Annotated in this window: 102 protein-coding genes and 7 pseudogenes (2 of these 109 running past the window's edge); 61 read left to right on the forward strand and 48 right to left on the reverse strand. The window is 70.3% G+C overall.

The genetic code is table 11. The annotated features are described in order from the left end of the window. From DTL70_RS30130 to DTL70_RS30155, 6 genes are all read left to right on the forward strand, one after another. Nucleotides 1-143, forward strand: the final stretch of a protein-coding gene (locus DTL70_RS30130) for a TetR/AcrR family transcriptional regulator (protein ID WP_114025171.1). The gene continues 490 nt to the left of window position 1, outside the view; the window shows 143 of its 633 coding nt (coding positions 491-633); its start codon lies beyond the left edge, outside the window; the stop codon is at nt 141-143. A 40-nt stretch (nt 144-183) separates the two neighbouring features. Then, the gene (locus tag DTL70_RS30135) at nt 184-684 is read left to right on the forward strand and encodes a MarR family winged helix-turn-helix transcriptional regulator (RefSeq protein ID WP_114025172.1); all 501 of its coding nucleotides are present in this window, start codon (nt 184-186) and stop codon (nt 682-684) included. Nucleotides 685-926: 242 nt separating this feature from the next. Beyond that, a complete protein-coding gene (locus DTL70_RS30140; RefSeq protein WP_114025173.1) occupies nt 927-3038 on the forward strand; it encodes an MMPL family transporter in 2112 nt (703 codons plus the stop codon). A gap of 66 nt (nt 3039-3104) precedes the next feature. Next, nucleotides 3105-3902, forward strand: coding sequence for a thymidylate synthase (locus DTL70_RS30145; protein ID WP_114025174.1), 798 nt, complete (start codon nt 3105-3107; stop codon nt 3900-3902). An 81-nt stretch (nt 3903-3983) separates the two neighbouring features. After that, entirely contained in the window at nt 3984-4670 is a 687-nt protein-coding gene (locus tag DTL70_RS30150) for a HEAT repeat domain-containing protein (protein ID WP_114025175.1), read from the forward strand. A gap of 3 nt (nt 4671-4673) precedes the next feature. Beyond that, on the forward strand, nt 4674-5678 hold the full coding sequence (locus tag DTL70_RS30155; protein ID WP_114025176.1) for a MerR family transcriptional regulator: 1005 nt from the start codon (nt 4674-4676) through the stop codon (nt 5676-5678). A 7-nt stretch (nt 5679-5685) separates the two neighbouring features. On the opposite strand, the gene DTL70_RS30160 is transcribed toward DTL70_RS30155, so the two are convergent. The 3 genes from DTL70_RS30160 to DTL70_RS30170 form a co-directional block, all read right to left on the reverse strand. Next, the gene (locus tag DTL70_RS30160) at nt 5686-6339 is read right to left on the reverse strand and encodes a hypothetical protein (protein ID WP_114025177.1); all 654 of its coding nucleotides are present in this window, start codon (nt 6337-6339) and stop codon (nt 5686-5688) included. Nucleotides 6340-6567: 228 nt separating this feature from the next. Beyond that, entirely contained in the window at nt 6568-8550 is a 1983-nt protein-coding gene (locus DTL70_RS30165; RefSeq protein ID WP_114025282.1) for an SMI1/KNR4 family protein, read from the reverse strand. A 57-nt stretch (nt 8551-8607) separates the two neighbouring features. Next, nucleotides 8608-9318, reverse strand: a complete 711-nt coding sequence (locus DTL70_RS30170) for an SDR family oxidoreductase (RefSeq protein WP_245980078.1) — start codon at nt 9316-9318, stop codon at nt 8608-8610. A 237-nt stretch (nt 9319-9555) separates the two neighbouring features. On the opposite strand from DTL70_RS30170, the gene DTL70_RS30175 reads away from it, so the two are divergent. From DTL70_RS30175 to DTL70_RS30220, 10 genes are all read left to right on the forward strand, one after another. Beyond that, nucleotides 9556-10230 (forward strand): RNA polymerase sigma factor, encoded by a 675-nt coding sequence (locus DTL70_RS30175; protein ID WP_114025179.1) that lies wholly within the window; start codon nt 9556-9558, stop codon nt 10228-10230. Then, a complete protein-coding gene (locus DTL70_RS30180) occupies nt 10227-11336 on the forward strand; it encodes a CU044_5270 family protein (RefSeq protein ID WP_114025180.1) in 1110 nt (369 codons plus the stop codon). The genes DTL70_RS30175 and DTL70_RS30180 overlap by 4 nt, the downstream gene beginning before the upstream one ends. A 262-nt stretch (nt 11337-11598) precedes the next feature. Next, the gene (locus tag DTL70_RS30185) at nt 11599-12825 is read left to right on the forward strand and encodes a PP2C family protein-serine/threonine phosphatase (RefSeq protein WP_245980082.1); all 1227 of its coding nucleotides are present in this window, start codon (nt 11599-11601) and stop codon (nt 12823-12825) included. Between the two features lie 137 nt (nt 12826-12962). Then, nucleotides 12963-14012, forward strand: a complete 1050-nt coding sequence (locus tag DTL70_RS30190; RefSeq protein WP_114025181.1) for a zinc-binding dehydrogenase — start codon at nt 12963-12965, stop codon at nt 14010-14012. Between the two features lie 155 nt (nt 14013-14167). Further along, complete coding sequence (locus DTL70_RS30195; protein WP_114025182.1) at nt 14168-14416, forward strand: hypothetical protein; 249 nt, start codon at nt 14168-14170, stop codon at nt 14414-14416. Between the two features lie 181 nt (nt 14417-14597). Further along, complete coding sequence (locus DTL70_RS30200) at nt 14598-15749, forward strand: aromatic ring-hydroxylating oxygenase subunit alpha (protein ID WP_245980083.1); 1152 nt, start codon at nt 14598-14600, stop codon at nt 15747-15749. Nucleotides 15750-15792: 43 nt separating this feature from the next. Then, complete coding sequence (kce, locus tag DTL70_RS30205; RefSeq protein WP_114025184.1) at nt 15793-16722, forward strand: 3,5-dioxohexanoate:acetyl-CoA acetone transferase; 930 nt, start codon at nt 15793-15795, stop codon at nt 16720-16722. Beyond that, nucleotides 16709-17674 (forward strand): 3-hydroxyacyl-CoA dehydrogenase NAD-binding domain-containing protein, encoded by a 966-nt coding sequence (locus tag DTL70_RS30210; protein ID WP_114025185.1) that lies wholly within the window; start codon nt 16709-16711, stop codon nt 17672-17674. The genes kce and DTL70_RS30210 overlap by 14 nt, the downstream gene beginning before the upstream one ends. A gap of 95 nt (nt 17675-17769) precedes the next feature. Continuing rightward, on the forward strand, nt 17770-18360 hold the full coding sequence (locus DTL70_RS30215) for a TetR/AcrR family transcriptional regulator (RefSeq protein ID WP_114025186.1): 591 nt from the start codon (nt 17770-17772) through the stop codon (nt 18358-18360). Between the two features lie 440 nt (nt 18361-18800). Continuing rightward, nucleotides 18801-19205: a hypothetical protein gene (locus DTL70_RS30220; protein ID WP_147266840.1), complete on the forward strand. Its 405-nt coding sequence runs from the start codon at nt 18801-18803 to the stop codon at nt 19203-19205. 2172 nt (nt 19206-21377) lie between these two features. Here the strand turns inward: DTL70_RS30220 and DTL70_RS30235 are convergent. Then, nucleotides 21378-22301: an RNA polymerase sigma-70 factor gene (locus DTL70_RS30235; RefSeq protein ID WP_114025188.1), complete on the reverse strand. Its 924-nt coding sequence runs from the start codon at nt 22299-22301 to the stop codon at nt 21378-21380. A gap of 98 nt (nt 22302-22399) precedes the next feature. Next, a complete protein-coding gene (locus tag DTL70_RS30240) occupies nt 22400-22873 on the reverse strand; it encodes a carboxymuconolactone decarboxylase family protein (RefSeq protein WP_114025189.1) in 474 nt (157 codons plus the stop codon). Between the two features lie 216 nt (nt 22874-23089). Here DTL70_RS30240 and DTL70_RS30245 point away from each other — a divergent pair, with 216 nt between their 5' ends. Beyond that, nucleotides 23090-24328: an FUSC family protein gene (locus DTL70_RS30245; protein ID WP_114025190.1), complete on the forward strand. Its 1239-nt coding sequence runs from the start codon at nt 23090-23092 to the stop codon at nt 24326-24328. Nucleotides 24329-24349: 21 nt separating this feature from the next. On the opposite strand, the gene DTL70_RS30250 is transcribed toward DTL70_RS30245, so the two are convergent. Then, entirely contained in the window at nt 24350-25933 is a 1584-nt protein-coding gene (locus DTL70_RS30250) for an FMN-binding glutamate synthase family protein (RefSeq protein WP_114025191.1), read from the reverse strand. A 379-nt stretch (nt 25934-26312) separates the two neighbouring features. Between DTL70_RS30250 and DTL70_RS30255 the strand changes: the two genes are divergently transcribed. Next, the gene (locus tag DTL70_RS30255; RefSeq protein WP_114025192.1) at nt 26313-26516 is read left to right on the forward strand and encodes a hypothetical protein; all 204 of its coding nucleotides are present in this window, start codon (nt 26313-26315) and stop codon (nt 26514-26516) included. A gap of 78 nt (nt 26517-26594) precedes the next feature. Here the strand turns inward: DTL70_RS30255 and DTL70_RS30260 are convergent, their stop codons facing one another. After that, entirely contained in the window at nt 26595-27872 is a 1278-nt protein-coding gene (locus tag DTL70_RS30260; protein WP_114025193.1) for a serine hydrolase domain-containing protein, read from the reverse strand. A gap of 388 nt (nt 27873-28260) precedes the next feature. Here DTL70_RS30260 and DTL70_RS30265 point away from each other — a divergent pair, with 388 nt between their 5' ends. Further along, on the forward strand, nt 28261-29178 hold the full coding sequence (locus tag DTL70_RS30265) for a sensor histidine kinase (RefSeq protein WP_245980086.1): 918 nt from the start codon (nt 28261-28263) through the stop codon (nt 29176-29178). Continuing rightward, nucleotides 29169-29852, forward strand: coding sequence for a response regulator (locus tag DTL70_RS30270; RefSeq protein WP_114025194.1), 684 nt, complete (start codon nt 29169-29171; stop codon nt 29850-29852). Before DTL70_RS30265 ends, DTL70_RS30270 begins: the two co-directional genes overlap by 10 nt. 54 nt (nt 29853-29906) lie before the next feature. Here the strand turns inward: DTL70_RS30270 and DTL70_RS30275 are convergent, their stop codons facing one another. Then, nucleotides 29907-30263 (reverse strand): hypothetical protein, encoded by a 357-nt coding sequence (locus tag DTL70_RS30275; protein WP_114025195.1) that lies wholly within the window; start codon nt 30261-30263, stop codon nt 29907-29909. A gap of 383 nt (nt 30264-30646) precedes the next feature. Between DTL70_RS30275 and DTL70_RS30280 the strand changes: the two genes are divergently transcribed. Beyond that, nucleotides 30647-31888, forward strand: a complete 1242-nt coding sequence (locus DTL70_RS30280) for an MFS transporter (RefSeq protein ID WP_245980090.1) — start codon at nt 30647-30649, stop codon at nt 31886-31888. 794 nt (nt 31889-32682) lie between these two features. On the opposite strand, the gene DTL70_RS30285 is transcribed toward DTL70_RS30280, so the two are convergent. Further along, on the reverse strand, nt 32683-34308 hold the full coding sequence (locus DTL70_RS30285) for an adenosine deaminase family protein (protein ID WP_114025197.1): 1626 nt from the start codon (nt 34306-34308) through the stop codon (nt 32683-32685). Between the two features lie 454 nt (nt 34309-34762). On the opposite strand from DTL70_RS30285, the gene DTL70_RS30290 reads away from it, so the two are divergent. From DTL70_RS30290 to DTL70_RS30300, 3 genes are all read left to right on the forward strand, one after another. Then, nucleotides 34763-36409: a TlrC/CarA/OleB/SrmB family ABC-F type ribosomal protection protein gene (locus tag DTL70_RS30290; protein ID WP_114025198.1), complete on the forward strand. Its 1647-nt coding sequence runs from the start codon at nt 34763-34765 to the stop codon at nt 36407-36409. 122 nt (nt 36410-36531) lie between these two features. Continuing rightward, nucleotides 36532-36966: a VOC family protein gene (locus tag DTL70_RS30295; protein WP_114025199.1), complete on the forward strand. Its 435-nt coding sequence runs from the start codon at nt 36532-36534 to the stop codon at nt 36964-36966. Between the two features lie 202 nt (nt 36967-37168). Continuing rightward, a complete protein-coding gene (locus tag DTL70_RS30300) occupies nt 37169-37513 on the forward strand; it encodes a DoxX family protein (protein WP_114025200.1) in 345 nt (114 codons plus the stop codon). Nucleotides 37514-37633: 120 nt separating this feature from the next. Here DTL70_RS30300 and DTL70_RS30305 read toward each other — a convergent pair whose 3' ends face one another. Then, on the reverse strand, nt 37634-38509 hold the full coding sequence (locus tag DTL70_RS30305) for a LysR substrate-binding domain-containing protein (protein WP_114025201.1): 876 nt from the start codon (nt 38507-38509) through the stop codon (nt 37634-37636). 242 nt (nt 38510-38751) lie between these two features. Here DTL70_RS30305 and DTL70_RS35020 point away from each other — a divergent pair. The 5 genes and pseudogenes from DTL70_RS35020 to DTL70_RS30325 form a co-directional block, all read left to right on the forward strand. Next, nucleotides 38752-39065: pseudogene (locus DTL70_RS35020) on the forward strand (dihydrodipicolinate synthase family protein); the annotation flags it as partial. Nucleotides 39066-39134: 69 nt separating this feature from the next. Then, nucleotides 39135-39461 (forward strand): dihydrodipicolinate synthase family protein, encoded by a 327-nt coding sequence (locus DTL70_RS35025; protein WP_342776523.1) that lies wholly within the window; start codon nt 39135-39137, stop codon nt 39459-39461. 44 nt (nt 39462-39505) lie between these two features. Next, a complete protein-coding gene (locus DTL70_RS30315) occupies nt 39506-41119 on the forward strand; it encodes an aldehyde dehydrogenase (NADP(+)) (protein ID WP_245980093.1) in 1614 nt (537 codons plus the stop codon). A 41-nt stretch (nt 41120-41160) separates the two neighbouring features. Beyond that, a pseudogene (locus DTL70_RS30320) lies at nt 41161-42509 on the forward strand (enolase C-terminal domain-like protein). Nucleotides 42510-42610: 101 nt separating this feature from the next. Continuing rightward, nucleotides 42611-44070, forward strand: a pseudogene (locus DTL70_RS30325) (GntP family permease). A 49-nt stretch (nt 44071-44119) separates the two neighbouring features. Here DTL70_RS30325 and DTL70_RS30330 read toward each other — a convergent pair. Next, nucleotides 44120-44740, reverse strand: coding sequence for a LysE family translocator (locus tag DTL70_RS30330; RefSeq protein WP_114025202.1), 621 nt, complete (start codon nt 44738-44740; stop codon nt 44120-44122). Between the two features lie 247 nt (nt 44741-44987). Between DTL70_RS30330 and DTL70_RS30335 the strand changes: the two genes are divergently transcribed. Beyond that, nucleotides 44988-47723, forward strand: a complete 2736-nt coding sequence (locus tag DTL70_RS30335; RefSeq protein WP_114025203.1) for a phosphoenolpyruvate synthase — start codon at nt 44988-44990, stop codon at nt 47721-47723. Nucleotides 47724-47762: 39 nt separating this feature from the next. Here the strand turns inward: DTL70_RS30335 and DTL70_RS30340 are convergent, their stop codons facing one another. Beyond that, nucleotides 47763-48773, reverse strand: coding sequence for a mechanosensitive ion channel family protein (locus DTL70_RS30340; RefSeq protein WP_181861137.1), 1011 nt, complete (start codon nt 48771-48773; stop codon nt 47763-47765). Nucleotides 48774-49609: 836 nt separating this feature from the next. Here DTL70_RS30340 and DTL70_RS30345 point away from each other — a divergent pair. After that, the gene (locus DTL70_RS30345; RefSeq protein WP_425470424.1) at nt 49610-50230 is read left to right on the forward strand and encodes a maleylpyruvate isomerase family mycothiol-dependent enzyme; all 621 of its coding nucleotides are present in this window, start codon (nt 49610-49612) and stop codon (nt 50228-50230) included. 97 nt (nt 50231-50327) lie between these two features. On the opposite strand, the pseudogene DTL70_RS30350 reads toward DTL70_RS30345, so the two are convergent. Further along, a pseudogene (locus tag DTL70_RS30350) lies at nt 50328-51581 on the reverse strand (glycoside hydrolase family 27 protein); the annotation flags it as partial. A gap of 431 nt (nt 51582-52012) precedes the next feature. On the opposite strand from DTL70_RS30350, the gene DTL70_RS30355 reads away from it, so the two are divergent. From DTL70_RS30355 to DTL70_RS30365, 3 genes are all read left to right on the forward strand, one after another. Continuing rightward, nucleotides 52013-52711, forward strand: coding sequence for a TetR/AcrR family transcriptional regulator (locus DTL70_RS30355; RefSeq protein ID WP_181861138.1), 699 nt, complete (start codon nt 52013-52015; stop codon nt 52709-52711). Nucleotides 52712-52936: 225 nt separating this feature from the next. Then, nucleotides 52937-54460, forward strand: a complete 1524-nt coding sequence (locus tag DTL70_RS30360) for an FAD-dependent oxidoreductase (RefSeq protein ID WP_114025207.1) — start codon at nt 52937-52939, stop codon at nt 54458-54460. Nucleotides 54461-54607: 147 nt separating this feature from the next. Further along, the gene (locus DTL70_RS30365) at nt 54608-55822 is read left to right on the forward strand and encodes an SGNH/GDSL hydrolase family protein (RefSeq protein ID WP_114025208.1); all 1215 of its coding nucleotides are present in this window, start codon (nt 54608-54610) and stop codon (nt 55820-55822) included. Nucleotides 55823-55997: 175 nt separating this feature from the next. On the opposite strand, the gene DTL70_RS30370 is transcribed toward DTL70_RS30365, so the two are convergent. The 3 genes from DTL70_RS30370 to DTL70_RS30380 form a co-directional block, all read right to left on the reverse strand. Beyond that, nucleotides 55998-56183 carry a hypothetical protein gene (locus tag DTL70_RS30370; RefSeq protein WP_114025209.1) on the reverse strand — a complete coding sequence of 62 codons (186 nt, stop codon included), beginning with the start codon at nt 56181-56183 and terminating at the stop codon, nt 55998-56000. Between the two features lie 266 nt (nt 56184-56449). Then, a complete protein-coding gene (locus tag DTL70_RS30375; RefSeq protein WP_147266841.1) occupies nt 56450-56809 on the reverse strand; it encodes a hypothetical protein in 360 nt (119 codons plus the stop codon). A gap of 294 nt (nt 56810-57103) precedes the next feature. After that, the gene (locus tag DTL70_RS30380; RefSeq protein WP_114025211.1) at nt 57104-57559 is read right to left on the reverse strand and encodes an iron chaperone; all 456 of its coding nucleotides are present in this window, start codon (nt 57557-57559) and stop codon (nt 57104-57106) included. A 173-nt stretch (nt 57560-57732) separates the two neighbouring features. On the opposite strand from DTL70_RS30380, the gene DTL70_RS30385 reads away from it, so the two are divergent. After that, entirely contained in the window at nt 57733-58323 is a 591-nt protein-coding gene (locus DTL70_RS30385; RefSeq protein WP_114025212.1) for a TetR/AcrR family transcriptional regulator, read from the forward strand. Between the two features lie 190 nt (nt 58324-58513). After that, nucleotides 58514-59044, forward strand: coding sequence for a VOC family protein (locus DTL70_RS30390; RefSeq protein WP_114025213.1), 531 nt, complete (start codon nt 58514-58516; stop codon nt 59042-59044). A gap of 413 nt (nt 59045-59457) precedes the next feature. On the opposite strand, the gene DTL70_RS30395 is transcribed toward DTL70_RS30390, so the two are convergent. From DTL70_RS30395 to DTL70_RS34605, 4 genes are all read right to left on the reverse strand, one after another. Next, nucleotides 59458-60297, reverse strand: coding sequence for an aldo/keto reductase (locus DTL70_RS30395; RefSeq protein ID WP_114025214.1), 840 nt, complete (start codon nt 60295-60297; stop codon nt 59458-59460). A gap of 325 nt (nt 60298-60622) precedes the next feature. After that, nucleotides 60623-61117, reverse strand: a complete 495-nt coding sequence (locus DTL70_RS30400) for a GNAT family N-acetyltransferase (RefSeq protein ID WP_114025215.1) — start codon at nt 61115-61117, stop codon at nt 60623-60625. Between the two features lie 353 nt (nt 61118-61470). Next, entirely contained in the window at nt 61471-62031 is a 561-nt protein-coding gene (locus tag DTL70_RS30410; protein WP_114025216.1) for a GNAT family N-acetyltransferase, read from the reverse strand. A 247-nt stretch (nt 62032-62278) separates the two neighbouring features. Then, a complete protein-coding gene (locus tag DTL70_RS34605; RefSeq protein ID WP_114025217.1) occupies nt 62279-63043 on the reverse strand; it encodes a helix-turn-helix domain-containing protein in 765 nt (254 codons plus the stop codon). A 250-nt stretch (nt 63044-63293) separates the two neighbouring features. Here DTL70_RS34605 and DTL70_RS30420 point away from each other — a divergent pair, with 250 nt between their 5' ends. Then, nucleotides 63294-63959, forward strand: coding sequence for a DUF4097 family beta strand repeat-containing protein (locus tag DTL70_RS30420; RefSeq protein WP_114025287.1), 666 nt, complete (start codon nt 63294-63296; stop codon nt 63957-63959). A 265-nt stretch (nt 63960-64224) separates the two neighbouring features. Continuing rightward, entirely contained in the window at nt 64225-65052 is an 828-nt protein-coding gene (locus DTL70_RS30425; protein ID WP_114025218.1) for an alpha/beta fold hydrolase, read from the forward strand. A gap of 1611 nt (nt 65053-66663) precedes the next feature. Here DTL70_RS30425 and DTL70_RS30430 read toward each other — a convergent pair. The 3 genes from DTL70_RS30430 to DTL70_RS30440 form a co-directional block, all read right to left on the reverse strand. Next, nucleotides 66664-67020 (reverse strand): hypothetical protein, encoded by a 357-nt coding sequence (locus DTL70_RS30430; protein WP_220183676.1) that lies wholly within the window; start codon nt 67018-67020, stop codon nt 66664-66666. 284 nt (nt 67021-67304) lie between these two features. Next, on the reverse strand, nt 67305-69587 hold the full coding sequence (locus tag DTL70_RS30435) for an ArnT family glycosyltransferase (RefSeq protein WP_114025220.1): 2283 nt from the start codon (nt 69585-69587) through the stop codon (nt 67305-67307). After that, entirely contained in the window at nt 69584-71044 is a 1461-nt protein-coding gene (locus DTL70_RS30440; protein ID WP_114025221.1) for a bifunctional glycosyltransferase family 2/GtrA family protein, read from the reverse strand. Before DTL70_RS30440 ends, DTL70_RS30435 begins: the two co-directional genes overlap by 4 nt. 298 nt (nt 71045-71342) lie before the next feature. On the opposite strand from DTL70_RS30440, the gene DTL70_RS30445 reads away from it, so the two are divergent. After that, entirely contained in the window at nt 71343-71516 is a 174-nt protein-coding gene (locus tag DTL70_RS30445) for a CsbD family protein (RefSeq protein WP_114025222.1), read from the forward strand. 93 nt (nt 71517-71609) lie between these two features. On the opposite strand, the gene DTL70_RS30450 is transcribed toward DTL70_RS30445, so the two are convergent. Together DTL70_RS30450 and DTL70_RS30455 are read right to left on the reverse strand one after the other, a co-directional pair. After that, nucleotides 71610-72155: a Clp protease N-terminal domain-containing protein gene (locus DTL70_RS30450; protein ID WP_114025223.1), complete on the reverse strand. Its 546-nt coding sequence runs from the start codon at nt 72153-72155 to the stop codon at nt 71610-71612. Nucleotide 72156: 1 nt separating this feature from the next. Next, entirely contained in the window at nt 72157-72399 is a 243-nt protein-coding gene (locus DTL70_RS30455) for a hypothetical protein (protein WP_114025224.1), read from the reverse strand. A 316-nt stretch (nt 72400-72715) separates the two neighbouring features. Here DTL70_RS30455 and DTL70_RS30460 point away from each other — a divergent pair, with 316 nt between their 5' ends. Then, nucleotides 72716-73840 (forward strand): type I phosphomannose isomerase catalytic subunit, encoded by a 1125-nt coding sequence (locus tag DTL70_RS30460; RefSeq protein WP_181861139.1) that lies wholly within the window; start codon nt 72716-72718, stop codon nt 73838-73840. A gap of 92 nt (nt 73841-73932) precedes the next feature. Here DTL70_RS30460 and DTL70_RS30465 read toward each other — a convergent pair whose 3' ends face one another. Continuing rightward, the gene (locus DTL70_RS30465) at nt 73933-74751 is read right to left on the reverse strand and encodes a helix-turn-helix transcriptional regulator (RefSeq protein ID WP_114025225.1); all 819 of its coding nucleotides are present in this window, start codon (nt 74749-74751) and stop codon (nt 73933-73935) included. Nucleotides 74752-74964: 213 nt separating this feature from the next. Between DTL70_RS30465 and DTL70_RS30470 the strand changes: the two genes are divergently transcribed. From DTL70_RS30470 to DTL70_RS30500, 7 genes are all read left to right on the forward strand, one after another. Next, nucleotides 74965-75702, forward strand: coding sequence for an SDR family oxidoreductase (locus DTL70_RS30470; protein WP_114025226.1), 738 nt, complete (start codon nt 74965-74967; stop codon nt 75700-75702). A gap of 287 nt (nt 75703-75989) precedes the next feature. Beyond that, complete coding sequence (locus tag DTL70_RS30475; protein WP_281278738.1) at nt 75990-77255, forward strand: flavin-containing monooxygenase; 1266 nt, start codon at nt 75990-75992, stop codon at nt 77253-77255. A gap of 9 nt (nt 77256-77264) precedes the next feature. Further along, nucleotides 77265-77735, forward strand: a complete 471-nt coding sequence (locus tag DTL70_RS30480) for a RidA family protein (RefSeq protein WP_114025228.1) — start codon at nt 77265-77267, stop codon at nt 77733-77735. Next, nucleotides 77732-78406 (forward strand): DUF1028 domain-containing protein, encoded by a 675-nt coding sequence (locus tag DTL70_RS30485; protein ID WP_114025229.1) that lies wholly within the window; start codon nt 77732-77734, stop codon nt 78404-78406. The genes DTL70_RS30480 and DTL70_RS30485 overlap by 4 nt, the downstream gene beginning before the upstream one ends. Next, complete coding sequence (locus tag DTL70_RS30490) at nt 78403-79551, forward strand: M20 family metallopeptidase (RefSeq protein ID WP_114025230.1); 1149 nt, start codon at nt 78403-78405, stop codon at nt 79549-79551. Before DTL70_RS30485 ends, DTL70_RS30490 begins: the two co-directional genes overlap by 4 nt. Before the next feature lie 271 nt (nt 79552-79822). Beyond that, nucleotides 79823-81214, forward strand: a complete 1392-nt coding sequence (locus DTL70_RS30495) for an MFS transporter (RefSeq protein ID WP_114025231.1) — start codon at nt 79823-79825, stop codon at nt 81212-81214. Nucleotides 81215-81253: 39 nt separating this feature from the next. After that, complete coding sequence (locus tag DTL70_RS30500; RefSeq protein WP_114025232.1) at nt 81254-82189, forward strand: LysR family transcriptional regulator; 936 nt, start codon at nt 81254-81256, stop codon at nt 82187-82189. A 166-nt stretch (nt 82190-82355) separates the two neighbouring features. On the opposite strand, the gene DTL70_RS30505 is transcribed toward DTL70_RS30500, so the two are convergent. Continuing rightward, nucleotides 82356-82979 carry a DUF6000 family protein gene (locus DTL70_RS30505; protein ID WP_114025233.1) on the reverse strand — a complete coding sequence of 208 codons (624 nt, stop codon included), beginning with the start codon at nt 82977-82979 and terminating at the stop codon, nt 82356-82358. Between the two features lie 321 nt (nt 82980-83300). On the opposite strand from DTL70_RS30505, the gene DTL70_RS30510 reads away from it, so the two are divergent. Further along, nucleotides 83301-83864: a 2'-5' RNA ligase family protein gene (locus DTL70_RS30510; RefSeq protein ID WP_114025234.1), complete on the forward strand. Its 564-nt coding sequence runs from the start codon at nt 83301-83303 to the stop codon at nt 83862-83864. A 24-nt stretch (nt 83865-83888) separates the two neighbouring features. On the opposite strand, the gene DTL70_RS30515 is transcribed toward DTL70_RS30510, so the two are convergent. Further along, nucleotides 83889-85370 (reverse strand): glycosyltransferase, encoded by a 1482-nt coding sequence (locus DTL70_RS30515; protein WP_245980096.1) that lies wholly within the window; start codon nt 85368-85370, stop codon nt 83889-83891. Nucleotides 85371-85507: 137 nt separating this feature from the next. Further along, nucleotides 85508-85666 carry a hypothetical protein gene (locus tag DTL70_RS33785; protein ID WP_181861140.1) on the reverse strand — a complete coding sequence of 53 codons (159 nt, stop codon included), beginning with the start codon at nt 85664-85666 and terminating at the stop codon, nt 85508-85510. A gap of 142 nt (nt 85667-85808) precedes the next feature. Between DTL70_RS33785 and DTL70_RS34615 the strand changes: the two are divergent. Further along, nucleotides 85809-85913, forward strand: a pseudogene (locus tag DTL70_RS34615) (GNAT family N-acetyltransferase); the annotation flags it as partial. A gap of 85 nt (nt 85914-85998) precedes the next feature. On the opposite strand, the pseudogene DTL70_RS34620 reads toward DTL70_RS34615, so the two are convergent. The 3 genes and pseudogenes from DTL70_RS34620 to DTL70_RS30535 all read right to left on the reverse strand — a co-directional run. Beyond that, a pseudogene (locus DTL70_RS34620) lies at nt 85999-86100 on the reverse strand (GNAT family N-acetyltransferase); the annotation flags it as partial. A 19-nt stretch (nt 86101-86119) separates the two neighbouring features. After that, complete coding sequence (locus DTL70_RS30530) at nt 86120-86815, reverse strand: alpha/beta fold hydrolase (RefSeq protein WP_114025235.1); 696 nt, start codon at nt 86813-86815, stop codon at nt 86120-86122. A 254-nt stretch (nt 86816-87069) separates the two neighbouring features. Then, a complete protein-coding gene (locus DTL70_RS30535; RefSeq protein WP_114025291.1) occupies nt 87070-87444 on the reverse strand; it encodes a winged helix-turn-helix transcriptional regulator in 375 nt (124 codons plus the stop codon). A 72-nt stretch (nt 87445-87516) separates the two neighbouring features. On the opposite strand from DTL70_RS30535, the gene DTL70_RS30540 reads away from it, so the two are divergent. From DTL70_RS30540 to DTL70_RS30550, 3 genes are all read left to right on the forward strand, one after another. Beyond that, entirely contained in the window at nt 87517-88212 is a 696-nt protein-coding gene (locus DTL70_RS30540) for an NADPH-dependent F420 reductase (protein ID WP_114025290.1), read from the forward strand. Between the two features lie 96 nt (nt 88213-88308). Further along, a complete protein-coding gene (locus tag DTL70_RS30545) occupies nt 88309-88683 on the forward strand; it encodes a hypothetical protein (protein WP_114025236.1) in 375 nt (124 codons plus the stop codon). Between the two features lie 36 nt (nt 88684-88719). Then, nucleotides 88720-90204 carry a carboxylesterase/lipase family protein gene (locus DTL70_RS30550; RefSeq protein ID WP_114025237.1) on the forward strand — a complete coding sequence of 495 codons (1485 nt, stop codon included), beginning with the start codon at nt 88720-88722 and terminating at the stop codon, nt 90202-90204. Between the two features lie 60 nt (nt 90205-90264). Here DTL70_RS30550 and DTL70_RS30555 read toward each other — a convergent pair whose 3' ends face one another. Next, the gene (locus DTL70_RS30555) at nt 90265-90945 is read right to left on the reverse strand and encodes a TetR/AcrR family transcriptional regulator (protein WP_114025238.1); all 681 of its coding nucleotides are present in this window, start codon (nt 90943-90945) and stop codon (nt 90265-90267) included. Between the two features lie 134 nt (nt 90946-91079). On the opposite strand from DTL70_RS30555, the gene DTL70_RS30560 reads away from it, so the two are divergent. Together DTL70_RS30560 and DTL70_RS30565 are read left to right on the forward strand one after the other, a co-directional pair. Then, nucleotides 91080-91709, forward strand: coding sequence for an MSMEG_1061 family FMN-dependent PPOX-type flavoprotein (locus DTL70_RS30560; RefSeq protein WP_114025239.1), 630 nt, complete (start codon nt 91080-91082; stop codon nt 91707-91709). A 27-nt stretch (nt 91710-91736) separates the two neighbouring features. Next, a complete protein-coding gene (locus tag DTL70_RS30565; RefSeq protein WP_114025240.1) occupies nt 91737-92645 on the forward strand; it encodes a PDR/VanB family oxidoreductase in 909 nt (302 codons plus the stop codon). A gap of 88 nt (nt 92646-92733) precedes the next feature. Here the strand turns inward: DTL70_RS30565 and DTL70_RS30570 are convergent, their stop codons facing one another. From DTL70_RS30570 to DTL70_RS30600, 7 genes and pseudogenes are all read right to left on the reverse strand, one after another. Beyond that, nucleotides 92734-93474 (reverse strand): class I SAM-dependent DNA methyltransferase, encoded by a 741-nt coding sequence (locus tag DTL70_RS30570; protein ID WP_114025241.1) that lies wholly within the window; start codon nt 93472-93474, stop codon nt 92734-92736. 167 nt (nt 93475-93641) lie between these two features. After that, nucleotides 93642-94640 (reverse strand): type I glyceraldehyde-3-phosphate dehydrogenase, encoded by a 999-nt coding sequence (gene gap, locus DTL70_RS30575; RefSeq protein ID WP_114025242.1) that lies wholly within the window; start codon nt 94638-94640, stop codon nt 93642-93644. Between the two features lie 206 nt (nt 94641-94846). Then, on the reverse strand, nt 94847-95803 hold the full coding sequence (locus DTL70_RS30580) for a GlxA family transcriptional regulator (RefSeq protein ID WP_114025243.1): 957 nt from the start codon (nt 95801-95803) through the stop codon (nt 94847-94849). A 146-nt stretch (nt 95804-95949) separates the two neighbouring features. Continuing rightward, nucleotides 95950-96360: a hypothetical protein gene (locus tag DTL70_RS30585; protein ID WP_114025244.1), complete on the reverse strand. Its 411-nt coding sequence runs from the start codon at nt 96358-96360 to the stop codon at nt 95950-95952. Nucleotides 96361-96693: 333 nt separating this feature from the next. Beyond that, nucleotides 96694-98106 carry an FAD-binding oxidoreductase gene (locus tag DTL70_RS30590; RefSeq protein WP_181861141.1) on the reverse strand — a complete coding sequence of 471 codons (1413 nt, stop codon included), beginning with the start codon at nt 98104-98106 and terminating at the stop codon, nt 96694-96696. A gap of 92 nt (nt 98107-98198) precedes the next feature. Next, nucleotides 98199-98703: pseudogene (locus tag DTL70_RS30595) on the reverse strand (transposase); the annotation flags it as partial. Nucleotides 98704-98831: 128 nt separating this feature from the next. Next, nucleotides 98832-99455, reverse strand: coding sequence for a histidine phosphatase family protein (locus tag DTL70_RS30600; protein WP_114025247.1), 624 nt, complete (start codon nt 99453-99455; stop codon nt 98832-98834). Between the two features lie 422 nt (nt 99456-99877). Here DTL70_RS30600 and DTL70_RS30605 point away from each other — a divergent pair, with 422 nt between their 5' ends. The 3 genes from DTL70_RS30605 (at nt 99878) to DTL70_RS30615 (ending at nt 102387) form a co-directional block, all read left to right on the forward strand. Further along, nucleotides 99878-101107, forward strand: a complete 1230-nt coding sequence (locus tag DTL70_RS30605) for a Clp protease N-terminal domain-containing protein (RefSeq protein ID WP_114025248.1) — start codon at nt 99878-99880, stop codon at nt 101105-101107. A gap of 194 nt (nt 101108-101301) precedes the next feature. Continuing rightward, on the forward strand, nt 101302-101805 hold the full coding sequence (locus tag DTL70_RS30610) for a GNAT family N-acetyltransferase (RefSeq protein WP_114025249.1): 504 nt from the start codon (nt 101302-101304) through the stop codon (nt 101803-101805). A 147-nt stretch (nt 101806-101952) separates the two neighbouring features. After that, nucleotides 101953-102387 carry a VOC family protein gene (locus DTL70_RS30615; protein ID WP_114025250.1) on the forward strand — a complete coding sequence of 145 codons (435 nt, stop codon included), beginning with the start codon at nt 101953-101955 and terminating at the stop codon, nt 102385-102387. Nucleotides 102388-102929: 542 nt separating this feature from the next. On the opposite strand, the gene DTL70_RS30625 is transcribed toward DTL70_RS30615, so the two are convergent. The 3 genes from DTL70_RS30625 to DTL70_RS30635 form a co-directional block, all read right to left on the reverse strand. Continuing rightward, entirely contained in the window at nt 102930-104288 is a 1359-nt protein-coding gene (locus tag DTL70_RS30625; protein ID WP_245980107.1) for an MFS transporter, read from the reverse strand. Then, a complete protein-coding gene (locus DTL70_RS30630; RefSeq protein ID WP_114025253.1) occupies nt 104281-104892 on the reverse strand; it encodes an ArsR/SmtB family transcription factor in 612 nt (203 codons plus the stop codon). Before DTL70_RS30630 ends, DTL70_RS30625 begins: the two co-directional genes overlap by 8 nt. A 377-nt stretch (nt 104893-105269) precedes the next feature. After that, nucleotides 105270-105833 (reverse strand): hypothetical protein, encoded by a 564-nt coding sequence (locus tag DTL70_RS30635; protein ID WP_114025254.1) that lies wholly within the window; start codon nt 105831-105833, stop codon nt 105270-105272. A gap of 969 nt (nt 105834-106802) precedes the next feature. Here DTL70_RS30635 and DTL70_RS30645 point away from each other — a divergent pair. The 4 genes from DTL70_RS30645 to DTL70_RS30660 all read left to right on the forward strand — a co-directional run bounded on the left by DTL70_RS30645 (nt 106803) and on the right by DTL70_RS30660 (nt 110294). Next, entirely contained in the window at nt 106803-108155 is a 1353-nt protein-coding gene (locus DTL70_RS30645; protein ID WP_114025256.1) for a hypothetical protein, read from the forward strand. Continuing rightward, nucleotides 108152-108742, forward strand: coding sequence for a hypothetical protein (locus DTL70_RS30650; RefSeq protein WP_147266843.1), 591 nt, complete (start codon nt 108152-108154; stop codon nt 108740-108742). The genes DTL70_RS30645 and DTL70_RS30650 overlap by 4 nt, the downstream gene beginning before the upstream one ends. Before the next feature lie 42 nt (nt 108743-108784). After that, nucleotides 108785-109540, forward strand: coding sequence for an ATP-binding cassette domain-containing protein (locus DTL70_RS30655; protein WP_114025258.1), 756 nt, complete (start codon nt 108785-108787; stop codon nt 109538-109540). A gap of 298 nt (nt 109541-109838) precedes the next feature. Further along, a complete protein-coding gene (locus DTL70_RS30660; RefSeq protein WP_114025259.1) occupies nt 109839-110294 on the forward strand; it encodes an ASCH domain-containing protein in 456 nt (151 codons plus the stop codon). A gap of 519 nt (nt 110295-110813) precedes the next feature. Here DTL70_RS30660 and DTL70_RS30665 read toward each other — a convergent pair. The 5 genes from DTL70_RS30665 to DTL70_RS30685 form a co-directional block, all read right to left on the reverse strand. Continuing rightward, nucleotides 110814-111029 carry an MbtH family protein gene (locus tag DTL70_RS30665; RefSeq protein ID WP_114025260.1) on the reverse strand — a complete coding sequence of 72 codons (216 nt, stop codon included), beginning with the start codon at nt 111027-111029 and terminating at the stop codon, nt 110814-110816. 31 nt (nt 111030-111060) lie between these two features. Continuing rightward, complete coding sequence (gene leuD, locus DTL70_RS30670) at nt 111061-111690, reverse strand: 3-isopropylmalate dehydratase small subunit (RefSeq protein WP_114025261.1); 630 nt, start codon at nt 111688-111690, stop codon at nt 111061-111063. Between the two features lie 14 nt (nt 111691-111704). Next, nucleotides 111705-113108 carry a 3-isopropylmalate dehydratase large subunit gene (leuC, locus tag DTL70_RS30675; protein WP_114025262.1) on the reverse strand — a complete coding sequence of 468 codons (1404 nt, stop codon included), beginning with the start codon at nt 113106-113108 and terminating at the stop codon, nt 111705-111707. A 68-nt stretch (nt 113109-113176) separates the two neighbouring features. Next, complete coding sequence (locus DTL70_RS30680) at nt 113177-114553, reverse strand: hypothetical protein (RefSeq protein WP_114025263.1); 1377 nt, start codon at nt 114551-114553, stop codon at nt 113177-113179. A gap of 48 nt (nt 114554-114601) precedes the next feature. Next, nucleotides 114602-114745, reverse strand: the final stretch of a protein-coding gene (locus tag DTL70_RS30685; protein WP_114025264.1) for a pyridoxal phosphate-dependent aminotransferase. The gene runs 1302 nt beyond the window's last position; only the last 144 of its 1446 coding nucleotides appear in the window; the start codon falls outside the window, past its right edge; its stop codon occupies nt 114602-114604.

Genomic DNA, 114745 nt, shown 5'->3' on the forward strand with positions numbered 1-114745 from the left:
TCGTACTCGAAGGCGCCCAGGTCAGCACGCAGAACGGAAGCATCGACCGGGCGGGGGACCGTCTGCTGAGGATCGTCGAAGGGGTCGTCGGTGCGCGCCGCGCCGACCCTGGTGCGTCCGGGGCGCCCGCCGGCCGTCGATGAGCCGGAGCGGAGCCGACGCCGGGCTTTATAAGCTGGACAGATGAGCGGAAGTCAGCCGTCTGTCCCGTCGCACGAGGACTCCACCGAGGCGGGCTCGGGGCCCGACCTCCAGTCGTTCGCCGTGGCCCTGCGCCGTCTGAACGGCGAGTTCACGCGGCTGGTGCACGACTTCGCTCACGCGCAGGGACTGCACGGCACCGACGCCGCCGCACTCGCCGCGATCCTCGACGCCGAAGCGCCCATGACTCCCGGACGGCTCAAGGAGCATCTCGGGCTCACGTCGGGAGCGGTGACCGCGTGTCTTGACCGACTGGAGCGTGCCGGTCACGTACGCCGCTGCCGGGACGCGGCCGACCGGCGGGTCGTCCACCTGTATTACGAGGAGGACGCCCGAGCGGCGGCCCGCGCCCACTTCGGGCCCCTGGCCCGGGCCACGGACCGCGCCCGCGCGCAGCTGAGCGAGGACGACCAGCGCGCGGCCCTGCGCTTTTTGACCTTGCTCAGCTCCGAGCTGCAGGCTCTTCCCGTGCGGAACCCCTGACCCGCGGGGCCCAGCTGCACGCTCTTCTCTCCCTCCAGTACCCCTGACGGGTCAGCGCGCTCGAGCGGCCGACGAGGCGCGGCGGCACTGCCCGCGTGGTGGCCGATGGCGGACCGGTTGCCAACCGTGGACCGGTTGCCTGCGGCGGACCGGTGTCGGTGACGCGTCGCGGACCACCTAGGCTGAGCAGTACTTCAAAAATTGAGATAGTCACTCAGTGAAGTAGCTGCAGGGGAGCACGCATGGTCACCTCCACCCGTTGGGTCCGCTGGCTCGTGCCGGCCGTCCTGCTGGTCGCCTGGCTGGGCGTCGGAGGCGCCCTGGGCCCGTACGCCGGCAAGCTGAGCGAGGTGGCGACCAACGACCAGGCCGCGTTCCTGCCTCGCAGCGCCGAGTCCACCAAGGTCATCGACGCGCAGCAGAAGTTCGACCAGGACGAGACCCTTCCGGCGATCGTCGTGTGGACCGCCGGGGACGACGGCCACCGGGTGTCCCACCGGCACGAACAGGAGGCCACCCGGGCGCTCGCCCAGCTCAGCCGGGGCACCGGCGTCGTCGGCAAGCCCTCGCCCGCCCTCCCCTCCGAGGACGGTCGAGCACTCCAGGGCGTCATCCAGCTCCGACCCGACCTGGGTGACCACCTGCCCGACGTGCTCGACCGCATCGAGCGGACCGCGCAGGACGTGCCGGGGCTGACCGCGCAGATCGCGGGCCCGGCCGCCAGCCAGGCCGACCTCTCGGACGCCTTCGCCGGCATCGACGGCCTGCTGCTGGCCGTGGCACTGGCTGCCGTACTGCTCATCCTGGTGCTGGTCTACCGCAGCGTGTTGCTGCCCCTGGTCATCATCGTCGGAGCGGTGTTCGCGCTCGCTCTGGCCTGCGCGATCGTCTACGGCCTGGCCCGGCACGACGTCGTCTGGGTCGACGGCCAGGTGCAGGGCATCCTCTCGATCCTGGTGATCGGCGCCGCCACCGACTACGCGCTACTGCTCACCGCGCGCTTCCGCGAGGAACTTGCCGTCCAGGGGGAGCGCGCGGCCGCGATGCGTGCCGCCGTGCGCCAGTCGTTCGGCCCGGTGGTGGCCAGCGCGGCCACCGTGGTCGCGGGACTGATCGCTCTGCTGCTGAGCGACCTGACGAACAACCGCGCCCTCGGGCCCGTGGGCGCCATCGGTATCGCGTGCGCGCTCGTCAGCGCGCTGACCTTCCTCCCCGCCGCGCTGCTGCTGCTGGGGCGCGCCGCCTACTGGCCGGCCAAACCGAAGTCCGCCGAACAAAGGGCACGCGGGCGTGGCGTGTGGGCGCGGGTGGCCGCGCTGATCGACCGCTCTCCTCGCACGCTGTGGGCCGTCACCGCGGCCGTGCTGCTGGTTTGCTGCGGCTTCGCGCCGACCCTGAACGCGCAGGGCGTCCCGTTGAAGGAGACCTTCGTGGGGGACGCGTCCTCCGTAGCGGCGCAGCAGACGCTGAACGAGCATTTCCCCGGCGGCTCCGGCAACCCCGCCGTCGTCATCGTCGACCGCGGCGCCCTCCCGGCGGCGCAGCGCGCGGCATCCCGCACCCCAGGCGTCGCGTCCGCAGCCCCGGTGACGCGCTCCGGCCGCCCGGGGCAGGGGCGACCTCTGGCCGTGGACGGCAGGGTCCGCCTCGACGTCACCCTCGAGGACGCCGCCGACAGCGACGAGGCCAAGCAGGCCGTCGGCCGACTGCGTGCGGCCCTGCACGACGTACCCGACGCCGACGCCCTCGTCGGTGGTTACACCGCACAGCAGGTCGACACCCAGCAGACCGCCGAGAACGACCGCGCGCTCATCGTGCCCGTCGTACTGGCGATCATTCTCGTCATCCTGATCGGTCTGCTGCGCTCCCTGCTCATGCCGCTGCTGCTGGTAGCCACCGTGGCCCTCAGCTACGTCGCCACCCTCGGGGTCTCGGCGCTGGTCTTCCAGCACCTGCTCGGGTTCACGGGAACCGACGCGTCCGTACCGCTGTACGGCTTCGTCTTCCTCGTCGCACTCGGAGTCGACTACAACATCTTCCTCATCTCCCGCGTCAGGGAAGAGGCGCAGAGTCTCGGGACGCGGCAGGGTGTGCTGCGCGGACTGACCGCCACCGGAGGAGTCATCACCTCGGCCGGAGTGGTCCTGGCGGCGACCTTCGCCGCGCTGGGGGTGATCCCCTTGGCCTTCATGACGCAGATCGCCTTCATCGTGGCCTTCGGCGTTCTGCTCGACACCCTCGTCGTCCGCTCCCTCCTGGTGCCCGCCCTCGTCCGGGACATCGGGCCGGCCGCCTGGTGGCCGAGCGTTCTGAGCCGCCGAGGCGTCCCCGATCCCGCACGTGCCGGTTCGTAGCGTGCCGTCGCCGTCCAGGGGGACGGCGACGCCTCATTCCCGGGCCGGTCAGTAGACTCGACGGCTGTGGCGGACACCCAGTACGAAGACCTGTTGCGGCGGACACTCACGAGCGGAGCGGCCAAGGCGGACCGGACGGGCACCGGGACCCGCAGCGTCTTCGGGCACCAACTGCGCTACGACCTCACGCAGGGGTTCCCGCTGGTCACCACCAAAAAAGTGCACCTCAAGTCCCTCGTGTACGAACTGCTGTGGTTCCTGCGCGGCGACTCGAACGTCGGCTGGCTGCGCGAGAGAGGCGTCACCATCTGGGACGAGTGGGCAGACGAGAACGGCGACCTCGGACCGGTCTACGGTGCGCAGTGGCGCTCGTGGCCCACGCCCGACGGCCGGCACGTCGACCAGATCAGCGAGGTCCTCGACACGCTGCGCCGCGACCCGGACTCGCGCCGGATGATCGTCTCCGCGTGGAACGTCGCGGATCTGCCCGAGATGGCACTCGCACCGTGTCACGCCTTCTTCCAGTTCTACGTCGCCGACGGGAAACTCTCCTGCCAGCTGTACCAGCGCAGCGCTGACCTTTTCCTCGGCGTTCCGTTCAACATCGCGAGCTACGCCCTGCTCACGCACATGGTGGCGCAGCAGACGGGTCTGGAGCCGGGCGACTTCATCTGGACCGGCGGTGACTGCCACATCTACGCCAACCACCTCGAGCAGGTCACCGAACAGCTCTCGCGCACCCCGTTCGCCTTTCCCCGCTTGCGTCTGCGCGAAGCCGACTCGCTCTTCACCTACGCCTACGACGACGTCGCGGTGCTCGACTACCGGCACCACCCGGCCATCAAGGCACCGGTGGCGGTGTGAGCGTCGCCGCCCCGCGCTCGTTCAGCGGGCTCGACACCGTGGTTTGACCTTGTCACCGTGACAAGGCCTTCACTGGTCGCCATGGAGGTGGTTCCGACGACGATCACGCAGCACGCCACGGAAGCGGCGCGAGTGCTCCGGGAACTGGAGGACAGCAGCTCGTCCGTGCGACTGCGGGCCGCGCTGGCGGTCGGCGCGACGCCCGACCCGTGCTTCGTCGACACGCTCGTCGAGCGATGCGCGACCGAGCCCGAGTTCTTCGTCCGCGACATGCTGACCTGGGCGCTCACCCGCCACCCGGTAGCCATGACGCTCCCCGCGCTCCTGCGCGAAGTCCGCTCGCAGCGTGCACAGGCACGGAGCCAGGCGCTGCACACGCTCTCCAAGATCGGAGACCGGCGGGCGTGGCCGGCGCTCACGCCCGCGCTGCTGTCCGACGCCGACGACGAGGTGGCGCGGAGCGCCTGGCGGGCCGCGGTCGTGCTCGTGCCGGACGGCGAGGAGTCCGCTCTTGCGGCGGCGCTGGCGGCACAACTCGGACGCGGGGAGCGGCAGACGCAGCTGAGCCTCAGCCGGGCACTGGTCGCGCTGGGGGAGGGGGTGGAACCGGCCCTGGACGTTGCCGCGGCGGGTTCCGACCCGCGTGTACGCGCGCACGCGATGGCCACCCGGAGGCTGCTGCGCGACCCGGACGCGGGGTTCGGGTGCGCGATCGAGGAGGCGAAGCGCGTCGTGGCCCTTGGCGGGTCGGATCAGGAGGGACGGTAGGACGTGTTGATCGGCGAGGTGGCGCGAAGATCCGGGGTCAGCGCCCGCATGCTCCGGCACTACGAGTCGCTCGGTCTGGTACGGCCTTCCGCCCGCACGGGCTCCGGATACCGGGAGTACTCGGTCGAGGACATCCGGCGGATCTTCCACGTCGAGAGCCTGCGGTCGCTGGGGCTGTCGCTGCGTGAGATCGGGCGTGCACTCGACGATCCCGATTTCACGCCCTCCGCGCTCGTCGGCGACCTCGTCCGCCGGACGCGGGCACGCATCGCGGCCGAGACGGAGCTGCTCACGCGGCTGCGCCGGATCGACGCCGCGGACCCCACAGGGTGGGAGGACGTGCTCCAAGCCGTCGCACTCCTCCAGGCGCTGGGGTCGCAGAGCGCGGACGCGCGGCAGCGTGCGGCTCTCTCCTCGGTCGCTGAGGCACCTGTACCGGTGGAGGCCCTGGCCGAGGCGGTGCTGAGCGAGACGGACCCGAACGTCGCCGGAGCCCTTCGCTGGGCGCTGGCGCGCGCGGGCGAAGGCGCCTCGGCGCTGCTGGCGGAGGGGCTCGGTTCACCGGAGGCCGCGGTGCGCGAGCGCGCCGTTCAGTCCCTCGTCGAGCTGCCCGACGCCGAGGCCGCCGCACAGCTGCGGCGCGCTCTCGCGGACCCCGACGCCGTGGTCCGCGGCCGTGCGGCTGTCGCGCTCGGGACACGTGGCGAGGCGGAAGCGATCCCGACGCTCCTCGACATGATCGTGGCAGGCAGGAACGACACCGACGCGGCCGATGCGCTGCACGTGCTGGCGAGCGACACCGCGACGGCGGAACGGATCGCCACCGGCCTCGTCGACCGTCTCGCCCACCCCGCCACCGAAGCCCCCGCGCGCGGACGGCTGACCCAGGCGCTGGCCGCCGTCCCGGGGACGACGGCGGCCGGCGCCCTCGTGGACCTGTCGCAGGACGAGGACCGCGCCGTCGCGCTGACCGCCGCGTACCTCCTCCGGCTGCGCGACGCTCCGTGACGGAGCATCAGTTCGCGGCGCCGTCGAGCAGCCAGTTGTAGCGCAGCCGGAGCGCACGCTCCATGCTGCCCAGCGCCGCCCCCGCCCCGAGGGTGATGTTGAGCCACAGCGGCAGACGAACAGGCGACTCGAAGTTCCCGAGGCGTGAGGCGATCGGAGGTATCCGAGAGAGCGGTTCGGCGATCTGCAGGACGAGAAGACCCGCGCCGATCAGCAGCAGGATCAGCGAGCAGAGGCCGATCCAGTGGCTCAGCGCCGGATGGTCGCGGTCGAGACGGGCGCGGCGGCCCTCTGCGGAGGCAGGGTGCGGGGCGAGTTGCTGCTCCACGCCCTGCGCGGTCACGTAGTGGCAGCGCTTGATCCCGAACCCGCTCATCGCCACCTCGATCGTGCCGCCCGGCACGGGGAAGCCGGCGGGGATCCTGGACTCGGCATGGAGCCTGCCGTCGAGGTAGAGATGCGCCTTGACGTTGCCCGAGCTCTGGTTCTGCCAGTGCCGGACGTCGATCGCGTACATCGTCCGGCGACCGTCGTCCTGCGTCAGCGGAAGGTGGAACAGCGCGCGGCCCGGCAGGTGCCACCACCGGAAGCGCTGAAGTGGCCGCCCGTCTCCCGGTTGTACGCGCCGCGCCGCCCGACGCCGCCGCCCTTTCTCGAACACGTCGCAGCCTTCCCGCTCTCGACCGAACCCAGCGTTAGCACACTGTGCTAGTGCCCTGCGGCCACATTAGCACAGTGTGCTAGTACGCTGTGTTGGGAGGAGGGAGACCTTTCGGGGTGGGCGTTCGGCCCCGGTCACCGGACCTCGACGCCCTCGGCTCGTCCCGGAGCGGAGAGGTGGGCGATGACCAGCACCTCCCCGCCGTGCGGACTCCGTGCCGGCCGGTGCCTACCCGCCATCCCGCCCGTTGTCTGCGTCCCACTCGCCGACCGCGAGGGGTGCGGTGCCCAGGCCCGCGCGGATCACCGTGTACGTCTCTCCCTCTCCGGGCGGTCGTGTCCAGGAACGAGTGGTGCATGTGTGCAGTCGCCCGTTGGTGAGCGCGTGACGTGGCAGAGAGACGGTGAACTCCTCGGCCACCGCCTCCAGCAGCGATCGCTCCGCCTCGGCGCCGTCCTCCGCGTCACCGAAGAACCGCACCGGGTCCAACGCGGGTGGTATCCGCCCGCTTCGCCGGACCTCTCCGCCCTCGCAGGTGAACGCGTACTGCTCGGCACCGTCTTGCGCCACCGAAAGGTGGAAAAGCGCTTCCTCGTGGTCCGCCCGCAGGCCGCTCCACACCACCACCGCGCGGGTGCCCGTGCTCGCGGTCGCGGCGGGGGAGGAGAACCGCCGCCGGTCGAACGGGGCGGGGTCAGCGTCGAAGGCGAAGCTCCAGCCGTTGCCGGCCCGGCCGACCGCCATCACAGGCCGGTCGTCGTAGGAAGAGAACTCCCTCTTGCCGCGCAGGGACCTGTTGCGCGCCTCCCACCACGTCATGGGTTCGCTCAGCACGGCGCCGTCCCCGCCCCCGCCTTCGTTCCCCTCACCGTCTCCGTGCGCGAGACGTCCGGGCAACTCCTCGGGCTCCACCCCCTCGACCAGGACGAACCGGTAGGACGCACGGTCGTTGCCCGGGCCCGGCTCCGCGAGCCACGCCAGGTTGCCGGGGTCGAGACCCGCCGTCGGCCTCGGTCGCACTCCTGTCTGCCCACCCCGTGGAGTGGACAGCAGCTCCCGGCCCCGCTCGGGTGTCAGCAGCGGCGCGAGCAGGGGTTCTGCCACCCATGCGAGCGGCGCCAGATGGTCAGGACCGAGCGGCTCCCATAGGGGCAGAGCGTTCCTCAGCGTCTGCCAGGCTCCGTCCGTGTCTCCCCAGCGCGCCAGCTCCCGCGCCCGCGCGACCGCCTCGCCGAACGCTCCGCCCGGCGCGTACCGGTACGTGCCGTCCCTCACCTGCGCCAGCGTCGTGTAAGCCAGTGACATCACGTCCTCATCCGCGCCACGCAAGGAGAACTTCAGCAAGGAATCGTCGCGGTAGGAATGCGCCGCGTGCTCCGCGAGCAGCGGTGGCAGCAGTTCGGGCGCGTACCGCGGATCCGTCACCAGGTGCTCGAAAGACACCAGGTACGTCTCGCCGAGCAGCCGGCGTATCTGGTCGCGCAGCCCGGCGGCTCGCGGTCTGCCGTACGCCTTCGCCTCGTCCAGCGCCTCACCGGCCCGCTCCCAGCCACCGCGCAGCGCCTCCAGCCGGGCCGCCTCCAGCTGCGCGTCCAGCTTCCGCGTCGTGTCGTTGACGAACGGGGGCTCCCCGTCGCGGGCTTCCGCGTGCAGGCTGTGGAACTCCCGGTGCATGTCCCGCATGAAAGCGAAGAAGCTCGGGTACCGCTCCGGTGCCTCGGCCCGCCAGCTCGCCCACGTGTAGACGGCCCACTCACCGTTCTCATCGACGTCCTCGGGGTCCAGGAAGACGTAGGTGATGTCGGATTCGACGTCGAGTTGCAGCCCGCGCCGCCAGATTCCCGCCGCCCAGCGCTCCTGGGGGTCCGCGTCCTCGTCGAGAAACCCCTCGAAATCGTCGGCGAGCTCCGACTCGTTGTTGTGCCAACGCGCGTCGGCGGTCCCCGCAAGCAGCGACACGAACCCGCCCGCGTGCCGCCACCCGTCACTGATCTTGAGGAACTCCCGGTACGACGGTGGCATCCGTTTCCCGAGCCGTTCCTCCATGGCGGCGATCCGATGCTCTGGCGCGGGCGGGAAGCCCAACCAGCGTGCACGCCGGGCGGCTTCCTCCTCCTCGCTCCTCGTCTCGTCAGCCGGCTGGCAGTCCGCCCACTCGCCGCTCCACCGCAGGAGGAAAGGCCGCCAGGCGCACGTCGTGGTGTCCGTCATGAGCCCGATGCTGCCACCCACCACCGACAGTCCCCCTGGTGTGCGGCCTGCCCGGCCTCACACGGGCTGCCCAACCGGCCGCACGGTCAGGGTGTTCACGTCGACACCCGCAGGCTGCCGCAGTGCCCAGACGATGGCGTCCGCGATGGCGTCCGCGCTCAGCAGCGGACTGTCGGGGGCGCCGCCCGCCGCTGCCCAGAACGGCGTCTCGACACGCCCGGGGCCCACCAGGGTGACCCCCACCCCGTCGGCGGTGACCAGCCGGCGTGTGTTCTCCGCCAGCCCTGTGACGGCCCATTTGGTGGCGCCGTAGAGGTTGCCGGGTGTGTGGACATGTCCGGCCACGCTGCCCACCAGAACGATGCGCCCACGGCTCTCCTTGAGCGCGGGCAGCGCCGCGCGGATGAGCAGTGCAGGACCCAGTACGTTGGTCAGCACCATCTCGCGCCAGACGGCCGGGTCGCCGTCTGCGACGGTGCCGGGACTGGCGAATCCTGCGTTGGCCACGACCGCGTCGAGACGGCCGAACCTGTCCACCGTCTCCTCGACGGTCGACCGCGTCTGCTCCCAGTCGCCCGCGTCGGCGACGCGGGCCAACAGGTCCTCGGAGGCGTCGAGCTCGGTGACGCGCTGCTCCAGGCGTCCCTCGTCGCGGCCGGTGAGGGCGACGCGGTGCCCGGCGTCCAGGAGCCGTCGGGCCGTCGCGGCACCGATACCCGTACTTCCCCCGGTGATCAGGGTGACCGGCTTCTCGGTTGTCGTGCTCACGAGTTCCTCCAAGTGGCGTGGTGAGGGCATGACTTCACCACTTGGAGAGCGCTCCAAGTCAAGGCCCGCATGCGGGCTCGCCACTGCGGCTGAGGCGGTGGCGCGTGTGGGCGGGGCCCCGCGCCGGGTGTACTCCGGTCGCCCGGAGAATGGGCGGTGACGCCCGCCCGCGCCTGTGTTCCCCGGATGTGACGCGCGGCACAGGAACCGTGGGGGTCTCGCGGTGAGGGATGAAGTGTGAGGCGTACCGAAGACGACGACGTGGGCTCCGAGCGGGCCCTGATAAGAGCAGGCGACCGGGGAGCGTTCTCCGCGCTCTACGAGCAGCACGCGCGCGGGGTCTACCAGCACGCGCTGCGGTTGACGGGCGACTGGGCGGCGGCTGAGGAAGTGCTGTCGGAGACGTTCCTCGCCGCGTGGCGAGCCCGCGGAAAAGTCGAGCCCGAGGGCGGTTCGTTGCGCCCCTGGCTGCTCACCATCGCGACACACAAGGCGCTCGGGGTACGGCGCGGACGCAGACGGCTGAGCACGTTCCTCGCCCAGCGGTCGGCGCCTGAGGCCGTCGCCGACTTCGCGGAGGAGACGGCGGGGCGGATCGACGACGCCCGGCGGCTCGCGGCCGTCAATGTGGCGCTCGACCGGTTGCGGCGGCCCGAGCGGGAGGTTCTGCTGCTCTGCGTCTGGGCCGGGCTCGACTACGCGGAGGCCGCCGAGGCGCTCGGCGTGCCCGTCGGGACCGTACGGTCCCGGCTCTCGCGCGCCCGCGCGCGCCTCGCGCGGCTCAGCGAGCAGGTCGCCGCTGCGGAGCGGCGCAACGGCACAGAAAAGCGACGGGAACCGCGCCCGCGTCGCGGTGAGGGAGAGGGTGGGGCCGTGTTCGCGTCCCTGCCTCTGCGGGAGGACACCCTGTGAACAGCCATGACAAGGACCGTGCCGACGACGACCTGACCGTCCTCGCCCGGCTGCTTCCTCCGCCACCCGAGGCGGAACTCCCGCCGGGGCGTCACCATCACATCAAGGACATACTGATGCGCCAGATCGACCAGGACCTCGCCGAGCCCGCCGCCGCGGAGCGGCAGCCGGAACCCGGGGCCGAGGCGGCCGGAACGCGTACCCGCGGCCTTCTGCTGCGGCCCAGGGTCGTGCTGCCCGTCGCCGCCACACTCGCCCTCGCCACCGGCCTCACCGTCACCGTGTGGGAGGGCGGGGGCGGCTCTGCCCCGACCGCCGCGCCTTCCGACAAGGCTGCCGTCCTGCTCGATCACATCGCGACGGCAGCGCGGGCGAACTCGACGGGAACGCAGGCGCCGGCCGGGGACCAGTACGTCTACACCCGTGTGCTGGAGCGGGAGAACAAAGGCGAACTGGGCGGGCCCGTGAAGCTCGGCGCCGCGCACACCGACGAGCGGTGGATGTCGCAGGACCCCGGCCCCGTCACGACCTACGGAGCCGCTCGGGAGACCGGCAAGGACGCCGTGATGCCGGGCCAGATGCTGCCCATCGAAACGTCGGTCCCGGACGGCGAGAAGGGCGACGGCGCCCGCGGACCAGGTTTCCACCGGCCCACATACGCGTGGCTCGCCTCGCTGCCGACCGATCCGGACGCGCTGCTGAAGCGGCTGTACGCCGAGGTGGAGGACGACGGACGGCAGACGCGGGACCAAGCCGTCTTCGAGGCGATCGGCGACCTGGTGGTGAACAACCTGATGCCCCCCGAGAACGCCGCCGCCTTCTACCGTGCCCTCGCGCGCGTGCCGGGCGTGCGGAAGGTGCCGGACGCCGTGGACGCCGCAGGGCGGCACGGGGTCGGCATCACGCTGAAGCGCAGCGCGTACGCCAGCCGCGTCGTGTGGATCTTCGACCGCGACACGCTCGCCTACCTCGGTTCGCGCTCTTACATGGCCGAGGACGGCAAGCCGGGGCACGACGAGGCGCTGGCCGGAATCGACGCGGTCATGAAGCTCGGCGTGGTGGACCGGGTGGGTGCGAAGCCGGAGAAGCCCCAGGCGGCCGGCTGACGGCCACCCGCCCCGTGCGGCCCCTCCGCGGAGGGGCCGCACGGGCCTGCACGGTGGGGCCGTCGGGGCCACCGGCAAGGCAATGACCAGGCCGTCGTGGCGGCGAGAGCCGGGATCTCCATACGTACTGCGGATCCGGAAAGGGCGGGGCCGAGGGCTGAGGCACTCGCACGTACGCGCTGGCGTGGCGCGTGGCGCACCGGTGCGGTGGGCTGGAGGCGTGGCGCGCGTGCAGGTGTGGTCGGAAGGCGGGTGAGTACGGGTGGCGGCCGACGCGGACAGCGGCGAAGCGATCCTGGGCCGGATGCTGCAGGAGATGCACCGGATGGCGCCGGACGACCTGCCGGCGATGCTGCGGCGTCACGCCGCCGGGCTGGGCTTCCGCGAGATCACCGTGTACCTGGCCGATGTGCAGCAGCGTGTGCTGGTGGAGTTGGCGGATCTGGAGCCGGGAGAACGGCCGCGGCGCCTGCCGATCGACGACTCGCTGGCCGGCTGGACCTACCGCACCGTCTCCCCACGCCTGCTGCGCAACGACGGCGGCCAGCTGTCGCTCTGGCTGCCGCTGCTGGACGGTGTCGAACGCATGGGCGTCATCGCCTTCGAGGCCGCCTCGCTCGATGCCCCGCGGCTGGATCGCTGCTACTCCGTGGCCTCACTGGTGACGCTGATCGTGCTGGACAAGTCCGCCTACAGCGACACCTTCGGCCGTCTCCAGCGTGTCACCCCGATGCGGCTGCCCGCCGAGATGGTGTGGGCGCTTCTCCCGCCGAGGACGATGGGCTCCGACCTGGTCACCTCCAGCGCGGTTCTCGAACCCGCCTACAACCTGGGCGGTGACTCCTTCGACCACTCCCTTATGGGCGGCTTCCTGCACGCCGCCATCCTGGATGCCATGGGGCACGATCTGGCCGCGGGCCTCACCGCGGCGGTGGCCATGGCCGGCCTGCGCCATGCCCGGCACAGCGACGCCGATCTGCCCGAGCTGGTCTCCGGCCTCGACACCGCTCTCGCCGACGCCTTCGCCGACCGGCACGTCACAGGCGTCTTCACCCAACTCGACCTGACCACCGGCCGCCTTGCGTGGATGAACGCCGGGCACCCGCCGCCGTTGCTGCTGCGCCGCCGGGATTCCGTCCCCCGCGCCCTGGAACGTGAGGCCGAGCCGCCACTGGGGCTGGGGGAGGGTGTGCCGGACACCCGTCGCCGGGTGCACGAAGCGCAGCTGGAGCCCGGAGACCGGGTCCTGCTCTACACCGACGGAATCCCCGACGCCCGCAACGCGGCGGGGGAGTCCTTCGGTGAGGAACGCTTCACCGACTTCGTCGTCCGCGCCATCGCCGCCGGGGAACCGGCGCCCGAGGCGTTGCGCCGCCTGATCAACGCCATCCTCGACTTCCAGCAGGCGCCGCTGAACGACGACGCGACGATTCTGCTGTTCGAGTGGCATCCCTTCCGTGGCACCGCCACGCGCCATGTCTTCGCGTGACGCCCCGCGGCGCGCACCATGCCGCCCGAGGACCCGAGCGGCCCGCAGCGTGCTTCCCGCACCATCCCGCGACTTGACTGATCGGTATACCGCAGTCAGGGTAGACAGGTCGGTTTACTCGCGAGGAGGTTCAAGCGATGGGCGTGTCCGAGACCATGCGTGCGGTGCGGATCACGGAGCACGGGGGACCGGAGGTCCTCGCGCTGACGGAGGTCGCCGTGCCCACCCCGCGGGCAGGGGAGGTGCTGGTGCAGGTCGGCGCGGTGGCGCTGAACAACACGGACCTGTGGACCCGCGAGGGCGCCTACGGCCGCGCCGGAGACCCCGAAGCGCTGTCGGGCTGGCGCGGCCCGATCGCCTTCCCGCGCATCCAGGGCGCCGACGTGGCGGGCCGGGTCGTGGCAGCCGGTGCCGGTGTGGACGAGCGCCTCGTCGGGCGCCGAGTGGTCGTCGACCCGGCGCTCTACGAAACCGAAGGGCCGGACGCGAACCCGGTGGGCCTGATGGGCAGCGAACGCGACGGCGGGTACGCCGAGTACGTGACCGCGCGGGCGGAGCGCGTGCACGACGTGACGGACTCCCCGCTCACGGACGATCAGCTCGCCACGCTGCCCACCGCCTACGGCACGGCGCTGGGAATGATCGAGCGGGGACGGCTGCGAACGGGAGAGACCGCGCTGGTCTCGGGGGCGTCCGGCGGCGTCGGGCTCGCGCTGGTGCAGATCGCCCGCGCGCGCGGCGCGAGGGTGCTCGCCATCAGCAGCGGAACGAAGATCGACGCGGTACGGGAGGCGGGCGCACACCACGTCCTCGACCGCGCGCGAGGCCTCGCCGAGCAGATCCGTACCGCCGCGCCGGAGGGGATCGACGTCGGGCTCGACGTCGTCGCCGGGGACCTGGTCGGCGAGGGACTGCCGCTGCTGCGCGAAGGCGGCAGGTGGGTCATCGCCGGCGCGCTCGGCGGATACGGTGTCCACTTCGACGTCCGCCGCCTCTACCTGCACAACGCGCAGGTGATCGGGTCCGCGATGCACACGCCCACGCACTTCGCCCTGTTGATGGATCTGGCCCGCCAGGGCGCCGTCCAGCCCGTCGTCGCCGCGGCGTTCCCACTGGATCAGGCCGCTGAGGCGCAGGAGGAACTGGCCCGCAGGAGGCATGTGGGCAAGATCGTCATGCATCCGTAGGCGGCGTAGCGTCCCGCCCCGCCGTGTTGCGGTTCCTGGGCGCGGGGTGCGGGGTGCGGGGGAACGGCGGCAATTCGGGCGCGGGCGGCGGTAAGCGGTGCCGATCGGCGTGACGCGTCAGTCATGGCGCGCCCCGCACGGGGTAGACGCTATTCATGCGCTTCGCGGATCAGCAGACCTACCCCCTTCCACCGGAACAGGCGCGCAAATTGCGGATCGGTGGCTGGCTCTTCTTCGCTGCGATCGTCCTCGACGGCACGGTGCTGTTGGCCGGCTTCTTCGAGAGCCATCCCTCTACTCTGCGGCTTTCCGTCACCAGCTTGGGCGTCATCCTGTTCTCGCTGCTCCTGCGGGAGGTGTTCGGCTCCCTGAGCCGGCACGAAGCCGCCCTTCGGCGTGAGTAGCCCGCCCAGGGCGCGGACGGGGCGGTACGCCATGTGGCAAGAGGCCCGGGGTAGTGCCGCCCCCCCCGTTCGTAGGCGGTCGCGCCGACGCTCGTAGACGGTCGCGCCGACGCCGAGGCGTTTGGACGATCGTTCACAGGACGTATTGAACGGACGTCCAAACGGTCCTATGGTCGTGGCCATGACTGCTGTCACCACGGACGACGTCACGGCGATCGCCGCCGGCTACGACGAAGACCCCGCGCGCTCGATGTCCCTGCGGGCCGACGCCTACACCGAGCCCAAGTGGCACACCGCCGACCAGCAGGCGATCTTCGCCCGGACCTGGCAGTGGGTCTGCCACGTCGAAAAGGTGGAGAGGCCCAGAAGCTACGTCGCCACGACGGTCGCCGAGATGCCGGTGCTCGTCGTCCGCGACCGGGACGGACGGCTGCGTGCCTTCTACAACGTCTGCAAGCACCGGGCGCACGAGCTCCTGTCGGGCTCGGGGACCACGCGCACGATCGTGTGCCCGTACCACGCGTGGACATACGACCTGAGCGGCTCCCTGGTCGGAGCCCGGCAGAGCGACCGCATGGAGTCGTTCGACAAGTCCGCGATCTGCCTCGACCGTATCCAGGTCGAGGAATTCTGCGGCTTCGTCTACGTCAACCTCGACCCGGCCGCCCCCTCGCTGGCGGACCAGGCCCCCGACCTCGCCGAACAGATCACCGAGCGGGCCCCGGACATCTCCCGGCTCACCCACGCCAAGCGGCTGCACTACGACATCAGGAGCAACTGGAAGAACGTCGTCGACAACTTCCTGGAGTGCTACCACTGCCACGTCGCGCACAAGGAGTTCGTGTCGCTCGTGGACATGAACACCTACGACGTGCAGACCCACGGGATCTGGTCGAGCCACTTCGCGGACGCCGGTAGATCCGAGAACACGGCCTACGACGTGTCCGGCGCGACTGTCACCGAGCACTCGGTGTGGTGGCTGTGGCCCAACACCTGCCTGATGCGCTACCCGGGGCGCGGCAACTTCATGGTCCTGCGCGTGCTGCCGGCCGGCCCCGACCGCACGCTCGAGACCCTCGACTTCTTCCTGGAGAGCACCGAGCTCAACGAGTCGGAGAAGCAGTCCGTCACGTATATGGACGAGGTGCTGCAGGTCCAGGACATCAACCTCGTCGAGAGCGTCCAGCGGGGTATGGCCACGCCCGCCTTCGAACAGGGCCGCATCATCCACGACCCCGAGCGGGCGCCGGGACTCTCCGAGCACGGTGTGCACCACTTCCACGGCCTCGTCCTCGGCGCCTACCGGGCGCTGGTCCAGCAGAACGTGTCCTGACCGGGGGAGTCGACTCCGTCCGCCCGTAGTGAGGAGGGCCGAGATGCCCAAGCCCGTCATCATCACCTGTGCTCCGACCGGAGGCATCCACACCCCGACGATGTCCCCGCACCTGCCCGTCACGCCCGACGAGATCGCTCAGGCGTCCGTCGAGGCCGCTGCGGCGGGGGCCGCGATCATCCACCTGCACGCCCGCGACCCGGAGACCGGAAGGCCCGACCCGCGGCCCGAACTCTTCCAGCGCTTCCTGCCGCGGATATCCGCCGAGTCGGACGCCGTCGTCAACATCTCCACCGGCGGCGGCCTCGGCATGACCCGCGAGGAGCGCCTCCGTGCCGCTGTCTTCGCCTCGCCCGAGATGGCCTCGCTCAACGTCGGCTCACTCAACTTCGGCATCTTCCCCATGCGGCAGAAGTACGACCAGTGGAAGCACGACTGGGAGCCGGAGTTCCTGGAGTCGACCCGCGACCTGGTCTTCACCAACACCTTCGCCGACCTCGAGTACATCGTGAAGGAGCTGGGCCGGGAACACGGCACCCGCTTCGAGTTCGAGTGCTACGACCTCGGACACCTCTACAACCTCGCCTGGCTCATCGACCAGGGGTGGGTCCGGCCGCCCTTCTTCGTGCAGATGGTCTTCGGCGTACTCGGCGGAGTCGGCGCCGACCTCGACAACCTCGCGCACATGCACACCGTCGCCGACAAGCTCTTCGGCGACGACTACGAGTGGTCCGTACTCGCCGCAGGCCGGCACCAGATGCCCTTCGCCACGCAGGCAGCCATGCTCGGCGGCAACCTCCGGGTAGGCATGGAGGACAGTCTCTACATCGGCCCGGGCGAGCTCGCCCCGTCCAACGCGGCCCAGGTAACGAAGATCCGCTCGATCGTCGAATCCCTCGGGCACACCATCGCGACGCCCGACGAGGCCCGCAGCCGTCTGGGACTGAAAGGAGCCGACCGTGTCGCCTTCTGAGCGCACCGACCACGCCTCGACGAGCGGCATCACCCGCGTCGCAGGACTCGGAGCCGGCGTGATCGGCCAGAGCTGGACCGCGCTGTTCCTGGCCGCCGGCATGACCGTCACCGTCCACGACCCCGACCCGCAGGCCGAAGCACGTGTGCGCAAGGCCGTCGAGACCGCCTGGCCCGTCCTGACGCGACTGGGACTCACCACCCATGGCACACCCGACGACCTGCACTTCTGTCAGGACGCGCGTGCCGCGGTCGAGGGCGCGGGCTTCGTCCAGGAGAGCGTTCCCGAGCGGATCGGCATCAAGCGCGACCTCTACGCCGCCATCGAACCGGCGCTGGAGGCGGACACGATCGTGGCCTCGTCGGCGTCCGGGCTGACGCTGAGCCAGTTGCAGGCGGGCTGGCGGAATCCGGGGCGTCTCGTCCTCGGCCACCCCTTCAACCCGCCGCACCTCATCCCGCTGGTCGAGGTGATGGGCAACTCCCTCACCGACCAGGCCGTGGTGGGCCGGACCCGCGCCTTCTACGAGACGGTCGGCAAGGAGACCATCGAGGTACGGCGCGAGGTACCCGGCCACGTCGCCAACCGGCTGCAGGCGGCGGTGTGGCGCGAGGCCATCCACCTCGTCAACGAAGGCGTCGCGAGCGTCGAGGACGTCGACACCGCCGTCGCCGCAGGACCCGGGCTGCGGTGGGCGACGATGGGCCCCACGGCGCTGTTCCACCTCGGCGCGGGCGAAGGCGGCCTGGCGGCCTTCTGCGACCGCTACGCCGACAGCTTCAACCGCTGGTTCGACGACCTGGGCCGCCCGCACCTGGACGAGGCCACGGCACGACGGCTGGTGGAAGGGATCCGCCCGCTCAGCGACACGCACACCGTCGAGGAACTGTCCCGACGGCGCGACGCGCTGCTCACCGAACTGATCGCACTCACCCGTAAGAGGCACCGTTAGGGCCCGTCACCGAAGGTTCTCCCGCACAAGGACGGCGCACCGCCGCGACGCCCCCGCTCGGCGGAACGGGCGCAGGCGCGGCTAGCATCGACCAGGTGAGCGAGACGGCTGCGGAAGCTGCGGAAACCGAGAAGAAGGCCGGGCGACAGGAGCGGATCCTCGACGCCGTCCTGGCGCTCCTGTCCCAGCACGGGATCTCCGGCGTCAGCATGCGTGCCGTGGCCCGGGAGGCCGGAGTCGCGCTCGGCTTGGTCAACTACTACTACGACGACAAGGTCACCCTCATCGGCGCGGCGCTGCGCCGTATCGAGGAACAGGACGTCGCCCTGGTCGAGCCCGACCCGGCCCGCGGCCCGGAGGACAATCTGCGCGCCGCGCTCCGCCGCGTCGCCGACGACCGTTTCCTGACGACGGAGTACCTCTCCCTCCGGCTCCAACTGTGGGCTCTCGCGCAGGCGCACCCGGACTTCGCGCACATCAACACGGCCGCCCAGCGGCGCTACCGCAAAGGCCTGGCCGCACTGATCCGCGCCGCCCGCCCCGACCTGCCCGGCGCGGAGGCGGGCCGGCGGGCCGCCGACATCGACATCGTGCAGAACGGGCTGTGGCTCACCGCGCTCCTGGGGATAGACCGCGCGGCGATCCGCAGGAGCGTCAAGCGCTGCGAAGACATCGCTTTCGCGTAAGACGGATAGACGGGTAGAGCACGACGCACGCGCCGCCCGACCCTTTCCGGCTCGGCCTTCCACTGGCCCGCCACCTCGCTGACCCTCGCCTCCCTGTGCCTCTCCCCGTCCTGGCTTGGCCTGGCCTGGTCTGGCCTGTGTCGGCAACTGTGGCTGTCTCGCTGCCGGTCCGCCGGTGCCTCGGGGCCTCCGTAACCGCCGCCTGCGTGGCCCTTGTTCAGCGGGCGCGAGGGGCCGCTGAACAACTCGGACGGTGCTGTCATCGAGTCCGTCGGCAGCAGGCCGCCGAACGCGGAGGAGCGGCAGTCGCGGCCGGGTCGGACCCGGCCCCGGGCCAGGTCCCTCAGCGGCACCGCACTCCGAGAGACGAAGCCCTTGCCGCGTCATGTCTCGTGGTGGACGGGACGGCGCGCACCGCCCAGCCGAAGGAGGCGCCACGTATGTATCCGCGCGAAGTCCCGGGTTCCCCCGGAAGTCCCCCGCAGGCGTCGGCACGTCCCGGACCGTCGAAGGGCCACTCGGCTCACGTCTGCCTGGCCATGGTCAGGGACTACCAGTTGGCACACGCCGTCGTGGCGGGGATCAGGTCCCGACTCGCCGAGGCCGGTGAGGACGTGCCCGTTCTCCTCGCGCCGATGTACGGCGACGAGTTCGCCGCACCGGGAGCGGCGTGGCGGTTGCGTGCCTGGTGGGACACGCAGGTCACCGGCGTTCAGCTGTCCGACGCCGCGCTGTTGCTCGTCGGCGTCGAGGAAGCGGAGCTGGCCGGCCTGGGGCGGGTCGCGTACATGGCCGTGCCGCCGGGGCCGAGGCGGGCGCGCTCGCTCCCGTCGACGACGCGGTGATCGAGGTTCCCGCGGCCACGATAGGCGAGCTGACAGACGCCGTCGGCACGCGCCTGATCGGGGCCGGCGACCCCGCCGCGTCGCCGCGAGGAGCGCGGTCGCTCCCCGCGCTTCCGCAGCCGGACCGAGACGCCAAGCCGCTGTGGGGCCGGCAGTTGGTGCGCACGGCGGGGGCGGTGGGAGTCGGTGCCTGGCTCTTCTCGGCGACCGTCCAGCCGGCCAGTGCCCAGCCCCAGGCCCACACCCCCTCCCAGGTGCAGACCCTGGGCCGGTACGCGCAACCTCAGCAGCAGTGCCCGAGCCAGGCGCCACCGACGCAGCACGTACAGCCGAGTGCCGGGCCGGAAGCCGCGCCGGCACCGGCCTCGGGGCCCGAAGCTCCGGGCCGTGGCCCGGCATCGCAGGACCGGCCCGGACCGCCGGTCCCGATCCCCGACCCGCCCGCGCCGGGTGAGCCCCCGGCCACCGCGGACCCGGTCGTGCCGCCTCAGGACGGTGCCGCGCCCGGCAAGCCGCTCGTCAACCACCGCGCCAACGAGCCCGCCCCCGGCCCGCCGTGGAACTGGGACGAATTCGAGGACCGCGTCCGCGACGGCGGGGTCGCCGGGTCCATCGCCGCGTTGGCGGGCCCCCAAGCCGGGATGGCCGGGGCTGCAGGCGGCGCTCTGTGGAACGCCAGCGCGTACGTCAGCCAGCATCCTGAGGCGATGCGCGTGCTGCGCCAGTCGGAACCCGGTTACATTCCGCCGGAACCCTCGAAGGACCCGTCGAACCCGGCGTTCCAACCCACGCGAGGCGAGGTGTCCGCCGGGGTCGCCAAACCACCGGGCAGTGGAGAGGACCCGCCCTATCTCGGCCAGTCCGGAACCTCGGCCGGCGACCTCACCAAGAACGCCGGTGGCTGGTCCGGTGTCCTCGCCGCTCTCTCAGGCAAGAAGTCGAAGGCCGGGGGTCGGGCGGGCGCTGTTGTGGGCCTGGGCGCCTACGCGAAGGACCACCCGGAAGAGGTACGAGCCCTGAGCGACACCTTGCGTGAGGCTGAGCCGGGGTATGCGGCGGGTCGGGTGATGGCGGAGCGGCGGGCGTCGAGGCCGACGCCGGAGGAGATTTCTGCGGGTGTGGCGCCTCCGCCGGGGCCGTCGGCTCTGGAGCGGATGTCGGAGACCCTGCGTGAGGCCGAGCCAGGCTACGCCACCGGACAGCTGCTTGCGGGGATGCGCGACGCGCAGCCGACACCGCAGGGCGCTGATCCGGCTGCGGTACCTCCCGTACCGCCGACTCCAGCACCTGTTGCGCCTCCCGCCGCGCCACCAGCCCCGGACACTCCGGCGGCCACCGGGGCCAATCCGCCCCCGGCTCCCGGCCCGCCCCCGGCTCCGACTCCTGCCGCAGCCCCGGCTCCGGCCCCCGGCCCCGCGCCTGCTCCCGCTCCCGGTTCGGCTCCGGCTCCGGCCCCTGGCCAGGCACCTGCCCCTGAACCGGCGCCCGCTGCTGAGCCGGCACCGGCTCCCGCGCCTCTCCCGGTTCCTGCCCCTGCTCCGGAGACGGAAGCGGCTCCGGCACCTCAACCCGAGCCGGTCCCAGCTCCTGCCCCCGTAGCTGCTGCTGTTCCCGAACCTGAGCCCACCCCGGCTCCAGAACCTGCCCCGGCTCCAGAGCCGGAGCCTGCGCCTGAGCCGACGCCCGCTCCTGACCCCGAGGCAGCGTCTCAGCCCGACCCCGCTCCCGAGCCGGCACCTGCGCCCCAACCGGCTCCGGAGCCGGAGCCTGCGCCTGCTCCCGACCCCGAGGCCGCTCCTCAGCCCGGCCCCGCCCCGGCTCCGGAGCCCGCTCCCGAACCGGCGCCCGCGCCTGAGCCCGAACCGGCGCCCGAGCCGACCCCGGAGCCCGAGCCGACCCCGGAGCCCGAGCCGACCCCGGAGCCCGAACCGGCACCCGCGCCGGCACCCGAGCCGGCACCGGCACCGGTACCGGCCCCTGACGGGCCGCCTCCGGCGCCTCCCGCACCGGCAGGCTGATCACAGCAGCCGCCCACCAGCGGTGGGACGCCCGGACGGGCTGGGCAGGTCCCGCCCCGGCCTCCAGGGTGTAAGGACATGAGCGGGCCGGTCCGAAAAACCGGCCCGCTCAGCACGGGCCGAAGCAGTCTCGTTCGGACAGACGCCGCCGACGTCACCTCGTACGTCGGCGCATCCGCTTGGCCGCCCCGTCGATGGCCCAGGCGTCGGCGACGGGACCGAGGTGCCCGAGCTTGTCGGGGTTGACCACCGCGCGGATGGTCTGGATCTGGTTGTCGAGCACGTCGACGACGAGGGTGGTGAGAACTTTGCCGTCCCGGTCGCGGAAGACGGCGCCGGGTTGGCCGTTGACCTCGTGCGGCTCGAACGTCACGTCGACCCGGCCTAGCAGGGGGACGAGCGAGCCGAGCAGCCGGGCCACGTTCTCCGTGCCGGCGATGGGCCTGGCGAACCGCGGAGCCTTGCCACCGCTGTCCCCGACCATCTGCACGTCGGCGGCCAGTAGATCCTGGAGGCCTGCGACATCGCCTTCGCGGAGGGCGTCGAAGAACCGCGCTGCCAGCTCCTGCCGCTCCTTGCTGTCCGCTTCGAACCGTGGCCGCCCGGCTTTCATGTGCTGCCGCGCCCGTACCAGCAGTTGCCGGCATGCTGCCTGCGAACGCCCTACCGCTGCGGCGACGTCGTCGAACTCGAAGCCGAACACCTCCCGCAGTACGAAGACCGACCGCTCCAGCGGGCTGAGCCGCTCCAGGAGCAGCAGTGCCGCCATCGACACCGAGTCGGCCAGTTCCGCCGAGCGCGCCGGGTCCTGGTACGGGTCTTCCAGCAGCGGCTCGGGGAACCACGGCCCCACGTACGCCTCCCGCCGTACCCGCGCCGAGCGCAGCACGTCGATGGAGATCCGCGTCACCGTGACGGAGAGGAACCCTTTGACCGAAGTGGGAGGTGTCGTCGAGCCGTCGAAGCGCAGCCACGTCTCCTGCACCGCGTCCTCGGCCTCGCTGACGCTGCCGAGAATCCGGTAGGCGATCGAGAAAAGCAGCGGCCGCAGCTCTTCGAAGACCTCGGCCTTGTTCACGCCACATCCCCCTTGGGCTTCCTGCCCGGCCGTTCTCGGCGCGGGCACGTGTCAGTGATCTTGTGGTTCAGCTGTGGGACACGGTCGTCGGGGGACACTCAGTGGAACTGTCCTGCCGTGTAGTCGCCGGCCGGCTGCTGGGCGATGACGTTCAGCCGGTTTACCGTGTTCATGAAGGAGACCATGACCACCAGGGCGGTGAGCTGCTCCTCGTCGTAGTGCTTGACGGCACGTTCCCACACCTCGTCGCCGACCCCGCCGGCCGCGTCCGCGACCCGGGTCCCCTCCTCCGCCAGCTCCAGCGCGGCACGCTCGGCCTCGGTGAAGACGGTGGCCTCCCGCCACGCCGTCACCAGGTTCAGCCGCGTCGAGGTCTCGCCGGCCGCGACGGCTTCCTTGCTGTGCATGTCGATGCAGACGGCGCAGCCGTTGATCTGGCTCACGCGCAGGGCCACGAGTTCCTGCGTCGCGGCCGGCAGCGGCGACTCCTTGAGCACCTTGCCCGCGGACATGAAGTACTTGAGGGCCTTGGCGGCGGTCGGGTCGGCGAAGTAGTTCAGGCGTGCTTCCATCGTGTGTTCTCCTCCGTGCTGCTTTGTGGTTACACACCCTGGGACGAGACGGCCCGACTCTCTGTGACACGGATGTGTGTGATCCACGTCTCTCCGAGAGTCGTGCCTGCCCAGGCAGGCCGGCGTGCGCTGCGCTTCACATGCGGGTCGGCTGATTCCGGCCGCAGCGGGTACCTCTCCCAGGCACTACCGGCAACGAGAGCACTGAGGAGAGACATGAACGGGGTCACTGCCGCGGGGCAGCGCACGGAGGCTGCCTCCCAGGGCCGGGTCAGCCGCGCTCGCCAGTGGTTCAGGCGTGCTGTCGGTTCGGGCGGCCACGAGCGGCACACGATGACTCTGATCTTCAAGAGCACGCTGGCTGCCGCAGTGTCGTGGTGGGTCGCGCACGACCTGATCGGCGCGACCTCTCCGGCCTTCGCACCGTTCTCCGCCGTACTGATCATGCAGGTCACCGTCTACCGGTCCCTGTGGCAAGCACTGCGCTATGTGGGTGCTGTGTCGGTGGGGGTCGCGGTGCAGGGCGCGCTGGGTTTCCTGGCCGGGCCGCATCTGCTGACCTTCGTGCTGGTGGCCCTCGTCGCGCTGGCTGTGGGACGGTGGCGGCCGCTCGGCTCACAGGGCTCCCAGGTGGCGACCGCGGCCTTCTTCGCCTTCTCCACCTACGTCGCCGCTGCCGGCAGCGCGCAGCGGTGGTCCCAGCTCGGACAGATCATCGAGCTGGTCTTCATCGGCTGCGGCATCGGAGTGATCGTGAACATGGTGGTGCTGCCCCCGATGCGGTACCGCAGCGCCGAGTACGGCATCCACACTCTCGCGCATTCCCTGTGCGACCTGGTCGGCGACATGTACCCGGCGCTGCGCGAGGGAAAGCTGGACGAGGAGCGCACCCGGCAGTGGCGGCAGCGTGCCGTGCAGCTGGGACCGATCGCGCAGCAGGCACAGTCCTCGCTGCACACGGCGTGGGAGAGCACTCTCTACAATCCCCGCCGGCTCCGGCGGCGCCACCGCCCCCGCACCTTCTCCGGCTACCAGGCTGTCGTCGACGCCCTCGAACGCGTCACCTACCAGGTGACCTCGATGACCCGCAGCCTCGACCAGTGGGGCGGCGGCGCCGACGGCGAGTCGAACGCGGCAGGATTCACCCGCGCCTACGGTGACTTCCTCGCCTCTCTCGCGCACATCGCCGAACTGCTCGCCGACATCGACGAGGACCAGCTGCACCGTCAGTCGCAGGAGCTGTGCCAGGCCGCCGCGGAGGCGCAGAGGTGCCGCGACCGGCTGGAGGACAACGCACGGGAAAGCTCGCTTCCCCTCAGCGATCCGGGCCGGCCGTACGGCATCCTCATGGCCGAGGCCACCCGGCTGATGGACGAGTTCCAGCACACCTGCGACGTGCTCCAGCACGGCGTCGACCAGGCGGACTCCGGCGACGCCGGCTCGTCCTCTTCCTGACCGAGCCGGCGGGGACGGACGTCAGGCGGAGAAGCGGTCGGGGTCGGCCGCGGCCCAGTCCGCGGCCCACTCCGGCGGTGCCTCTCGGAGGAGCTGGCCCGGTGCCAGCCAGTGGTGCAGTTCCTCAGCGGAGCGGATGGTGACGGGATCCATGCGCCGGTACAGCATGTGCGGGCGCAGTTCGCCCGGCTCGCCTGCTCCCATGGAGGCCATGATCCGCTGGGCGCTGTGCACCGTGGCTTCCTGATAGCGGTGGACGCGGGCGGACTTGTCGTCGACGTCGAGCGCGCGGGCCCGGCGCGCGTCCTGAGTGGCGACGCCCGTGGGGCAGGTGTTGGTGTGGCAGCTCATGGCCTGGATACAGCCGACGGCGAACATCATGGCGCGGGCCGCGTTGGTGTAGTCGGCGCCCTGCACCAGGCGCTTGACGACGTCGGCCCCGGTGGCCACCTTGCCACTGGCTCCGATGCGGACACGGTCCCGCAGCCCCGTGCCGACCAGTGCGTTGTGCACCGTCATCAGGCCCTCGGTCAACGGCATTCCGACGTGGTCGCAGAACTCCAGGGGAGCGGCCCCCGTGCCGCCCTCGGCGCCGTCGACGACGATGAAGTCGGGTGTGCTGTCCTCAGCGAGCATGGCCTTGCACACGGCAAGGACATCGCGCCGGGTGCCCACGCACAGTTTGAACCCCGCCGGCTTGCCACCGGCCAGCTCCCGCATCCGGGCGATGAACCGGACCAGTTCGCGCGGGGTGGAGAAGACCCGGTGGTAGGGCGGGGACACGACCGTCTCGCCCTGCGGCACTCCACGCACCGCGGCTATCTCCGCGTTGACCTTGCCGCCCGGCAGCACCCCGCCGATGCCGGGTTTGGCTCCCTGGGACAGTTTCAGCGAGACACACTTGACCTGGTCCAGCGCGGCCGTCCGGGCGAACTGCTCGGGGTCGAAGGCGCCGTCGTCGGTGCGGCAGCCGAAATAGCCCGTGCCGATCTCCCACACCAGGTCGCCGCCGTGCTGCCGGTGGTGGTCGGAGATGCCGCCCTCGCCGGTGTCGTGCGCGAAACCGCCGAGCGCCGCGCCGTTGTTGAGCGCCCGGATGGCGTTGGCCGACAGCGAACCGAAGCTCATCGCCGAGACGTTGAGCAGTGACATGTCGTACGGCTGTGTGCAGTCGGGACCACCGACGCGCACGGTCGGCGGGGTCTGCGGGACCGGGACCGGAGCGATGGAGGGCGCGAGGAACTCGTAACCCGTCTCGTAGACGTCCCGCTCGCTGCCGAAAGGCTCCTCGGCCGCGGTGCCCTTCGCCCGCTGGTAGACGAGGTCCCGGGTGTCGCGGTCATAGGGCCGGCCGTCGTGGTTGCGCTCGATGAAGTACTGCTGCAACTCGGGCCGGATGCTCTCCAGCAGATAGCGCAGGTGGCCGAGGACCGGGTAGTTGCGCAGCACCGAGTGCCTGCGCTGGAACAGGTCGTACACGCCGATGACGGCGAGGGCCAGCAGTACGGCGGCCGGTATCCACCACCAGCCCGAGGCGAACAGCGACAGGGCGGTCGCGCCCAGCGCGGCAGCCGCGACACCCGTCACGCAAGCGAATCTGATCATGAGTGAGACCAACCGGTGGGAAGCAGATGCACGGAGGAGGAGGCTACCGCCACGTCCAAAGGCCGGAGCGGCGGCCCCCGTAGGCACCCTCCGCCGCACGCCCCCGCTCTCCACGGAAGTGGACGCCCAGACGCCGTTGACCAGGGAGTATCGCGCGTCATGACGCCATCTCGTAGTCCACACGGCTCGGGCCTGCGAGGGTCCGTAGGGCTCCGGGCTGTGAGGCGTGGGTGTGCCACAATGCCGCCATGGAGATGCGGCCGTATGTGGACGAGCTCTGCCACGAGTTCCTGGTTGCCGCCACCGGAGGTGGCGAGGACACTCGTGCGCTCGCCGAGCGGCTCATCGGACCACTCGAGACGGCCGCCCGGCTCACGGCGTGCCCACCGGAGAGCTCAACTTCTTCGTCGACGCTGTGACACGGGTGGCACATCAGACCTTCGTGGACGGCATGCGTCTGGTCTTCACCGTCTCTGCGGGCCTGGCACTCGTCGCCGGACTGCTCTGTCTCCTGGTCCGCAACACCAGGCCCCAGCAGGAGGCATCAGCTCTCACAGCACCGGAGGTCACCGGCCAGGCCTGAGCCGCCCGGCCCCTTGGCGTCCCTGGGACGTACGGGCAGCGGAGTTCGCCGTGGCGCTCGGAAGGCCGCGAGAGGTGCTCACGCGGACGTGCCGTGCCCGTCGCCGGGGGTGTCGCACAGCGCGTGGTCGACGAGGGTGCCCGCGGCCTGCTCCTGTCGGAGCGCGCTGCCCGGGGAGCCGTTGAGGGCCGTGGACATGGACACGGTGACGGAGCGGCTGCCGTCGCCTGTGACGCCGTTCAGGGTGACGTAGCCGCCGTCGCCTCCCTCGTGACTCCAGTAGCTGCCGCCGCAGGACAGGGGCCGGTTGACGAGGCCGAGGCCGTAGCGTCCGTCCGGCCAGAACGTCCGCATCTCCTCGTTGACCGGTACGGTCTCCCGCATCTCGGCCAGCCGTTCCCTGGGCAGCAGTTCGGCGCCGAGCAGGGCCCGGAAGAAGCGGTTGACGTCCGCGGTGGTGGAGACGTGGTCGCCGGGGCTCGGGAGGATCACGTCGGTGACGTCGACGCGTTCGCCGGACGGGAAGACCTGGTAGCCGTTGGCGTGCGGGGCGCGGAGCGTGGAAGTGCCGCTGCCCGGCAGATAGGTGTGATGCATGTCGAGCGGTTCCAGGATCCGGTCTTTGATCTCCTCGTGCCAGGGGCGGTCTGTGACCTTCTCGATGACCATGTCGAGCAGGACGTAACCGGTGTTGGAGTAGCTCCATCCCGTGCCGGGTGGGAAGTCAGGGCGGTGCCTCATCGCCAGAGCGACGATCTGCCGGGGCGTGTAGGTGTCGTGCCGGCGCTCGTAGTACTCCTGCGGGGTGGTGTAGCCGGGAAGCTCGTCGTCCTGGATGCCGCTGGTGTGCTGGAGAAGGTGGCGGATGGTGATGCGGCGTCCGTCGTTGCCTTTTCCCTCCACCAGGCCTGGCAACCAGCGGTCCACGGTGTCGTCGAGTGCCAGCTTGCCCTCACCGACCAGTTGCAGGACCACGGCGGCCACGAGCGGCTTGCCGGCGCTGGCCATGCGGAAGTAGCCGTCGCGGGGGACCGGGCGGTCCGTGCCCGTTTCGGCGACGCCGCTGGTGGCGACCAGATCCCGGCCGGACCCCGTGGTGACCCGCGCCTGGACGCCGATGACTCCCAGCGTTCGTATGGCGTCGGTGTCCCGGCGCAACTCGGCTCGCCCGTATCCGGGCGTGGCCGCTTCGCGCGCGTCGACCGGCCACTGGATGACGACGGCAGCGCTGACGGTCGCCAGAGCGGCCGCTGCGGCGGTCAACCACCGGCGACCGGCGCGCCGGTGTCCACCGGAGTTGTCGGGCGGGGGTGTGGGCGGGTGGTGCGGGGCGGTTTCCGGGCTCGTCGCTCTCATGCCGTCACGCTAGGCAGGCACCGCATGCGGCGCGCTGCCGCAGGCTCCCGAACGGAAGGTACAGCTGCCTGTAGTGCGGGAGCGCCGCCCGGTACCTAGAGTGGATCATGTGGGGCCTGCTCCTGCTGGACGACGACAAGAGGAAAGCGATCACGTGCCCGGCGTACTCGGCGTGGTCCGTGCACGGTGGCGCACCGCGGTGCGCGGCGGACGGTACCTGCTCGGCACCTTGACGGCCGCGACAGTGACACTCGCCGCGGCACCCCTCCTGTGCGTTCCCGCACTCGCACAGCCCTGGGCGGAGCACCACCGCCGGCGCGCCGGAGCGCTGTTAGGGCAAGTGGTCGAGCCGCGCCAACGTACCGTTCGCCGCAACCTCGCGTGGTGCGTGACGCAGATTCTCACCGGCCTGCCCGCGGGCGCCTTCGCCCTGCTGTGCCTGGGAACCCTCTCGCTCACTCCCGTCGTCACCCTGGCGTGGTGGGCCTTCCCCGCGGCGCCGTGGCTGTTCGTGATCAGTGTTCCCCTCACCGGCTGGGGCACCGCGCTGTCGCTCGGCCTGGTCAATGTGGTGTTCCTGGCGGCGCTGGCCGCCCTCATCCTCCCGCTGCTCGCCCAGTCGCACGCCCGGTGCTGCCTCGCTGTGCTGGCGCCCTCGCCCGCGGAGCAACTGGTCGAACGCGTCACCGAACTCACCCGGACACGTGAGGACGTCCTGCAAGCGCACAGCGCGGAGCTCCGCCGGATCGAACGAGACCTGCACGACGGCACCCAGGCCCGTCTCGTGGCCATCGCCATGCGGCTCGCCGTGGCCGGCGAAAGTCTCCGTGACGGTCCCGAGACCGCCGCCACTCTGGTGCGCCAAGCCCACGCCGAGACGGAGGACGCGATGACCGAGCTGCGTTCCGTGATCCGCACCATCTACCCTCCTGTGCTGGCCGACCAGGGCCTCGCCGGCGCGCTCGGCACCCTGGCCACCAGGGCGGGGGTGCCGACCCGTATCGGCATCGGTCCGCTCGGGGAGGTTCCCGCAGCGGTCGAGGCGGTTGCCTACTTCACCGTCACCGAGGCACTGGCCAACATCGCCCGGCACAGCGGCGCCACCAAGGCCTCGGTTCGCCTCACCCGTGACGGACCGCTGCTCCGCGTCGAGATCACCGACGACGGTGCCGGGGGAGCGGACGCCACGCGTGGCTCCGGTCTGGACGGGATGCGCCGCCGTGCCGCCGCTTTGGACGGCACCCTGCGGATCGGCAGCCCACCGGGCGGGCCGACCGTCGTCACCGTGGAGCTGCCGTGCGTGTAGTGATCGCCGAGGACAACGTTCTGCTGTCCTCCGGGCTCGAGCTCCTGCTCGACTCCCAGGGCTTCGAGGTCGCGGCGATCGCGGACGACGCCCCCGGCTTCCTCGCCGCCGTCGAGACCCATCGACCGGACGTCACCATCGTGGACGTGAGGTTGCCCCCGACCTTCCGCGACGAGGGCATCCGGGCCGCGGCCCAGGCCCGCCGCGACCATCCCGGACTGCCCGTCCTGGTCCTCTCGCAGTACGTGGAGCCTGACTACGCCGGCCGTCTCCTCGCCGACGCCCGGGGCGGCATCGGGTACCTGCTCAAGGACCGTGTGAGCCGCATCCCCGCGTTCACCGACGCGCTGCGCCGGGTGGCCGATGGCGGCACGGCGCTGGACCCCGAGGTCATCGCCCAACTCCTCGCACGCGGCGGTGACCCCGTCGGGGCCCTGACGGCACGCGAGCGTGAGGTCCTCGCGCTGATGGCCGAGGGCCACGACAACGCGGGCATCGCCCAACGGCTCGTCATCACCGACAACGCCGTTCACAAACACATCGGCAACGTCTTCCTCAAACTGGGCCTGTCGGTCGGCGACAGTGGCCACCGCCGCGTCCGCGCCGTCCTGGCCTACCTCCGCCGCTACGGCGGCAGCGCGCCCGACGTGACACCGCCACCCCCACGGACATGAACGGCGCCGCCGCCTCGGCAACGGCTGCCATGGAGGCTGCTCGGGCGGGTGACTTCACCACTCTGGGTGCACGAAAGGCTCGACGCGGGTGTCCAGCCACAACAGGCTCGCCCATGCCAGGGCGGTCACGGTGACGGACGCGGCCGCGAGCGGTAGCACGCCCCGAGTGACCCTGCCGGCCCGGTGGCGCAGGAGGTGACCGGTCAACCGCCAGACCGCGAGCGTGACCGCGGGAGTGCCGAACAGCATGAGCGGCAGTTCCACATACAGCAGACTCCAGTCCCGCTCGCCCTCGAAGCTGCCACGCAGACCCGGCTCGGCACCATGCCTCCACACCCAGAACCCGACCGCCGCCGTGACGACTGCCACCAGACATCCGACGACGCCGGTCGGTTCGACTCGCTTGCCCATGCCCCCTACGGACGCGTCCTTGGGCACGCGAGTTCCCGGAGGTCCACGTACGTGCCGGCAGGCATGGCGTACCCCTGCCCTCGACGGCGCGCGGAGGCATCGCCGCGGCGGGCGCAGCCGTCGGTGCGGGCCGGGTGTCCGCATCGCGGGACGGTGCCGGTGTCAGGAATGGGGGAGTGGCGGCCTCGGGTTACCCGGTGCGCAACGCAAGCGCTACGCCCCTGCGGGGAAGATCGGTGCGGTGTCATTGCCGTGCCGCGAAGACGGGGAGATGTGAGTTCATGACAGCTTCGAGGCAAGGGCGGCATGCGCCCGAGAGTGGACCGGACGCCGCTACCGGCGAGGGCGCTCACGCGGACGCGGCGGCCCCTCCGGCGCGTCCCGTGCGGCAGCTGTTCGCCGCCTCCGTCGGCAATGCGGTGGAGTGGTACGACTGGTACACCTATACCTTCCTTGCCACGTACATCGCCTCGCAGATCTTCCCCAAGAGCGCGGCGAATTCCCTGGTGCCGCTGCTGTCGACGTTCGCGGTCTTCGCGGTGGGGTTCTTCATGCGGCCCGTCGGCGGGCTGTTGATGGGTGCGGTCGCCGACCGGAGCGGGCGCCGGGCCGCGCTGACGGTGACCATTCTGCTGATGGGCGGCAGCAGTCTGCTGGTGGGGCTGACCCCGACGTACGCCGCCGCCGGAGTCCTCGCGCCCGTCATCCTCGTCGTGGCCCGCCTGCTGCAAGGACTGTCGGTGGGCGGGGAGTTCGCCGCGTCGACCACGTTCCTGGTGGAGTCGGCCGGGCCCGGCCGGCGAGGACTCTTCTCCAGTTTCCAGTACGTGTCGACGACCATCGGGCAGCTCGTCGCCTCCGGTGTCGCGGCGTTGCTCGTCGCGAACCTCACGTCCGCCACCATGGACAGTTGGGGGTGGCGGGTTCCGTTCGTGCTGGGCGCGCTCCTCAGCCTTGTGGGCTTCTGGGTCAGGCGAGGCGCGCGCGAGACCCGCAGTGAGGAGCAGGCGAAGGCACCCCGGCCCGGCCTCTTCGAGGCCCTGCGCCGCCATCCGCGTCAGTCCCTGCTGATCTGCGGAATCACGGCGGGCGGCACGCTCGCGTACTACACATGGACCTCGTACCTGCCGACGTACGCCGAGCTCAACGCCGGGGTGGGCAAAGCGGACGCGCTGCTGGCTGGCACCCTTTCGCTGACGTTCTTCGCCGTGCTCCAGCCGCTCACAGGCCTCGTGTCCGACCGCTTCGGGCGCAAACCGCTGCTGCTGATGTTCGGTATCGGTTTCGCCGTGCTGAGCGTGCCGCTGCTGCGCGCGCTCGACGACTCCTTCATCACGCTGCTGCTCGTGCAGTGCGCGGGCATGATCCTGCTGAGCGGTTTCACGGCCATCTCGGCGGCCGTGAACGCGGAGACGTTCCCCGCCCGGGTGCGCGCCGCGGGTATCGGCTTCCCCTACTCGCTCACCGTCGCCCTGTTCGGCGGCACCGCGCCCTACATCGGCACGCTGTTCAAGGACATGGGGCACGCGGGCCTCTTCCCCGTGTACGTGGCAGTGCTGTGCCTGATCTCCTCCGCTGTCTACCTGCGACTGCCCGAGACCGCCCACCGGCCGCTTGAGCGGTGAGAACGCGAGGCTCTGGGCTGATGGCAGTGGAGTCCGTGCCGTACCACGTAGGTGCCGACGAGCATCGTTGATCGGGTCGGACGGGCTCGGTGCTCGATCCCGGGGTCAGCCCCCGTGTTCCTGCAGCTGTCCGAGACTGCTCCTCGTTGGCCGGATCGGTCCCGAGGCGGGATACCGGCTCCCGCCTCGGGAGTGTCTTGGACGAGGACCTGGGTACTTACATGGCATGTAAGTACCCAGGCGAGCACGCTGAACTGCGGTTCTGGCCGCCCAGCGACGGCGTTCTCGAGATCGGACACGGCATCGGCTTGGGCTTCACCCTCACCCTGCAGGACGCCGAACCGACCCGGGACGACATCCGGCCCGAACCCGTGCTCACGGAGGCAGTCGCCGCGGCACTCCTCAACCACCCCAACTGCGCGTCCGCCACGCCGGACTCCCCACGCGAGGACACCATCACCCTCCAGATGCTCAGCGGGGTCCGCTACCTCTTGGCCCTGGATGCCGGCCTCACCGCCGAAAAGGCTGCAGCCGACCAGCGCGGCTACCGACGCTGCCCATGTCGCCGACCTTGCCGACCGGCTCCTGGCCGGCAACCCGAGCGACTCCGAGCGCGCGACCGCGCAGCTCCTCGAGTGCGTGGCGGCCACCTGGGCATGCTGCGGCACTACCGCATGCGAGAGCGGAGGCCCCGGCTCCGTGGTGCCCCCCTGCGCTCACCGCGCCGTGGACCGCAGGGGCCCGGCCCCGGCTCGTTGGCCGGGGCCGGGGCGAGGTGGGCGACAGGGGCGGGGTCAGCGCTTGCCGGCGTGTGTGCGTTCGAAGGTGGTGGCGGCGGATTCCAGGCGCCACTGGGCGGCTGCCTTCGGGCTGTCGGCCAAGAGGCGGCCGCAGGCGCCGCCGGGACTGCCGCTGCCCAGGCGTTCCTTCGCGCAGGCCGAGGTGGGCCGGTAGCCGTCGCGCGTCGGGTTGCCGCGCCACAGGCTGCGGCCTGGCAGGAAGGCATACTCCAGCGAGGCCCGCGCCAAGTCCTTCAGTTCCGGGTAGCCCAGCCGGTAGGTGGTGGACGCGTACTGGTATTCGTGGCTGATGTCGGTGCGGGAGATACCCGGATCGTCGGTGGACAGGACGACCGGCACGCCATAGGCGCGGTAGGTGTTGAACGGGTGGTCGTCACCCTTCACACCGAGGATCTGCGCGTTGCTGGTGAGCGGCACCTCGACGGCCGTCTCCCGGCGGGCCATGGTGCGGGCCAGCTTCTGCCAGTTGTTCTCGTGTACGAGGTCGACGCCGTGACCGATGCGCTCGGCCTTCGCCACGTTCACCGCCTCGCCGATGTGGAAGGACAGATCCTCCGGCTTGACCAGCCCGGGCCACAGCTCCCCGGCGTGCAGGGTGATGTGGGCCTTCGGGTACTGCTTGCCCAGGTAGTTCAGCATCCGCATCTGGAGCCGGTAGTTGCGCAGTGCGCTCTCCCCGTCCTCGGGCTGGACAAGGTTGACGGCGACGAACCGGGGGTCGCGTTCGGCCAGCCGCAGGCCGAGTGCGATCTGCGTGAAGACGCGCTCGGGCGAGCTGCCGCGGGAGACCTGCGAGATCCACCGGACGGGCAGCCGGCAAGCGCGGCGGGGGTGTGCGGTATCGCAGCGTGCCTCGGTGCGGAACTCGGCGCCTGTGCGGTCGGCCTCCTCCCGGGCCTGCGCCACCAACCGGTCCAGCTTGCCCCCGGCGAGGAGCTTGCGGTGCATCTGTGCCGGGTCCGGGTCCCAGCCGACCTCTTGGGCGAGCTTCTTCGCGCCCTCGGAGGCGGGGGTCGCCATCGTCTCCAGGTAGGACTGGTTCTGCTGGGCCGCGTGCTCGGCGACCTCAGCGAGGAGCTTGCCCGGATGGCGCCAGGTCACCTCGCCGAACTTGCCGAAGGCAGCGAAGAAGTGGTCGTGCCCGGACTCACCCTGCGGGAAGTCCTCCATGGACCAGGCCCGCACCAACTCCTCGTGGAACGCCTCGTCGGTGCGTGCGTCGGCGGCCGGGCGGGCACCGTCCTTGCACGGCGGCTGCACCGCGGTCATCGTCTTCTTCTCGATGCACAGACCGTCCTGCGCGGCGAGTTCGATGAGGTACTCGGTGGTGACGGCGCCGGAGAGGTGGTTGTGCAGGTCGCCGCCCTTGGGCAGCTTCCGGAAGAAGTCCCGCAGCCGGCCCGGGTCGTTGCGGGCGGATTCCAGGTAGGCGGCGGTGCGCGCCTCGGCGGGCGTGGCGGGCGGTCGGACGGCGGGCCCGGCGCGACCGGCCTTGTCGGACCGGGCCTCGTCAGGTTGGGCGGCGGCCGGCAGCGCGGACAGCGCGGTCAGCAGACAGAGTGCGGCAGCGCCCGCCGGGTACAGGACCCGGCGGCGGCCGATTCGGGATCGATGAGTCACCTCAACATGATCGATAAATCGGGCGATGCGTGACGGCGATCCCGGTGACGTCACTCGATCGTGGGGTTGCCCGGGGCGGTGTGTGCAGTGGCCAGTGGCTACGTGCCCTCTTTGCGCCATCGTCAGTCCGCTGGAGAAGACGTTCGACCTGCCAGGTCAGATCCCGCGCACGTTCCTCAGGGTGCGCCCAGCCGGGCATCGCCTCCGACGCGGCAGCACCGGCGCTGCGCGCGTGTGGCGCCCTGGTCGGCGGACGATCGGTCTCCTGCAAGGCGAGACGTATCGTCTTGCTGTTCCGCTCCGCCTGCCGTACTGTCCTCCCCATGGGTTCCCTCTGAGATCACCGACGCCGACCGCGTAGAGCACCGCTCCGCCGTCGCCGCGCCTCGCCCTCGCAACCATCCACCCTGATCCGGCCCGCGCTGACACCCGCGCGGCCAGGAGGGACCCGACCTTGCACACCTCACAACTGACCCTCTGCCACGTCACCAAGCGCTACCCCGGCCGCACCGTCCTCGACCAGGTCTCCTTCACCCTGAAACCGGGTGAGAAAACCGGGCTGATCGGTGACAACGGCGCCGGCAAGTCCACTCTCCTGAGGCTCATCGCAGGTCAGGAGCGCCCGGACAGCGGCGAGGTGACCGTGGCAGCCGGCGGTGGCGTCGGATATCTGCCGCAGACCATGCCCCTGCCTCCGACCGCCACCGTCCAGGACGCCGTCGACCTGGCCCTTGCGGATCTCCGCGCCCTGGAGGCGGAGCTGCGCCGGGCCGAGCAGGCGCTCGGTGACGGTACGGACCCGGCGGCACTCGCCGCGTACGCCGTGCTCCTCGGGCGCTACGAGGCTCGCGGCGGCTACGACGCCGACCACCGGGTGGACCTCGCGCTGCACCACCTCGGCCTGCCGGCTCTCCGCCGTGAGCGCCTGCTCGGCACCCTCTCCGGAGGCGAGCGCTCCCGGCTTGCCCTGGCCGGTGTTCTCGCCGGCCGCCCGGAGCTCCTGCTCCTGGACGAGCCGACGAACGACCTGGACGATCAGGCCGTGGAGTGGCTTGAGACGCATCTGCGGGCGCACAGCGGCACGGTGCTCGCGGCCACCCACGACCGCGTCTTCCTGGAGCGCCTGAGCGCCACGGTCCTGGAGGCCGAGGCGGGAAAGGTCACCCGCTACGGCGACGGTTACGCCGGCTACCGCACGGCGAAGGCGGCGGAGCGCCGCCGCCGGCTCCAGGAATACGAGGAGTGGAGGTCCGAACTGGCCCGCAACGAGCGGCTGGCCGTCGGCCAGGCCGCCCGCCTCGACGCCATTCCGCGCAAGGCGCCACTGGCCAACTTCGGCCACGGCGGCTTCCGTGCGCGCGGCCGGGCGCACGGCGCGATGGCCCGTATCCGCAACGCCCGCGAGCGGGTCGAGCGGCTGACCGCGAACCCCGTGGCAGCGCCGCCGGACCCGCTGTCCTTCACGCCGCGCATGGGAACGTCGGCGGACGTCGCGGAGGACCCCGGGGCCGATCCCGCTCAGCTCCCCGCAATCCGGCTGTCGGACGTACGCGTAGGTGACCGCCTGCGCCTCGGCTCCCTCACCCTCGGCCGCTGCGGACGGCTTCTCGTCACGGGACCCAACGGTGCCGGAAAGACGACGCTGCTGAAGCTGCTCGCCGGTGAGCTGCGGCCGGACGAGGGCTCGGTGCGGGTGCCGGGCCGGGTGGGCCATCTGCGCCAGGACGAGACGCCGTGGCCGCCGGACCTGTCAGTGGCCGAGGCGTTCGGGCTGGGCAGGGTGGGCTCCGCCGACGAGCACGCCGATGCCCTGCTCGCCCTCGGCCTCTTCCGCCCGGCGGAGCTGCGCTTGCGCATGGGCGAGCTGTCGTACGGGCAGCGCCGCCGTGTGGATCTGGCACGACTGGTAGCGGAGCCGGCCGATCTCCTCCTGCTCGACGAGCCGACGAACCACCTGTCACCGGCGCTGGTCGAGGAACTGGAGGAGGCGCTGACGGGGTTCTCGGGGGCGATCGTGCTGGTCACGCACGATCGCGCGCTACGGAAGAGGTCACAGGGCGGGCACCTGGAACTGATGCCGCCCAAGGCGCGCTGCGAGTGACCGGCCCCGCCGGACGCCCGCGGCTGCGATGAAAGGAGGGGGAGAGGAGCCCTCGCCCGTTGACCGGCATGCGTCTGATGACGCGTGGGGACGACGGTGGATCCCGCCTCTATGGTGTACCGATGACGTCGATCAAGCAGTTCCAAGTCACGTACGACTGCGCGGAACCCGAGCGCGTCGCCCGTTTCTGGTGCGAGGTGTTGGGGTATGTCATACCGCCGCCACCGGAGGGGTTCGCCACCTGGGAGGATTTCGATCGCTCGCTGCCGACCGAGGAACAGGGGTCGGCGTTCGCTTGTGTTGATCCCTCGGGCGTGGGCCCACGCCTGTTCTTCCAGCGCGTTCCTGAAGGCAAGTCCGTCAAGAACCGACTGCACCTCGACGTGCGGGTCGGCACCGGACTCGTGGGGGAGGAGCGGGTGGCCGCACTGGAGGCCGAGTGCGCGCGACTCGTCGCCCTCGGTGCGGCACGCGAGCGTCTGCTGCTCGCCGATGGCGTCAACGAGTCGACTCTCGTGATGCGGGATGTCGAGGGCAACGAGTTCTGCCTCGACTGAGCGACCGCGTGGGTGACCTTTCCGACGAGTCACCTGGTGGGGGAAGAGGGGGAGGAACGAGGCGTTCGAGGCCACTGGCGCGCCGCCGACGCGGCCGGTGGCCAGGCGATGTCACGGATCGAGCCGCTGGCCGGTCCTTCCTGGCGACGGCACTTCACCCGGAGTGCTCGACAACGTCATCCGTCACAGGAACGGAGAAGTCGTGTTCGTCGCCTACGTCACGGTCACCCTCATCGGCGCGGTCTTCAACGGTGCTGCCGCCGTAACCTACTTGTACCCCATCAGCCAGGCGGACATGAAGGGCGTGCCCAGGAAGTGGGTGCCGGTGCTGGGCGTGCTGCTGGCAGCGGGCACCGTGGGACTGCTGGTGGGGCCGGCGGTACCGCTGCTGGGGAACCTCGCCGCCTGCGGCCTCGTGCTGTACTTCATCGGCGCCATCATCGCGCACCTCAGAGTGGGCTCACGCACGGTCGTAGGAGGGATCGTCTTCCTCATCACGGCGGTGGCTGCCCTGGTCCTGGGCCTGGGCCACCACGGCTTGTGGTGACCGGCAGGATGCAACGGGCTCTGTGCCGGTCACGAGGTGTGCGGAGCATTGAGACGTGCGGGTCACTGAGGCGCGTGGGTCACTGAGGCGTGCGAGCCACTGGCCGGCGCCGAGGCGCTGTCACAGGCGCCGCAAGAGGGCGTGCAGTGCCGGATTGTCGTTGCTGCGCCGCCACACGAGGTTCAGCTCGACCGGGGCGGGCGCGGCCAGTTCGACGGGGCGGAAGACGACCCCGGGGAACCGCATCTGCGCGGCCGCCTCGGGCACGAGCGCGATGCCCCAGCCCGCGTTGACCATCGCAAGGATGCTGTGCACCTGAGTGAGGTACTGGGTGAACTCGGGTGTGACGCCCGCCGCGCGGAACACGCTGATCAGCAACTCGTGGAAGTAGCGCGCCTCGACAGGCGCGTACATCAGCAGTTCCTGGCCGTCGAAGTCGGTGATGTGCGGGTCCTCGTCCCGCTCGGCCAGCCGGTGCCCGGCGGGCAGGGCGGCCAGCAGCGCCTCGCGGGCCGCAGGGCGGGAGACGAGGTCGGTGCCGACGGCGGCCGGCCTGACCATGCCCAGGTCGAGGGCGCCCTCGGAGAGGGCCTCCAGCTGGTCGCGGGTGACCATCTCGCGCAGCACGATGTCCGCGTCGGGAAGGGCTCCACGCGCGGTCTCCAGGAGCCGGCCGAGGCTGGAATAGGCGCTGGCCGCGGTGAAGCCGATGGCGACCGCCCCGGCCTCTCCCGCGGAGACCTTGCGGACGGTGAGGGTCGCGTCGTGTGCCTGGCGCAGGATGCGGCGGGCCTCGTTGAGGAAGGCGCGCCCCGCGGGGGTCAGGCGGACGGAGCGCTTGGTGCGGTCCAGGAGCTCCACCCGCAGTTCGCTCTCCAGGAGTTGGATCTGGCGGCTCAGCGGCGGCTGCGTCATTCGGAGCCGCTCGGCGGCTCGCGTGAAGTGCAGCTCCTCCGCCACCGCGACGAAGCCGGACAGCTGCGCGAGCGTGAACATCGATACCCTCCGGGTATTCATGTATCCAAAAGTCATGTTGGACGTGGATCAGTTACGAACCCTAGCGTCGGAGGACGCCGTCGGCGCAACCCGCCGACAGTCCGTGCCCGGCCCGCTGTGCCGCGCACGCGACTCCGTTTCCGCGGGCCGGACGGGGCTCCCGCACGGCGGCCCGCACCTCGGGGCGATGCTGCGTCGCCACCTCGGATTCTCTTGTCGTTGACATCTGGAGCAGAGCGTCTATGTCCTCCTTCTCTCCTGCCGAACTCGGGCCTCGGCTCGGGAACGGGCTGCTGTCGTTCCCGGTGACGCACTTCGCGGAGGACCTGTCCTTCCACGAGGGCGCCTACTGGGACCACGTGGCCCGCCTCGGCACGTACGAGGTCGGAGGCCTCTTCGCCGCCGGCGGAACCGGTGAGTTCTTCTCGCTCACACCGGCCGAGGTCGAGCAGATCGTCGCTGCCGCCGTGCGCAGCGCGCCCGAGGGAACGCCGATCCTGGCGCCCGCCGGCTACGGCACCCGCACCGCCTGCGAGCTCGCCGTCGCCGCCGAACGGGCGGGGGCCGGATCCACACCCGCCTCGGTGACCGGTTCACCTATGTCGGCGGGCTGCCCACCGCCGAGATGTTCGCGCTGCCCTACCTCGAACTCGGCGTCAGCACCTACTCGTCCGCCGTCTTCAACTTCGTCCCCGAACTCGCTCTCGCCTTCTACGGTGCCGTCAGGGAGCGCCGCCGCGAGGACGTCGCGCGGATGCTGCGCGGCTTCTTCGTGCCGTACACGGAGATCCGCAACCGGCGGCCGGGCTACGCGGTGAGCATCGTCAAGGCGGGCATGACCGTCACCGGAGACGGCGCGGGGCCGGTGCGCCCGCCGCTCACCGACCTGACCGCGACGGAGCTCGCCGAGCTCACCGCGCTGGTCGAGCGGCAGCCTGCCGCCCGCGCCTGACTTCCGCCCTCTCATCTCCACGCCCGTCGAGAAAGGACCCCCAGGTGCCTGCACCAGAACCGAACGCCAATCCCGAAGCCGTGCTGCGGGGCGCGATGTTCCTCGGAGCGGAACGCGTCACCGGCGGCGGCGCGGAGGTCCGCTCCCTGAACCCGGGTACCGGCGAGCCGCTCGATCCGGTCTACCGCTACGGCGGCGCGGCGGACGTGGACCGTGCCTGCCGTCTCGCCGAACAGGCCTTCGACACCTACCGCGCCACCACACCCGAGGCGCGCGCCCGCTTCCTGGAGTGCGTCGCCGACAAGCTCGCCGCGCTGACCGACACCGTCGTCGAACGGGCGCACCAGGAGAGCGGGCTGCCCGTGGCCCGGCTGACGGGCGAGGTGGGACGCACGACGGGGCAGCTGCGGTTGTTCGCCTCGGTGCTGCGCGAGGGCAGCTGGCAGGGGGCCCGCATCGACCCCGCGCTACCCGACCGCGCCCCGCAGCCGCGCCCCGACATCCGCCAGCAGCGCATCCCCCTCGGCCCCGTCGCCGTGTTCGGGGCGAGCAACTTCCCGCTCGCGTTCTCCGTCCTCGGCGGCGACACCGCCTCCGCCCTGGCCGCCGGCTGCCCCGTCGTCGTCAAGGCGCACGACGCACATCTGGGGACCTCCGAACTGGCCGCGAGCGCCCTGCGCGCGGCCGTCGAGGAGTGCGGGCTGCCCGAGGGCGTCTTCTCGCTCGTGATCGGTGACGGGCCCACCCTGGGCGCCCGGCTCGTGGCCGACCCGCGTATCCGTGCGGTCGGCTTCACCGGCTCCCGCGCCGCCGGACTCGCGCTGATGCGGACAGCCGCCGAGCGTCCGGCGCCGGTGCCGGTGTACGCGGAGATGAGCAGCGTCAACCCCGTCGTGCTGCTGCCCGGTGCGCTGCGTGAGCGGGCGAGCGACCTCGCCGCGGGCTTCGTCGGTTCGCTGACGCAGGGCGCGGGCCAGTTCTGCACCAACCCGGGGCTGATCGTGGCAGTTGAGGGCCCGGAGCTGGAGACGTTCCTGACAGCGGCGGCCGAGGCCGTCCAGAGCAACCAGGGAGCGACGATGCTCACCCCGGGCATCGCCGCGGCGTACCGCACGGAAACCGAAGCCGTCGCCGGGCACGCGGCCGTCGTCACCCTCGCGCGCGGCCCGGTGCCCGAGGGCGCCAGCCCCTGCCGGGCCGCTCTGATGGCCGTCGGCGCCGACGACTTCACGACCGATCCCGCCCTGCAGCGGGAGATGTTCGGCGCGGCCGGACTCGTGGTGCACTGCCGCGACCTGGAGCAGGTCACCGACGTACTGCGCTGCCTGGAAGGGCAGCTGACCGCCACCGTCCACACCGCCGACAGCGACCTGGACGCCGCGCGCGAACTCCTCCCCGTCCTCGAACGGGGTGCCGGGCGTGTGCTGTTCAACGGCTGGCCGACGGGCGTCGAGGTGGGCCACGCCATGGTGCACGGAGGACCCTTCCCCGCCACGTCCGACGGCCGGAGCACCTCGGTCGGCTCGCTGGCCATCGAGCGCTACCTGCGCCCTGTCGCCTACCAGAACCTGCCCGAACAGCTGCTGCCCCGCCCCCTCGCGGACGGCAACCCCGAGGGCCTGTGGCGCCGCGTCGACGGCGACCTGGGCCGGCACTGACGGCACTGACGGCACTGACGGCGGCGGAAGGAGAGCGGAACATGTCAGTCGCACAGCACGGTCCGACGGTCGACGCGATGCGTGTCGTCCCGGTCGCAGGACGGGACAGCATGCTGCTGAACCTGAGCGGCGCGCACGGCCCCTACTTCACCCGCAACCTGGTGGTCCTCACCGACTCGGACGGGAGGAGGGGCCTCGGTGAGGTCCCCGGCGGCGAGGCGATCCGCCGCACGCTCCAGGCCGCCGCCGACCTGGTCGTCGGCCGTCCCGTGGCCCGGCTGCGCTCAGTCGTCGCACAGGTGCTGGCGCGCTTCGCCGACCACGACAGTGCCGGGCGCGGCGCACAGACCTTCGACCTGCGGGTGGCCGTACACGCAGCCACCGGCGTCGAAGCGGCCCTGCTGGACCTGCACGGCAAACACCTGGGAGTGCCGGTGGCCGAGTTGCTCGGCGACGGACAGCAACGCGCCCAGGTGCCCGTCCTCGGCTACCTCTTCTACGTCGGCGACCGCACCCGCACCGATCTGGATTACCGCGCGCCCGCTCACGAGGGCGAGGACGCCGACGCGTGGCTGCGGCTGCGCCACGAGGAGACGCTCACCCCGGAGGCCGTCGTGAGGCTCGCGGAGGCCGCGCACGCGCGCTACGGCTTCCGCGACTTCAAGCTCAAGGGCGGCGTGCTGCCCGCCCGCCAGGAGGCAGCGGCCGTCACCGCGCTGGCACGGCGCCTCCCCCAGGCACGCGTCACCCTCGACCCCAACGGGGCGTGGCGGCTGGATGAGGCGGACGGATCGGCCGCGAGCTGCGGGACGTCCTCGCCTACGCGGAGGACCCCTGCGGACCTGAGGACGGCTACTCGGGCCGCGAGGTGATGGCGGAGTTCCGGCGGGCCACAGGGCTGCCCACCGCCACCAACATGATCGCCACGGACTGGCGGCAGCTGACCCACGCGCTGCGCACGGACGCCGTGGACATCCCCCTCGCCGACCCGCACTTTTGGACGATGAGCGGTTCGGTGCGGGTGGCGCAGCTGTGCCAGGCCTGGGGGCTGACCTGGGGCTCGCACTCGAACAATCACTTCGACGTGTCACTGGCGATGTTCACGCACGTGGCCGCCGCGGCCCCCGGCCCGATCACGGCGATCGACACGCACTGGATCTGGCAGGACGGCCAGCGCCTCACCCGCGACCCGCTCACCATCGACGACGGGCTGCTGCACGTCCCCGAGTCGCCGGGACTCGGCATCGAACTCGACGAGGAGCAGGTGGCGGCCGCATACGAGCTGTACGAGCGCGAAGGGCTCGGCTCCCGCGACGACGCGGTGGCGATGCGCCACCTCATACCCGGATGGTCCTTCGACCCCAAGCGCCCGGCACTCGACCGGACCTGAAGTCCCCGCGGGGCCGGCAGCCGCCGGCCCCGCGCAGTTGCCGGCCGGCGGACGAGGTGCTCGCGGCCTGCCGAGCCACCCATGCCTGACAGGAGGCAATGATGCCTACCGCACGAACGGGCCTGATATCCGGGCTGCCCTGGAAGACCCTGGCCGCGGACGCGCCGGCCACCACCTGGAGCCTGCCGCCGTGGGCGCTCCTGCTGCTCGTCGCGGGCGGGGTCGCGCTGCTGCTGCTCCTGGTCGTGAAGGTGAAGCTGCACGCGTTCCTCGCGCTGCTCGTGGTGAGCATCGGCGTCGCCGCCGCGGCCGGCATCAGCCTCAGCGACCTGCCCGGTGTGCTCGAAGCGGGCATGGGGGACTCCCTCGGTGAGATCGCCGTCATCGTCGCCCTCGGTGCGATGCTGGGACGGGTCATGCAGGAGTCCGGCGCCGTGGAGGTGCTCTCCGGGAGGCTCCTGGCGGCGGTCGGCGAGAAGCGGGCCCCACTCGCGGTGGGCCTCACGGCGCTCCTGGTGGGCGTACCGGTCTTCTTCGAGTCGGCTTCATCCTGCTGATGCCGCTGATCTACGCGGTGGCGCAGCGCTCCGGCCGCTCGGTGATCAGCGTGGCCCTGCCCGCCGCCGGCGGTCTGGCCATCATGCACGCCGTGTTGCCGCCGCACCCGGGTCCGGTCGCCGCCGCGGGTCTGCTCGGCGCGAGCCTCGGCTGGGTGACCGTCATGGGCCTCGTCTGCGGCCTTCCGGCCTGGTTCGTCGGCTCCTACCTCTTCGGCGTCAAGATCGGCGACCGGCTGAACGTGCCGGTGCCCGCGCTCGCGTCCGGGGCGGGCGCCTCATCGGGCACCACGGACGCGACCGAGGAGTGGACCCCCGACCGCGCGCGGCCCTCGCTGGGCGTCACCGTCTGCGTGATCGTCCTGCCGGTACTGCTGATCATGCTGCACACCTTCGCGGGGCTCGTCCTCGACAAGGGTGCGCTGCGTACGGCGCTGGAGTTCGTCGGCGCCCCGATCATCGCCCTCACCCTCGCCACGCTGCTGTCGATCTGGATGCTCGGGGTGCGAGGTGGCCTGAGCATGGCAGGCATCGAGAAGGCGGCCTCGGCATCGCTCGGCCCTGTGGCGCTGGTGCTGCTCGTGACCGGCGCGGGCGGCGTCTTCGGCGCCGTACTGGAGCAGTCGCAGGCAGGAGACGCGCTGGCGGACCTGATGGGCTCGACGGCCCTGCCCGCTGTGGTCCTCGCGTTCCTCATCGCCGCGCTGCTGCGAGTGGCGCTCGGCTCGAAGACGGTCGCGATCGTGACGACCGCACCCATCGTGGCACCGCTCATCCGTGAGTTCGACCTGTCCCAGCCGGAGATCGCGCTGGTCGTCGTGGCCGTCGCATCCGGCGGCACGGTGCTCTCGCACGTCAACGACTCCGGCTTCTGGCTCTTCAACCGGTACATGGACATCGACATCCGCACGACACTGAAGAGCTGGACGTTGATGGAGACGTTCCTGGGCCTGACCGCCTTCGCCATCGCGGCCGCCCTCAGCGGCGCCCTGGCACTGGCCTGAGCGTGGCGGGTGCCCGTGTGTGCCTGCCGCGCCGAGTATCGGCCGTTGGTCAGGGCCGTGTCGTGGCGACCTTCAGGCCGAAGCCGATCAGGACGGTGCCGGTGACGCGGTCCATGGCCCGGCGCACGGCGGGTTTCTGGAAGAAGGCGCGCGCCTTCGCCAGCAGCAGTACGTAACCGCCGAGCCACACGGCGGTCAGTGCCACGTGGATGAGGACCAGCAGTGCCATACCCGTGTGCGGGGCGAGCCCGGTCGGGGCCAGCGTGGGCAGCAGGCCGGTGTAGAAGACGGCGATCTTCGGGTTGAAGACGTTGCTGACCAGGCCGGTGCGCCAAGGGCTGCCGGCAGGGGCGTCGGGGAGCGCGCCCACGTGCTGCGCCCGCACGCGGCGGCTGTGGAGCAGCGTCTGGATGCCGAGGAATACCAGGTAGGCGGCCCCTGCCAGTTTGACCACGGTGTACGCGGTGGCGGAGGCGGCCAGGACGGCGGCGAGACCCGCGAGGGTGAGCACACCCCACACCAGCAGCCCCGAGGTGATACCGCCGGCCGTCCGCAGCCCGTCCTGCCACCCGGAGGAAACAGCCCGTTTCGTCACGACGGCCAGGTCCGGCCCGGGCACAAGGGTCAACAGCGCGAGCACGCCGGCCGCGGCGAGGAACTGTACGAGCATGGCTTGAGTCTCACATCCGCGGTGCGGACGCAGTCACGCGGAGGCGTGGGAGCTGACCGCGATCTCTGCGGAACTCCCGCTCACGGCCGCCAGGGCGAACTCCCCAAGCTACTGGCGGAGTCCTCTGCTGCCATGCCCAAAGTATGGCAAGGAGGGGGACTTGCCGCAAGAACCCCCGAGGAGCGGACAATCCTGGCACTTGTCAGGCCGTTCAAGCGCCGGAACCGGCGCGTGGGGGAGGTAGCGCATGGCTGATGCCGACAGCAGCGCGGGGGAGTCGTACCCGTCCGACTGCTATGTGCTGGGGTTCGAGGAGATCGACCGGACGCATGTCGCGGTCGTTGGAGGCAAAGGCGCACATCTGGGGGAGCTGTCGCGGCTCGAGGGCATCCACGTACCGGCCGGCTACTGCGTGACGACGGACGCGTTCCGGCGCGTCCTCGCCGACGTGCCGTCGATCGACGAGCGGGTCGCTCAGCTCTCGCGACTGGACCCGGACGACCGGGAATCGGTGCGCGCGCTGAGCGCGGAGATCCGCGCCGGCCTCGAGAAGACCCCCGTGCCCGACGATCTGGCGGCGGCCCTCACGGCACCGCTTGCCCGACTGGGTGAGGGAGCCGGGTATGCCGTCAGATCCAGTGCGACGGCGGAGGACCTGCCGACGGCCTCCTTCGCGGGCCAACAGGACACGTACCTGAACATCGTGGGCCCCGCGGCGGTCCTTGAGCACGTCAGCCGGTGCTGGGCCTCGCTCTTCACCGAGCGCGCCGTGACCTACCGGCTGCGGAACGGCTTCGACCACCGCATGGTCCATATGGCCGTGGTCGTGCAGCAGATGGTGTCTCCGGACGCTTCGGGGGTCATGTTCACCGCCGACCCCGTCACCTCGAACCGGCGGATCACCTCCGTGGAGGCCGGTTTCGGGCTCGGCGAGGCCTTGGTCTCCGGCCGGGTGAACGCGGATGTGTACACGGTGCGGGACGGTGAAGTCGTCGACAAGTCGGTCGCCGTCAAACAGCTCGCCGTCCACGCCTCGCCGGAAGGCGGGACCCGGGAACAGGTGCTCGCCCCCGACCGGCGGGGAAAGCCGGCGCTGACGGACACGCAGGTGGAGCGGCTCGCGCGGCTGGGCCGGCGTATCGAGGCGCACTTCGGCTGTCCCCAGGACATCGAGTGGTGCCTGACCGACGGTGGCATCCGCATCGTCCAGAGCCGGCCGATCACGACGCTGTTCCCCATCCCGGCGGCGGACGACGAGAAGCACCACGTCTATGTCTCGGTCGGGCACCAGCAGATGATGACCGACCCGATGAAACCCCTGGGACTGTCCTTGTGGCAGTTGACTACCCCGGTGCCGATGGCCGAGGCGGGCGGAAGGCTGTTCGTCGACGTCACCGAGCGCCTGGCCTCGCCGGCGAGCCGCGGCAAGGTCATGGAGAGCCTGGGAAGATCCGATCCGCTGATCGGGGACGCGCTGCGCACCGTCCTCGACCGGGGCGACTTCCTCCCCTCCCTTCCTGACAGCACTCCGGCTGAGCCCCCGCCAGACGCCGCGCCCACCCCGCCGGACACCGATGCGGCCCTCGTCACCGAACTGATCGAGCGCGGCCAGGCGTCCAACGCCGCCCTGGAACGCGAGATCGGCACGGTGTCCGGACCGGCGCTGTTCGACTTCATCCTGACGGACGTCGAAGAGCTGCGGCGCATCCTGTTCGACCCGCGGGGCCTACAGGTGATCATGAGCGCGCTCAACGCGTCATGGTGGCTCAACGAGCGGCTGGAGGCGTGGCTGGGGGACAAGAGCGTGGCCGACGCGCTCACGCAGTCGGTTCCCGGCAACGTCACCTCCCAGATGGGGCTGGCGCTCCTGGACGTCGCGGACGTGGTCCGCTCGCATCCGGACGTGGTCGCGTTCCTGCGGGCTGCCGACAGCGACGACTTCCTGGACGAGCTGGACCAACTTGATGAGCTGGTCGAACGCGAGGACGTGCACGAACGCGAGGGCTCGGACGAAGACGACCGCTTGGACGAGTTGGACGGGGTGAACGCGGCGGCGGGGGGCCGGGCGGCGGGAGACGCGATCCGTGCCTTCCTCGGCAAGCACGGCATGCGCTGCGCCGGCGAGATCGACATCACAAGGCCGCGGTGGAGCGAACGCCCCACCACGCTCCTGCCCCTGATCCTCAACAACGTCGACAACTTCGAACCGGGCGCCGGCGAACAGCGCTTCCAGGAAGGGCTGCGTACGGCGCGGACGAAGGAAGCGGAGGTGCTGGAGCGGTTGCGGGCCCTGCCGGACGGAGAAGCCAAGGCCGACGAGACCACACGCATGATCAACCGGGTGCGTACCTTCATCGGCTACCGGGAGTACCCGAAGTACTTCATGGTCAGCCGCTACCTCCACTACAAGCGAGCCCTGCTGGAGGAAGCCGAGCGCCTCGTGCGGGCCGGCGCGCTCGCCGAGAAGGAGGATGTCTTCTTCCTCGGATTCCATGAGTTCCGTGACGCCGTACGCACAGGACAGGTGGACGGCCGGCTCATCCGCCGACGCGAGGAGGCGTTCAGGGCGCATCAGACGCTCACACCGCCCCGGGTGCTCACCTCGGACGGCGAGGCCGTCACCGGAGCGTACCGACGCGCGGATGTGCCGGACGACGCCCTGGTCGGACTGGCGGTCTCGGCCGGGACGGTGGAGGGGCGTGCCCGCGTCGTCACGGACCTGGCACAGGCTGAGCTCACCGCGGGCGACATCCTGGTCACGGCCTGCACGGACCCCAGCTGGTCGCCCCTCTTCGTCACGGTCAAAGGCCTGGTGACGGAGGCGGGCGGTCTGATGACCCATGGTGCGGTGGTCGCCAGGGAGTACGGCTTGCCGGCCGTCGTCGGGGTGGAGGACGCCACCCGGCTGATCCCGGACGGCCGGCGGATCCGCGTACACGGAACGAGCGGGTACGTCGAGGTCCTACCCGAAGAGGGCGACTGAGCGACCCGCACGTCCGTCGGGGCGGGCACCCGTGCGACGTCACCGTCGCACGGGGCCCGTGTTCTGCGCGGGAATGTCGGGAAGCCCCTCCTCGGAGCGCATCCACACCGTCCGCTGCGGGAACGGGATGTCGATGCCTGCGCGGGTGAGTGCTTCCTTGACCCGGCGCCGCAGCTCCCGGGTGACACCCCACTGCTGGAGGGGGGCCGTCTTGACGGCGAGACGCACGACGACGCCGTCCGGGTCGAGGGACTGCACGCCCCACACGGCGGGGTCTTCGAGGAGGACGTCCTTGAAACGCGGCTCCTCGCGCAGCTCGCGGCCGGTGCGCTCCAACACCTCGAAGACCGCTTCCAGGTTGGACTCGTGGGCGACCGAGACGTCGAGGACGGCGCGCGCCCACTCCTGGCTGTCGTTGCGTACGCGGAGGATCTCGCCGTTGCGGATGTGCCAGAGGCCACCGTTGAGGTCGCGGACCTGAGTGAGCCGGAGGCCGACGTGCTCCACTTCTCCGACGGCTTCGCCCAGGTCCACCGAGTCGCCCACGCCGTACTGGTCCTCGAGCATGATGAGCATGCCGGACAGGTAGTCGGCGACCAGGCTCTGGGCGCCGAAACCGATGGCCAGACCCACGACCCCGGCGCTGGCCAGCAGCGGGCCGAGCGCGATGCCGATCTGGTCCAGCACCATCGCCACGCCCATCACCGCGACGACGATCGTGACGATGCTGCTGAGGACCGACCCGATCGTGCGGGCGCGCTGCTCACGCCGCTCGTTCGCCCGGGACCGGTCGCGCGCGAGCACGGCGGGCCCGCGCCCGGACCGGCGAGGCTCGCTCTCGGCCTCCGGGGGTTGCAGGATGCGCTGGACGACCCGGGAGATGGCCTTCTTGGCCACGGCCCGGACGATCGCGGCACCCACGACCACGAGCAGGATGCGCAGGGGCACACCCACCAGCGTGTCGATGTTGTCGCGCAGCCATCCCGGCGCGGACAGGGCCAGGTGGTTGACGGTGTGGGCGTGTGACGCCGTCGCACCGGTGGGGGACACGGGATTCACTCACTTCCGCTCAGTTCCGATGCTCAGCCGGTTGCCGTGCTCAGCGGACCGAACGTATCGGCGGGCTCGAAACGGGTCAAAAAGCGTGGAGAGGGGGTGCGCATATCGCGTCTGACATGCATCGATGATGCGCGGGTCTCGCGGGGTGGCACCGCGTCGGCGAAGCGCCGGCACGGCACGGCACGGCACGGTGCGGCACGGCCGCGGGGCGAGGCGAGGACGGGCGGGTACGGGCGGCGGGCGCGGGTCCTGTGACGGGTCCCGGCGCGACCTGGGCACGACTCCGACTCCGCGTTGGCATGAGCCGATGACCTCGAACGGGCCCTCCGCGCACCCGACGGCACGGCGGGCGGCAGCCGCGAACTCCCCGGGAGAGGCATCCGACCGGTCCGGAGAGGAACCCGCGCAGGACGGTGAGCGACCGGCGACACGCGGTGCCGGTGCGGCGAGGCCCGTGCCGGAGGGCTCCGGCACGACGGAAGAGCCGGGGCCCTGAGAGGGCCGGGCGTCGCCGGGCCACGGCCGGCGGAGCCGCGAAGGCGCCCCGCTGGCCGGCCGTCGTGCCGGCGTTCCTCGCACTGCCGTCCTCAACTCCGCCCCCCGTACAGGCGGCTCAGCGGTCTGGTCGGGCGGGGGAGGGCCTCGACGGTGAGGCGGGCGGCGGTGCGGGCGATTACTTTGTCCCGGGGCGGAAGTCTCCTCCTCGGACACCGCGCCGGACATCCACCTGCTGGGATATCCGGCGCGACGAAGAGTAGGACTCGTGACAGGAGAATCTCCATATGGCCGGCGGGAAACAGGCGGCAGACGGCAGAGCGGGGACAGCGATGTGGGCCATGGTGCACGCTGAGCGAGCGGCGCTGGCGGCCGACCTCGCGGAGCTGTCCGACGACCAGTGGCTGACACCGTCGCTGTGCACCGGGTTGACGGTGCGTGAGGTGTTGGCGCACCTCACCGCGGGGGCCAGTCTGACCCCAGCGCGCTGGCTGGCGGGGGTGGTCCGCTGCCGGTTCGACTTCGACAGACAGGTGGCCGTGCGGCTGGCGGAGCAGCTCGGCGCAACCCCGGCCGAGACCCTTGAGCGGTTCCGGCGTGTGGTATCCAGCAGGACCAAGCCTCCCCTGCCCGTGCTGGCCATGCTCGGTGAGACGCTCGTGCACGCGGAGGACATCCGGCGCCCGCTGGGCATACGGCGCGACTACCCGGAGGAGGCGGTCACGCGCGTGGCCGAGTACTACCGGGGCACGGATCTCGTCGTCGTCGCCAAGGGCCGCATCGGCGGCCTGCGGCTCACCGCGAACGACGGTCCCTTCGAGACGGGTTCCGGCGCCCTCGTCTCCGGCACCACCTTGGCTCTGACGATGGCGATGACGGGGCGCGCGACCTACCTCGACGACCTGGAAGGCGACGGTGTCGAGCGCCTCCGCGAGCGCTGCGCGACGGCGTGACGACGGCGGCGGCCCGCCGCTCGCGAGGGCGGCGGGCCGTGGACGAGGAGCCCCGCGGGGACGTCAGCCGGTCTTGGCCGGCTGACGGCCCGCCCTACTTCTCGGGGGTGACACGGAGCATCACCGTGCCGTGGGACGGAACCCTGGCGGAGAGGTCGCCGTTCGACGTGCTGTCCGAGTGCTGCCACAGGTCGCGGACCGTGTAGGAGTCCGCGTGAGGCACCTCGGCCGCGTCGGCGGTCGTGGTGATCGTCTGTTCCTGACCGGTCTCGTTGAACAGGGCGACGGCGCGGCTGCCGTCGGCCAGCTCCTTGCTGACGACCCAGCGGCCGTCCTCCTGCGAGACGACCTCACCCTGCTTGCCGAGCGCATCCTGGTCGACCGCGATGACCTCCTTGTTGCTGAGGATGTCGAGCGCCGCACCGTCGTCCTTGCGCAGGTCGGAGCCGATGAGCAGCGGGGCCGCCATGATGGACCACATGGAGAAGTGGGTGCGGTACTCGGTGTCGGTCATCCCGCCGTTGCCGACCTCGAGCATGTCGGGGTCGTTGAAGTTGCCCGGGCTCGCGTACCGCGAAAGCTTCAGGTTCTCCTTCATGATGCCGAGCATGCTGTCCCAGTTATCGGAGATGTCTCCCGTGGTGCGCCACGTCTCGGCCAGCTTCGGCGCCCACTCCCAGGGCTTGTTCTCGCCCCACTCGCAGATGTTGTAGACGATGTCGCGGCCCGTCTTGTCCAGCGCGTCCCGCATCGTCTGGTAGCGCTCCTGCGCCGGCAGGCCCTCGTTGTTGCAGTTGTCGTACTTGAGGTAGTCCACGCCCCAGTCGGCGAACTGCCGCGCGTCGCTTTCCTCGTGGCCGAGCGCCCCCGGCATGCCCGGCTCGGTGTTGCACGTCCAGGTGCCGGCGCTGGTGTAGATGCCGAGCTTGAGGCCCTTGGAGTGCACATAGTCGGCGACGGCCTTGATGCCGTGGGGGAAGCGTTCCTTGTTGGGGACCAGCTTGCCGTCGGCGTCGCGTTCGGGCTCGGCCCAGCAGTCGTCCAGGTTGACGTACTCGTAGCCCGCGTCCTTGAGGCCCTTCTCGACGAAGATGTCGGCCGTGTCCTTGACCATCTCCTCGTTGAAGTCCGCGCCGCAGTGCGTCGCGTTCCAGTTGTTGAAGCCCATGGGTGGGGTCTTGGCCAGGTCGCCGCCCGCGGATTGCCGCGCGGCCTGCGCGCTCTCGCTGTTCTCGGCGGTGTCGGTCGCCGCGGACGCCGGGGCCGCGAGGCCCGCTCCGCACATCATCACGACACCGATCGCGCTGACCAGCTGCTTGCCAGTGGTACGGGTCGATACGGTGGGGCGCATATCCGTCCTCACTGCTCGCTGAAATGGACTGCCCAGGCCCGGCAGGGCGGCGGGACAGCCTCTGTGACCGCCTCACGGTAAGACTGTGTTCGGGTCTGTTGGAACCCCTTCGACAAATGTTTGTTTCCGTGTGTTTATCGAGGGTCGTCGGGTTGGGCGGTCTCTTCGCGGGTCAGCTGCTCAGGTCCCCCACTCGTCGGACCCGGCCACCGCGATCACGCCCTGAGAGCGGAAGTTGAGCTCACGCCACTGGTCGCTTTCGGTCGCCGTTGCCGCTGATGCCGTGCGCGTACGGCGGGTGCCCCGTGGCGATCGAGACGTTGTCGGGGTGGGGCGAACCTCATTCGACGCAGTGCGCCAGGGGAAGTCCCGGCAGATTAGTACGCTGCACCAAGTTGGCACGGTGCACCAAAATGTGTCAGGGTAGAGGCATGACAACGTCGGCGCGCCGACCTCAACGGCGCAATCAGGTGCTCTCCCGGGAGCAGATTCTTCACGCCGCGGTCGGGCTTCTGGACGCGGGCGGCGAGGGCGCGTTGACCGTCCGGGCCCTCAGTGAGCGCCTGTCCACGGGCTCCGGGGCGATCGCATACCACGTGGGCAAACGGGACGACCTGCTGGACGCGGCGACGGAGACGGTCGTGACGGGGGCCTTGGCCGCGGCGCGCCCCTCGGCCGCAGCCACGCCGTCCGACGAGATCAGGGCCGTCGCCCTGGCCCTGTTCGACGCGATCACCGCCCACCGTTGGCTCGCCACACGGCTGACCCTGCAGATAGTCCGCAACCCGGTCGGCCCCGTCACGGTCGGTATCTTCGAGCGGATCGGCCGGCAGGTGGAGGCGCTGGGCGTGCCGCGAGAGAGCTGGTTCGACGCGGCCTCGACGCTCGTGCACTACATCCTCGGAGCGGTCAGCCAGAACGCCCGCATCGAAGGGGACACCTCAGGTATCGACCCCAAGGCGGACCGAGGGGAGTTCTTCGCGGCGACCTCCACGGCCTGGCGGGAACTCGACCCCGAGGCCTACCCGTTCATGCACGCCATCGTCGGCCAGGCCACCGAGCACGACGACCGCGAGCAGTTCCTCACCGGTATCGCCGTCATCCTCGACGGCCTCACCCGCCTGCGCTGAACCGGGCCGCGCGGACCCGCCCGCGCTGATCCGTCTGTTCTGATCCGCCTGCGCAGGCCCGCCTGCGCAGGTCCGTTTGCACCGACGTGCACTGGCCCGTCTGACTGTCCCGCCTGCGCTGTCCCGTCTGCACGGGTCCTCCCGCACCGACGTGCAGCGACCCGCTTCACCGCTGCGGCAGGTCAACGCAGTTGTCGGTAGCGGTTTTCGAGGAAGGTAACTCCCATGTACGACGTCGTTGTCGCGGGCGCCGGCCCGGTCGGTCTGTTCGTGGCCAACGAGCTGGCCCTGTCCGGCTGTTCCGCCCTCGTACTCGAACGGGAACAGGACCCCCACCCGCCGTTGAGGGCACTTCCACTCGGCCTGCGGGGTCTGAACGCCGGTTCCGCCGAGACGTTCCACCGCCGGGGACTGCTGGACGCCATGATCGAGGCTTCCGGCGCCGACCCGCGGACGATCGGCGCTGCCCCCGAAGCCGTCGAGGCGCCCGCCCCGCGTGAGGTGAGCCATTTCGCGGGCATGACGCTCGACGCGGCCGATGTCGACACCGCAGCCCTCCCCTTCCGACTGCCCAGCCCTGCCATGGAGGGATTCATGACGAGCCTGGAAGCGGTCACCACAGTATTGGCCAAGCAGGCCTCGACACTGGGTGTGGAGGTCGTCCGGGACGCTCCGGTCACGGCGGTGAGCCAGGACGACGAAGGGATCGTCACCACCGCCGGCGGGCAGCAGTACCGCTCGCGCTGGCTGGTGGGGTGCGACGGCGGACGCAGTGCGGTACGCCGCCTGGCGGGCTTCGACTTCGCCGGCACCGAGCCCCTGTTCACCGGCTACGTCGCCCAGGTCACCTTCGCCGACACCGCTCGGCTGCCCCTCGGCTTCCACCTCACCGACAACGGCATGTACCTGCGCACGCCCCTCGAAGGGCACCTGGGCATGATGGACTTCGACGGCGGCGCCTTCGACCGCTCCCAGCCGCTGACCCGCGGGCACCTACAAAGGGTGCTGCGCCGCGTCTCCGGCACCGACGTGACGCTGGACGAGGTGCACCTCGCCTCCAGCTTCACCGACCGCGCCATGCAGGCGACGACCTACCGCAAGGGTCGCGTCCTGCTCGCCGGCGACGCCGCGCACATCCACTCACCCCTGGGCGGCCAGGGACTCAACCTCGGTATCGGTGACGCCATGAACCTCGGCTGGAAGCTCGCCGCCACCCTGCGCCACACCGCACCGGACGGACTGCTCGACACGTACACCAGCGAGCGCCATCCCGTCGGCGCCGCCGTCCTCGACTGGTCGCGGGCCCAGGTGGCGGCCATGAACCCGGGCCCCAACGCCCCCGCACTGCGCAAGCTGGTCGGCGACCTGATGCGTACCGCGGAGGGAACCACACACGTCTACCGCAGGACGTCGGGCCTGTTCCACCAATACGACCTGGGCGGCGGCCACTCGCTCGTCGGCCGCAGCGCCCCCGACCTCCGCTTCGAGGACGGCACCCGCCTCGGCGACCTGCTGCACACGGGCCAGGGCGTCGCGCTCGACCTCACCGACGACCGCGCGCTGCACGGCGCGGCTCAGAAGTGGGAGGGCCGGATCCACTACGCGTACGGGCCGGTGCGCGACAGCCTCGGCCTCACCGCGCTGCTCCTCCGCCCCGACGGCGTCGTCGCCTGGGCCGACCTCCACACCCCCGAGCCCGCCGCGTTCGAACAGGTCGCCAACCAGTGGTTCGGCACCCCGAGCAGCTAGAGCGAGCAACCGGTCCGCTCGCGCCACGCGGTACGGCACCGCACGACTACGGGGCAGCGCATGCGCATCCACACGCACAGCGAGCCGTACTGGACCCGAACGGGCTTTGCCCACCGTCCCGAACTCGACAACCGGAGGAGAACGACCATGGACAACGCCACCCACACCCCCGACGACTGTGCAGGCCTCGCCCCCGGCGTAGGCGCATGGGTGCGCACCTGGGGTGCCTCCCCGCAGGCTCCGGACAACTCCGTCAGCGCCCTCGACGCCTTCGAGAACGCGACACTGCGGCAGCTCGTCCGCATCAGCGGCGGCGGACAGCGCATGCGTATCCGCCTCAGCAACGAGTACGGAACCGCACCGCTGACCATCGGCGCCGCCCGTGTCGCCCGCGCGGACTCCGACGGCGCGGTCCAGGACGACACCAGCCGCGCGATCACGTTCGGCGGCCAGCCGAGCGTCACCGTACCGGCGGGTGCTCCCGTCCTCAGCGACCCCGTCGACCTGACGGTCGACGCACTGACGCGGCTGGCCCTCAGCCTCCACTTGCCCGGCCGCGTCGACACCGCCACCTGCCACGGCACCTTCCACGCCCTCGGTTGGCTCATCCCCGGTGACGCCACCGAACTCACCTCGCCGCCCACCGACGCCACACCCTTGTCGGCACAGGCCGTGATCACGGCCGTCGAAGTACAGCCCCACACCCCGGTCCGGGCCATCGCCGTGCTCGGCGACTCCCGCGTCGACGGGATCGGCTCGACCCCCGGCACCGACCGGCGCTGGACCGACCTGCTCGCCGAGCGCCTGCACGCGCGCGGCAGCGAAACGCGGTGCGTGGTCAACCAGGGCATCGGCGGCAACCGCCTGCTCACCGACGGCATCGGCCCCGCCGCCCTCGCGCGCTTCGACCGCGATGTCCTCGCCACCCCCGGCCTCGGGCACGTGGTGATCGCCGTGGGCAACGACCTCGTCTTCTCCTTCGCCCCGCACAACGAGGAGACCGCCGGGTTCCTCGCGATGTTCCCCGGCGAGCCCGTCGGCGTGGACGACATCATCGCCGCTCACCTTCAGGTGGCAGCGCGCGCCCGTGCGCACGGTGCGAAGGTCTACGCCGCGACCATCGCCCCCTACGGCGGCTCCGACATGTACACCTCCGAGGGCGACAAGGCGCGCGAGCATGTCAACGAGTGGCTCCGCACAAGCAACGCCTTCGACGGAGTACTCGACTTCGACGCCATCTGGCGCGACCCCGCCGACCCCACCCGCATCCGCGACGACCTGCACATGGGCGACAGCCTCCACGGCAACGACGCCGGTTACGCCGCGCTCGCGGAATCCATCGACCTCTCCCTCTTCGACTGAGCACCTGGCGAGAAGTGGCGCAGAGACCGGCGGGGGACTCGGAGGACTGGGGGGCTGGGAGAGTGCGCTGAGCCAGACATGCAGGCTGGTCGCATAGATGAGTTGCTGCTCGCCACATCCACCAGCCGGCCCTCGAGTCTCATCCACCGCCAGGACGGACGGCTCAGTCCGCGCTCTAATCGAGCCGCGCGCCGAGTTCGGTGGTGGCGGCGACGGCAGGGCCGTTGAGGAGGGCGAGTTTGGCGTCGGTCCGCCTCGCCGGGCCCGATACGGCGTTGCCGAACCAGCCTGTGTGTCTGCCCTGCCCCAGCGCACGGCCGAGCAGATGAAGACGGCTTTCGCTGCTTCGCCGCACGGACATCCCACCGCCTCGTTCAACGGTTTTGTCAGGGAGCCGTTGAGGGGGGTGGGGACGCAGCTGGTCAACACACACACGGTGAACAGAGCGATTCGCCGATGGGTGGACAATGCTCGTGTGAAAGCGCGCGAAGCTCCTGGCAGGGCGCGAACGGTCTAGGCCGTGCCACCACTGCCAGGAGCTTCTTCACGGCACAGAGCCGCGCGACCGAAGACGCAGCCGTCAGGTCGGAGTCGTTCAGTTCTGCGCGGTGACGAGTTCTTTACCCGTCACCAGTCCTTGCAGGCGACTCCGAGGATCTGCTGGTTGTCGACACGTTTGATCGACCCGCAGCTTCTTATCCCCGCTCCGCCGCCATAAGTGGCGTCGATGGAGAACTTGTGAGCGCAGCTGTTTCCCGTGCTGCTGCCGCCGCAGATCATGGTGTGCGTCTTGGTCGGCGAGGTGGACGCGTAGTAGGTGAACTGGTACTCGGCGGGGCCCTGGGGCTCCGGGACCCCGTGGATCGTGACCGAGTCGACGTGGTAGCCGCTGCCGAAAATTACCATTTCCACGTTTCTGTCGGTGACCGCCTCGTCGGCGAACGCCGGCGCGGACGTCATGACCGTCATCGCCGCTGCGGCAGTCACGACACCCAGAATCTTCCTGACCTTCAAGATATGACCTCCCGTTGAGTCCTGAGACGCCGTGTCTTGCGGCGCGTGAGACGGATGAAGAGTACATGGCAAATTCGGTGCGGCGAATGGAAATCACACGTATTACCAGCGGCTTGTCGTCTCACGTCCTGACGAGACGTCACCTCGATATGACGCATTACCGGGATTGGCCTCGCAATCCCCATCTACGCGTGCTCGTGGACCGGAAACTCTCCGTGTCCGCAGTGGAGGAAGGGTGTGATCGGCCGACTGTCCGGGCGGTGGGGTTCAGCTCACCGCCTGCTTCACGAGTGCGCCGATCCTGGCTTCCGTCTCGGGCGTTACTTCGGTGAGGGCGTACCCGGCCGGCCACATGGTGCCCTCGTCCAGCTGTGCCTGGTCACTGAATCCGAGTGTGGCGTAGCGCGCCTTGAACTTCGCGGCGCTCTGGAAGAAGCAGACGATCTTGCCGTCGAGTGCGTAGGCGGGCATCCCGTACCACAGCTTGGGCTCGAGAGACGGTGCGCTGGAGGTGACGACGGCGTGGACGCGTTCGGCCATCGCCCGGTCCGAGTCCTGCATCTCGGAGATCTTCGCGAGCACGTCCCGCAGTGCTTCGGCCGCTTTGTCCGCGCGGGAGGTGCGGCGGGCCGCCTGCTTCAGCTCGCGGGCGTGCTCCTTCATCGCGGCCCGCTCCTCGGCGGTGAACTGCTCGTGCTCACTGGTGCGTGCGGTTCTGGTCATGGCAGACCTTCCCTTCAACGGGGTGTGGTGCGGATGGAGTGCGGGCAGGCGGGTTGGAGTCCCGGCGCCCGGCACGTATCGGTAACGGCACGGGCCGTGCCGTTCGTGTCCGTATGGTGCGCGTATCGCTGGGCGGTTGTCAACGGCACGGTCTGTGCCGATAGGGTGGGAGTGTGACCGACAAGCCCGCCACACCGCGACGCCGAGGCGCGGCGCGCACCGAGGAACTGCTGCAGGTGACCCTCGATCTCGCTGTCGAGGTGGGTTACGCGGGTCTGAGTATCGAAGCGGTGGCCAGGCGGGCCGGGGTCGGCAAGCACACGATCTACCGCCGCTGGTCGTCCATGGCGGAGCTGCTGCTCGACGCGCTCAGCCGCGCGTGGACCAGTGACCTGGACTACCGCGACACCGGTGACGTGCGTGCGGACCTACGGGAGCAGTTCCTGCGCTCAGCCCCGGCTCTGTCCAGCCCGCCGATCGGACCCGTATACCGCGCGGTCATCGCTGAGGCGCAGTCCGATGCCGCGCTGCGCGCGACTTTGCACGAGCGTTTTCTGGTCACTGTCGAACAGAGAACGCTCGAGAGGATCACTCTCGCGCAGAGTACTGGTGAGCTCGTCGACGGGGTGGACCTGGAGTTCGCCGCGGAGGTGCTGTGCGGCACCTTGTACTACCGTGCCCTGCTCACCGACCGTCCCATCGACGAGGCCGCGGTCGACGGGCTGCTGGAGATGTTCATGGCCGCGTACGGGGCTGCCGGCTGAGCGGTGTTGGCCGGAGTGCGTCTGGCTACCGCGCCTCCACCGTGCTCTGCTCGATCGGCCCGCAAGGTGGAGGGCAGAATGGCCGGAAAATGGTTTAACGTTCAACCGATTGAGGTGCACTCTGAGTGCTGAGGCGACAGCCGCCCGGCTGTCGAGCCAACACGCGGAATCGGCAACGGAGTTGATCGACATGAGCCAGACACTCCCGCTCCGCCTGCACCACCACGCCTGGATCACCGACGACCAGGAAGCCAACCGACGTTTCTACGAGGACGTGATCGGCCTGCCCCTGGTGGCGACCTGGACCGAGCGCGAGGTGTTGTTCGGCGCTGAGCGGGTCTACAGCCACACCTTCTACGGTCTGGCCGACGGCGGGGCCCTCGCCTTCTTCCAGTTCGCCAACCCCGAGGACCAGGAGGAGTTCAAGACCGATGTCCACTTCACCCCCTGGCGGCACATCGCCTTCAAAGTCGAGCACGAGACGCAGGAGGCCATGCGGAAGCGCATCGCCGCGGCCGGCTACTCGGAGGCGGACGCCTACGTCATCGACCACGGGTTCTGTGTCTCGCTGTACATCACCGACCCCAACGGGCTGATGCTGGAGTTCACCGTCGACCACCCCGACGTGGAGAAGATCGAAGCCGAACGGCGTACGACGGCGCACGCCGACCTCGCCCGTTGGCTCGGTGGCGACCACACCAGCAACAACCACTGGCGCTGAGGTCCGACGCTACGGTGCCCGGCCCGACTTGACCTGGCTGGTCTTGTCGGGCCGGGGCCGACGCGAGGCCGGTGTGGGCGGCCGATTCGCCGCCCGCCCGGTCGCGGTCGTTTGCTGTGTCGCCTCCCCCCGGCTCCCGCCCGAAGGCGGTGTTGCGGGTGCTGTCGGAGGCGCAGTCCGGGTCGGCCGGCAAGTGAGCCGATCGGACCTCGCGGTCGCGAGGGGCCCGCTGGGCCGGCGGCATGCGCCACCAGCGGTCGCCGCGGTCGCTGTCGTCATCGGCCGGCCCCGCCGAACTCGCCCTGCAGGCCATCCCGAGCTACGGGCGGCGGGCGCGTCCGCACCATCGACTCGCGCCGGCGCGACCGCGTCAGGAAGGCCGGCCATGACGCCGACGAAGAAGCGGAACCGCTTCACACCTGTTCGGGCAGTCGGTCGAGGCGCTCACGTTGGGCGGAGGTGAGGTGCAGGTCGGCCGCCGCGAGATTTTCCTCGAGGTGGTCGGTTCGGGAGGTTCCCGGAATCGGGAGAACGACCGGCGAGTGGCCGAGGAGCCAGGCGAGCGTCACCTGGGTGGGCGTGGCGTCGCTCTCGGCCGCCACGGAAGCGATCTCGGCCTGCGCGCCAGACGTTCCTGCCGCGACGGGACGCCACGGCAGGAACGCGATACCTGCCGCCTCGCACGCAGCGAGCACCGGCTCGTGCTCGCGGTCGAGCAGGTTGTAGCGGTTCTGCACACTTGCGACGTTGACGAGCTCGCGTGCTTGCTCCAACTCGGGGGCGGTGACCTCCGAGAGTCCGACCCGGACGAGCTTGCCTTCGGTCTGAAGATCCCGCAGGGCGCCGAGCTGATCGGCGAGGGGCGTCTCGGGGTCGATGCGGTGCAGTTGGAGGAGTTCGATGCGCTCGACGCGGAGCCGCCGCAGGGCCTGTTCGACCTGAGCGCGCAGGACGTCAGGACGCCCGTTCAGTTCCCACTCACCAGAGGAGACCGAGCGTGCGACGCCGACCTTGGTGGTGATGACGAGCTCGTCGGGATACGGGAACAGGGCCTCCGCGAGGAGTTCCTCGTTGGCGCCTCCGCCGTACAGGTGGGCGGTGTCGATCAGCGTGACGCCCAGCTCGACCGCCCGCCGGGCCACCGCGAGTGACGCCTGGCGGTCGTGGGCGGTCTCGGTCGGCAGGTGCATGGCTCCGAAGCCGAGTCGCCGTACAGGCAGATCTCCGCCGATGCGAAATGTGGTCGATGCCATCTACTGTTTTCATCCCCCTCGGTCAAGAGGTCACGCTAGCACCGTAGATGGCCGTGAGGTCGCGCGCTGATGTCGTGTCCAGAGTGCACGGAGGCTCGGGGGCGAGCCTCCGTGCACGCCGACGTGGCCCTGTTGTTGGCTGCGGTGGAACTGCACCACGAAGAGACAGATGCCCCTTGGCGCCACCCGGCCACCCGCCCCCCCCGGCCGATGCATACGTCAGGTCCACCCCGGGTGGCCTCCTCCGTCCATTCCACCGGTGCTGCCGGCGGGTTGCCGCGTGAGGGATCCGACAGCGGCCGCGAACGAGCAACAGGGGCAAGGTCTATGGCTGGAGGTCGAGCTGATACCACGTGCCCGACCTGCCGCCGAGGTCGGCCGGGGTGGCAGGGCCAACCGGGAGGAACCCGGCCTTGGCCAAGACTCTTTGTGACGCGGCGTTGTCGTGGGAGGTGGCCGCCCGTAGTGTGCGCAGGCCGTGCGTCGCTGTCGCCACCCGGCACAGCTCCCGGACGGTCGCGGTCGCGACACCGCGGCCGGCGACCCGCTCCGCGACCCGGTAGCCGAGCCTGGCAATGCCGTCCTCCAGGTCGTACAGGTTGAACCTGCCGAGCACGGAGCCGTCCTCGGCGGCGAGTACGTAGAAGGCGCAGATGCCGGCGTTCTGCTCGGCCAGTGCGGCGTTGTACCGGTCGGCGAACTGGTCGAAGAACTCGTCGCCGCGGTCGGAGATCGCGGCGGCGAAGTAGATGCGGTTCGCCACCTCGAAGGCCAGGACCGCCGGGGCGTGGTCGGCATGCAGCCGCTTCAGCTCGGGCATTTGCCCGACCCTACCCAGATCCTGCGCCGAGACCACCCGAGTTTCCGGCGGTGGCAAACGCCAACAGCGCCAAGGCCTGAGAACACATCGAGCAACGACTGGAGAAGTAGCCCCCATGGGACGTGAGTGGGAACAGCTCGCCGTCGACGTCCGCGACTCCGTCGCCCGGGGCGCTGGCGATGCGGGGCGCTCGCCAGGTGGACGTCGGGTAACGGAGGGAGGAGCCCTGAGCGGTGCTTGCTGACCCTGAGCGGAACGAGTTCTGCGCGCTGGGGGAGCGATCCGGGGGCTGAGCCGTCCAACGTCACCGCATGTTCGGTTGCTTCCAGCAGCGTACCGGCGGACCAATACCGTCACAGCACTGGCTTCTCGTCGGCACCCCGGTCGTTCCTCTCGCGCCAGTCCTCTTGGAGGATGCCGTACACGTCGGAGTCTCGCCAACCGTCCCGGATCAGAGCGGTGTGACGATGACGACCTTCCCACGTCATGTGGAGTTTGCCGAGCACCCGTGCCGACCCGAGGTTCCGCGGGTCGCAGGTGGCACAGATGCGGTGAAGCTGGAGATGCCCGAAGCCTCGCGCTAGGAGTTCCCTTCCGATCGCCGTCCCGACGCCCTGCCCCCAGACGCGGGGATGCACGACATAGGTGATCTCGCCTTGTTGGTGCTTTCGGTTCCGGACGTGGAGCTCACCCATGCCGATCACGTCGCCTTCGCAACGCGCTGCGTAAGGGAACCGTCGCTGAGGTGACCGCGCCCACGCTTCGACCGCCGTCTCCACGAACGCGCGGGTCTGCTCTTCGGTGTTCGGCCCCCACGCCTGGAAGCGGCAGACTTGGACGAGGGAAGCCCAGGAGTGGACGGCTCGCCAGTCTGCGAGCTCGATCCTGCTCAGGGTCACCGCATGACGAGCCACCGACTGATCTTGCCAGACGCAGTCGCGCCGAGCTACCGGCTCAGCCGAGCTACCGAATCAGCGGAGCCACAGGGCTCGACGGCGGAGTGCGGGAGCCTCCGCACCCACCGTGGGCGTCGGCCGCCGCCGTGTCAGGGCCGCCCGTCTGCTCGGCTTGCCCGGGGGACTCCCGTCTTGGCCGCAGGGCCCTCATCTTGCGCGCGGGGTGCGAGGTTCCTCAGCGGAGGCTTGTCGTGCTGCGAGACCGTCATTCCGCCTGCTCGGGTGAACTCGGTCGTGGTGGCGCGGTGTCGTTCGGGGCTGTTTCGGATGTGGTGTGCAGGACCTCGCGGGCCTGCTCGGCGGCGCGGGTGATGGATTCGCTGATGAAATCGAGGAAGCGGGCGATGTTTTCCAGTCGGGCGGCGGCCGGGGTCTGGGGGCCCAGGACGGTGGCGCCTTGGCGCGCGACCTCGACGAACCTGTCGTTGGAACGGGCGCTGGCGATCGTCGCCTGGTAGAAGAGTTCGTTGTCGACGACGTAACGGGCGCGGCGTTCGTCGCGTTCTCGGCGGACGAGGCTCTGGCTCTCCAGGAATGTGATCGCCTTGGAGATGGACGCAGGGCTGACCTGGAGGCGCTGGGCGAGTCCGGACGCGGTGAGGCTGCCCGTGTCCGTGGTGAACAGGCAGGTCAGCACCCGGGCCGGCATCTTGGCCAGGCCTGAGGCCATGAGCACGGTGGTGAGTGTCTCCGCGTACTCGGCCATGGCCTCGGGGTCGCGCCCATGTGGCTGAGGGGCTGAGTCGGTCCCTTGGGAGGCGGCGGGCCTGCGCCGGTGGGCGCGGCGTTCCGTGGCGCGGTGGGCCAAGTCGGCGCGATAGGCGGCGGGGCCTCCGTTGCGCATCACCTCACGCGTGATCGTCGACGTCGGACGGTCGAGTCCGCGGGCGATCTGTGCGTAGGGCAGATCGTCGGCCAGCCCGAGAGCGATCTGCCGGCGTTCCTGCTGTGTGAGTCTGCCTCCCGGCATCGCGCTCTCCCTGGGTTGCTCCGTCATGGCGAGTCCTGCTGGGGACCATCTGCATCCCACCGTAGCCTTCACTTTCACTTCATTGCAACGGTGGGGAAGGGGCGTTGCAATGCACTCTCAAGTGATTGCAATGATATGTGGCTACTACCTGCAGTGATAGGGAACGAATGCAACATTGCAGTTGTCGTCGCCTGTAAAGCGCCGTAGCGTTTCGTGCATCGGAAACAACCGCCGAGCACTGGAGAGCATGATGCACACGTTCGATACGCCCGCCCCCGTCTCCGTCGTCCTGAACATTCCCGCCGGGAGGATTCAGTTCATCGCGGCCGACCGCGCCGACACCACCGTGGAGATTCGGCCCGCCGACCCCGCCAAGAGCCGCGACGTCCAGACCGCCGAGCAGGCCACCGTCGCCTACACCGACGGCGTCCTGAACGTTGAGACCTCTGAGTCCCGCAGTCGGCTCGTCGGGTCCTCCGGTTCTCTGGAGGTCACCGTGCAACTTCCGGCCGGTTCCCGCGTCGAGGCGAAGGCCGCCGGCTGCGAGGTGCGCGGCGTCGGCCGCCTGGGTGAGGTCGTGTGCGAGGGCGCGTACCGCCGAATCAAGATCGACGAGGCTGCGAGCGTCCACCTCGCCGCGGTCGACGGCGATGTCGAGGTCGGTCGGCTGGGCGGCCCCGCGGAGATCAGCACCGCACGAGGTGACATCACGATCGGCGAAGCTGCGGGTGGCACCGTCGTCCTGCACACCCGGTCCGGCGACATCTCGCTCACCGCCGCCGCTGGTGTCTCGGCTGCCCTGGTCGCCGACACCGGGCATGGCCGGATCAGCAACGCGCTCAAGAACGACGGCACCACGGCACTCGACGTCCGCGCCAGCACCGCCCACGGGGACATCAGCGCCAGCAGCCTTTGACGCGCAGCCTGGAAAGAGCGGAAGGGGACTGGCCGACCGGCCTTGGGCGACCGCGTTTCTCGCCGAGGGCCGACCGCCGAGGACCGACCGCCGAGGGCCGACCGCCGAGGGCCGAGGGCCGATGAGCGGGGCCAGCCTCCGTCGACGAGCCGAGTGCCCGTCCCCTCGAAGCTCTGCCCCCTACTCCATGGGCTGACCCCGAGCACGCCGAACAAGATGCTTCACGCGACAACAAGATGCTTCACGCGACCGAGGAGACAGACCCATGAAGAGCAACAGCACCGCCGCACAGTGGACCGGCATGGTGCCGGTCGACGACACGGCCCTGGCCGTCACCGACAGCGGCGGCGACGGGATCCCCGTGCTCTACCTCAACGGCCAGTTCGCCACCCAAGGTTATTGGCGGCAGGTCATCACCGACCTCGGACCGACGTGGCGGCACATCACCTTCGACGGGCGGGCGCGCGGCAAGAAGTCGGGGTGCTCGGCCGACTACTCCTTCGAGGCAGCCGTCCGTGATGTCGACGCCGTGCTGGCGGCCCGGGGCGTGGACCGGGCGTTGCTGGTGGGCTGGTCCTACGGAGCGGTTGTCGCGGCGCACTGGGCCCACCGCCACCCGGCCCGCACCCTGGGCGCCGTCCTGGTCGACGGCGCGTTCCCGTACGACTGGCTCGACGAGGCCATGGAGCAGAGGATTCGGAAGCTGTTCCGGCGGATGAGATGGTTCATGCCGCTGCTGCGCCCGACGGGCCTGACCCCGCGGATGTCCGCCGAGCAACAGGCGGACAGCAACATCGAGCTCGGCAGGCTCTCCCGCGAGCAGGAGCTGGGGCCCGTGCTGAACGGCATCACCGTCCCGGTGCGGTACGTGGTCGCTTCCGGCACGTCCCTCGGGAGCCGAGGAGACGAGCAGGAGCGGATACGTGCCGGCCTCGACGCGGTGACCGTCGCCAACGCACACATCCGCGTCAGCGCGAAGGTGGAGAGCAACCACGGTGCGCTGCTGAAGAAGGACCACCAGGCGATCACCGGCGCCGTCCGCGAGGTCGTCGCCCTCCACAGCGGAAGCGCGGCGGAGGGCCCGGCCCACTGAGGGGCCAGTCAGGACAACGGCGTCCACCGACGACCACTCGTCTCGTATCGGAGCGAAGGCGTACGCGGCACCGGCGGACATCCCGTTTCCGACGCTGAGCGGGGCCACATCGTGCGGGGCCGTGAAGCCCGTGTACCTGACAACTTCCCCTTCCGGGCTCTGGAGAGCGACGGTGTGCGGCGCGCGTATGTGGAGGGGGCCGAGTGCGGGGCCCCGTGCGCGGGGCCCGTTGCGTCAGGTTTCGCGGGTGCGGGGCCGGCCGCGATCGTGCACCGGCCCGCTCGCATCGGAGTCGTCGAGGACGTGCCGCAGGATCTTGGTCCACCGGAGCTCATCGGCATCTCGCCACCGGTGACGGCACGAGGCGCACTGCCAGTGCGGATCGTCCCGCCGTACTTCGCAGCCTTCGCGCGCAGCTGCCACCAATCCCAGCTCCTGGGCACGCAGCGTCGCCGTTCCGGGGAGATGCAGCCCGCCGACCACCGGCACCGGTGTTCCGCCACAGCGTGGGCACGGTGGTGGTGGGGGAGGCGGCGGAGAAGCAGGAAGCTCCCGGTGCGGCAGTGTGAACGCGTAGCTCCGCTGCGCCCCGCACCTCTGGCAGGCGCCGCCGAAACGGGCGACGAGCCGCTCGCCGTCCTCGGCGAGCGTGTTGTTCCACAAGCAGCGCAACTCCCCGCAGGAACAAGGGCGGTGAGCGACATCGATGAGTGCCTCGATGCCGGAGACGTGACCCTCCTCGGCCGGAGGCCCCGTCACATCATCGGCGCCGTCGGCAGCGGCGGGGGTGGCTCCCGAACCCCTGCACTCGACACACCGGCCCGGCCCCGAGTTGCCCGCGGCGCACCAGCACCGCCCCCAACTCATGCCGCTGTCGCTGCGACCGGTGCCCTCACAGTCCATGCATATGCCCCAACCGTGGCAGTCGTCACACAGCACCCCGTCGAGCGTGCTGGTGGTGAAGAGCGGCTGATGCAGTGCGCGGCCGGTGAATTCGACCGGCGTCCACCCTGTGAACGTCAGGATGCCCGGTCCGGCTCCCTCGTGGATCCGGACCGCGCAACCCGCGCGTCGCGCCGTGGCCAGGCGTCCCCCGGCGAGGTCCTCGTGGCCTGGGCCTGCCGCCCGTCCTGGGCTTGCCGTCCACCATGACCCTGCCGCCCATCCGGCCGCCGCGAAGGCGTGCGAGACGTCGTCCAGGTCGGGGGACGCCGGGCGTGCGTCCCCACCGACGGCGACCAGGAGCACATGGCGCCGACCGACGGGCCGGGGCTCGTGAAGCCGCACCGTGTCGCACCACGTACGGACCACCACCGGCCGGCGGTCCGGGTACAGGGACGAGGAGATGTCCAACAGCTCCTGCCGCAACCACGCCGCACCACCCTCTGCCACAGCACTTGCGCCCACGGTCTGCCGCCGCCTTTCTCCTGGTTCCGCCGAGCCGATTCTCCGGCCATCTCGTACACCGTCCTCCCATGCGTGGCGCGTATGGCGCGTATGGCGCGGGTTACGGAGGTGAGAGGGAAACGTGGTGGCGCCGCGTCGGCCATCGGGCCACCCCTCGTTCGCTTCCGACCGCCTGCCACCGACCGTTGGTCCTCGTAGGTGCTCCTACTCGCCGTCCGCGAGCTGGTCACAGCTGCACCAGACGGCGTCACAGGGCTGACCGACCTCGCTGCCGTAGGGCGCGAGCCCTCGCATGAGCGTGAGAACCTCCTCTTGTTCCTCGTCGACCAGCGGGGCCCGGGTGCCGGTATCGAGGTCCCAGCCGCGGGCCCGGCCCGCCGGATCGTCCAGGTCGCCGACGGGCACGCCGCCGATGAACAGCGTGAACAGCGGATGGTCGGGGAAGTCGTTGAGCCGCAACACCCACCAGGTGCGGTCGACCCGCGCGGCGTAGACGAACACGGGGGAACCGGTGCGTCGCCATACGACGGGGCGTGCCAGGACGTCCAAGCGCTCATCCACGGACACAGCATGTGCCGTGCGTCGAGCCCATGGCAAGAACCTGCCCTTCGCCGGGTGCAGCCCGCTCGGGACCCGTTTCAGCCCAGATCCGTGTGCTGAGGCTGCCGGCCGGTTGAGGTGGCCGCCTCCGGGCCCCCGGACGGTGGCGGAAACGACCTGGGTGGGTGCCTGAGCAGGCGGGATGACCGGACTCCCGGTCGCCCCGCCTGCTTATGGAGCCCGGCCTGCCCACCTGCTTATGGAGCCCCGCCTGCCCAGGGGCCGCGCGTGGGCGTTGCGGGGGGTCAGCTCTCGGACGGCCTGGGTTTCGTCAGGTCGTAGAACGTGGCACCGCCCACCGTGACCTCGCTGAAGTTCTTCGCCACCCACGAGCTGATCGCGGAGGCGGTGCCCTGGCCGCCGCCGGGGCCCATGCCACCGGACAGGAAGTAGTGGATCTTCCCTTCCTTCACGTACCGCTTGAACTGCGTCGGCGTGGGTGACGGGTCGCTGCCGTTGAAGCCGCCGATGGCCATGACCGGAGACTCGGTGGCTAGTTGGTAGCTCGCGGCGTTCTGCGAGCCGACCGCTGCCGCGACCCAGACGTAGTCCGACGCGTTCTTCCGCAGCATGGCGCCGGCCTTGGACGACACGTTGCTGCCGTTGAGCAGCCCGCCCATGCGGCCGCCGCCCATCGCGCCGGGTCCGCCACGGCTCTTGCTCGCCCCGTTCTTCCGGCCCTCTTGAGCCTGCCGGCCCTGTTGGCTCTGCTGACTCTTGTGGCCGTGCGCGCTCCCACCGCCCTGCCCCTTGCCGCCGGCAGGTGGGAAGCCGCCGTTGCCCTGGCCCTGCGGACCTCCCGGCGCACCCCGCCCACCGCCGGTACCGCCGCCGTCACGGCCTCCGGGCATTCCTTGGGCGTTGCCGGGGCCGCCCTGCCGGCTGTGGTCCTGTTTGCTGTTCTGGCCGTCCGGCATCCCGGGCGGTGCACCGCCCGGACCGCCGCCGCCCGGACCTCCCATTCCGCCGCGGACGGACGGGCCCGCGGTGACGATGGAGCCGGCCTTCGGCGTGCCCACGGTGTTGAGCGTGTACGCCACCGGCCCGGCCACCGCGGCCAGCAGACCGGCGGCCGCCACGGCCGCGCCGAGCCGACGCGGCAGCGCTCGCTGGGCGAGCAACCCGAGCGCGGCGAGAACGCCCACGACCAGAACCGCCCAGCGCAGCCAGGGAAACCAGCCCGGGGTCCGACCGAGCAGCACGTACGACCACACGGCCGTTCCGGCCACCGCCCCCGTGAGCACCCCCGCGCACCACATCTTTTCCCGTTCCCGCCACAACAGCACACCGCCGAGGGCGGCGGTCGCGGCGATGTAGGGCGCCAGCGCGATGTTGTAGTACTGATGGAAGATGCCGGACATGAAGCTGAAGACCACGGATGTGATCACCAGCGAGCCGCCCCACAGCAGGAACGACGAGCGCAGTCCGTCCGTGCGAGCCGCCTTGCGGGTGAGGAGCAGACCGCTGATCAGCAGCAGTAGCGCGGCCGGCAGCAGCCACGCGATCTGGCCGCCCATGTCGCCGCTGAACAGCCTGCCGAGGCCGGTCTCGCCCCAGCCTCCGCCACCGCCTCCCGGGCCCCCTCCGGGTTCGCCGCCCGGCCCACCGCCCTGGCCGCCTGGGGCGCCGCCTCCGACGCTGCCGGTCTCGTTGCCGGTGAGACGTCCGAACCCGTTGTAGCCGAAGGTCAGTTCCAGGAAGCTGTTCGTCTGCGAACCACCGACGTACGGGCGGGAAGAGGCGGGCCACAGCTCGACAAGCGCCACCCACCAGCCGGCCGTCACCACCATCGTGAGGCCGCCGAGCAGCAGCTGGCTGATCCGGCGGCGCACCGGCGTCGGCGCGCACACCAGGTACACCAGTGCGGCGACCGGCAGGACCAACCACGCCTGCAGAGTCTTGACGAGGAACGCGAACCCGAAACAGGCGCCCGCGAGCACGAGCCACTTGGTCCGCACGTCCTCGAGCGCCCGCTCGACGCAGTACAGCGCGCACACCATCAGCAAGCACAGCAGCGCGTCCGGATTGTTGAAGCGGAACATCAGGGCGGCTACCGGTGTGACCACGAGCAACGCACCGGCGAGCAGTGCGGCGGCTGGGCCGACTCGGCGCCGTACAGCGGCGAACAGCACGCCTACCGCAGCGATACCCATGAGCGCCTCAGGCACCAGGATCTGCCACGAGCCGAGGCCGAAGAGGCGCACCGACGCAGCCATCGGCCACAGGGCGGCCGGGGGTTTGTCGACGGTGATGGCGTTGCCCGCGTCGAGCGCACCGAACAGGAACGCCTTCCAGCTGGCGCTGCCGGCCTGTGCCGCCGCGGAGTAGAAGGAGTTCGCGTACCCGGACGAACCAAGACTCCACAGGTACAGCGCTGCGGTGCAGAGGAGCAGTGCCCAGAACGCGGGGCGCTCCCAGCGCGGCCGTGCCGCCTGCCGCGCGCGCATCCGGGCGCGCATCCGGGCGCGCAGCCCGGATGCGTCGCCGGGCTGTGCGCCGGCCGAGCCGGGGTGGGCGAAGGTGGTCATGATGCGGTGGTCCGTTCGGCGTCGTAGGGAAGTGCCGCGTCGGCTGCGCCGACCTCGGGCCCGCCGTCGGCTGGGCGGTCGTTTCCGGGGCGATCCTCGTCGGGGCGGTCGTCATCGGTCCCGCCCTCCTCGGGACGGTCGTCGCAGTTGGAGAAGACCCAGGAGCGGAAGAGCACGAACCGCAGCACCGTCGCCGCCAGGTTGGCGACGATCAGGACTGCGGCCTCCGTGCTGCGACCGGCCTGCGGGTCGGCGAAGTCGAGCGCGGCCAGCGAACCGCTGGTGAGTACCAGCCCGATGCCGAACACCAGCAGGCCCTGGGCATGGTGCCGGGCGGCGCGGGCACGCCCCCGGACGCCGAAGGTCAGCCGCCGGTTGGCTGCCGTGTTGGCGATTGCGGACAGCAGCAGCGCCAGCCCGTTGGCAACCTGGACACCGGCCACCTGCCGCAGCAGCACGAACAGCATGAGATTCAGCAGCGTGCTGAACGCGCCGACGGCGCAGAACCCGATGAGCTGTCCCGGAAGTCCGCCCGGCACGTCGCTCACGGCTCGGTCTCTTGGGTCGTCGCCGAACGGACGGCGCAGCCGGTCCAGCGGCAGCGCGCCGTTGGCCAGTGCACGGCCGACACGCCACACCCCTTTCAGGTCGTCGACGGCGGTGCGGACGATGTCGACGCGGCTGTCGGGGTCGTCGATCCAGTCGACGGGAACCTCGTGGATACGCAGTCCCGCCCGCTCGGCGAGCACCAGCACCTCGGTGTCGAAGAACCAGCCGGTGTCCTCGACGAGTGGCAGGAGCAGATCGGCGACATCGCCGCGGATCGCCTTGAAACCGCACTGCGCGTCGCTGAAGCGGGCGGCCAGAGACCTGCGGAGGATGAGGTTGTAGGAGCGGGAGACGAACTCCCGTTTGGCGCCGCGTACCACGCGGGAGCTGCCCGCGAGACGGGTGCCGATGGCGATGTCCGAGTGCCCGGAGATCAGCGGGGCGACGAGCGGCAGCAGCGCGTTGAGGTCGGTCGACAGGTCCACATCCATGTACGCGCGCACCGGCGCGCTGGAGGCACCCCACACTTGGCGCAGCGCGCGGCCGCGGCCCTTCTGCTCCAGCCGCACGACGCCGACCTCGGCATATTCGTCGGCGAGCCGGCCGGCGACGATCGGTGTCCGGTCGGTGCTCGCGTTGTCGGCGATCGTGATGCGGAACCCGTACGGGAACGTGTGGCGCAGGAACATGTGCAGGCGGCGGACGCACGGCTCCAGGTCGGCTTCCTCGTTGTAGACCGGGACGACGACATCCAGGACGGTTCGCGTGGTGCGGCCGGCGTGCGTGTGCGCGACGGTGAGGTGGCGGCGAGCAGGCAGCGTCGTCGGGAGGCCTGAGGCGCGGGCGCCGTGATGTCCGCCGCCTTCCCCGGGCAGCGCCCCGGTGCCGCTGGTGGTCTTGGTTGGCATGGTTGCGACGCTCGCGAACCGCCCTGTACCTGGCCTGTGGCCCACCTGTGTCCCGGCTGTGCATCCGAGAAGCGCTGCATGCCTGAGCGACGTGCCCCAGACTTGCACCGTTTTCTCAGTACACCAAGTCCGCTCGTGCCCGGGCAGCCTCACGCGACCGCGGACGGGTCGGTGCGGCCCGATACGGGGCCATGGCACATGCGTTGTCGTGTCCGCCGAGACGGGTTTGCTTCGGTGAGTTGTGGTCACCCGCCGCTGTGCAACCGGACGTCGACGCGAGGAAAGCGAGTTGAGAACGGTGGCTGCCAACGAGAAGGCGCGCGCGAAGGCCGAACAGGCGGCGGGCAAGGCGATGCGCGCCGCGGGGCGTGCGACCGGCAACAAGAAGATGCAGGCCAAGGGCCACGCCGCGCAGGCGCAGGGCCAGGCTCGGGAGGCCCGCGACGAGACCACGGACCGCTTCCGGCGCTGAGAACTCCTCCTTCCGGCAGGAGGTCGCGTGCCGCAGGGCAGGACCCGCGTGCGAGCGGGTCCTGCCCTGCGGCACGCGCGTGCGCACTCGTCGCTACGAGGCGTCCCCTGCCACGCGCGCCAGGACGGCTTCCCGCAGGCCACCGGGGTCCACGTCGCAAGCTGCCAGCACTTCGAGGCCGCGCCCTTGGCCCGCCGTTAGCATGCCGAGCAGGACGTGTTCGGTGCCGAACCGCTCCCGCCCCAGCGCGCGGGCCTCGGTCAGGGTCTGTTCCAGCGCCTTCTTGGCATCCGAGGTGTAGGCGGGCCTGGGGTACTGGAAGGTGCCGGCGCCGAAGGAGTCGTCGGCCTGGCGCTTGACCTCTTCGATGTCGATACCGAGGGAGGACAGTGCGTCCTTCGCGGGCTGTCCGCCGGTGGCGGCGACCCCGGCGGCCTCCAGGACGCGGACGGTCTCCTCCCTGGCCCGCGCCAGCTCGACGCCCTGTGCGCGCAACACGTCCCCGGCCGTGCTCTGGTCGGTTCCGGTCAGGCCGAGCAGGAGATGCTCCGTGCCGATGAAGTCGTGTCCGAGGGTGAGCGCCTCGTCCTGGGACAGCACCAGGGCCTGCTTCGCGCGATCGGTGAAATATTCGAACACCCTACTTCTCCTTGCTTTCGGCTCTGCGCCTGCTCGCGTGCTTCTCGTGCACCGACTGGCGACTGATGTTCAGTGCGTTGGCGATGCTCTGCCACGACCAGTCCTGGTCGCGGGCGTTGTCGACGTGGACCCGTTCGAGTTCTTCCAGGAGGCGACGCAGGGCGACGACAGCCTGCAGTCCCACCGCGGGGTCCTTGTCGGTGACCTGTCCGGCCAGCGAGGCCGGTGTGCCCTCAGCTTCCATGGGTGTCAGGCTGCCCTGACACGCTCCACGATGTCAAGCTACCCTGACAGGAATGCTGTCCACCATGCGGGCCGGCTCCGCCTTCCGGGTCGCGGGGGGTGGGGCGGGGGCTGAGGATGGATGGTGCGTGGGAGGCATCGCTGCTCGCGTCCAGCTCGACCGCACTCGGAGAGGCCATGTCCCGTCCTCGTCGGCAGCAGCCCCCGCCCGGTGTCACCTACGAACCGGCGCCCCGGCCCGGCCATGGCGGCCGGACACCGGAACCGAGGGCCATCCGCGCCAACGGCGAGACCCCGTGGCTGCCCTGGACGCCCCTGTGAGGGCCCCGAGCGGCCTGTATCCCCTGCGGCTGACGGTGCTCGCCAGGCCGCTGGTCTTCGGTGGACACGCGCTCGCCCGCCGTCTGGGCAAGACCGGTATCCCCGACTGGAGCGTCGCGGAGACGTGGGAGTGCAGCGACGTCCCGGGCAGCGGCAGTGTGGTGGCCAACGGACCCCTGGCGGGCCGAACCCTGCGCCGGGTGGTCGCCGACCATCCGGAAGAGCTGATGGGGGAGGGCTGGGCGGGTGAGTACTTCCCGGTGCTGACGAAGTTCATCGACGCGACCGGCACTCTGCCCGTACATCTGCACGCCGACGACGAGACCGCCCGGCGTCTGGAAGGGCAGCGCAACGGCAAGACCGAGGCGTGGCACGTCCTCGACGCCGCGCCCGGTGCGACCGCCCTGTGCGGTGTCAAGGAAGGGGTGACGAGTGACCGGTTGCGCGCAGCACTGGAGGCGCAGGAGTTCGACGCCGTCCTGCGCCGCCTGCCGGTGCGCGCCGGGGAGACCGTGTATGTCCCCGGGGGAACCCTGCACAGTTTCGGGCCCGACACCCTGATCTACGAGATCGAACAGACATCCGATATCCAGCAGCATGCGATGCGCTGGAGGATGGAGGACGGCTCAGCGGTGGGCGACGAGGAGTTCGGCGCCCACCTCGACATGTTGATGCGGCAGGCCGACCCGGAGCCGCGGCCGGACTTCACACCCGGACTCGGGATCGTTGTCGGTGACGCGGTGGAACGGGTCTTCCTGTGCGCGGGCCCGTACTTCGCCCTCGAACGCTGGCGCGCCGGAACCGAAGAGCCCGTGCGGCACTTCTTCGCCACCGCCCAGGTACTGACCAACGTCGGGCTTCCTGTGCGGGTGCGGGCAGGGGAGTGGTGCGAGGAACTGGGCAGGGCCGAGACCCTGCTGCTCCCCGCGGCCTGCGGGAACGTCGAGATCACCGGGCCTGCCGATGTCCTGTTCGGCTACCTGCCCGACCTCGACCGCGACGTGCACCGCCCCCTGCGCGAAGCCGGCTACCCACTCCAGACCATCGAGTCCCTGGGTGCGGGTGCGGGTGCGGGTGCGGGAGCGAGCGCGAGCGCTGGTGCGGGCTCCCGCCTCCGGTGACCAGCGAGGCCCTGCCCCGTCGCGTCCCGGGCGACGGCGCGGTCCGTGCCCGAGGAAACCTCCAGGCCACCGGCGTTGGCGAGGACCGCGCCTCACACGCCCGCTGCGCCCCTGTCGGACGGTTCGCCGCTGTCGACATAGACGACCAGTGTCTGCTCCGGCTGTTCGGCCAGGTGGAAGGCGGTGTACGCATAAGCGACCACTCCCCGTCGGGGGCGGCGTAGCCGTTTGCGACCGCTGTGCCGGTCCTGCACCTCGTACTGCGGCCACCAGTCCCGCACCTGAGGGCTGCCCTCGTGCAGCTCCTCGATCAGCCGGGTGTACCGCGGGTCGCCGTGATGGCGTGCCGCCAGCGTCCGGAGTCGGCCGAGCAGGCCGCGGGCTTCGGGCTCCCAGTCGACCAGCACGTCCCGGGCCGCCGGTTCGAGAAAGACCCAGCGGACGAAGTTGGCGGGCCGGTCCGCCTCCGCGATGAGCCTCGGGAACAACTCCTCGGCTGCCTGGTTGTGGCTGAGGACGTCATAGTTGCCGCCGATGATGTAGGCCGGGTTCGGCTGGAGCAACTGGGGGACGGCACTCGCCTCGGCCGTCAGCGGCTCGCGCTCCTCGGCTGCGAGGGCAGACGCGTGACCGGCAAGCTGGAGGAGATGGCCGCGCTCGTGCCGGTCGAGCCGCAGCGCCGCGGCGAGGGCGTTGAGCACCTGTTCGGAGGCGCGGATCTTCCGCCCCTGCTCCAGGTACGTGTACCAGGTGGCACTGATCCCGGCCAGCAGTGCCAGTTCCTCTCGGCGCAGTCCCGGAGTCCGACGGCGACCCGTCTGGGGCAGGCCCACCTCGGCGGGGGTCAGCCGTTCTCTCCGAGAGCGCAGGAACGCACTCAGCTGACGGCGTTGGTCCGACTCCGCGTGCATGACGGATAGCACCTTCAATTCCAGAATAAACACGGTCTGGATACCAGGCTAAGCCGCTCGGAGACTGGTGTCCGAGCACGGGCCGCGGCACTGCCGGCGGCCGCACACAGTCACACCGGCGCCCGGCCTTCCCGCGTGCAACGGTTCCCGGGGCCCTCCAGGCCCCGCTACCCCGTACCGCGGCCCGACGCCGAGAGTGGGAGAGGGCAACTCATGTCCGAAATCGAGGGCAAAGTGGTGGCGATCACGGGAGCCAGCAGTGGTATCGGCGAGGCGACCGCGCTGCTGCTCGCCGCACGTGGCGCGCGACTCGTCCTGGGCGCACGCCGGTCCGCACGTCTGGCGGGACTGGTGGCCCGGATCGAGGAGGCGGGCGGCACGGCCGTGCAGATCCGCACCGACGTGACCCGGCGGGACGACCTGCGGGCCCTGGTCGCGCTGGCCACTGAGAGCTTCGGCCGACTCGACGTACTTGTCTGCAATGCCGGAGTCGGCACCATCTCCCCTCTCGACGATCTGCGCGTCGACGAGTGGACCCACATGGTCGACGTCAACGTGAAAGGAGTGCTGCACGGGATCGGCGCCGCGCTCCCGGTCTTCCGGGCGCAGGGCACCGGCCACTTCGTCACCACCGCCTCCACGGCTGCCTTCCGCATCGTTCCGACCATGGCCGTCTACGCGGGCACCAAGTTCGCGGTCCGGGCCCTCTGTGAGGGACTGCGTCAGGAAGCCGGCGACTCTCTGCGGGTGACCACCGTCTCACCAGGTGCGACGGCGACCGACTTCGCCGAGGCGTCGACCAACAGCCAGGTCAGGGCGGAGATCGCGAGGGTGCGGGACGACATCGCGATTGCACCGGAAGCGATTGCCAGGGCCATTGCCTTCGCGATCGAACAGCCCGCCGACGTCGACGTCAACGACATCGTCGTCCGGCCCACCGCCCAGGGCTGACGTCCCCCGGTCGCCGGCCGGGTCCACGGACCCGGCCCCGCGGGAGAGTTCCACGGCCACACGGCCACACGGCCACACGGCCACACGGCGCCACAGGCCCGCCGGCACCGGGCGCCCGAGGCCGGCTGCTCGCTTCACATCGGAAAAACAGATCGCTTACCACGGAAACATCTGTTGGACAGCAGTTGGTGACGTCTCAAGGATGGCTGGTGCGGTAGCCCGGTGGACGCGGCCGGGGTGAACTGCCGCGCGAGTGGAGGCTGAGAGTGCCGAGTGAAGAAACTGAAGTGGTCGTCGTCGGGGCCGGCCAGGCAGGTGTGGCGATGAGCGAACACCTCGGAGCCCACGGCGTGCCGCACCTGGTTCTGGAACGCGACCGCATAGCCGAGCGATGGCGCTCGGAGCGGTGGGACTCGCTGGTCGCCAACGGACCCGCGTGGCACGACCGCTTCCCGGGGCTGGAGTTCCCCGATGTCCACCCCGACGGCTTCGCCTCGAAAGACCAGATCGCGGACTACTTCGCCGCGTACGCCGAGAAGATCGGCGCACCGGTCCGGTGCGGTGTCGAGGTGACGTCGGTGCGCAGGCACACAGGGCGGCCCGGATTCCGGGTGCGGACGTCGGAGGGATCCATCGACGCGCGCTTCGTCGTGACGGCGACCGGGCCGTTCCAGCAGCCCGTGATCCCGCCCATCGTCCCGGACGGCGCCGTACACACCCAGATCCACTCCAGTGCGTACCGCAACCCGGAGCAGCTGCCCGACGGCGCGGTCCTCGTCGTGGGGGCCGGTTCGTCCGGCGTCCAGATCGCCGACGAGCTGCGCAGGGCGGGACGCCGGGTCTTCCTCTCCGTCGGCCCGCACGACCGCCCTCCCCGCCAGTACCGGGGACGGGACTTCTGCTGGTGGCTCGGCGTCCTCGGCATCTGGGACGCGGAGACCCCTCCCCGAGGCGCCGAACACGTCACCATCGCGGTCAGCGGCGCACGTGGCGGCCACACCGTCGACTTCCGTGCCCTGGCCGGCAGCGGTATCGAACTCGTCGGCATGACCGCGTCCTACGACCACGGTGTGCTGCGCTTCGCACCGGACCTCGGCACCAACATCGCACTCGGTGACGAGAAGTACCTCGCGTTCCTCCGGGCGGCCGACGCGTACGTCGAACGTGACGGGCTCGGCCTTCCCGAGGAGCCGGAGGCCCACGCCCTCGGACCTGACCCGGAGTGCGTGACCGACCCCCGCTCCGAACTCGATCTCGCCGACGCAGGGGTCACCTCGATCGTCTGGGCGACGGGCTTCGCCGCCGACTACAGCTGGCTCGACGTCGACGCGTTCGACGAGAACGGACGGCCCGAGCACCGCCGCGGAATCTCCCGCGAACCGGGGGTCTACTTCCTGGGTCTGCCCTGGCTGTCCCGCCGCGGGTCGAGCTTCATCTGGGGGGTGTGGCACGACGCCCGGCACGTCGCCGACCACATCGCGACCCGGCGGAGCTATCTGGCCTACGCCTCCGACGAGCGGCCCGGCGCCGCACTGGCAACCCAGCACAACTGAGGAGCAGGCATGACCTCCACGCAGGAGAGCCGGCAGCCCAACGCCCCGATCACCGCGGGCGGGCACACCAGGATCCGGCCGTTCAACACCCGCGACACCTATCCCGAGCAGAACCTCGCCAACGACCTCTGCCAGGCCGTCGTCGCCGGGAACACCGTGTACGTCCGGGGCCAGATCGGCCAGGACCTCGACACCAGTGAGTCCGTGGGCATCGGTGACGCCGAGGCACAGGCCGAGCAGGCCATGGCCAACATCCAGACGCTGCTCGAAGAAGCGGGCAGCCGCATGGAGCACCTGGTCAAACTGACGATCTACCTGATCGATCCGCGCTACCGCGAGGCGGTGTACCGCACCGTGGGCCGCTGGACCCAAGGCGTGCACCCCATCTCCACCGGCCTGGTGGTCTCCGCCCTCGCCCGCCCGGAATGGCTGTGCGAGATCGACGCCATCGCCGTGATCCCCGGAAAGGAGCAGGCATGACGTTCTCCCTGGTGGCCCGGGACGGCGACCGGTTCGGTATCGCGGTGAGCTCGTCGAGCCCCGCGGTCGCGGCCCGGGCCGCACACCTGCGGCCCGGAGTCGGCGCGGCGGCCTCGCAGAACGTCACCGACCCCATGCTCGGCACCAGCCTGCTGGAACGACTGGCCGAGCACGGTGACGCGCAGCGCGCCCTTGCCGACGTCACGGGCGCGGCACAGCACGCGCGAACCCTCGCGTACCGGCAGTTGACGGTACTCGGCCGCTCAGGACCGGGCTTCGCCTACAGCGGCTCCCGCACACTGGGCACACACGCCTCCGCCACCGTGGACGGCGCGGTGGCAGCCGGCAACATGCTGGCCGGCGAACACGTGCCCGGCGAGATCCTCGACGCCTACCTCGCGGCCGGAGGCGAGCTGGAAGAACGCTTGCTCGCTGCCCTGAAGGCGGGCCTCGCGGCCGGCGGGGAAGAGGGGCCCGTGTACTCCGCGGGCCTGGCGGTCGTCGCGGACGTCGGCTGGCGGGTGACCGACCTGCGGGTGGACTGGGCGGAGGAACCGGTGGACCGGCTCGGTGACCTGCTCGCCGTCTGGCTGCCGCAGCGCGACGACTACGTGCGCCGTGGACTCGACCCGGCCGCGTCACCCTCCTACGGCGTTCCGGGCGACCTGTGAGGGGCGGCCCCAAGGAGGCGGTCCAGCAGACGGTGGCGCGCCACGCCGAGGAACTGATCGGGCTCTCCGAGCGGCTGCACGCCGACCCGGAGACGGCGTGGGAGGAACACAGGGCCGCCGTCGCGGTCCCGGAACTGCTGGACCGCGCCGGCTTCGACGTCACCTCGTCCTACCTCGGTCTGGAGACGGCGTTCCTCGCCAGGATGGGGGAGGGGCCCGTGCGGATAGCCCTGTGCGCCGAGTACGACGCGCTGCCCGGCCTCGGCCACGCGTGCGGGCACAACCTCATCGCGGCGAGTGCGGTCGGCGCCGCGCTCGGCCTGGCCACCGTCGCCGAAGAGGCCGGACTGACCGTCGAGGTGTACGGCACCCCGGCCGAGGAGGGCGGCGGCGGCAAGATCGAGATGCTCGACCGAGGAGCGTTCGCCGGAGTCGATCTCGCCATGATGGTCCACCCGGCCCCGGTCGACGTCGCCGAGGCGCGGCCCTTCGCGGTCAGCCACTCCAAGGTCTCCTACACCGGGAAGTCGGCGCACGCCGCGGCCTACCCGGAAGCCGGGATCAACGCGGCAGACGCCTTCACCGTGGCCCAGGTCGCCATCGGTCTGCTGCGCCAGCAGCTGCCGGCCTCGGCCAGGGTGCACGGGGTGGTGACCCACGCGGGAGACGCCCCGAACGCCGTCCCGGAGCGGTCGGCCGGGCGCTGGTACGTGCGCGCGGAGACGCTGGCCGAGCTGGCCGAGCTGGAGCCGCGGGTCATGCGGGCCTTCGAGGCCGGTGCCCTGGCGACCGGCTGCGACCTGGAGATCGAACCGGAGAGCAAACCGTACGCCGAGTTCCGTGCGGACGAGACCGCACTGGAGCACTACCGGACCAACGCCCTCGCGCTGGGCCGCGAGTTCGCGCCGCCCGGACAGGCCGCACGGATGAACCGCGCCTCCACCGACATGGGCAACGTGTCGCAGGTGGTGCCCGCCATCCACCCCTACATCGGCGTCGGCTCCCTGCCCGCCACCAACCACCAGCGCGAGTTCGCCGCGCACTGCGTGGGCGGTACGGCACAGCGGGCACTGCTCGACGGGGCGACCGCACTGGCCTGGACCGCAGTGGACCGGAGCGCGTCGAGCCGAAAAGCAGCGACATGACCGGGGCAGCCGCCGGGTGGCCCGGGCACGCACGGCGGCGGACGCCGTCGGACGCGTGCGCCGGTGAGGCACTGCGGGTGCCGAGGCGGTGCCCACCGCCTCGGCACCCGCAGCACCAACGCACGCCCGAACGCGAGCTGCTGACCGGCACCGAACTCCGCGAACCCACCAGCCCGGCCGCCCAGCCCGGCCGGCCCACTTCCTGAGGGACAAGCGCCGGGGCCCCGCACCACGCTCCGGCCTCTCCACCCATCCTCACTAGGAGGCGCGTATGCGCACCCGTAACAGTGGAGCCACGACGCACGACGTCGAGGTGGCCACCGATGTGATTTCGTTGCGCAGGAGCGTCGCCGCAGGGGCCGTGGGCGTGTTCGTGCACTGGTTCGACTGGGCTGCCTACGCCTACCTCGCCGGCACGGTCGCCACCGTCTTCTTCCCGTCCGACGACAGCACGAGCGGGCTGCTGGCCGTGTTCGGCGTGTTCGCCGTCTCGTTCGGCATCCGACCGATCGGTGCCCTGGTGTTCGGCTCGCTCGGTGACCGCATCGGCCGTAAACGCACCCTGTCACTGGTCATCTTCACGATGTCCGGCGCGACCCTGGGAATAGGCCTGCTGCCCGGCTACGCGTCGATCGGTATCGCCGCCCCGGTGATCCTGGTACTCCTGCGGTTGGTGCAGGGCTTCGCCGCCGGCGGCGAGTTCGGCAGCGCGGCCAGCTTCCTCGCCGAAAGCGCGCCCCGGCGCCGCCGCGGATTCGGCGTCAGCTGGCTGGAGGTCGGCTCACTCCTGGGCTTCCTCGCGGGCTCGTTCGTCTTCCTGCTGCTGTCGACGGGTCTCGACGACAGCGGGCTGACCTCCTGGGGCTGGCGCATCCCCTTCCTCATCGCCGCACCGCTGGGCATCATCGGCTTCATCATCCGCACCAAGATCGAAGACACCCCGGAGTACCGGGCGCTGGAGGCGAACGACACCGCCCCGCGCAGCCCCGTGCGGGAGCTGCTGCGCTCCCACAAACGAGAGCTTCTCCAGGCGGCGGGCCTGATGACCGCCATGCACGTGCCCTTCTACGCGGTGCTGACGTACCTCGTCACCTACCAGACAGACAACCTGGGGCACTCGGCCGACAGCGCCGCGCTGCTGTCCACCGCGATATCGCTCCTGGGCCTCGCGCTCGTCCCCCTCTTCGGTCTGCTGTCCGACCGGGTGGGCCGCAAGCCCGTGTTCGTCGGGGCGACGACGGCGCTGCTCGTCCTGTCCACTCCGGCCTTTGCCCTCATGCGGACCGGACTCGCGGGAACCTGGATCGCCGGCCTGCTGCTCGGCGCGATCCTGGCGGCGATCCTCGGCACCTACGCGGTGTGGTCCGCGGAGGTCTTCCCCACCCGCACGCGCCAAAGCGGGCTGTCCATCTCCTACAACCTCACCGCGGCCCTGTTCGCCGGAACAGTGCCGTACCTGATGACCATGCTCATCTCCGCGACCGGCAGCACTCTGGTGCCGGGCCCGTACCTGATGGTGTTCGCCGCCGGAGGTCTCGTCGCCGCCCTGTCCCTGCGGGAGACCGCCGGTTCCACCCTGCTGCGTCCCGAGGACGTCTCCGAGACGCCCTCCGAGACGCCCTCCAAGACGCCTTCCGGGACACCGCAGGGCAAGGCCGCCTAGGTTGGGGGCGCAGCCGACCGCCAGGCACAGGGATCACGTATGACGTCACCAGTGGGTTTCACCCTCGTTCAGCTCCGGTACTTCCTCGTCGCCGCTGAACACGGTTCGATGACGGAGGCGTCGGCCAAGCTGCACATCGCGCAGTCCGCCGTGTCAGCCGCCATCGACAACCTGGAGCGGGACCTGCAGGTGCAACTGTTCATCCGGCGACGGGGCCGGGGACTGACCCTCACGCCCACCGGAGAGAGGCTCAGGCAACAGGCGCGGGACCTGCTGGGCCGGGCACGTGAGGTCGAACGTGAGGCCCAGGGAGACGGCGAGACCCTCTCAGGGCCCGTGGCCCTCGGCTGCTTCGTGACCCTGGCCCCCTCCTACCTGCCGCCGCTGTTCAGCGAGTGCACCAGACGCTATCCGGGCATAGAGATCGACGTGGTGGAAGGAGAGACGGACCAGCTCGTCCACGCACTGGAGGCGGGGCGCATCGACTTCGCGCTCACCTACGGCCTCGGTCTGACAGCCGAGCCGGCCCTGCGCAGCGAGACGATCGCCCGCGCCCCCGCCTATGTGATCGTCTCGACCGATCATCCGCTGGCCGGACAGGGCAGCGTGGAGCTGGCGGAACTGTCCACCGAGCCACTGGTTCTGCTGGACCTGCCCCACAGCCGCGACTACTTCCGCTCGCTGGTGGCCGCCACCGGCACCGCCCCCGATGTCCGCTACCGTACCCAGAGCTACGAGACCGTGCGCTCCCTGGTGGCCCGCGGGCTCGGCTTCTCCGTACTGAACCAGCGGCCGGCGACGAGCCAGACCTACGGCGGCGGCGAGGTCGCGGAACTGGAGCTGCGGGACGGCAGCCCGGCACTCGAAGTCAAGATCGCGTCGGTGGACGGCGTGACGCAAAGCCCACGCGCCCGGGCCGTGATGACGCTGCTGCGCGAGATCGCTGCTCACACCGCCGAGTCCGGCGAGTCGTGAGCCGGGTGCCATCGCGCGGTGGAACCAGCACCGGGCTGCTTCTCCGGCGCTCCACAGCTCGGTGCCACCCGTCACGCCCCCGCCTTGCCATGCGCGAGGATCAACTGACCAGCTTTGTCCGGGGCGATCGTGGAGTTGCGGCTGACGGTCTCTGCCGCGTGATGAGTCATCGCTCCGGGCCAGAGCCGTGCCCGGCGCATGCGGCGGCGAAAACGCACAGCTCGCCGATCGTCTCGCGATAGCTGTCCGGTGCGTCGCGGCTCTTGCTGGGCGGACCGTCGAGCCACTGCTGCCAGAGGCCGCCGGGAGCAAGGAACCGGGTTGCCTGATCGCAGCCGAGCCGTACGTCGAGGAGCAGGAGGGCCCCGAGCGCGGCGCCCTGGTCGTAGTCGAGCTCCGGGCAGCGCAGGTACCGGTCGAGGTAGGCGGTGAGCAGGTCGGCGTCGGCGGGTGTTGAGAAGGCGGCGAGGGCGACGCAGTAGGCCTGACCCGCGAAGCAGACCTCGCTGTCGAGCAGGAGTTCACCGAGGCGTCCACGGAACTCCGTTTTACGGGTGATGGCGATGAACCAGGCGGCGGTCTGGCGTTCACGCCATCCGCCCTCCAGCAGGACGGACAGCTCTCGCAGCGTGATCCTACCGGCGGCTTGGCCCAGCTTGCGGGCGAACCTGGTACGCCGGCGTCCGGTCATGCCCAGGACGCTGCCGCCGAGTTTGAGATAACGCTGCCCCGGCGTGACGTAGCGGCGGACCAATCGGAGCAGCTCCGGGTCCTCGTCGGCACGGCGCATGAGTGCACTCCCCTCGTGGGCAGGGTCCGACCACACGCTGAACTTTGCAGTACCTGCTGCACCACCACATCGGCCATGATGCCGTACCCGCCTCGTTCGGGGCTTGTGATCGCCGCTGCGTTACGTGGGGCCGAGGCGCTTGGCGGTGCTCGCACCGCCGGCCTCATGAGGTCGTCCTGTCAGCGCGTGCGCCGGTGATGCGCTGCCCCGATGGGGTGAGTCGGCGTTCCGAGAGGCGTCGCACCTCACGTCAAGGGGTAGCGAGGCGGCCAGAGATCAGTCATCACGACGCGGGCCGTGTGAGTCCGTGCGGAGGGGCACATGATGGCCAGCCAGACAGTAAACGCGTTCGTCAGCCTCCGGCTTCCCCATGAACTGGTCGACGCTCTCGTCGCCGTGCAAGGCGAACACGCGGAGCGAGTGGAGCCGCAGCAGCCCGATCACATGCACATCACACTCGGCTTTCTCCACGACGCCGACGCGGGCACACTGGCGGACGCGGCCGCGACGCTGAGCAGCGGCCGGTGGACCGCCCCCGTGCTCCGGCTCACCGGAGAGGTGCGGCACGGCAGCTGGCAACTCGGGAAGGACCCCGCGTACCGGTACGACGACCAGGTCGTACAGAAGCAGGAACAGGTCCGGCTCGGCATCGAGCGCACGCCCGAGCTGACGACGCTCTACACACAGATCACCGAACACCTGGGCATCGGGGAGGACAGCTTCTGGCCGCACGTCACGCTCGGCGTCGCCCGGCAGGACTTCCCTGTCACCGACGCCGCGGCGATGAACCTGCCGTCCATGGCGAAGCCCGCACCCAGCGTCGAACTCCAGCAGGAGATCACCGTCTCCGACTTCCGCGTCCTCGTAGCCACCTCTCTCGCCTGAGCGAGGTCCAGCTCCGTCATCCCGTCATCGCGTGGCGAGATCGACCTCGACGTTGCCGCGCGTGCCCCAGCGGTTGACGCGGTGGCAGGTGACCATCGCGTACAAGTACAGCGGACGCAGGAAGACGGCCCGCCAGAGCGCCGCGAGCGGTGCCGCAGCGAACAGCAGCAATGCCTGACGCGCTCTCATGTCGCTGCGCCCGACCGTGAACAAGCGCAGCGCCATCAGGTAGCTCATCGCCACGCCGACGCACGCCCCCAGTGCCGCGACTGTCTGCAGGTGGTCCCGGTAGTCGGGGTTCGCCACCAGGGCGATGGAAATGGCGAGACCGAGCACGATGTGCAGGTATTCGGCGACGGTCGTCCAGAACACGATTCCGGTGAGGGGCATGTAGCGCAGCCACCACAGATGCCGCACGGTGGTGCCGCGCATCCACCGCATCTGCTGACGCAGGTAATGGCTCCAGCGCTGCGGCGCGAGCGTGAAAACCAGCGACGAGGGCTGGTGGACGGTGTCCCCGGCGCACAGCGCGTAGAAGGTCAGCATGGAGTCGTCGTTCATCTGCATGGGACGGCCGCGGAACTGCTCGTGCTCGTACACCCCAGCCGCGCCGCGCACCACCTCGGCCCGGTAGAAGGCGAGTGTGCCGGAGTTGATGGTCACCCGTCCCAGCACCGACTGGGCGCTGCGCAGTCCCCTGGTGAAGGGCAGGTAGAGCAGGCTGATGAGCCGAGTGAGGACGTTGGCGTCGTGGTTGAGGACGATGACCTGCCCGGCGACCGACTGTACGGCCGGGTGGCCGAACGGCTTGAGACCTTCGGCGACGGCGTCGGAATCCAGGACGGAGTCGCTGTCCAGGGTGACGAAGATGTCGGCGTCGTCGTGGGCGAGTACGTGCATCTGGGCGTGGCGCTTGCCGCGGTTGGGGGTGCGGTCCCAGGTGGTCTCGACCCCGCGAGCGGCAGCCCGTTCGGTGAGTTCGGCGCGCACGTCGTCGTAGGTCATCGGGGTGCCGTCCGGTGCGTGGGAGCCGTCGTCGACGACGCGGATCCGGTCGACCGGGCGGGATTGGACCAGGACCGAGTGCAGACAGGCACGCAGCGCGGCGGGGTCCTCGTTGTAGACCGGGATCTGCACCGTGACGGTCAAGGTGTCCAGGCCCGGCGCGCAGGCGGGGCCACCCGCCACATCGGAAGCACGGCCTGCCGCGTCGGTGCCGCGACCTCGCGCGAACGTACCGCGGTTACGCGCATCCGTACCGCGATCCGCCCGAGCGGCCGCAGGTGCCGTGCGGGGCCGTTCGCACCAGGCCAGGGGCACCCACCACAGCAGCAGGAACGACACCAGCCACGGTACGGACATGAACCCGTCGGAGGCGCCGCCGAGACCGCGTAGGACATCGACGGTATGTGCGATGCCCCAGGCGGCGAAGCCGGTCAGTGGGACGACTCCGAGCAGGACCAGGAACCAGGGGCGGGCGTGCCAGGCGCGGGGCAGATCCGGCACGCCCGGCCAGCGTCCTGTCCGCGGCGAGCACCCCGGGGCGGCAGGTGCCGGCCCCGCCTGGGGCACGGGGGCGCTACCTGAATGCTTCAGGGCAGTGTCCGGCACGGGCATCTTCGCACCCGTGACCGAACCGGTCATCATGCCACCGGCCCGCGGCCGCGTCGGAAGGTGAGACGTACCGGGAGCACCCCGGCCAGCACCAGCAGGCCGCTCAGTACAGCGAGCCAGGTCTGCCCCGCTGCGAGCCCCGTCGCGGCCAGCGTCCCACCCGGGCCTGTGATCGAACCGTACGGCATGAGAGTCCCGCCTCCATGAGAGTGAGAAACGACTCGGAACGCTAAGAGAATAGGAAGGAATATGTGTGATGAGCGGGAATTGCGCAGGTGAGTTTCATACTGGGCTCTCGCTGTGAATGACCATTGCCTCGGCGAAGCCGACTTGTTCGACAGGATGGAACGGAACCTGGCGGAACACGCTTGTCACCTGCATCGGAGCATGACTGGTGCGACCGTCACAGAGGCTGAAGACCTCGTGATCGCCGACAGGACTCGCGCGCTGACGCGGGTGCGAAGAAGACCGTCCGCATACCGCGGCAGATCCGCAAGCTGAGTGCCTGATCCCCGACGGCTCAGGGGGCAATGGCGTGTTCAGTGAACTGGCCACACGAGCGGAACCCCAGGCGACGGTAGACGGGCCGGCCCTCGGCGGACGCTCTCATCCGAGCGGCCCGGGCTCGCCCGTGGTTGCCGTCACAGACTCAGCAGCAGGTCGCGGACCGCTGCGGGCCTGGACAGGAACGGGTGGTGGCCGGCGTCGAGTTCGACGACGTCGCCGGCCCGGCCGGCGTACTCGCGTTGGAGGCGCGGCGGAGTGCCCCGGTCCTGGGCGCAGACGAGGTACGTCGACGGCACCTGCTGCCATGCGGCCGCCCCGACCGGCTGCTCGGTCACCTGGACGCTCTGTCGGGCGAGGTGGTCCGCTGCCTGAGCTTGCACCTCGGAGTCGCAGTCCTGCAGGAAGGTGTCCACGAGCAGTTCCGGGCGAACCCCGAAGGTGCCGGCGTCGGGATCGGCGGCAAGGAACGGGGCGGGGCCGGCGTCTGAGAAGTCCGACAGTCGCTGCCCGACCTCCGGCAGGTAGCTGGAGACCAGCACCAGATGGCGTACCGACGCGATGCCCGCGGCGGCCTCCGCTGTGACGATGCCGCCGTAGCTGTGAGCGACCACGACGGTCGGCTCGTCGCTGTCCAGCAGCGTCCGCCGCACCGCCGCGACGTCCTCGGGCAACTCCGGGCCGGCGGAACCCGCGGGTACGCCCGTCTCGCCGCAGCTCGGCAGCGCCGGGGCCGCGCTCGGTATCCCCCGCTCCCGCAGCAGCTCCGCGGTGCGGTGCCACCACCACGATCCGTCCCGCACGCATGCTCCGTGCACGAAAACGATCCTCATAGCCACCTCCTCATCACCTCGTCCTCGGCATTGTCCTTCGGCGGAAGCCGCGAGCGCCCACCGTGACACGCATTCCGCTGACAGCGTGATCCGGCCGAAGGGATGGCCGACGATCGCGCCCCGCCACTGCGGATGGCCATGGACCCGACAGCCCGGCCCTCACGTCTGGCGCGAAGGCGCGTCGGTAGGCGCCGGGTGCGGTGCCGAGAGGGGCCCGGAAGCGGCCGCACAAGTTGACCAGCCCAGCTGGTCCGTCAGCGAGTCGGAGAAGGCCGGCCATGCGTGCACGCTGCCTCCTGGGCGGCGATGACCTCGTCGCCGTACGTGAAAGCCCATGCGCCGACGGCATTGATCGGCGCCAGCAAAGTCCGGCCCAGAGGGGTGAGTTCGTACTCGACACGGGTCCCTGTGCCCGGACGTGCGTGTCGGTCGATCAGGCCGTTGAACTGCAGGCGTCGCAGTGTCTCGGTGAGGACCTTGGAGCTGATACCCCCGATCCGCTCGCGTAGTTCGACCGGGCGCCTTGGGCCGTCGCGCAGTGCCCAGAGCACCACGGCGTTCCAGGTGTGGGCAAACAGGTCGAAGGCGAGTCGGGCCCGGCAGTCGGCGAGGAAGGCGTCGGTCGTCACGTACCACATGGTGCCCGAAGCTCTCTCTAGCGTCGGTACGAACGAGCGAACCCGGCACGGAAAGGGAACATGATGAGAATCGGCGTACTGGGGACCGGCGGCATGGCGGACGCGCTCGCCACCCACTGGGTGCGGGCCGGACACCAGGTGACCATCGGGGGACGGGACGTGCGCAAGGCGGAGCGGCTCGCGACGCGCATCGGAGGCGGCGGCGTGAAACCTGCCGGTCTGCGGGCGGCAGCCGAGTTCGGTGAGGTGGTGCTGGCCGCGCTGCCCTTCGGCGTGGGAGCCGACGTGGCGGGGGATCTCCGTGCGGTCCTGGAAGGCAAGGTACTGCTCGACTGCTCCAACCCGGTCGGCTCGGGCTTCCGGCTGCTGACGGAAGGAGGCCGCTCGGCCGCGCAGCGATTGGCCGCGGCGGCGCCGGAAGCTCAGGTGGTCAAGGCTTTCAACCTCTGCCACGAGGACGTCTGGCGTATGCGGCCGCCCGTCTTCGACGGACGACCACTGGCCGTGCCGGTGTGTGGCGACGAGGAGACGGCCGTCGAGCGAGTTCGGGTGTTGGTACGGGACGCGGGCTGCACACCGGTGGCCGGTGGTGGTCTCGAACGGGCGGGGCTCCTGGAGGCCACCGCCGCCCTGTTCATCGCCCTGTGGGTGGGCGAGGGCGCGGACGCCCAGGCGATCGCGCCTCCCCTGGCCTATGCGGCCGGACCGAGCCATCAGGACGCAACGAGCGGCGCGGCGGTTCACCGTCGCAGGTTCTGAGACGCGAGGGCAGGACCGGGCGGCTGAGGACGTACTCTCTTACCGGTGGCGCAGATCGCAGGTGAGCCGGGGGAGAGGTCGAGAGTGTCGTCAGACATGGAAGACGCACGGATACCCAGGCGGATCGCACTTCTGCGGGGGTGGGCCCGCTGCTGCGCCGGTGTGGCCCTCGGCCTGGTCGTCCTCGCGGCCCTTCTGCTCTTCGTCGGACTCGACGCGCACTCGACCTACGGGCAGACCGCCGCCCCGTCGTGCGGCTCCCTTGTCTTCCCCGATGATCAAGGGATGCAGATGGCTCCATGTCACACCAGCCAGCTCCGTCAGGCCGGGCGCGTCGGCCTGACGGTGGTCGGCGCGCTCGGCTGCGTGGTGGGCAGCGTTCTCCTTCGCCTTGAGGAGACCCGCACGGACGGACGTCGGGAGAGCACACGCCGCGCGGCGACGCCGGCACCTGTTGGTGAGCAGGACTGACGATGTGCGGGGGAGGGGCGCTCGGGCGGAGCCGAAGTGGTTTTTGAGACGTCGCATGGCCGTGTGCGGGGCAGGGACACCGCTGAGGGTGTCACTGCCGTCCTCGGAATCCCTTACGCGGCCGAGCCCTTCGGGTCCCATCGTTTCCGCGAGCCGCAGCCGGCGACTGCCTGGGCCGGCATCCGGGACTGCACAGCCTTCGGCCCGATCGCTCCGCAGTCAGCGGAGCTGCCCGGAGCACCGGTGTGGCGGGAGGGCGACGAGGACATCCTCACCGTCAATGTGTGGGTGCCGAAGTGTGCGGATGCCGGCGCGCTGCCGGTGTTCTTCTGGATTCACGGCGGCGCCTACACCTTCGGCTCCTCCGCCCAGCCCGACTTCGACGGTACGGCCCTGGCCCGCGCCGGGCTGGTCGTGGTCAGCTGCAACTACCGGGTGGGCTTCGAGGGTTTCGGCCATGTCCGCGGCTTTCCCGACAACCGCGGGCTGCTGGACCAGGCCGCGGCGCTGCGCTGGGTCCGGGAGAACATCGCGGCGTTCGGCGGCGACCCCGGTAACGTCACTGTCGCCGGACACTCCTCCGGAGCGGGCTCGATCGCCTGCTTGATGGCCATGGAGCGGGCCCGAGGGCTGTTCCGGCGGGCCATCACCCACAGCGTGCCCAAGGCCTTCTTCACCGTCGAACTGGCCGCGGCGGTCACCGAGAGGATCGCGGCGGAGGCCGGGGTCGCCCCGGCCGCGGGGGGATTACTGACCGCGTCACCTGCTCAGCTGGTGACGGCCTCCGACAAGGCCGCCGCGAACAGCGGGGCCGATCCCGCGGCGGCCATCCATGCCTTTGAACCTGTGCTCTTCCAGCCCGTCGTCGACGGCGAGGTGCTACCCGCGAACCCGCTCCACGCGGTCGCCTCCGGGGCGGCGCGGCAGGTGGACCTGCTGGCGTGCCACACGCTGGAGGAGTACCGGTTCCTGCACATGGTGGGAGCCGTGCGTGAGGTCACCACCGAGTCCGAACTGGCCGACTTCGCCGAGGCGCTGGGCCTCCCGGCTCATCTGGTCGACGGCTACCGTACGTTGATGCCGGACGCGCCGGTACTCGATCGCTACGTGGCGATGTTCGGCGACGCGCAGTTCGGCGAGTACACCACCCGCCTCGCCGAGCACCAGGCGAGGGCGGGCGGCCGGGCGTACCTGGCCCGCTTCGCCCGCAGGCGGGAAGAGGCCGGGCCCTGGCACACCGCGGATGTCCCCTTCGCCTTCGGCAACGTGGACGCTGTCGGCGCCGACTTCCTCATCGGCGGCGCGCCCGACGACCACGACCGCGCCCTGTCCGCCCGCATGCTCCGCTCCTGGGCCGACTTCGCGACCACCGGCGCCCCAGGCTGGCCGGCGGTCACCGCGGACACCACGCCGGTCAAGCACTGGGCCTTCCCCGTCGACCGTCTGGCCGCCGACGACAGGACCGACCTCCGCGCCTTGTGGCGGGACGTCCGGTTCGACCTGCTGCGACCCGGGCGTTGAAACGCGCCCGGACGAACGCCTGCACGCGCCGGTCTCCGGGCCCGCCGCGGGCTCTCACACTCATGTGTCCGGGTCCGGGTCCGGGTTCGGGTCCGGGTTCGGGTGCTCGGGTGCGGGGGCGGGGCCGCTGGTGAGGTAGTGGGTGAGCATGGCGACGAGTTCGTTCTCGAGTCGTGTGGTGTCGGTCTGGTCGAAGGTGGCCATCATCTTGTGAACGACCATCTCGATCGTCGAGACGAGGAGCCGAGCGGCGGTGTCCGTGTCGGCGACCCGTACTTCGGGGTGGCCGCGGAGCAGTCTGCGCGCATAGGCGATGCGTTCGAGTTCGCTGTGGGCGACGCGTTCGAGTATGGCGGGGGTGCGGGGGCCCTGTTCCATCATCACGCGCAGCAGCTGCGGGTCGTCGCGGTGGTTGTCGATGGCTCGGCGCACGTGGAAGCGCATGATGCCCTCGAGGGGCGCGGACAGCTGGTCGTCCTGGTCCGGGGGAGTGGCGGCCATGCCGGCGTCGAGGTGCCGGGTCAGCAACTCGACCAGGATCGCGTCTTTGTTGGGGTAGTACTGGTAGAGCGAGCCGATCGAGACCTGGGCCCGCTCAGCGATGCGGTTGGTGGTGCCGGCCGCGTACCCGTACTCGGCGAAAACGCGAGCAGCGGCGTCGAGGATGCGCTGCCGGGTCAGTTCGGCCCGCACCTGGCGGGGCTGTTTACGTGGTGCGAGACCGCGGCGGTCGGATGCCATCGGACCTCCTGCCAAGGGGTGGGAAAGCGAGTAGCGCACGAGCTGAGTAATTGCTCACAATAGTGCCATGAACTGCGGTGACGCGGGCGTCGGAGGTCCGCTGCCGTACCACTGATCCGTGTAGGGAAGCTGTCATGACACATGTCTCCACGCGCCCCCGCCGCATCTCCGTGAGTGAGGTTCTGACACGGCTCGGGCCGCCGGAACCCATGATCGAAGCGAAGGTGCGGGACCGCATCGACGAGTACGCCCGCTGCTTCATCGCCCACTCGCCCCTGGCGATGATGGCCACCGCCGACGCGGCAGGACGCACCGACTGCTCGCCCCGCGGGGACTACCCGGGCTTCGTGAAGGTCCTCGACGAGCGGACCATCGCCCTCCCCGACCGCCCCGGCAACAAGATCGCAGATTCCTTTCGCAACCTGGACGAGAACGACGGCGTGGGACTGTGCTTCCTCGTCCCCGGCGTACGGGAGGTCCTGCGCGTCAACGGCAGCGGCTACGTCACCGACGAACCCGATGTGCTGGTGCGGATGCGCACCGAGGCCAAGCAGCCGCAGTTCGCAATCGTCGTCGAGGTGGCCGAAACCTACTTCCACTGCGGGCGGGCGCTGATCCGCTCCCGGCTGTGGGACCCCGCCAGCCAGGCACTGGCCGAGGGCATGCCGTCGATCGGTGAGGTCGCGGCCGCGCAGTTCGGCGTCGATCAGGACCCCGCACTGCTCGAGCAGTTCCTTGAGTCCGGATACCGCGAGCTCTACTGACCACACCGGCCGACGGAGGAAGAACCGATGCAACAGACCATCGTCGAACACCTCGACCGTCTCACCGAGGACGTCCTCGCCCTCACCCTGCGCGCCACCGGCGAAGAACTCGCGCCCTGGGAGCCCGGCGCCCACATCGACCTGTCCGTGCCCAACTGGCTGACACGGCAGTACTCGCTGTGCGGCGACCCCGCCGACCGGGACGCCTACCGCATCGCCGTCCGCTACGACCCGCTCAGCCGCGGCGGTTCGGAGTACCTGCACCGCTTCCTGCGCCCGGGCCGCACCCTGAACGTGTCCCTGCCGCGCAACCACTTCCCGCTCGCCCCCGCGCCGCGGTACCTCTTCCTCGCCGGCGGAATCGGCATCACCCCCCTGCTGCCGATGATGCGAGCGGCGGCCACCGCCGCGCTCCCCGCCACCTTGCTGTATGTGGGTCCGTCAGCGGACACCATGCCCTTCGCCGGCGAACTGCGCCGCTCCCACGGCGACCGGGTGCGGATCGTGGAGACCGGACGGCAGGGCAGGCCGGACCTCGACGCTCTCGCCGCCACCCTCGAACCGGACACCCTGGTCTACTGCTGCGGCCCGGCCGGCATGCTGGCGGCGGCCGAAGCGGCGTTCCCCGCCGAGCGGCTGCATGCCGAGCGGTTCCAGCCTGCGGCCCGCACGTTCGGCCCTGACACGGCCTTCGAAGCGGTCTGCGCCCGGTCGGCGAGCACCGTCGCCGTGCCGGCCGGCGTGTCCCTGCTGGACGCTCTCTCCCACGCCGGGCACCCCCTCCCCGCCGGGTGCCGCGAAGGTGTCTGTGGCAGCTGTGACGTCGCCGTCCTGGACGGATCCCCTGAGCACCGGGACGACATCGGTGCACCCCAGGGCCACATGTACCCGTGCGTGTCCCGCGCGCTGTCCCCCCGCCTCGTCCTCGACCTGTAGGGGGCGGGGGTCTGCGGACGGACCGTGCCCCTTCGCACTGCGGTCCGTACGCGGGCCGGCGTCGCTTCCGCTCTTGCTCCGGTGCGCCTCAGAGCGGCTTGCGCCACACGGAGATGTGTTTCGTGCTCTCCTGTGTGAACGGTGTCCCGTTCCAGTCCGCGACGCGACGCTCCAACTCGAGCCCGGCGATCCGCGCCATCAGGTCGAGCTCTGCCGGCCATGCGTACCGGTGCCGGGAAGCGTCCTGGCGGTAGCGGCCGTCGTCGCCGTCTCGGGTGAAGTGGTGCGAGACGAGGATCTGCTCGATCAGGTCGAAGGTGTCGAAACCGAGATGCTGCTCGGAGACGTCGAACGGCACCGCGACCTGGCCGGGCGGCAGGAACCGCAGCGGCGGCACGCTCAGCTCGATGACGAATCGGCCGCCGGGTGCCAGATGACGTGCGGCGTTGAGGAAACACGCGACCTGCTCCTCCTGCGTGAGCAGGTTCGTGATGGTGTTGTAGACGAGATACACCACGGTGAACTCGCCCGCGACGACGGTGGTGGCCATGTCCCCGATGGCAACCGGAAGCGTGTCCTCGTCGACCTTGCTTCGCAGGGCCGCTGCCATGTGCTCGGACAGTTCGATGCCCACTACCGGTACGCCGCGTTTCCGGAGCGGGACGCCCACGCGTCCCGTGCCGATGGCGAACTCCAGCGCCCGGCCGTCTTCGGCGAGCTCGGCGAGGAAGGCGAGAGTCGGTTCGAGCACGTCGGCCGAGGACATCGCGGTTTCCTCGGCGTCGTAGCGATCGGCGGTCGCTCGGGTCCACAGCTCACTGCTCGTCATGGGCGGCCACTCTGCCGGGTGCCGAGGGGAGCTGTCGACCGCATTACCGCCCACCGACTCCGATGCCACGATCACCGACTCCGCCCCCCACGGTCTCGAGCCGGGCCGCCGGTATGTGCTGCTCGGTAAGGTCGCCGGAGGCGCGGCGCGGCACCGTTGGCGACCGGTCAGCGGGTGGCGAGGAATTCCAGCGTGTCGAGCACGCGGTTCGAGAAGCCGCACTCGTTGTCGTACCACGCGACCACCTTGACGTGGCGGCCGTCGACGCGAGTGAGGGACGAGTCGAAGATCGACGAGGCGGGATTGCCCGTGATGTCGGACGATACGAGCGGGTCCTCCGAGTACTCGAGGACGCCGAGGAGCGGTCCTTCCGCCGCGGCGCGGTACGCCGCCAGCACGTCGTCGCGCGTCACGTCGCGGGCCACGGTCGTGTTGAGTTCGACGATCGAGCCCACCGGCACCGGTACGCGGATCGAGTCGCCCGACAGCCTTCCCTCGAGGTTCGGCAGCACGAGGCCGATCGCCTTGGCGGCGCCCGTCGTGGTGGGGACGATGTTGACAGCGGCGGCGCGGGCGCGGCGGGCGTCGCGGTGCGGACCGTCGTGGAGGTTCTGCTCCTGGGTGTAGGCGTGCACGGTCGTCATGAAGCCGTGCTCGATACCGGCGAGTTCGTCGAGGACGGCGGCCAGCGGCGCGAGCGCGTTGGTGGTGCAGGAGGCGTTCGAGACGATCGTGTGGACGGCTGGGTCGTAGGCAGCGGTGTTGACACCGAACGCGAGCGTGACGTCGGCGCCGTTCGACGGCGCGCTGACGAGTACCTTGCTCGTGCCCGCGTCGAGGTGGGCACGGGCGGACTCCGCCGAGGTGAAGCGGCCGGTGGCTTCCAGGACGATATCGACATCGAGAGCGGCCCACGGCAACCGCGCCGGTTCCCGCTCGGCCAGCACTGTGATCCGACGGCCGTCGACGACGAGGGTGTCCCCGTCGACGGTCACCGGGCGCCCGAGCCGGCCGGCCGTGCTGTCGTAGGCGAGCAGCCGGGCGAGAGCGGCAGGCTCCGTCAGGTCGTTGACGGCGACGATCTCCAGAGCGCTGTCGCGCTCCAGCACCGCGCGCAGCACATTGCGTCCGATGCGGCCGAATCCGTTGATGGCGATGCGAGTCATGAGCGAGGTCCTTTCTCTTCCCCACCAGGCTCGCCCGCGCACGGCGGCACCGACAGCGGCGGCATCGCCAGGGGTCGCAAGGATCGTGCCAGCGGTCCGCTCCGAAGGAACACGCCAACGGCCGGCTCAAAAGCAATCCGCCGCGCGTTCGGCTCGGAGAGAGCACATGAGTCGGTGGAAAGATGGCGCCAGGGTTGCTGGACGGATCACTCGCCGCGCGTGAAGGTGCGCCGGTACTCGCTCGGTGTGGTCCCGAGGACGCGCTGGAAGTGCAGGCGCAGGTTCGCGCCGGTGCCGAGTCCGACGTCGGCGGCGACCTGCTCGACGCTGCGCTGCGAGCGTTCGAGCAGCTCGCGGGCCAGGTCGATGCGGGCGCGCATGACCCACTGCATCGGCGTGTAGCCGGTCTCCTCGACGAAACGCCGGGAGAACGTGCGCGGCGAGACGCCCGCCTGCCGCGCCAGCATGTCGAGGGTGAGGGGTTCGTCGAGCCGGTGCAGAGCCCACTCGCGGGTGGCGGTGAACCGCTCGCCGAGCGGTTCGGGCACGCTGCGCGGCACGTACTGGGCCTGGCCGCCACTGCGGTACGGTGCCGCGACCAGACGCCGGGCCGCGTGGTTGGACGCGGCCACTCCCAGGTCGCCGCGCAGGACGTGCAGGCACAGGTCGATGCCGGAGGCGGCACCGGCGGAGGTGAGGACGCTGCCCTCGTCGACGAACAGTACGTTCTCATCGACCTGGACGAGCGGATGTCTGGCCCGGAGCGCCCGCGTGTAGTGCCAGTGCGTCGTGGCGCGCCTGCCGTCGAGCAAGCCCGTGGCGGCGAGCGCGAAGGCGCCCGTCGAGATGGCGGCGAGCCGCGCGCCCCGGCCGTGCGCGACGACCAGTGCGTCGACGACGTCGCGCGGCGGGTCTCTGCGGTCCGGGAGCCGGTAGCCGGGGACGAAGACGATGTCGGCCCACGCGAGCGCGTCGAGTCCGTGGGCCACGTGGTACGCGAGCCCGTCGCCGCCCGCCACGAGACCGGGGCTCGCTCCGCATACCCGCACCTCGTACGGCATGCTCGCGCGGGTCGTGAAGACCTGCGCGGGAATCCCGATGTCGAGCGGCTTCGCACCCTCGAGCACGAGGACGGCGACGCGTTGCAGGCGTGAGGCTGGCACAGGAAGAGGTTACGTGGGGGTATGACCTCGACACATCCGACCGAGGCCGTGCGCGGGAGGTCCCTGTGCCGCTCGCCCCCGACTTCCTGCGGTACCGCCCGCTGCGCTGCTGATCCCACACCCCGATCGACGAGGCCGGACGCGCCTCACTCCTTCCCGTCTCCGTCACGGGGCCCACCCCGAGGCCTCCCGGCGAGGAAAAGGACGAGAGACATGCCGAGTGCGCCGCCGACGGACTGTGCGACCGCGCGAACGATCAGGCTGGAGCGCTCGCGGACCCCCCAATTCCGGTCTGCGAATATCGGTATGTCCGTGATGAGCTCTTCATCGTATTCGAATCTCATGCCTGTGATCTCGCCGCTGCCGTACTGCCCGCCAGGCAGTTGCCACGTGCCGTGGCACAAGCCGCCCTCTTCGCAACGGACGTACCCGTCGGTCGTCGTATGGTGCCCGTCGACGAACCGGTAAGTGTTCTCAGCGGCGAACCAGAACGGCAGGACGAGAAGACACAGGGACATGACCAACACCAGTCGCTGCCATGACTTGAGCCCTCTCATCAGGTCGGCGCTCCTCGACGGCGCACCCACGCCCCCCACCTCACCTTTCGCGACCACGGCTCGGTCCCCGCAGGGGCGACGGTGTGCTCACACGTCACGACAACCGCTGCGGTCGACGCCGGGAAGCCCCGCGGATCCTTCGCAAGCAGCTTCGGTCGCGGGGGCGAGGTGAGCGATCCTTCATCCGGAGACGGTGCGATAGCGCCAAGAGGCCATCCCTCAGTCAACCGATCGGATGACACCGGTTCGCGAAGCCGGTGGGGTGCGCCCGCGTGGCGTCACGCCGACGCCCCCTGCGTGCACCGGTCGCCGACGCGTGGCCGCGCTCAGCGGTCACCCGGGCGGCACGACCGCTTGGGGAAAGGTGAACAGTTGGTCCGGGTCGCAGGCGGCCTTGACGCGCTGCATCCTCGGATAGTTCTCGCCGTGGTAGGCCGCCTGCCAGTCGGCGAGTTCGGGATCCATGCCGTTGGTGTAGCCACCGACCCCGAGGTGGGGCTGCATGGTGGCGTGGATGCCGCGTAGCCAGTGAAGCCTGCGGTCGATGTGTGGCCGGTCGGTGAACTCGTGCCAGTAGGAGTGGTATTGAACGACGCCGACGGCGGCCCGGTGCGGGAAGGCGGTCGCGCCCGGGGGCCGGTCGCCGACGGCGCCGCCGAGTGCGTCGATGAGCAGACCACTGGCCCCGCCCACGCCGGTGAAGCGGTGCAGCTGCTCAAGGCCCGCGGCCATGTCGGCTGCTGCTGCCCCGCTCAGTGGTTCACGCACGATGTGTGACTTGGCCGCGAAGGCGACGCGCGGTCCCAGCGTGCCGCCTCCCCACCGATCCGCTTCGCACGCGGCCCGCGCGTAGTCGCAGGCGACGATCACTCGGCCGGTCCCGGGCTCGCCCACCGCGGCGGCCAACCGGTCCAGCACCGGCTCCAGAGCGTCGGGGGCGCCGATGAAGGTTCCGGTCACCGTGGGCTGCGCGGGCATGCCGGAGTCGCTGAGCTGCTCGAAGGCGCAGGACACCGTACGCGGTGTCGTCGGGTCGGCGATCCAGCGGGTCCAGCCCCGGATCACGGCCGCGGCCGCGGTGGTGGGCCAGCTGACCAGGAACCTGGCGTAGCTGAGGTCGCGGATGTCCTCGGTGGCGAACCGGAGCGCGGTGACCACGCCGTAGTTGCCTCCGCCCCCGCCGCACAGGGCCCAGAACAGCTCGTCGTCGGGGGACGGCGAGTCGGCGCGCACGCGGCGGACGCGGCCGTCGGCGGTGACGATCTCGACTTCGCGAAGGAGATCGCACGCCAGGCCCCATGCCCTGGTGAACGCCGACAGCCCGCCGCCGAGGGTGACCCCGGCCAGACCGATGGTGGGGCACCTGCCGAGAGGCAGGCCGGCCCCGGCCGCGGCCAGTGCCTGATGGGCCTGCAGGCCTTTGACACCGGCTCCGAACAGGGCTTCCCCGCCGTTCACGGCAGTGGAGTTGAGGGAGCTGACGTCGAGCACCAACCCAGGTCCTGTGGAGTATCCGGCGTAGCTGTGCCCTCCCGAGCGCAGGGCCAGCGGGATGCGGCCGGCCTTGGCGAAGTGCACGCACTCCACCACGTCGTGGACGTCGGCGGGGTAGGCGATGGCCTGGGGGCGGATTCCGTCGAACCGCTGGTTGACCAGGAGACGGGCCTGCTCGTAGGCGGCCTGCTCCGGCCTGAGCAGCACCCCGCGCATACCGGCCTGCAGAGCCGACCAGTCCGCATCGGACATCCTGGTTACCCCGGAAGGGCCGGATTTCGCGGAGGGGGTCGGCCGGGGTGTGGTCGCGGGCATCCGGGCGCTCCGCAGCGCCGACAGCCGCAGTCCGCGAGAACGGCCAGTGGCCGAGTCCTGGGCCTGCCCGGACCGCCATGGGCACGCGGACGCGGGCCATGAGTCTCGAATGCCGGTGCGTCACCGACCTGGCCCGTGGTGAGGATGAAGGCGGCCGTCTGCGCCCAGATGCACCTTCGCACTGAACCCGCCGCACGAGCGGCCGAGTGCATGATCAGCGGGCTCCGCTCGGCTTGGCACCTTCTTCTTGAGTGCACTGGCGGCGTGCTGGTGAGTCCGGACAACGGTGGAGCCCACGGACACGGTCCAGCTGATGTCGTCGTCAGCCTCGGCCATGGCCAGGGCAGCGGCGAGAACCTTCTCCAAGGTACCGTCCATGGCCCAGCGCAGCAGCCGCTTGTGAGCTGTGCGGGATGACCCGAACTTGTCAGGAAAGTTTCGCCATGGAGAGCCGGTGCGGTACTTCCACGCGATGGCCTCCAGCGTGCAGCGGTGGTCGGCCCATCGCCTGCCACGGAACGGATCGGCTGACATCAGTTGGTCGATCCGGCACCACAGCACATCAGTGATCACTAACCGGGCAGGCGCGGCAGATCAACCGACCAGTGCTCTGGAGGGACACGCTGTTCGACGCCCACGCGGCGACGGGCTGACGGTCACCTTCAGACGTACAGCTCGGGTGGAAAGCCCGTCCCGCGCAGGTCGGTCGGTAGATGCCGCATGTCGTTGTGGACGAGGATAGAGGCGGAGCGGCCGGGCGCGTAGCGGACGACCGTGAGTGCAGCATTGCAGTGGTTGAGGCCGAGCCAGCGCCACTTCGGTGCATGCATGGCGTCTCGGACGATCCAGGCGACCAGGAAGTTGTGGGTGACGACAAGTTCGTGCCGGTCCTCTTTGCCGTCTACCGCCCCCGTGAACAGATCCAGCGCCTGACGGGCCAGCGCAGGTCCGTGCTTGCGCTCCTCGTCGGTGGTACCAGCGAGGAAGTGGAGATAGAAGTCTGCTGAGTCCACCGGGAGTTCTGCCCGTTCTGGTACATAGGGCACGTAGTCGCCGGAGACATCCGAGACCTGCAGAGGGACGCTTTTCAGCTGGTTGCCGATCAGGCGTGCGGTCTGCTCTGTCCGCGGCAAGGGACCGTGGTGAACAACTGCGAAGGAGATGTCTCGAAGGCGTTGGCCGAGCAGTGTGGCTTGCCGCCGTCCAGCCTCCGTGAGCCCGCTCTCGTCCTCTGATGCCTCACCATGCCGGACAAGATAGAGGTAACGGGTGGCTGTGCCAGTCATCTCGAGCTCCTCTGCGCCTACTAGCGATCTTGCGCATTGATGGACGCTGCCCCCTGAGCGCCGGTTCCCTCCACCCATCGCGGGGACAGGCTCCAGCCGCGGGCGGACCCCGTCACCTGGCCGGTGCACGGAAGGCGGCGCGGGCGAGGGCGCCGCTGGACGAGGACGGATTCGGTCCTCGTCGATGGCTGTGGCCAACAGGTGCGCATTCGCCCCGATCGCGGCGGTCTTTCCCGCCGTGCGTCGCGGCCAGCCGTGTGCGGGGTCGCCAGGAAGCTCGTGGGGTGCGTGACGCTGTCGTCCGTCCGGACGGGAGCATCCGGCCGATCGGATCGCGGGCATGGCCGGTCGGCCGAAGCGGAGGCGGGGGAGCAGGGGCTAGCGTCGCTCTCGGCAGGTAACAGCACGGAGGGGAAGGCGCGATGGAACAGCGAACGTCCGACCGCGACGCCGGCGTGACCACCGAGTTCGAGAGGGACGTCGTCAAGCTGCTGCTCGAGGCGATGCGCGCGGTGGACAAGCAGGAACGCGAGGATGTCGGTACGGAAAGCGTGCTGTACGCGCTCGTGTCGGGTGACTGGGCCGCGGGTTCCGCGATCGCACCCGGGATGAAAGCCTCTGGTTCGCTCGGGGGTTCGATCGGGTGCCGGGGAACGCGCGTGTGGGTCAGTGAGGACGCGGGCGAGGGCAGGGTGGGAAGCCCGGACGACGAGCGGGAGATCGACGCCTTCTTCCGGGAGGTCCGGCTGGAGGAGACCAAGAGGCTGCTGTGGAAGAACCGGAAGAAGAAGGTGGAGCAGCAGCACGGAGGTCTCGAACTCCGGCTGATGACCGGCGCGTTGCGGTCCTGCCTGCGCAAGGCGCTTCAAGCCGCACGGGAAGAGGGCACCCCTGCCGTGCGCGTCCGTCACGTGGCGCGCGCACTGCTTGAGCTGTCCGACACGCGCGCCCGCGAGGCCATGGTGCTGGAGAAGCTGGACGTCACGGCAGCGTCGACTGCGCTCGACGCGTTGCGGGAAAGCGACGAAGAGGCGCCGGAGTCCGCCACGGTGCTGGTGCTGCGTAAGGCAGGGACGTTCGGGAAGAGCGGTAATCCGCTGACGCGGAAGCTCACCTTCTGGATATTCGGCGGCGGTGCCGGATTCGGCTCCGCGGTCGTGAGTGCGGTGCGCCAGGAGACACAACGAGGAGCGGTACGGCGAGGGGCGTCTGAGATGACCCCCGTCGACATGCTGCTGGGCATCCTGGCGCTGGACAGGTCCTTGGCCGTCGCGGGGCGCGAGCTACCTGAGAACCTGACGGAAGCGAATCAGGGAGCGCGACTCCTCCGCCGATACGGTGCACGGCAGGACACACTAGCCCGAGTATCCCTTCCCACCACCGGGGTCGCGGAGGGGAGGCCCTCGGAGGTGCGCGGCCCCGCCGACTTCGAACGGCGCCTCCTGCATGTCACCCAGCTCATCGCCTCTGCGCAGAGTTCCCCCACGGTCGGCACCACCCACCTGCTGGCCGCGCTCCTGGACGAGAAGGGGACCAACGCTGAGTCGGCGGCGGAGATCGAACGTCTGCTGTCCGAGAGCGGGGTGGACGTCGCCGGACTGCGGTCGGAGCCGCAACTCCGGGTGCCGACGGGAGCGGCGGCGACATCCTGAGCCCGCCGCGGTCCGCCTCACACGCCTCTCGACGCGGCCGGTGGCCGGCGGCCCGTGCCGCACCTGTCGCTGCTCACACAAGTGCCCTCCTGCTGGACGCACACATCGGCCGATACGGTAAGCGGGGTGCCCGGTTGGTGGGTGCCTGTTCCCTCCGGCTGTTGTCGTGACGTGGGATGGGGCAGGGTGGGGGCATGTCGACCTACGAGACGATGCCGTTGCATCTGGAGACCGAGCGGCTGATACTGCGGCCGTGGGTCGAGTCGGATGCCGCTGAGTTCTGCGCTCTCCTCTGCGAACGGGACAGCGGCACGTTCACGGTTGAGCACGTCCGGGAGTCCCTCGCGGAGATGCTCACCGCGACGGCGACCACGGGCATCGCTCTGTTGCCCATCCTGCGCCGTGACGAGGGTGACTTCATCGGCTACTGCGGGCTCATCATCGGCCGCTCCACGGTGGAGGAGCCCGAAATCGCGTATGAGCTGTTCCGGCGCGTCCATGGGAACGGGTACGCCACCGAGGCGGCCGGCGCGGTGCTGGATGCTGCTGTCGCGACGGGGCGGAGACGGCTCTGGTCGACTGTCGGTGCCTGGAACACACCGTCGCTCCGTGTCCTTGACAAGCTCGGTTTCGAGCGGGATCGCGTTTCCATGGAAGACAACGGTGAAGTGGTGTGGCTGACACGCTCGTTGCCGTGAGGCGGGAGCCCGCTGCGGAGGGCGCGCTCACATGAAGGAGTACTCTCGGCGGAACCTTGGGCGTTGTGTCCGGCCGATCACGACGGACCAGCAAGGGCCGCTCTTTCGTCGTGGAGCGTTGTCAGAGGCGCGCTGTACGGTCCTGCCATGGCAGTTCACATCGATCTGACGCTTGACTGTGCGGATGCGCAGCTCCTTGCTGCGTTCTGGAAGACGGCACTGGGCTACATTGACGAGCCACCGCCCGCTCCCTTCACGACACGCGAGGAGTGGCTTGCGCAGTTCGACCTCCCTGAAGGTGACACCGAGCACGGTGGCGCGTGGCTCTGCGATCCCGCCGGCGTCGGCCCCCGCCTGTCCATCCTCACCGTCTCGGAGCCCAAGACGGCGAAGAACCGGCTCCACATCGACGTCCGGGTGCCTGGACACGGCAGCCCTGACGAGCGGTGGGCGCGGATCAAGGCAGAGTCCGAGCGCTTGGCGGGGGCGGGCGGGAGGATCCTGGAGGAGTTCGGCGGACACCACGTGGTGATGGCCGATCCGGAGGGCAATGAGTTCTGTGTTGCCTCAGCGAAATCATAGTCGCAGCGCGGCAACGGTGGCCGTGCCGTGGAAGACATAGGCGCGCTGTTTCCCGGGCACCTTCATGGTGACCGGGCTGGGTGCGAGGGGCCGCCGCTCTGACGGTCCCACGGACGCGTGTTGTGACCGGGATGAGCTGCGGAGCGTCGCCCCACTGGCCCGGGGCGAGCAGGAATGCGAGCGGGCGGCGACCTCCCTCGACGGTCAGATGCATGCTGCGGGCGAGTTCGCCCCGGGAGCAGCCGAGTCTTTCGTCAGAACGGTGCTGCTGGGGCACGCGTCTTTTCCCGGTACTCGCGGCGGCCTCTTGCGTGCTCCGGCGGCGTGTTGGTGAGCGCGACAGGGCGTCGAGTCCACGCTCACCATCGACCAGTCGATGCGGCAGTCCGCGTCGGTCTCCGCCTGGAGCCCGCGCGGGTTTGTCCCACGTGTGCCGTCCACCGGCCAGTGTCGACGGCGTCGTAGACGGTCTTCCGTTTGCCGAAAGCCGCTGGCAGACCCCGCCATGGCACCCCGTTCTCCGGCAGTAGGGGTGCCGTTGGTCATCGTTCGGTGGCTGCTCCCGCGTCCGCCTCGCTGAGCGGGCCGGGGTAGTTCGGAGTGGGCGCCGGCTCGTCGGTCTTGTCGGGTGGGCCGGTGGTGGGGGCCTGGTCCAGATCGCGGATCCGCAGCACGGGCGAGAAGAGCAGCCATAGGACTGACAGCGCGCCGCCGGCAGCGGCCAACAGCAGTGTCGGTCGCAGCCCCATCGTGGTGGCGAGTGCGCCGCCGGCGGCGGCGCCGAGGGGGCGCACGCCGTAGTTGACGGTGCTGTAGGCACCGGCGACGCGGCTGCGGATTCCGTCGTGGATGACGGCGGTCTGCAGGGAGTTGAGGTTGATGTCGAAGAACATCACCCCGATTCCGGCCAGGAACTCCGCGAGGGCCAGAGCTCCGCCGCGCGCCCACAGCGGGCCGTCGGCAAGCGCCGCGATGGCGATGGGCGCAGGGAAGAGCACCGCACCTACCGCGATGCTCGGCCCGACGCCCAGGCGGCGTGACATTCCAGGTGCGATCACCGCGCCCAGCAGTGAACCGATCGCCCCCACCCCGAGTGCCAGACCGATCCCACCGGCCGAAAGGCGCAGCTCGCGGGTCGCGAACAGGACCGTCAGACCGGTGCCGGAGATGAACGTGAAGAAGTTGACGGTGGCGGCGCAGCCCAGGGTGGCCCGTAAGACCGGGTGGCGGACCACGAAGACCATCCCCGCGCGCGCCCGGCGCAGCACAGAGGGCTGTGACGTGGAGGGCGGGGGCTCCTCGGTGCGGATGCGCCCCACCAGGAAGGCGGAGGCCAGAAACGAGGCCGCGTCCGCGACGAGGGCGGCCGGAGCGCTCAGCGCCTGCACCAGTGCCCCGCCGAGTGCCGGGCCCGTCACGAGAGAGGCCGAGCGAGTTGTGCTGAGCTTGCTGTTGGCGTCCACGTAGGACGATCGGGGCACCAGATGTGCGAAAAAGGCCGAGTACGAGGTGTTGAAGAGCACCGCGGCTGTCCCCATGAGCAGCGCGGCGGCGTACAGGTGCCCCAGCGTTACTGCTCCGGCCAGGTACGCTGCCGGAAGGCTGAGCAGCACCAGTGCACGGGCCAGGTCGGCGGCCACCATCAGCCGGCGTTTGCGGGGCCTTTGGTCGACCCAGGCGCCGAGCACGATGGCTATCAGGTTCGGGGTCCATATCAGTGCTGTCAGCCACGCCACCCCGTTGGCGGAGGCGTGCAGCGTCGTCACGGCGATCAGCGGCAGTGCCAGTTCGGTGATGCGGTCACCGAGGTGGGAGACCGTCTGGGCCGACCAGAAGCGCAGGAACCGCCGGTCTCGCCAGAGCGACGGGGCAGGCGCCGCGGACGGTGCCGCGTCACTCAACTGGTGCCTCCGTCGGCAGATCGGCCTGCTCGGGAAGGGCGTAGCGCAGCAGCCGTACCCGGCGGCCATCGGCCGGCCAGTCGGCCTCGTCGCGGGACACGAAGGGCGCCAGTACGCGCTCGAACTCGCGCTGGATGAACTCGAGCTCGTCCGGGGCGAGTACGACGCGTGTGTTGGCCAGGCCGGCCAGTCGACGCCAGGCCGGCTCCAGGACCGGCTCGACGTCGGCCGCCCAGCGGGCCGGTGTCTGCCCTGCCTGCAGGAACATCTGCTGGGACAGCAGTCGTGCAGCCGATCTGCCCTCCTCGTCGTCCGGGTCCTCCGGCGCCTCGAAGCGGAAGCCACGGGCTACCACCTCCCAGCGCCGGTACCTGCGGTCCGAGCCGCCCTCGCTGTCACGCACCAGCCCGAAGCCCGCCAGGTGGCGCAGGTGCCAACTGATGGTCGACGGCGACGCGTCGATCTCCTTGGCGAGCTCCGTGGCGCTTGCCGGACCGTCGCGGCGCAACAGGTCCAGAATCGCCAGCCGCACCGGATGGGACAGAGCGCGCATCGCCTTGGGGTCCGTGACAGCGAGGTCGCCCAGCAGGTTGTCGGAATCCATGACGTGAAAGCATCCTTTCGCGTCATGTGATCTGTCAACCTCCTGCTTCCTCCGCCGCTCGTCGGGTCTCGGCTGACGTCTGCGCCATCGGCGCGGGCCAACGCGTGATCCGGGTGACCGGCTCTCGGGGCCGCTCGTTCCGATTCACCGCAGTGGCGCGAGCTGGAATACTCGAAGGCCGGACCCGCCCGGAGTACACCGTGGCCGGCCCGGCTGCGAGGCTGAGGTCCCCGTCGGCGAGGTCGTGTTGCCGCCCCCGGCACGCCGGAGCCGTACGGAACCACTAGGGGCGACGGCCCGCACCAACAACCTCATGGCTGCCACGGCCTGTTGAGGACGCCGCTGCGCCGGACGGGCCTCAGGCGTTGAGCCGTTGGTCAGACCTCGGGGGTGTGCTGGTGGATGCACTCCTTGTCGCGGGGTTTGACGATGACCCAGATGCCGATGAGCGGGGTGACGCCGAAGACGGACTCGTTGGGTCGGCCGCAGGCGGCCAGGTTCGGCGTCTTGTTGATCATGCCCAGCAGGTACGTCGGATCCAGATAATTCAGCAGCGCATAGCCGCCGCAATCCTGCGGAATCACATACCATGCCTGAGCTTTGGCCTCGTCGCTTCCCTTGGTGAGCGCTTCCTTTTTCTCCCAGATGATACCGTCGGAGATGTCGCGAGGATTGGCACTCATGAAGCGCTTCTCCTCAAGGCGCCCCTTGTCGTCGATCTGCTTCAAGTTCTCGAAACTGTAGAGATTGTTGCCCTCGTGGTTGCCTTCCAGCTCCATGCGGAACCGGTGGCTCATATCGGAGCTCTTGGCCACCTTGTCCGGCACCACCTGAAGGTCTCCGGCACGCTTCGCGTAGCCGCCCGTGAGGTAGTGCACAAGCACCACCGGGTCCTTGTCCCGCACCGAGCTGACGACGGCGTCCAGAGAGTTGGGTTCCATGGTTTCCTCTCCTTGCTCTCGACATTCCAGGAATCCGGCACGCGCCATCGAGGAAGCCCTCGATGCAGGGAATGACCCCGTCTCCCGCCCCGAATAAGAACCGAAACGTGGTTTCTCCGGCGCGTTGAATGCACCGGTATTGTGTGTTGTTGCCGCACGAAGGGGACGGAACCTTCCCTCAGCTCCACTTCACCCGAAAGTGCCGGTGATTCGGTGCGGGAAATGCTCGTGAGTTCAGAGCCGCCTATCGGGGGTGGAGGAGTTCGTGAGGGGAAAGAGGGTCGGCGCGGAGCGGACCGCCAGGTACGCCTGCTTCGGGGACTCCCCAGCTGGAGTCGGCGGCCTGCACTCGGCTGCTTCACCGAACCCGGCGCTTGGTGCCGGGGCAAGCGCCCCCGCGCGGAAGACCCATCAACCGCAGCGGCCCGTCCCGGTTCGGCTCAACTCCCGTCGGGCCCGCGCCTGTCCGTTCGAAGGCCTTCGCGCGAGTGTGAGTGGTAGCTGTTGTGACCATGCGGCCGTGGCCGCTTGACGACGGTGCGGGGGCCACCACCTTGCGTACGTAAGCCAAACGTAGGTGGCTGTGCCATGCGTGATGGACAGCGACGCAACAGCTACTTCTTCGTGGCTGTGCTCTCCTCTGGTTCACAGCGGCAGAGGGGAGCGCATCCGTCAGCTCTTTTAGGCCAAGCGTGGAAAGCTGTATTGATCTTCGCTGCAACGGGCGTATACGGTCACAAGCCATACACAAGACGTTCACGGAATAAGCGGAGGATTCCTTTCCGTTATGGACGTTCATCTCGTCGAGGCCGGCGTTGCTGCTGTCACTGAGCTCATGACCGCCTCGCTTCTCGGCGGCGCCCCGATGGCCGGTGCGGTCGAAGGGGCTGCGGACGCCCCTCAGCTGACGGTTGCACCGGACCGGCAAATGGCTCCGCTCGGCCACGTCCAGCACCGCCTCGGAGCATCATGAATCTACGCGCACGCATACGCACGAGCAGCGCTCTGTGGGCCTCCCCGCTCGTCATCGCACTCACTCTCTTCTACGCGGTGCACGTCTTCGGTATCGACTACCCCGCCTCACGGAGCGCTCTGCCGTACGCGCCGGAAGTCGTCTCCTTCGCGTTGGAACCCTTCTACGGCCTCACCTACGCGATCGTCTCAGCCCTGAGCGCCTGGGAAGCGGGCCGCCTCATGCAGGACGGGGTGTGGCGACTCGCCTCGGTGCGCTCGCGTTTATCCATCGCGGCCGGTGCCCTGTGGCCGGTGCTCGCACTCGGCTGGCTGATGCTCGCGCTGGCAGCCGGTCTGGCCTTGGCACAGGAGGGCGTGGCCCCCACCCCCGGATCGCTCCAGCTTCCCGCCATGGCGGCCGTTCTGACACTTGGACACTGCGTCATCGGCTTCACCGTAGGCCGCCTCGCACCCCGGTTGCTCGCTGCGCCTCTGCTGGCCGTAGGCGTCTTCTACCTCGTCGCGTTCGCAGGGGCCGGCCAGTTCAGCGACAGCGGCGCCAACTGGAGCCGACACCTGTCAGGTTCGTATTCCGTCTTCCTGGCATTCGGTGAACTGGCCACGTGGTCCTCTCTGGCCGCTCATGTTCTGCCTACGACAGGTCTCGCTGCCGGGCTCGGGCTGCTGTGGTGCGGCAGCAGATCAACGCTCACACGGGTGGTCGCCGTGGTGGCAGCCTGCCTCGTGACCGCCGGCGCCTCCACCACTGCCTACCGGATCGCCTCCGACTGGGAAGAGACACCACCCACCACGCGCGCCCACCTGCCCATGGCCTGCGCCGGCAAGCTGCCACGGGTGTGCGTTCCACACCAGGCGGACCAGATCCTCGACCGTACCCGGAACACGATCACCGACGTCACCACCACCCTGCGCACCGCTGGAGTCCGTATCGACATGCCTCGCAAGGTGACCGACTCCCTCCTGGAAGGCAGATACCGCGCCACCGGCACCGAGTGGCACCTGCCACTCACACAGGCTGAACGTGACGGCACGCTGCGGTACCGGGTTCTGCGCGCCGCGGGCACCCTGCATTGCGCCAACCCGCACCGAGCGGACGCTTCCGCGCTCCACCTCTGGCAGGCACACCAGGTGGGGGAGGACGAGCGCTACCTCAAGGGACTCCGGGGCGATGTCATCGACCCGGGGAACGACACGGACCTGGCCCGGATCCAGCGAGCCGAAGACGCGCGCGTGGCACACGTGAAAGCGCGCGTGAACGCGGTACTGAAGCGGTCGGATACCCAGCAGCGCTCCTGGTACCGCACGATGCTCGCCCGCGTCTGCCCGGCCCGGGGCGGCACACCGTGACGTGGTGGATCAAAGCGCGACGCGCCCACACGGTCCTGCCCGGGATGTTCCTGCCGTTCTGCTTCCTGGCCGTGCTGTGGCGGGACACGGTCCTCGACCTTCCCTCATTCCTGGCCGGAACCCTGCCCGCGCCGGTCATCGCGCTTCTGCCCATCCTGCTGTGCGCCGCACTGGCGCTGTGCCTGGACTCCCGCCTGCCGGCAGCCGAGACCACCGCCACGCGCCGTGTGGCCTGGATGGACACCGCGCTGGCCGGGGCCACGGTCCTGGCTGCCTGCGCGACCGCGCTCCTGGCGTGGAAACTGAGCGGCGCCGACGCCGGACTCAACCTCGGACGCGACACCGCTTTCCTGGTGGGGCTGATGCTGCTGGTGCGTTCCGTGGCCGGCTCACGAGCCGTGCTGGCACCCGTGGCGTGGGGATTCGCCGTGCTCTTCCTGGGCAGCGCCCCGGACGGCCACATCTACTTCTGGACTGTCCTCCTACGCCCCAGCACCGATCCCATCGCCGCCGCAGCGGCCGTTCTCGCATGTGCCGGCGGTCTGGCCGCACTGCTGGTTCGCCCCGCCACCACATCCGGCATCTGAACGCCGACATCCCTCGCGGCAGCCACGCCCCCGGAGGCTCCCTTGACACTGACTCTGACCCGCTGCACCTACGCCTACGGCCTGCGTGCCCGCCCCATACTCGAGAACCTCACCTACACCGTCCCCGACGGCCTCACCGTTCTGCTCGGCCCCAACGGTGCCGGTAAGACCACCCTTCTACGCCTCGCCGCAGGGGTCACAAGACCACGCCACGGCAGCGTCGAACTCGACGGAAGCGACTCCCAGCACAAGGCCTACCGAGCCGCTGTCGCCTGGATGCCGCAGCAGATCACCGCCATGGCCGGACTGACCGCCCGGGAACAAGTCGCCTACACCGGCTGGCTCAAGGGCATGAACAAGCGTGACGCCTGGGACGCCGCCGCGCGCGCTCTGGCACGCGTCGACCTGACGGACCGCGCTGATACGAAAACCAAACAGCTCTCCGGTGGTCAACTACGCCGTGTCGGGGTCGCCTCCGCCCTTGTCCACAGCGCCCGCGTCCTCCTGCTCGACGAACCCACCGCCGACATGGACCCGCACCAGCGCCGCGTCTTCCGCGACACTCTCACCTCCCTGACCGGTGACGTACGCGTACTGCTGTCCACTCACGACATCGCCGACCTGGCCGAGGAGTCCCAGCACGTCGCCGTTCTGCACTCCGGTCACCTCACCTACACCGGCACCACCACGGACTTCCTCGCCCTCGCACCCGCCGACGCCGCCCCTGGCCGGGTGGCCGAGGCCGCCTATACCGCACTCGGCATCCACCCAGCACGCGACTGGCCGCAGCAGCAATGAGAGCGGCGAGCGCTCCCGACTCGGACGGTGGAGCGTGGGCCACCTTGGCGCCCCACGACGTGTACCCGATCTGCTCGGGCTCCCCGGACAGCACGGCATCTTTCCGCGGGCCCTTCGCGGCTCCACCACGCCGGGGGCCCGAGCTCGCACCGGCAGCACCCTCCGACGCACGGCACCCGGACCACACTGCTGCCGCGTCTCAGGGAACCCTCGCCACGTCGGCCGCACCGCAACTGACCTGAACAGTGCGCCCTCAGGGAGGATCTGTGCGGCGCGGAGGTGTCGTTACTGTGACTGCATGCCTGCAGACTCCTTCTCATCCGCGGACCTCGCGTCGATGCCCAGGGCCGAGTTCGGCTTTCCCGGCCCACTGCGTGACCAACTCGTCACAGCGATCCTCAGCGGTGCGAAAACGTCCACGACAAGTCTTGTCGTTGACTACGAGTATGGAGGAGAGCCTCTGCCGCGAGTGGGGAATCGCGCGGTCGTCGTCGACTCCGATGACCGGCCGGTCGCGGTCATCGAGGTGACGCAGGTGCGCGTGGTCCCGCTGGCGCAGGTGGATCTCGGCCACGTGGTGGACGAGGGGGAGGGGCACACAAGCGTGGGGGACTGGCGGGCAGGCCACGAACGGTTCTGGCACAGTGAGGAGATGCGTGCCGGCCTGGGGGAGCCCGAGTTCACCGTCGACGACGCGACGCTTGCGGTCCTGGAACGCTTCCGCCTCCTCACCGACCTTCGCCTCGCCGACTGACCACTCGGCTGCGGTGGGCTTGGCCACCTGCGCGACGATGCCCGCATGAGCTGGGAGACAGACGAAATACGTGCAGCGATCGCGGGTGAGTCGCGCCTGACAGACCCTCGTGTGCGCATGTCACGCGCGTTCGTCCGGCGGCTACTTGACTCAGGCCGAGGTGAGGAGTGGGCGAGACCGCGGCGCTCCTCCTGGAGCACCGCGATCTCGCCCGCCGGGGGAGGGCCGCACAGGCGCACGAACCGGTCGCAGGCGTCCCGACCAGCCCGCCGGTGCGAACCAGTACGCCGGGGCGACCCTCCACGGGAACGGCCGCGGCGCCACCAAGAGCCGTAGCATCAGGAAGAGCCGCAGGATGCTGAGCTGTTCACGCACCTCGGTCCCGCCGAGCTTCTTGCCGGGTGCGGCTGTACGGCCTGCGGACGGCCGACCCAGGACGGACCGTCCGGTGCCGGTGCCGAAGGCGACACGGAGGTGGCCTCCGCCGGATCGCCCACACCGCCGGCACGGCCACGGTGGTTACACCGCGGCGGCCCGGCCGGCCGACTCCTCCATCTGCTTGCGCAGGCTCAGCGGGCGCATGTCGGTCCAGACCTCCTTCACGTAGGTCAGACAGGTCTCCTTCGAACCGGCGACGCCCGTGTCCCGCCAGCCGTTCGGGACGGAGAGGTACTCCGGCCACAGGGAGTACTGCTCTTCGTCGTTGACGAGGACCTTCATCTGCGACTCTGCCATGTGTGTCTCCTACTCCTTGCGGTGTGGCGGATCAGTTGGCGGACTTCTCGGTGAAGAGCCAGGGGGCCTCTTGGCGGCGGCGCTGCTCGTAGGCGTGGATCTCGTCCAGGTGCTTCAGTGACCAGCCGATGTTGTCGAGCCCTTCCAGCAGCGCGCTCTTCTTGAACGGGTCGATCTCGAAGTGGTACACGTCCCCTGCCCCGGCGGTCACGATCTGCCTGGAGAGGTCGATGTGGAAGGTGGTCGGCCCGCCGTCCTGAAGGATCTTGAAGAGCGTGTCCACCTCCGAGGACTCCAGCGCGACCGGCAGGATGCTGCTGTTGAAGCAGTTGTTGTGGAAGATGTCCGCGAAGCTCGGCGCGATGACGCACCGGAAGCCGTACTCGCGCAGTGCCCACGGGGCGTGCTCACGGGAGGACCCGCAGCCGAAGTTCTCGCCCGCTACGAGGATGCTCGCCCCCTCGGAGCCCGGCCGGTTGAGGGAGAACTCCGGGTTGGGGGTGCGCCCGTCCTCCAGGTAGCGCCAGTTGGCGAAGAGGTTCTTGCCGAAACCCGAGCGGCGGATCGACTTCAAGAAGCGCGCGGGGATGATGTCGTCGGTGTTCACGTTGGTCCGTGCCAGCGGCACGGCGATGCCGGAATGTGTGACGAACTGCTCCACGTCAGGCCCCTTCTCTACAGGTCTCGTGCGTCGGCGAAGCGGCCGGCCACCGCCGTGGCGGCCGCGGTGGCGGGGCTGACCAGGTGGGTCCGTCCGCCGCGGCCCTGGCGCCCCTCGAAGTTGCGGTTGCTGGTGGAGGCGCACCGCTCGCCGGCCGAAAGCCGGTCGCCGTTCATGGCGATGCACATGCTGCACCCCGCCTCGCGCCACTCGAAGCCGGCCGCGTGGAAGACGTCCGCGAGTCCCTCCTTCTCGGCCTGCCGGCGCACGGTCATCGAACCGGGCACGACGATGGCCCGGACCCCGTCGGCGACGCGCCGCCCGGAGACGTACTGTGCCGCGAGCCGCAGGTCCTCAATCCGCGAGTTGGTGCAGGAGCCGATGAAGACGACGTCGACGCCGACGTCCTGGAGGCGCTGCCCCGGCGTGAGGCCCATGTGTTCCAGGGCGTGCTCGGTCTCCAGCCGCGCCACCGGGTCGTCCTCGAAGGCGGGGTCCGGCACCGTGCTCGTCACGTCCGTGACCATGCCGGGGTTGGTGCCCCAGGTGACCTGCGGGGTGAGGGTGCCGAGGTCCACCTCGTGCACGGCGTCGAAGTGGGCGCCGGGGTCGCCGGCGAGTTGCTTCCACTGCTCGGCAGCCCGCTCGAAGAGCTCGCCTGTGGGCGCGTACCGCCGTCCACGCACGTACTCGATCGTGGCGTCGTCGGGCGCGACCATGCCGGCCCGGGCACCGGCCTCGATCGCCATGTTGCACAGCGTCATCCGCCCCTCGATCGACAGGGAGCTGACGAGGGAGCCGCTGAACTCGATGACGTGGTTGGTGCCGACACCGGTGCCGAGCCGTCCGATCACCGCGAGGGCGACGTCCTTGGCCGTCACGCCGGGCGACAGCTCCCCGCCGATCTCGATGTGCATGGTCTTCGGCTTCTGCTGGAGCAGGCACTGGGTGGCCAGCACGTGCTCGACCTCGCTGGTGCCGATGCCCACGGCGAAGATCCCGAGGGCGCCGTGCGTGGATGTGTGGGAGTCGCCGCACACGACCGTCATGCCGGGCAGCGACAGGCCCAGCTCGGGGCCGATGACGTGGACGATCCCCTGCTCCTCGTCGTTCATGCCGAGGAGCGGTATGTCGAAGTCCCGGGCGTTCTCCTCCATCGTCTCGATGCACATGACGCTCTGGTCGTCGACGACGTCGACCAGCCTGCGGCCCGGCACCGTGGGCACGTTGTGGTCGATCACCGCGACGACGCTCTCGGGGCGGTGCACCCGAAGGTCGCGTTCGCGCAGGCCGGCGAAGGCCTGGGGCGAGGTCGCCTCGTGGGTGAGGTGCCGATCGATGTACAGCATCGGAATCTCACCGGGCTCATCACGCACCACGTGCGCGTCCCAGATTTTGTCGAACATGGTTCGTGGCATCGTGCGGCAACTCCCCTACCTGCTGCTGTCGTGACTGTGCAGGAGCGCCCGGGCTCCTTGGCTCTTGCCTATGCCTTGGCCAGGCACTCCTCGAGTTCGTCCGGGGTCAGCTCGCGCCCCAGCTGGTTGGCGAGGGCGAGGGCCTTCTCGATGGTCTCGGCGGGCAGCTCCCGGGGGTCGCGTCCGCTGTGCAGGTAGGCGAGCCTGACCGTGCTCTGGCCGCTCCAGGGACTGACGGTCACCGACTGGGTGCCGCCCACGAAGGCCGGGTCGATGGCCGAGTAGACGGTCCTGGCCATGTCCACCAGCTTGGCCTCCAGCTCAGCGTTCCCCTCCTTGTGGGCCTTTTCGGCCAGGGCGTGGGCCTTGAGGATGGCGTCGGAGTGGATGCCCGAGGAGGTGTGGCTGAAGCGCTTGCCGAGCACGCCGTGCTCAGCGGTGGGGACGCCCACCATCTCCTGGTAGTAGGTGATCAGTCCCAACAGCCGGGACATGTCCCAGGAGATCGGCAGCCCGGCCTCCTGCTGGATGGCGGCGAGACTCAGCACGGTCTCCTCGAGGGAGGCGTTGCCGGACCGCTCGCCGACGCCGCGCGCGACCGCGTGGATGCGCTTGGCGCCGCCGGCGATCGCCATCATGGCGTTGCCCAGCGCGTTGCCGGTGTCGCGGTGGCCGTGCCAGTCCAGCTGCACGTCCGGTACGCCGAGGGCGTCGAGTTCGTCGCGGACGAAGCGCACGATCCGGTAGGTGCCGAGCGGCCGGATGATGCCGATGGTGTCCGCCAGCACGACGGTGGAGGCGCCGGCCTCGATCTGGGTGCGGACGATGGCGCGCAGGTCCTCGGGGGAGGTCTGGGTGGTGTGCTCGGTCCCCGCGATGACGGGGATGCCCAGCTCCACGGTCTTCCTGATGAACGTGTCGAGGCGGTCGAGGATGAAGTCCAGGTCCCAGCCCTGCACGAGTCGGCGCGACGGGGCGGTGCCCATGAAGACGACGGACTCGAGGGCCGGGTGGATGGCCTTGCACTCGGCGGTCCACTGGAGTGAGTCCTCCGTGCACATGGAGAGCACCGAGGGGACGACGTCGGGCACTTCGTCCTTCATGCGCCCCAGCAGATCCTTCATGACGCCGCTGAGCCGGCCCTTTTCGCCCGGGTAGATGCCGACGGTGGCGTACTTGACGCCGAACTCGTCGAGGAGGTGCAGATACCGCATCATCTCCTCGACCGTCGGATATCCGGGTATGCCCTGGAGGCCGTCGCGGAGGCATTCGGAGAGTACCTGCGCGCCGGCGACGTCTTCGGGCGACGGCTCACCGGGGATCTGTGCTGGGAGGGGCGAGAGCGGGCTCTCGTCGCGGTTCCAGTTGAAGTTCACCGGGATGTCAACAGAGTCCATTTTCTTCGTCTCCCCGTTGGTGCGGATCTGGTGCTTTCTCTGCTGCACGATCTCTCCTTTCTGGAAAGGTGATCGCTGCGCCGACTCGACCGGCTGTCATTCCGTCTCGACCGGCAGTATGCCGACCGAGAAGCGCACGTACTCGTCGCTGTAGCCGAAGGTGGAGCCCGGAATTCCGGCCAGTCCGGTCTTCTCCAGAACGGAGAAACAGTCCTCGCCGGGCCTGAGTTTGCTCCAGTT

This window comes from Streptomyces diacarni (assembly GCF_003323715.1).
Classification (GTDB): Bacteria; Actinomycetota; Actinomycetes; order Streptomycetales; family Streptomycetaceae; genus Streptomyces; species Streptomyces diacarni.

Coding starts and splice junctions, on each gene's coding strand:
- DTL70_RS30305 (WP_114025201.1), bottom strand. CDS start 38,509: ATGTTCACGCTCGCGCAGCTGTCCGGCTTCGTCGCGGTGGCGGAGGAG.
- DTL70_RS30335 (WP_114025203.1), top strand. CDS start 44,988: ATGGCTGATGCCGACAGCAGCGCGGGGGAGTCGTACCCGTCCGACTGC.
- DTL70_RS30665 (WP_114025260.1), bottom strand. CDS start 111,029: ATGGCAGAGTCGCAGATGAAGGTCCTCGTCAACGACGAAGAGCAGTAC.
- DTL70_RS30565 (WP_114025240.1), top strand. CDS start 91,737: ATGCAACAGACCATCGTCGAACACCTCGACCGTCTCACCGAGGACGTC.
- DTL70_RS30200 (WP_245980083.1), top strand. CDS start 14,598: ATGACTGCTGTCACCACGGACGACGTCACGGCGATCGCCGCCGGCTAC.
- DTL70_RS30245 (WP_114025190.1), top strand. CDS start 23,090: ATGAACGGGGTCACTGCCGCGGGGCAGCGCACGGAGGCTGCCTCCCAG.
- DTL70_RS30635 (WP_114025254.1), bottom strand. CDS start 105,833: ATGGAACCCAACTCTCTGGACGCCGTCGTCAGCTCGGTGCGGGACAAG.
- DTL70_RS30150 (WP_114025175.1), top strand. CDS start 3,984: ATGGAGGTGGTTCCGACGACGATCACGCAGCACGCCACGGAAGCGGCG.
- DTL70_RS30545 (WP_114025236.1), top strand. CDS start 88,309: ATGGAAGACGCACGGATACCCAGGCGGATCGCACTTCTGCGGGGGTGG.
- DTL70_RS30390 (WP_114025213.1), top strand. CDS start 58,514: ATGAGCCAGACACTCCCGCTCCGCCTGCACCACCACGCCTGGATCACC.
- DTL70_RS30610 (WP_114025249.1), top strand. CDS start 101,302: ATGTCGACCTACGAGACGATGCCGTTGCATCTGGAGACCGAGCGGCTG.
- DTL70_RS30260 (WP_114025193.1), bottom strand. CDS start 27,872: ATGAGAGCGACGAGCCCGGAAACCGCCCCGCACCACCCGCCCACACCC.
- DTL70_RS30510 (WP_114025234.1), top strand. CDS start 83,301: ATGATGGCCAGCCAGACAGTAAACGCGTTCGTCAGCCTCCGGCTTCCC.
- DTL70_RS30355 (WP_181861138.1), top strand. CDS start 52,013: ATGACAACGTCGGCGCGCCGACCTCAACGGCGCAATCAGGTGCTCTCC.
- DTL70_RS30330 (WP_114025202.1), bottom strand. CDS start 44,740: ATGCTCGTACAGTTCCTCGCCGCGGCCGGCGTGCTCGCGCTGTTGACC.
- DTL70_RS30420 (WP_114025287.1), top strand. CDS start 63,294: ATGCACACGTTCGATACGCCCGCCCCCGTCTCCGTCGTCCTGAACATT.
- DTL70_RS30455 (WP_114025224.1), bottom strand. CDS start 72,399: ATGGAAGCTGAGGGCACACCGGCCTCGCTGGCCGGACAGGTCACCGAC.
- DTL70_RS30400 (WP_114025215.1), bottom strand. CDS start 61,117: ATGCCCGAGCTGAAGCGGCTGCATGCCGACCACGCCCCGGCGGTCCTG.
- DTL70_RS30480 (WP_114025228.1), top strand. CDS start 77,265: ATGACCTCCACGCAGGAGAGCCGGCAGCCCAACGCCCCGATCACCGCG.
- DTL70_RS30440 (WP_114025221.1), bottom strand. CDS start 71,044: ATGCCAACCAAGACCACCAGCGGCACCGGGGCGCTGCCCGGGGAAGGC.
- DTL70_RS30505 (WP_114025233.1), bottom strand. CDS start 82,979: ATGCGCCGTGCCGACGAGGACCCGGAGCTGCTCCGATTGGTCCGCCGC.
- DTL70_RS30380 (WP_114025211.1), bottom strand. CDS start 57,559: ATGACCAGAACCGCACGCACCAGTGAGCACGAGCAGTTCACCGCCGAG.
- DTL70_RS30370 (WP_114025209.1), bottom strand. CDS start 56,183: ATGTCCGTGCGGCGAAGCAGCGAAAGCCGTCTTCATCTGCTCGGCCGT.
- kce (WP_114025184.1), top strand. CDS start 15,793: ATGCCCAAGCCCGTCATCATCACCTGTGCTCCGACCGGAGGCATCCAC.
- DTL70_RS33785 (WP_181861140.1), bottom strand. CDS start 85,666: ATGCCGTACGGTTCGATCACAGGCCCGGGTGGGACGCTGGCCGCGACG.
- gap (WP_114025242.1), bottom strand. CDS start 94,640: ATGACTCGCATCGCCATCAACGGATTCGGCCGCATCGGACGCAATGTG.
- DTL70_RS30570 (WP_114025241.1), bottom strand. CDS start 93,474: ATGACGAGCAGTGAGCTGTGGACCCGAGCGACCGCCGATCGCTACGAC.
- leuC (WP_114025262.1), bottom strand. CDS start 113,108: ATGCCACGAACCATGTTCGACAAAATCTGGGACGCGCACGTGGTGCGT.
- DTL70_RS30135 (WP_114025172.1), top strand. CDS start 184: ATGAGCGGAAGTCAGCCGTCTGTCCCGTCGCACGAGGACTCCACCGAG.
- DTL70_RS35025 (WP_342776523.1), top strand. CDS start 39,135: ATGTTCGCGCTGCCCTACCTCGAACTCGGCGTCAGCACCTACTCGTCC.
- DTL70_RS30195 (WP_114025182.1), top strand. CDS start 14,168: ATGCGCTTCGCGGATCAGCAGACCTACCCCCTTCCACCGGAACAGGCG.
- DTL70_RS30540 (WP_114025290.1), top strand. CDS start 87,517: ATGAGAATCGGCGTACTGGGGACCGGCGGCATGGCGGACGCGCTCGCC.
- DTL70_RS30465 (WP_114025225.1), bottom strand. CDS start 74,751: ATGCACGCGGAGTCGGACCAACGCCGTCAGCTGAGTGCGTTCCTGCGC.
- DTL70_RS30345 (WP_425470424.1), top strand. CDS start 49,610: ATGTGGGCCATGGTGCACGCTGAGCGAGCGGCGCTGGCGGCCGACCTC.
- DTL70_RS30395 (WP_114025214.1), bottom strand. CDS start 60,297: ATGGCATCGACCACATTTCGCATCGGCGGAGATCTGCCTGTACGGCGA.
- DTL70_RS30645 (WP_114025256.1), top strand. CDS start 106,803: ATGAATCTACGCGCACGCATACGCACGAGCAGCGCTCTGTGGGCCTCC.
- DTL70_RS30590 (WP_181861141.1), bottom strand. CDS start 98,106: ATGTCCGATGCGGACTGGTCGGCTCTGCAGGCCGGTATGCGCGGGGTG.
- DTL70_RS30495 (WP_114025231.1), top strand. CDS start 79,823: ATGCGCACCCGTAACAGTGGAGCCACGACGCACGACGTCGAGGTGGCC.
- DTL70_RS30555 (WP_114025238.1), bottom strand. CDS start 90,945: ATGGCATCCGACCGCCGCGGTCTCGCACCACGTAAACAGCCCCGCCAG.
- DTL70_RS30360 (WP_114025207.1), top strand. CDS start 52,937: ATGTACGACGTCGTTGTCGCGGGCGCCGGCCCGGTCGGTCTGTTCGTG.
- DTL70_RS30220 (WP_147266840.1), top strand. CDS start 18,801: ATGTATCCGCGCGAAGTCCCGGGTTCCCCCGGAAGTCCCCCGCAGGCG.
- DTL70_RS30425 (WP_114025218.1), top strand. CDS start 64,225: ATGAAGAGCAACAGCACCGCCGCACAGTGGACCGGCATGGTGCCGGTC.
- DTL70_RS30660 (WP_114025259.1), top strand. CDS start 109,839: ATGCCTGCAGACTCCTTCTCATCCGCGGACCTCGCGTCGATGCCCAGG.
- DTL70_RS34605 (WP_114025217.1), bottom strand. CDS start 63,043: ATGCCGGGAGGCAGACTCACACAGCAGGAACGCCGGCAGATCGCTCTC.
- DTL70_RS30630 (WP_114025253.1), bottom strand. CDS start 104,892: ATGGATTCCGACAACCTGCTGGGCGACCTCGCTGTCACGGACCCCAAG.
- DTL70_RS30470 (WP_114025226.1), top strand. CDS start 74,965: ATGTCCGAAATCGAGGGCAAAGTGGTGGCGATCACGGGAGCCAGCAGT.
- DTL70_RS30365 (WP_114025208.1), top strand. CDS start 54,608: ATGGACAACGCCACCCACACCCCCGACGACTGTGCAGGCCTCGCCCCC.
- DTL70_RS30435 (WP_114025220.1), bottom strand. CDS start 69,587: ATGACCACCTTCGCCCACCCCGGCTCGGCCGGCGCACAGCCCGGCGAC.
- DTL70_RS30250 (WP_114025191.1), bottom strand. CDS start 25,933: ATGATCAGATTCGCTTGCGTGACGGGTGTCGCGGCTGCCGCGCTGGGC.
- DTL70_RS30140 (WP_114025173.1), top strand. CDS start 927: ATGGTCACCTCCACCCGTTGGGTCCGCTGGCTCGTGCCGGCCGTCCTG.
- DTL70_RS30165 (WP_114025282.1), bottom strand. CDS start 8,550: ATGACGGACACCACGACGTGCGCCTGGCGGCCTTTCCTCCTGCGGTGG.
- DTL70_RS30560 (WP_114025239.1), top strand. CDS start 91,080: ATGACACATGTCTCCACGCGCCCCCGCCGCATCTCCGTGAGTGAGGTT.
- DTL70_RS30500 (WP_114025232.1), top strand. CDS start 81,254: ATGACGTCACCAGTGGGTTTCACCCTCGTTCAGCTCCGGTACTTCCTC.
- DTL70_RS30295 (WP_114025199.1), top strand. CDS start 36,532: ATGACGTCGATCAAGCAGTTCCAAGTCACGTACGACTGCGCGGAACCC.
- DTL70_RS30585 (WP_114025244.1), bottom strand. CDS start 96,360: ATGAGAGGGCTCAAGTCATGGCAGCGACTGGTGTTGGTCATGTCCCTG.
- DTL70_RS30240 (WP_114025189.1), bottom strand. CDS start 22,873: ATGGAAGCACGCCTGAACTACTTCGCCGACCCGACCGCCGCCAAGGCC.
- DTL70_RS30275 (WP_114025195.1), bottom strand. CDS start 30,263: ATGGGCAAGCGAGTCGAACCGACCGGCGTCGTCGGATGTCTGGTGGCA.
- DTL70_RS30600 (WP_114025247.1), bottom strand. CDS start 99,455: ATGACTGGCACAGCCACCCGTTACCTCTATCTTGTCCGGCATGGTGAG.
- DTL70_RS30530 (WP_114025235.1), bottom strand. CDS start 86,815: ATGAGGATCGTTTTCGTGCACGGAGCATGCGTGCGGGACGGATCGTGG.
- DTL70_RS30485 (WP_114025229.1), top strand. CDS start 77,732: ATGACGTTCTCCCTGGTGGCCCGGGACGGCGACCGGTTCGGTATCGCG.
- DTL70_RS30605 (WP_114025248.1), top strand. CDS start 99,878: ATGGAACAGCGAACGTCCGACCGCGACGCCGGCGTGACCACCGAGTTC.
- DTL70_RS30190 (WP_114025181.1), top strand. CDS start 12,963: ATGGGCGTGTCCGAGACCATGCGTGCGGTGCGGATCACGGAGCACGGG.
- DTL70_RS30615 (WP_114025250.1), top strand. CDS start 101,953: ATGGCAGTTCACATCGATCTGACGCTTGACTGTGCGGATGCGCAGCTC.